This window comes from Aliivibrio sp. S2TY2 (assembly GCF_028765525.1).
In the GTDB taxonomy this organism is placed as follows: Bacteria; Pseudomonadota; Gammaproteobacteria; order Enterobacterales; family Vibrionaceae; genus Aliivibrio; species Aliivibrio finisterrensis_A.
In genome coordinates this window covers 57672-173014 of record NZ_JARACS010000009.1, presented here as the reverse complement: position 1 = coordinate 173014, position 115343 = coordinate 57672, and the positions used below count along the sequence as shown (strand labels likewise).

Genomic DNA, 115343 nt, shown 5'->3' with positions numbered 1-115343 from the left:
CACATAGGCCAACGCTCACGATTGCGCTAACGGCACTTCACTCGATGGTAATGACACCTTTTTTATTGCATCTATTAATAAATTATCGTCTTTTTGAATATAACGCTGTGTTGTTTTTGAATCCGCATGACCAAGAATATCTTGAATAACCGAAATTCGAACCCCTGCATGATATAATATGGTTGCTGTTGTACGTCGAAGATCATGTGGGCTAATCATGAATTTAGAACCCAATTGCAAGCATCGGTTTTGCACAACACGATAGACGCTGGATCTTGCTTGGATTGGTTCATCAATAAAAGTATCCCCTCTGCGCATTTTTACAAATAATGTATCCGAAGTGATATTTAATTGCTCTCTCACCAATTCCCATTCTTTTACAAACCGTAATGTATCCGCATTCACTGGTACACGACGTTCAACGTGTCCTTTACCATAAAAGCGGATCCAATCTTGATTGTCTTTATACTCAAACGCAGTAATAGATAAGGTCATCAACTCGGTACAACGCAAGCCGCAACCGACAAGTAAAGCAAACATGGCATTGTTTCTCTTATCTCGAAGAGTCGGTCCGTTCGTGATGAAAAGCTCAGACATTTCAAATGATTTTAGAGGTCGGGCTTTGCTTACTGAGCGGCCTTTTCTCGGTTGAATTTGGGTAATACGAAAAAGGACATCAGTCGGCAAACGGCCCATACCATTTGCAAAGGTTGCAGAGCGTTTAATTGCAGTTAAATACGTATTTAAACGAGTGTCTTTTATTCCGTTTTCTTCCAATTGATTAAGCACCATTGCAATATGATAATCAGTCAATTTTTCCCACGGAATAAACTTATGATGTGAGAGGTTTAATACCTTAGCAAACCCATTAAGAGTGTATTCCATCGTCTTGCGGGAGCTTTCGGCACGTAACGTGTAGATATAACGCAGGGTAGGGGGAGTATCAACCTCTTGAAGATTGATTAATGATTGGCTTAAAATATTGTTGCTATTTATTTGCATTAAAACCACCACACCCTTTAATGCGTTTTTCTAAAAAACACATTCAACTAAAAACACTGTTAAAATATACAGTGTAAATATAGCAAATAGTCATGCTGGTTGCACGTTTAAATCAGTTAATCATTTGAGATTGCTTGCATAGATAATTAAATTGAATCTTATCGTTCGGATTAAGAGCCAACAGCTCCCCCTTGATTAAACGAGATAATAATGCACAAAATCGGTGAACTTGTTGCCCATTAGATTGCATATAATAAAATACAAACTCATCGTCACTCTGAGAAAGATACTCATAACTGGTATTCAGATGATGTAATAATGATTTTTCAAAAATATAGAAGTATTCATAACAACGATTCCTCTCTAAATCACAATCACGCCCCTCTTGATTCACAAATAGAATCAACGCTTCAATGTCTTGTCGGTAAGGGTGATTTAATGAGTAAGGAGCCAATAAAAAAGACCAGCGTTCCATGATGACCTCACGATAATAAATTCAATTATTATTATAACTAAGTAACCAGAAGTAAGTTAGGTGTGATACCTCAAACTAGCAGTTGAACATCATTTATTCCCGTTGTTTATTCTTTGGAAAGCAAACCACCTTTGGTATTATCCGCGCATAATTACACAATAAAAAAGACTAAGGCTATTTATGAACGGTTCTACATGGAAAAAATGGGATTTGCATATCCATACCCCAATGACTCACTTAAATGGGGCTGGCTTTCAATGCTCTATTTCTGATTATGTATCTAAGCTTGCGGCTGAAGAATTAGATCTAATCGGAGTAACTAACTACTTTTATTTCAAAGAGAATGAGCTAGAAATAGTTAAAAATGAAATACGAACTCAGGGCCATCGTATTACCGTCCTTGGTAATGTTGAATTTAGAATTGTTCAACAAAACAACGGTGGTGAATGGATTAATGTACATGTGGTTTTTTCTGAAAAATTAACCACAACACAAATCAATACCATTTTATCTTCTATGCCAATAACAAATACATCACCAGATGGTAGAGTGGTCTATTGTAGCGAAACAAGCATGCAAGCTAATGGCGTAAAACCAGATCAAGCCGTAGTTGATTTCAAAATACTAAACGCTCACCTTTCAGCGCATTTACAGCGAGGAACGGATTATCTTCTTGGCATTTGTCCCAATGGTTACGGTGGATTTAGACCTGACATTAAAGATGGTCGCTCTGTAGCAATTGCGCTTGAACTGGAAAAAATAGGTGATTTCATTTTTGGGTCCACTGATCGTGATCGAACCTTTTTCTTAAATTCAAATCGTTTCCCTAATGCCAAAGAACGACCTGTTTTTAAATGCTCAGACGCTCATAGGCTTGATGATGTAGGCTCACAGTACTCATGGATTAAAGCGAGACCGACATTTGAAGGTCTTCGTCAATTACTGATTGAACCTGAAGCCCGAGTTCAAATTGAAGATAACTTTATTGAGCGCACCTTTGCCAAACCTCGATTTAAATCAATTACAGCCAACGGAAGTATTATCGCTGGCCAGCCATTAAAATTTGATAATACAACCATCGAATTAAATCCAAATATGGCCGCGATTATTGGGGGAAGAGGTACAGGTAAAAGCATTCTGTTAGATTCCATTCGTTCTAAATTTAGACATGATCCGTTAGGCACAAATCCAGCTCGTCAAATTAACACTGAGCAATTTTCACTTGTATTAGATCAAGGTAATGGCTCATTACTTAACTTTAATGATGTAAGTAACAGCTACGATTACTTACACGTATCACAAGGCGATATACAATCTGTTAGCCAAAACCCAGAGCAATTAAGCAAAGAAATTAAAAAAATGCTGGGGCTGACTAGTGATGCCTTCAATCCTGTAACCACAAGCGTTGTTGAAGATGCCTTAACAAAATACCGTGCTTTTATTGGTTATTGGAGTACAAGCGATGAACGTGGTAATAAAATCAATACAGATACTTATCAAAATGCCATTATTACTGATTACCAAGGGCTTATCGCGACATTAACCAGTGCTGAAAACCAAGGGCTTATTGACCAATACCAAGCCAATGTCGCTCAAGTAAATAAGTTAACCACTTACCTCTCGAAATCAGCTCAAATAAAAGCCTCATTCACTCAGCAAATAGACCCAATTAACACGACGATAGATGGCCATAATCAAAGTGAGTTTAGTACCACCACCATTCCATCAATTGATTATCATGCTGCAATAACGGCTATTGATGCGAACGATTTGTTAGCGAGAGGGCAAATCGCAGCGTTAAATTTAAGTAATCAAGGGATTGTAACTACGTTCCAATCACAAGGGATCACTCAAGACATTTCATCATTGCTTGGAAAAGTAACCGAGTATCAACGGAACATCGATGCGGCTAATGAGAAATTAATAGAAATCGCAGCGAGAACCGCAGAGTACCGCCAAAGCATTCAAGGTCGCTGTCAGTTAAGTGATTTACATAAAACCTACTTAGAAAGCAATTCAAGCGCCATAGCCACCGCATTTGACTCATTATTAACTGAGAATCAAGCGTGGACAGCCGAACAAAACGAATTAGTTAAAGAGATATTGAGTGACATTTCGATTTTCGGGGCCATTTACTTTAACAAAGAGAAATTTTTCTCTCTTCTACTTAGTAAGCTCAATGGTGGTAAGTTCAGAGAAACAGCGACACAAACTTCAATCCAGCGTTTACAAGCAACGTTCCCAATCAATACATATGAAGATTTTTATCGCCTAATTTCTAATGAAGAGATGATCGTGTTATCTCCAGATAGAACAGTTACTCTTGAAAGCTTTTGCTGGGAAACAGAATATTTCAACCAAGGTGGCCGCTTTGAGTTGTTAGATTTCTTGTACCTACCGCAAAATATTCAAACTTACCTTCATGCGAATGCTGAATTTCTCTATAAAGATAAAACAGTAACGCAATTGTCTGTAGGACAGCGAGGGACGTTCTATGTATGTCTTAAATTAGCAACGGACCCATTCGGCTCACCATTTATATTTGACCAGCCAGAAGACGATTTAGACAATGATTTTATCATGAATAAACTTGTTCCGATTTTCAGAAAAATAAAGAAATATCGACAAGTGATCATTGTTACTCATAATGCCAATCTTGTTGTGAATAGTGATGCTGAACAAATCATCATCGCTAAAAACGATAACGAAACTCTTACGTACCAATCGGGCTCTGTAGAAGATGGTTCAGTAAATGATCCATCAAGTATCCGTGGCCAAATATGTAATATCTTGGAAGGGGGTGGTCATGCATTCTGGTTACGTGAACGTAAATATGGATTAAACGATAAATAGTAAGAATCTAAGATAGAGCAATTCTAAGTAAGAACTGCTCTATCTTGATGAACAAAGATGAATGTGAATGATTAACTTGATGATATTTGACTAACTCTTAAAACCTCTTTGTGCGCTTCGTTATCGTCATAGCCTTTATCTTGCATTTTTAAAAAGAGCGCCAAATTTAACGTCCCCAAAAATTCGTAATCACACTTGGCTTTTTCCCAATCTGTAATATTGTAACTGCATTCATCAAAATCACTACCTTGCTCTACGTACATTGGGTGCTGTTTAATTATTGCCCGTATTACGTCTTTCATAACCCTTCCTTTTATTGCGAATTACAATGAATAAAATCGGGCCACCACAAGAGTTGTAGTGGGATAAATGTTTAAAAGTTTGAATAGCCTTCGACTTTGACTGTGTTTTTCTGTCTCAGAAATTACCACGACCTCAATTTAGTTGCTGGCTAAATAACTCTTGTAAGTTTTTTGTAACCCCATTACTTAACTCCACCAATCTAACCACCTCATTGATAAAATCAAAAGCTTCTTCTGAAAAGTTATAAGACAATGTGTTATGTAAAAAATCTAAGCCAATATCATAAGTTAATTTTTGAGGGTGATAGTAATGAGGGTCATAATCTTCACTTGCAAATGAGCCCCTAAACACTTTGTACTCATCAGGAATAATAACGTCTTTTATGTTCGTGACAGCAGTTCGTTTAATTTCAGAAATCAACGTAAGTAAATCGTCATGATCGCATTGGGCCTTAGAAAGCCAATGTTTAAAATAAGCAGGGACACATTTATCTGGGTGAATTAGCGTATTGGTTTTAGCACTAGTTCTGTGCTCATAAAAGATAAGCGCAGCGCAGCTCTTTATTCCCAATCCATTAACCAGTTTTACAGCGACGGTATGATTTATATTTTCGACAGTTTTCAAATCACGCTTATGTTTTAATTCAGCTCTGGCTTCTTTTTCTTTCTTATGCTGATAACGTAATTTTGATTCTCTCAAGATATCAATAGCGTCATATAACGTTTTTTTCTGTTCGCCTGTTAGTAATGATGCGTCAGCGGTATACGTTAATAATTCGTTCTGAATAGTATTGGCGGCAGTGGTGAGCTTTCTTTGTTTTTTTACCAATTCATCAATTTTAGACATTTTAAATACTCAATATGTTAGAGAAGCTACAAAGCAAAGTTAACGTAACCTTTCAGTGCAATCAGTTGCGCCCAATGCACCAGTGATTAGCTATGCTACGAAAGTTCGCTGGCAGTGTGTCGGAGCTGTGCTGTCTGAGTTTCTATAGTCACCTTCACTCTGTAGCTGTTATCTAGTTACTTATCTTTTTATTAAATAGAAGCATATCATCATTAGACGCTTTTCTAACTGAATAATCATCCACATAAAGAACGTAATTCATACCATCAAGCCCCGTTAATAAATCAACAGGACAATGTAATTGAGGGCAAGTAATGCGTGATTTAGTAACTCGCTTTGCATTAGTTAAAAACTCGCATTGAAAAAGAGCCAAATCGTTAACATCAATCCATCGAATAATTAATTTACCTTCATGAGTAGACGTAAATAACGCTCGGCCTTTAAGTTGTTGATTATTTAGCCATGATCTTCCTTACTCCAATCTGTAATTAATAATTATCTCACTTAACGGTATAATGAAGGCGTCGTGTTAAAACCCCGTTAACTTTGTAGCTATTATACCGCAAAAAAAAAGAAAATAAAGGCAGCAATGTTCGTTATATTTATGAGTTTTTCTGAAAAATGAAAAGTTCATATTACACGTAATTTTGCACAGATAATGACCGTAACTCATTTTCTATATTTAATATTTTTCCAAACAAATCGGTTGCTGAAAAAGTAGATATTGTTCGATCATACAGACGTCTATCATACTTTGATTTAACCAGTGTCGTTTCTATCAAATCATGCAGTTCGATAAGAGCAGTTTTGTCGGCCACACTGAGGCGACATTTAAAAAGCTCATAAGAAATGGATGCTTTACTTACCGTTGCACCGTTGTATGTTAATAAACGGCCTTTGTGCATTAACGTGTTCATGTTATTACAAATAAAGGTGTTTAACCAAACACCAAGTCGGGCTGTTTGGTTATGCCATTTTTCCCATTCTTTATGATTGATATCATGCATCACATTATTAATTAGATTTGCATTCGCTTGTTCGCGACTCTCGCCAATAACGATACTAGATAAATGCTCATAAAAAGAGTTTGTTGCTGCGTCAAATTGAGTAGAGATTTCGTAAAACTTCGACCTTGAACGACGATCCATAATGATCAGTTTCCGTGTTAATTAACAATTATAATAGAGCTAGAATGATGTATTACTCTCTTCAAAATGAATCGTCATAGGTTTAATACATCTTTAATATGTGGCAAGTTATCTTCAATCTTATTCTTGTTGAAGGTTCCCCAGCTCTCTATTGAGTAAGTGCGATTCTTTGTGCCACCACTAACACCACAAATTATATCGATTTCAGATAGTGCCAAAATTGTATCTTGCAGTGTTCTCTTTGGCATCTGAGTTGCGTCTAAAAGGGAAGGGACCGTATTCACACCTGAATCAATTAAATATGCTACCAATTGCCTACGATAAAAACTGGTCTTGGTTTTACTGCTTTTTGCTTCCATTGCATTATTCATAAATTACTCCTCATCAGCTTCTTGCTCGGTAATATCTACGCCCCAAAAAGACATGATCTCGTCTTCACAGCAATGACGACGGAATATATCCAATACCCCTTCATCATCGAAATCAGGTTGGCCTTTAGGCTCATAACCAACTTGTGAGAAAGCCGTAATCATATGCTCATAATGATCTTTTGCATTTTTTTTTGTGGGATTACGAAGCAATTCCATATACTTTTCATCAGCTACATAACCACCTGTAAAGTCATCAAGACCAGCGCCATGATGGGCTTCAAGGTACTCGTAATCTTTTTTTTGCTTGCTCATACTTAGCTGTAATAGTTGCCATAATCAATCCTGTTTATAAAAACCTTACTTATCTATATTAAATAAAGATTAACACATAGTTGACGTGGTGAAAGCTATTGCGTGTCTTAATTCCGTTAATTAGCTCACAATAAGAAGTCATTCATTTTTCTAAAAAACAAATCTGCTATTTTAGATTAAATATAAGCTTCATTGATACGGCCAAATAACAAACAATGCCCTTGAAAGCGCTGGAGTAACGTTGTAATTTATTTGAAGTTTTCATTTATCAAGGAGTGATAAGTAATGACGCGTAATCCCACCAATTCTATTTCATCAGTGAAGTTAAGAATTATCTTTATGCTCATTAGCATCAAAGAGTGGAAGTACAATCTTCTAACTGTTCTTTTGCTGTTGCCTGTATGGATTCTATTGTATGCAATGAAGGCTGAGTTTTATCAGGTAGTCTTATTCACCGCCATTATATTTTTACTAGCGACTGACTGCTATGGTCGTCATATCTACGATAATGTGAATAAAGAAGATCGAGTGAAGAGTGTTTTATCGCTAGCGATTAGCCAGAGTTCCTTGATTAAGTTTATTGTTTTTGGTCGTCAAAAAAATTAAGTTTTCATTCAAATAACATTTATTTAGTAGGGGCCATATGATTGACACCATCGTTGAAAATGAAGAGTATTTCGAAGAGCAATTTTTAGAAAAACCAAGAAAGAAGCTGTGGTCAGATATTATGCAGTATCCTCTTGAATCTACGAGTGCAGAGCAATTGACGCATATTTTGGGTGACATTGAATCCGCTCATAATAGTCACGGTAAGCCCTTGCGGTTAGTTCGAATAAAAAGAACTGTTACGACTGAAATTGAAATAATAAAAGAGTTTAAAAAAACAAAAAGAGGATAGGTATAGCGTGATAAATTATGAAATTCGCAGCAGTGAAGACGGTAGTAAGATAACAGTGAAAGCACAAGGGGTTGTTGAAGCAATCGCTGAACATTTATCTCATCCTATTTTAGAGCTATCGGTCACTTATTCCCCCAATCATGGGATCTCAATTGTCACGGATAATAAAACAGGCATAAAATATGATGTGAGAATAATCTAGTTCATCGAAGCTACCAATATTAATACTTTATTGTGGCCTAGACTTTGGAAACGGAATAGTTAAGGCGTGAAGCACTAAAAACACAAAAGCAATGAATCTCACGGTTCCATCAACCTCAAAACTTCCTTCAAAACTACGCATAAACCAATAACCCATTACACGTTGATCAAAGAAAATTGAGTAATGCTGTGAACCAAAAATAATGCATGAAACCACCACATATAAGATCAAGTACAAAGAGTTATGATTTTTAATATAAAGTCTAGAAAACATAAAGCTTAAAAGGACACCAACCATACCGACCCCAATGTAAAGTAATAACATCATTTCTCTTTCTCTTTCATATACGGAGTCAAGGCATCATAAGCCGTAATACTATTGCCCATCATTTCAAATGTTAATGCTCCACGAGTCATCGTTCTCCAGCCTTTTTGATAATCCGTTGCATGATATGAATATAATTTAAACTGCTTAGCGTTAGGTATGCTACTTACCGTTGACGTTTTTAATGAACTGGATAGCCCATAAAAACTTGTCGCGATATCAGCCAAACCATAAGCTAAATCACCCTCATCATTAGAATAACCAAGTTGTTTAGCGCCAGCTCTATAGCCATTTATCAAGAAGCTATTATTACTTCCATAATCGCCAGTATACTTTTTTTTCCAGTTTTGAGTAATGTTTCCCGTAATGTTGTATGAGTTCTCATAGATATTATTGCCGCCATGCAGCATCATTGGTGCGCCAGTAGAAACACACCATGAAGCACCAACAAAGGAAAAAATAGAGGAGGTGATACACAATCCATAACCTGTAGTCACTTGGCCAACACCAGCAACTAATCCAATGGTGTATTTACCTATCTCAATAGATTGGTCTATCAGACTTTGTCGCTCTTGCCTGACATAATTAACAACCTTCGTTTTTGATAGAACGCCACCTTCATAATCACTCAGTAGACATTTTCCTAAAAAACGATACTCAGAGCGAAATTGATGTTGTAGTAGGGGATCTTTTAAATGACTCATACTAAGCATGTTCGCTTGGCGCAATAAGCCTCTGACCGCAAGGTTTACTTCATCATCATCCATGTCTGTTTTAGATATACTCATAATGACAAATCTACTTACTCTTTATCTGTAATTGGTTTTAACCAAGAAGAGAAAGCAATCGTGTTTGCTGCAACGTGACGCCATCGGATATCACGGTAAGAAATAGAAAGGGTTTCTTGCATATCATCACCATTAAAGTCGATCACATGAGGCATATGAGTAACCAAAGAACGTATAAGCGCTCCAGTTAACTCAATTTCATAGAACAACTCAATGCCACCTTTTTCATTTGGGCGATAGAAATGAAGCTTACACATTAATTCATCGCCATCAGAACAAGCTTGAAAATATCGCATAGAAAGTTCAGGTAAGCTTTTGATTGATATTTATAAATTAATTTTTAGAGAGGTTAGATTGTGATCTAATACAAACATTTAGAGCTATATATTATGCTATATTTAGCCCGTTACATAACATAATTGTACATATTGAAGCGATTAATTAGTTTCGGTACAGGACAACACTAATAAATATTGAATTTGAAAAAGGATACGCTAAGTGCTCTGGCCTGATAATGAATCAAAAGTCGACCTACTAAACTACCAATCAATTAGTAATGCTATTGCCCAACTCCTTAGTGATAAAAAACGTTTACCTGTGTCCATAGGTATTCACGGAGACTGGGGAGCGGGTAAATCTAGCGTCCTATCTATGATTGAAGAAAAATACAAAGATGATAACCGAACCGTGTGTATCCGCTTCAACAGTTGGTTATATCAAGGCATAGAAGATGCGCAAACCGCATTAATGCAGCAAATAACAGCCGATTTAATGGAAAATAAATCGACTTGTGCAGAGTTCAAAGAAGCCGCTGAGGGATTTTTACAGCGTGTAGACTGGTTGAAAGTGGTTAAATCCACGACAAAATACGGTATGGCTGCGATTGCTGGAATAGCACCGCCATCGACAATGCAAGATCTAACTAACGGGTTAGGGGTAATTGTAGATAAAATTAAAGGTCTAGAGGGAGATGATCTAAAAGCAGGAGTTGAAGAGCTTAATACTGCTATTGGGAAAGCCAAGCCTAAAAGAGTCGTTACCGAGATAACTGAATTCCGCAAAGCGTACAAAAAGCTCCTTGATGCAGCAGACATCGATCGCCTCGTAATATTAGTCGATGATCTTGACCGTTGCCTACCTGATACCGCAATCGCCACAATGGAGGCAATGAAGCTATTTCTGTTTATGCCAAATACTGCATTTATTATCGCAGCAGATGAAACAATGATTGAATACTCTGTCCGTCGTCACTTTCCAAATCTATCAGAAGAAGTAGGAGGGATGGCTTATACGCGTAATTACTTAGAAAAACTGATCCAAATTCCATTTCGAATTCCGGCACTTAGTGAAAATGAAACTTCAATTTACTTGACCTTACTTATAGCACAAAGTGTTTGTGATGAAGATAGCGAAAACTTTAATAAAGTGCTTGAACATGCGCGTCAAAACCTGAGAGAACCATGGACAAAAAGCACGATAACGGCAGAACAATTCGAAAAAATAACAGGCGAAACATTATCACAAGAAAAAAAGACGCTTTTCTTTATGGTGTCCCAAATTGCTACTGTACTAAACGAGGGAACTAAAGGTAACCCACGTCAAATTAAGCGATTTCTGAATACTTTTATGACGAGAATGCTAATTGCGGATAGCGCTGGGTATAAGGAGTCTATCAACGAAAGTGTTCTTATCAAGTTGATGCTACTTGAGCGGTTTAATCAGAACGCGTATGAAATCCTGAGACTTGATAGTGTTGGCAGTGCTGAAGGCCTTCCAACAAAGCTTTTTGAATTAGAAGAACAAATTAAGACTAATTCAGCTATCTCAGACAAAGAGATTAAGACTGACACTAAAAAAGTGTTGTTTGAAATTGATAAAGATGAATGGTTAGCAAATTGGGTAAAAATAGAGCCTGTATTAGGTACGACTAACTTAATTCCTTACTTCTTTTTAACTCGTGAAAAGGTCAAGTTTGTCGGTCTTGCTCAAAGTAGCGAATTGATTGAACGCGCACTTAAACTGTTAAAAGGTGATGACCTTGCCGTGACCGCAGCACAAGGCACTATCGAATTGCTGACTGTCGATGATGCAGAATCTTTGCTTGATATACTAGTTACTAAGATCCGAAGTACAGCCGGAGCAAAGAACACCCCTGAATATTACAAAGGTGCGCTTCTTTTATGTAAGAACTTTAAAGACCTTCAACTTAAATTTTTGAAAGAGATAGCCGCGATACCAGAAAATAAGATTGGTCCATGGGTCATCGCTGGTTGGTCACGAGTTGAATTAACATTCGAAGCTCAAAAAGAGTTCGATGAGTTACTCAAAGATTGGTCAGAGAGCAGTAATGATCTACTTAAGCGAACAGCCAAACAACAACTCAAAAAGGCAGAAAAGTAATCATGGGAACATCAACACCAAACAAGGGGCCAAACAGCAAAAACCCCCTAGTCCCAACATGGCTTGACGGTAGCGGGAGCGATGATGTGGAACAATCTGCTGTATCTCAAGGTGGTCAACAGCCTGTTACAAAACCCCAAGCGGAGATAAAACCAGAAAATGGTCAGCGATTCAAACAAGCTCGCACCTCTATGAATAAATTCATTAGGTCAGCAGATCAGCCAGCCATGAAAAGCGGTATTCGTAGCTACGTAAGTAATACTGGAGGGAAAAAAGCGGCCGTAAAAAGAATGGGAAGCTCGACAAAGGCCGCAGGAAACTTACTGTCGTTCTTAACCGATGTAGCCACCCGAGGTATTGAGTCAGCGGCAAAAAGCTTTAACTTGACGTTAATGCCAAATGAAAGCGCAGACCAATTATTACTGCGAGTCTCAGACCAAATCTGTGAAGTTTCAACCAGTAATGTACCTGACGCAGTTACACGTATTGCCTATGTGGAAACTGTCATCGAGATGACGACAAAGCTCAATATCACAGACCTAAACGCAATAACACCAGAACAAATCACAGCAACATTGGGGTGTTTTATAGGTAAAAGTGTCACTGAAAGAATTATCAATGAAATCTGTAACAATGTTGTATCTGATAAAGCAAACCCAGCACAATTACAGGAAACATTAAGTCAGTTAGGCGGATACATTGAAGGCTGTGCAAGTGATGCCATCGCTAGCCTAACAATCAAGGGAATGGACATAATGGATACTGCCTTAGTCGGTAAAATCAATGAGATCTATTCCGATGTTTTTGAAATATTGGAATCAGTAGGAAGCGACGAATGAAAAGATGTTCCGTAATCGGATTGGTTGAATCCAAAGATACTTTTGAACCAATAGACAGCAACAGTATTATCGTGTCAGTAGTGCTTCCTAAAATTCATACTGATACAAAGTATGGGATAGGTGCATTTATAAAGAAGGCCAAGCCCTTATTAGTTTCCACAAACTTACTTTCTTCTGAATTATTAAACTTGTCAGCATTAGTCTACGCTGCTGATACTCGTATAAGTCGAGTGGATTATTCGCAGGATGGTTGGACACGTGAATTCGATATTTATTTTCCTGTCAATGATATGAGTGAATGGGTTCCTCTAGTTAATAAAATTCAAAACTTATTGTCATTCATTACTGGCGATTTTTGGAAAATTCATCTTCGTGAAAGACCGTTGCCTCATAAGCTAGAAATCATGGAATTACCTACGATTTCCCCCCCCGTACTACCAGTTAAAGCAGTTTCGTTGTTATCTGGTGGACTAGATAGTTTTATTGGTGCCATTGACATTCTCAGTAATAAAACTGATTCATTATTTGTCGGCCATTACACTCATGATGGCACTCAAACTTATCAGATCGCAGTTGAAAAGATTTTGACTGAAACATTTCCAGATTACTTCAAAGGATACGCTAAGGGCATTATAGCTTTTGATAAACATGTCTTTGGGTCAGAACACAAAACAGTGAAGTCTGAAAACAGTCAGAGATCTCGTTCATTCATGTTCCTTTCAATGGCGGCTTATTTAGCTTCTTCCATGGGAACACGATGTAAACTTATTGTCCCTGAAAATGGCTTTATTGCGCTTAATGTACCATTAGACCCACTTAGACTTGGAGCTAATAGCACAAAAACAGTTCACCCAAATTTCATGGTTAAAATGGCTGAAATATTTGATCGGCTTAATTTAGATATCGAACTGCTTAATCCATATCGCCATAAGACAAAAGGCGAGATGATGAAGTATTGCAGTAATACTGGGTTGCTTGCTGATCATGCCTATAAAACATTATCATGCGCATCACAGGGAAAAATGAGATGGGATAAAGGTGGCTTGAAAGCTAAGCGATTAGGGGGTAGTGGTGGAAGTGGAAATTGTGGTTATTGCTATCCATGCTTGATCAGAAAAGCGTCGTTTATAAAAGCAGGCATAGTAGATAAAACAAACTATGTGGCTATCCCTGACCTAGCTACTGCAAACATCAGAGTAGGAAAATCAGGCAGCTCCTACGCTGAGTCAAAAGATATATTATCCGTTCAATACGCAGGATATAGACTCTTTAATGGTTTGATAAACCCAATGATTGAAATCCATAAATCTGGGACACTCATTGGTGTCTATGATGAGTGGTCGGATATCGCAGGCATGTACGAACGTGGACTCAAAGAAGTGTATGGTCTTGTTAAAGATGTTACCGTAACGAGAACTAACTAGAATTGAGAACGCCATGATGAATGATAAAATTAAGTACATTGATTTTCATTGCCACTGCGATTTATTGCCAGATTTTGACAAGCATTCTTTTAAAATAAACGAAGAAGTGGCAGCTGTAGCTGTCACTACTACACCACTAGCTTGGGAGAAGAATGTCGAGGTATCAAAATGTATACCTACTTTATATCCTGCACTAGGTATGCATCCTCAACTCATTTCATCTCGGTTAGATGATTTTAAATCATTTGGTAGACACTTTGAACGCGCTCGAATTATTGGTGAAATTGGCCTTGATGGATCCAAATATTACAAAGACAGCTTGGTAGTTCAAGAAGAGGTATTGTCTCGTATTTTGGGTATGTGCGCGCAAAGCAATAATAATAAAATACTATCTATTCATAGTCTTAGGGCTGAGGTGAAAATAATAAAACACCTAAAAGGAAACATCTATAAAAAACCTATTACTCCAATATTGCATTGGTTTACTGGATCGATTCCACAAGCAAGCCAGCTGCTTGATATTGGTGCGAAATTCTCATTCAATCACAAGATGATAGCGACAAAAGGTGGCCAACAATTGTTAGTTCACTTACCTGTAGAAGCAATACTCATAGAGACAGATTTGCCTTTCACTAGTAAGACATATGATTCTATGTTGCATAAAAACTTATTAGCGAGAACAGTAAAAGAGGTATCTAATATATTGCCATTCGGTGAGGAAGAATGCTCAAATATTATTTTACGAAATGCAAAAGAACTCTTATTGACTTCTTGTTCGTAAGTTTTGTAGCATGTAATAATCATGAACTTATCTCAACGAGAATAAGCTCATGATTATTATATATTTTATGGTAAACAAGTTATGTTTAATACTTTGATTAAGACGATCTTTAGAAATAGGTGATGAACAAAAGGTAACACACTCAAGATTTAACATAAATTAGTTAATGCGCACTAGCGTTGTAGGAGCAAAGTAGTAATGTCACTTTTTAGCAAGATTAAATTGTCTCTTTAGCGTACAGTTATGATTGTATATTATTTGTTCAACCACGGAGTTAACGAGATGTTGATTACTATGAGTGACCAAGATATAAATCGTTTTAAAGTGATCCAAGATGTGTGTGAACGTCGATTAAAACGTGCTGATGCTGCGGCTTACCTAAACCTCAGCGTTCGACAAGTTCAACGGTTAATGACTCGCTTGCGTGAATATGGCGCTGCTGGGCTTATTCATTTGTCACGAGGAAAGCCGAGTAACCATCGTTATCCACCTGAGCTCCGAGCAAAGATATTAACTATTATTCGTGAGCGTTATGCCGACTTTTCCCCGACATTAGCTCGTGAAAAACTCATCGAACTGCATGATATCCACATTTCTAAAGAAACGCTTAGGCAATGGATGATCGCAGAGCAACTGATGAGCACGCTAAACCGGTGGCATTTTATAGCGATCGACGTTTGAAAAAAATCAGAATCGTGAGCGCAGTAAAAAAGCACCGAAAAGAACAGCACAAAAACGATCCATCGCACAACAATTGAGGGAATTAAATCCTGTACTTGCTGATCCTTCTACATTTAAAGCAAGCACTTCAAAGAAAGCATATTCATACAAAATAACAAGTAAAAAAGTGCTTTTACCTGGTGTATTTAGGCGTTTTGATTTTTAGTTATCTGGTAGTATTACCTCTTTTATTGGAGTTTTAATATGCCGTCACCTAGAGGAAGAGGCTTCCCGTTTCCACCGCGTAGCTCTGCGGATTGGTTAGCCTGTCATATCACGTATGAACAAGCCGTTGACATGTTTTTTAACCAGACGGCAACACAGCAATCTATGGGACATAACCCTATAATTAGCACTAAAGTGTTCCGACAAGTCACCTATGCAACCATTCAAGAAGCACAACAAGTTCATACAGAAACGATGAATGCAGAGTATGAAGCGATCGAGCAAAGGGATTTAGCCAATGAAAACAGAGGCCATAAAATAGCAAAAATGATGAATGACCATGTAAGGAATAGGATTGTACCAACTGAGGACGGTTTAGAGTCATTAACCGCATATCGAAAGCCATTTGGTGAAAAGTGTGTATTTCCCCTTTCTTTGTTTGCCCAATCGCTTAATGGTGAATCAAGCAATCATACTCAAGCGAGCCAGAGTTTTGTTAATGAGACTCAAGGTAATGCCTCTTTCCAGCCAGAAATTAATCCTAAAAATGCTTATTGGCCTCCTTATAATTTTCTCGCGGAAGACGGAGAAAAAGAGATTCATGTTACTTATACGCAAGATGTTATTGAGACAACCGTTCTTGCTCCTGAAGAATGGACAGAATTTTTTGATATGCTCGATAAAACTCAAAATATAGGTGGCGCGGCTACTGGTGTTTACGATGCGTTTGATACCGCTAAAAAATTAGGTGGATTTGGTGTCACGGCTTATGTAAAAACGCATAATGGCGTTGATTACCTAATATTGAAAGGCTATAAACAACACATGAAAACGTTGCTCGCAGGTAATCGCTTTAAAGCCTCTAACCCTCAAGTTGTTAAGCTGGGCTTGGGGGCTTTAGATTCAGTTAAGGGCATGGCTCGTTATGTGAAAGTTACCGCTCCAATGGAGATATTAGTAGGCTCAGCCATTAACGTTTTACAGTATGTATTAAACGATGAATATACCCTAGGAAAGTTAGGTGTTGATCAGGCTAAGTTATTAATTGGTATTTTTAGTTCCACCGCTTTAGCTTCGGGAATCGCTGGTGTTCTTGCTGTTGCATCGATACCTATTACGTTTGTTGCCGGAACTATCATTTTGGTTGGTGCTAGTTTCACTGTCTGGGCCATAGATAAAAATACGGATTTTCAAAACAAAGTTGTAGAGGCATCCATTGAATATTTTAACTAGTATTTTTTTTATAGCATTTTTAATACTTTTAGTTTTTGGGTTTGGATATATGGCATATTTATATGCCAATCCTTTATTTTTACCAATTGAAGATATAGACAAAATTGTTTTTTCGTATATACCTTTACCATTTATAGCATTGTTCGGCTTCTTTGTTTTAACTATATCTATAGCCTTCATTTTACTTCCATTACAATTAATTCGAGGTAAAAGAAAGGAGTCGATGAAATGGTTTTACATTCCTATAATTATTGGTGTATTAATCGGAATAAGTGTTAACTATGCTAATTATTACTTAGTGATAAAGCCTAATAACATGATTGAATGTCCTAAGAAAATAGGCTACAAGAAAAATCTTATGCGCGATTATGTAAAAGACATTTCACAGTGTGAGAAATTTTAGGTATTACTGATCCCCATATTGCTGCGGACATTGTGGAAAGCAAAAAGGTAAAAAAATACCCAATTAACAGCCCTATGAGTCCTAAAACACGAGCGAATGGATTGAAAGGAGCTGGCGTATTAACGTTTGAGGTATCAGCTGCGATAACAACCACAAGTCTTGTTTTTAAATACAATTATCATTTGGTTGATTGGTTCGGTAATGTTGGTTGCAAATATGTTTAAAGCATTGCTACAGTTCGGTGTGGGTGACGCTGTGTTATTTATTGCATTGACTGGAAGTTTTGCTATTTGGGCTGGATTATTTTCCGTATTTGTTGCTTATGTAGCTGTGGGGATAATATAAGGTAAATGATGAGATAGTTAAGGGCTTAGAAAATGCCGTCAGTTAAAATGAGATTACTAGGTGCCGTGTTGGCATTAATATCAATATTAATGTTTTCTGTTCTGAGTTTTGGGGCATGGAATGATTATCATAGTATATTAAATTTAGATGAATATATTTCATTCTCACCATTAATTTACTTTTCACCTATTGCTTTTTTTATCCCCTCCGTAATGATGTTTTATTATGGAGTGTATGTTTTAATTAAAGGAGTTAAGGCAAAGTCGTTTATAAACGATAAAGTTGAATCCGCAGTAACACCTTGTGTATTTCCTTTAATGTATTTAAGTGCTTTTATTGCGGTAATACTAACTATACACACATTCTTTCTTTTATACCTAAATAACTATACTTATATGCCACAATCACACAAAACAATATACCTAGATTACATAAAGGTAAATGATAGGATAATTGAGGGGTTAAACAGTGCAGTCAATTAAAATGAGGCTTTCAATTATAATTCTAAATGTTTTCATGTTGGTTCTACTTAACAAATGGAGTCTTAGGGGATTATCAAGACATAATAAGTAATCAAAATATAATAGACTGTCATTAATAACATTAGTCGTACCTGTTGCTGGTTTAGGCTTTCGGGGTCCAAGGTGCAACGGAACGGGTTTCTATAGTAAGAAATATTTCTTTAAATATCAATGGAATAACCATTACATAAGGGCTAGTATTTGATGCTCTTTGGGCTGCTTCTACCGTTTGTGGGGGAAAGTCGAATTTAGTTCCTAGGCTTGATTTTTTGGTAGTCAATTAGGATAGACTACAGCTATTAATATCCTTGGCTTAATTGAGTATAGAACATTTGGCCTAGATTATTAAGTGTGGCTAAAAATAAGAAATAGGAATTTAAATTGGCCATGTTGATTTTGACTACTTAAATTAACCATTTGGACTAAAAATCACATTGTGAGAGTAAAGATAGGAGCAGCAACAAATTCCTTATAGTAGTTTTTCGTTCCGTTGCACCTTAGACCCATATATACAAACACCTAATTACCAATGATTTTTCTGAAAAACAAATAACGAAATCCATTCATAAATAACGATTATCTTCATTGTTACCGAGCGTCTTTATCGCTATCGTTTAAATATATTGATGCGCTAATTTAAGCAAAGGAAATAATGAAATGAGTAGATTTAATGATCTAAATAATTGCAAAGAAACATTAGTTGAATGCGAGTTTCCAGCAGCTAATCGACGGGTTGGAATTCGCATTGGATTTCCATTTTTTAACAGTTGTTTTGAACAACATTCATGCGAAGTTGATTACGAGCGTCCATCATTAAATACACAAACGGCATGTAGAATTACTCCAGTAGATGAACTCAACACTCAAGTCATATTGAGCGGTGAATCTGTAATTGAAGGGTTAGATTTGAAAATTGCAGAATTAGTAGGACATCGCAAACGTATGGCTTTGTATGTTGAAGATGTAAAAACGGGTAAGCTCGATATAGAAGCGATGGCTCAAGAACAAATTGCTCTACTAAAAAAAGAAGAAGATAAAGCAACATAACTTTACTAAATCCCCTATTCCTCCTATTCCATTGTGGCTTTTACACGTTTCACAGTTGAGCGTCCTTTACCTGTACTCTCTGCCGTTTGATTGATAGAGATCCCATGATCTAAACAAGCCACAATATCAGAATGCTTTGATAGAAAATCATCACTACTTAATGTTGTTCCCTTTGGACGACCAAACTTACCATTTTCACGTTGAGTTAGAATGATACCGCGCTTTGAAGCAGCTAAGCGTTTTTCCTCGTATTTCCAACGCCCTGTTACTATAAATCTTTCATTTATATTGAAAGGTTCAGGGTTATTCGCGAGCTTAGTAAATTCTGTTTTCAACCTTTTTGATGATCTCTTATCAAGAATTAAATATTCAGTATGATTACCAATATTAGCTAGCTGTTTGCTGTAACGATAAAATACGTATTTTTCGACATGGCCTGAATTCATAACAACTCGTAAAATCTTGCTTTTTACCACACTTTGATTAGTCGCTTTTTCTAAGTCCAGTACTGTTTCTTTCAAACGTTGTGCTGGTTCTCTCTGCGTTCGTCCTACTTTATGAATAATCGATTTATCATCTAATTGATACTCAAATAAATATAATGACGCTTTAAGTAAAGACTGTTGACGATATGCCTCAATGTCTAGCCATGCTCGATGTTTAATCCCTTCCTCTATACCATCGCGTAATGCCTGTATACGATCACGTAAAGCACTGCGCATCCAATGGCTAAAATCATGCAGGGTTAAGCTTCCAAGTATTATTCTGGAGGTGTCAGTAAAAAGTAAGTTATCGGTCCAAGTGTCTTGTTTAAAAAGCTCATCATGAATTAGATGAGAAATCTGACCTTGTTTAGATTTCCAATGCTGGAATACATTTGGGGATTTACTGTCGGCTTGATAGCCTTCTTTTAGAGCTTCAACTACAGCTATTGAATAGTTAAGATGAAAATGATGCCAAGCAGGGATTTGGGGAATTTCGTTAAGTGACTCGTTACACGTTGGTCCATCATGACGAAAGTGAGACGCTTTCTGTTGCCCTTTAACAGCAATCAAAGGACAATCACAGAATGGACAAGTTAGCTCGCCTCTTCCTGATTTTTGTGAATCTACGTGATAAAAATCACCTTGCTTATTTTTTCCAAGGCTTAAATAAACGGACATAAATAACCATACTTTTTTGAACCCACCTAATTATAATTTTAGCTAGGTTCAAATAAGTGTGCAAGTTTTAAGCTTAATTAATAGTCTGGGGTATCAGGAAGATGATCGAAGGTGTTTTGCGGCTCCATTAACTTATGACTTGCTGTTGCATCTGGATAATACTTATTCACTTCTTCTATCGTTTCAAAATAATCAAAGTAAGTCTTACAGTCTTGGCCAGCTAACACACTACTAGTAGGGTAAATACCCCAACCATACACATTAAAGCCACCACGTTCGGAAACCTGATAAGTAAAATGTGAAGGCTCTTGTCCATAAATCAATTTAGGCTTAGCTTGGCTAGTTTTCATAGGGATACTCTCTATCTTTAATTATTAAGTGCATTGTTAGGGATAAGACACTCTAATGCTCTCGCTGCATCTTGAACTTTAAACATGCCTGTCGGATGCAGTAAGTACTCTGAAACACGCTCAACAAAATCATTTTTTGTCGCATTCTTACCAAAGACAACAAACACACGTTGCCCACTGATCCCACGTTGAATTCCATCCCATACAAAGCCATCAATGTCCTCGTATTTAGGAATACAAAGCACTGTCTCGGCAAATAGACGTAACTTAGAATAAGAGTGTTGTCCTCTACCTAATAGCCCTGATATTGCATCGACTTTGTTAAGATCTAAAAAAACTAGCTCGCGTTGTGAATCAAGTTGAGCTAATTTTTTAAATTCTATATCTGCTGACACGAATTTATGCAGCCCTTGGTCATTAACTCGCATGATGGTTTCTGAAAACGCATCAATGTAATGAGAGGCAATGTAAAGCACTCCAACAAAATCCTTATCTTGGCTACTTAAACGGATTGGGTCAAAGCGACCACCACCTTTTCCTGAAGCGTTAAATTCATTCGAGTCACGAACCTCACTATGAATACGATAAAAGCGAGAAAACTCAGGTAAAACGTACAATTCATCGCTCATCGTTTACCCTTCCGTTGAAGCTGAAATTACTTTTAACGGAATTTCTTTTTCATCAGTAATCATAGAATCAACAAACTCATCAAATAAGTCTGTTTCTCCACCTTCTAACAAAGATAATGGGGTTGCTGAAACCACACCTGACGAATCCGCATTATCATCAATAAAAGCGGTTATATCGTCCAGAGATGTGATTGTTTTTGCCTTTTGTTCCACCACATCAAAATCGGGTACTGACATATACTGCGTTATAGTGTGCATTTCTGTTAGCCAAAACGAAATATCCCAACCAGACATATATTTAGACAGTTTTGGGATAGATTGAACTAGCTCAGTATAAACGCTTGCTTCTTTATCGAGTTGAAAAGCTGGATATGAATAATTTTCATTAATCTTAACGGCTAAGACCATGTTGTTTTCACGCATACGGTTCATATAACGGCTTGGATTAGAATCAGTTACACCTAACGCCTTAACAAACTCTTTCGCATTTAATAGGCTATGATGAGCCATAAAATCGCTTCGTTTTTTTAAAAAACGTTGAGTAAGAATCAATGCAGACTCAGATATTTCTTCAATGCCACTTTTTTCTAATTCATCAATGACTTTAACGCTATTATCCGTAGTCAATTTTAAAAATGCATTTACCGCACCAACAAGATTATTCACTGCCGTTGCTTTTTGTTCCTCGTTAGCTTTTGCTTTACCTCGTAGCCCTTTTACTCTGACATATCTTGGAATTGGAGCAATCGCATATCCATGATCAGTACGAACATGTTGAGCAATACCACCAACAATCAAATTAGTGACCATGATTAATGATGTATCAGCTTCAGATTGCTCAAAATTATGATGATGACTCAAATCTTGATCAATTAATGTTTCTGCTAATAACGCATTCATAAAACACTCCTTTTTTGTGCGTATAGATGGTAAGCGTTTAAATTAATATACCAAGTATACACGCAAAATAAAAAGGTGGTAGAAAAACAAGCAAAATAGAATGATTAGTTAACCGAATAAATGTGCATGTATCGAAATCCAACTAGCAGCCCTTACCATTTCCACTTACCGTAACTGAATCAACCTCTATACCTTCTGAATCCCTCTTATTCGTTGTTGGTTTTTCCAAAAAATTGTCGATAAATTTCTTGTAATCAATAAATACAAATAAGCCTTTTCTAATTGCTTTCAGATAAGAGATTGACTGTATAAATTTACGCTCACTGTCCGTTACATTAAGGATCCGCGTAAAGGTACGTAACCAAAAATTGATAAACAAACCACATAGCCCCCATAAACAACAAAGCCATCCTATAAAGAGAGCTACACTTAATAAATCTTCCATTTTAAATTCCTTAAATTAACCAAGTATCTAACCTTTTCTCAATCTAAAAGGATCACTCGTCGTCGTCACAAACACTGCACTGACTTCCGAGGGAATCACAACCACAATCTAACTCATCATTATTAACACTATTAAAACCTGCTAGAAAATCATCATAACGCTGAGAGTTTTCATTAAGTTTAATGATCGCACTGTTCTCTATTGCGATTCTTTTTAATGCAGCATTTTTGCCTTCTTGATATGCAATACTATTTTCCATCATTCATTCCTTAAATTAAGCGTTTAACAGGTAAGTATCGAAATCCAACTAGACCATGGTGCTTAGCAAAGTTTTTTGCATCTTGTTTCGTCTTGAAAGGATACACCCCATGATCATTTAATGTCTCTATTGCACTATCTACATTCTTAACCATCCAAACATCATCACACACCGCTGTAGTCGCTTTTATCTCACGGCACGAGACTTCACCACACTCATTCACTGTTGAGCTACATTTTGTGGTGTCATAGCTAAGCACGACATCAACAAGATTGCCCTGTGGAGTAAAAAAGCTCGGGTACTTATGAGCACTAACTAGGTAAATCATCCAATAAATCCTTTTTTAAATAACTTAAATTTTCGGTTATTTATACTTCTCACAAAGAACTTTTCTTATTTCAGATTTACTCATATAAGGCAATTCTGGGTGTTCATTTTTTACTGTATAACTAAATCGCTCATTAGGTATTTCTTTAATGCTAAATGTAGTGACTACCATACCTTTAGCTTTCCCAACCAATTCGTACTCATCTATAAAGCAACCACTTAACCAATTTACTTCAATGAGCCCCCAAACTTGTTTGTAATTTTGTTTTTCATGAACCCATATTTTAACTTTATGAGCCATAAAGTTACCTCTAATCAAAAGCTCTGAAAAGTCAGCTTCAAGTGGTGGCTTTGATATTATATATGTCATATAACCTTATTCTCTTTGATCTTTAAAATGCTTCTTAAACGCACGGTAAAGCATATTGTGGGCTTCTATCTCATCTTTCGTATTCGACACAAAGAAAGATGGAAAATATTTGTGAGGAGCTATTGAGCGCTTACTCTCCATTGCCTCATTTGGTGCATTAAACAAACCGTCCTTTTTATAATCTGTCGTTGTCGCAATATAAATCCACTTGGAATCAACAAAGGATTCTGTTTTGCTAAAAGCAGCTTTGCTACTCCATTCAAACAACGTTAAAACTCCTTGCTCTTTAGCTACAGCAAATACCTTAGCCATTAAGTGTTCTCCAATGCTGTGCAACCAGCGCAATTGATTACATCATCTATTTGAAAAGCAATTTGCTTGGGATCGGTTAATCCCCAACTAATTAAAGAGTAGCTTTGGTTTCTTGCGGTTCCCTGCTTCACTATTTCTATTCCATAATCAGCAAGTGATTCAATACAGGTATACACGGTTCTTTGGCCAAGGCCTGTTACTTCAATAATCTTCGCTTGCGTGTCAGCTCTACCCGACGATATGAGATAGGCAATGTACATGCGCTTAAAATAGGCTTCTTTGGTTCTAGAATTCATGCTAATTACCCAAATCAAATAATGAAAGAGTATTTTCTGAGAATCCTGACTCAATAAGCCATTGAGAGATATCAACATCAAGCGCCTCACAACGGATGGACACTATCATTAGCATTTCAAATTCAGACAAATGTGAACGAACAAGTCGGGCAACCTTTGGGTACGATTTAGATAAAATATTTTCTGAATCTACTTGTCTGCATTGTAGAAGTGAGCTAATAAAATTCAAGATTAGTGACTTATGCTCAAACTGTAGTAAATCAGAAAGAGAATGGTATAGGTTCACAATCATTCTAATTGGGTAAATCGCCATTCCTTCCCAATGTGTTTCTGATAGCGATGAAAAATCAGATCTCTTTTGAATTAATCGTGTTGGAAGGAGCAACGTTGGGTGGTGGACATCAGTGTATTTTGAGTATTCTTTTTTATACGCAGATATCTCCTTACTCGATAATATAACGTCCATCAAATCTAACATCGATGAGCAGCGAGTATTGTCATCAGTACTTTCAATGCCCTCTTGGTACATTGCAAGAAATGACGATGACAGATTATCACCACGATTCAAGTGTTGTGATAATTTCTGAGCTTGTGCGACATCTTTGGTATAAGAGCGCTTAACGTACTCACTTTTTAGTCTTGCTACATATTGTGAGATGTCTTGCTCTAACAGCTCTTGTGGGGATAACTCCACTTTATCAGTATCCCACGGCAAGTGTATTCTGCTGATCCCCTTTTGCTTATGAATGCTCTCAACATCTTCCAGTGAAATACCAGAAAAATGCGCAGAACTAAATACATGAACAATGCGATAACTTAATAATTCATCAGTCAACAATCCAATTTGGGACCATTGATTATCAATAACAGAGTAAAGTTCGACATAATCAGGGAAGCGATATCCGTAATGCTGATCTTGAACTCTTGATTGATACGGCAAATCATAAACGGTCGTAGCCTCAACGCCCACCACCAAGTCACGCCCATTACTGGCAATAAATAATAATTTCTTATTATGTTCGCTTGCCAAAAATTCAACCGTATCGATGAATGATGCTTCTACATGGTAAGAATCTTGAGCCAACTTAGCGATACTGGTAATCAACTTACTTGATGGTAATGCTAACGTTGAGCGAGCTTTGGTATTTTTAGATAACCACTTTAGGATCAATAGCAGTAAATCATCGTTATTAAGTTCAGGTAAACGATCTTGAAGTTCATTGCGGAGTGATAGCGTTTCTTCGTTAAGGTTTTTCAGAAAAACATAGGCGGTCATCAGTGATTGCATTCGAGATCTAATTGTTGGCCGTGCTACGCGAGAAGAAAGAATGGTTTCCAACTCAGAAAGTCGTATAGACATCATATTAAGCATGTTTTCTGTATATTCAGGATTAATTGAAACTCTAGCAAGCTTCTCCTCATCGGCTTTATCGCTATAACCCTCATACACCGTTGGTACACTGACTGAAATCGCTCCCTTACTTTGACTCACAATAAGCACACTAAAGCGCTCATTAGCGTAATAGTCCTGTCTTGGTTCAAAATTATTGTATTTACTTGAGCTAAAGTAATATAAACCTTTTGCATTCTCAGGAGTTATCACCCCTGCATTAAATACAATAAAGTCATTTATTTTGTGTACACAGATAAAATGAGATCCAAGCCACTTCCTCGGGGATGCAGCAACCGTGTCACCACCAATTAAAAAATCTTCATCGTTAATTAAATTAATGTTCTTAGCTATCAGTTCAGGGGTGAATAAACTTGCGCCATAAGCTTCCTCAGCTAACGCACCAAAAACAACATGTTCACCCGTACTTTGTCTATCAATGATCCCTTGAAATATTGCCGCGACTTTAGAATACATTTGATTTAATGATTCAATCTTCTTTTGTGCATCCGTAAGCTCAGTATCATCGGCATCAATTACATTAGACAGTTGACTATCCATCTCAGCTTGTGTGGGGAACAAGCGATCTTGATAATCAATTGGGGAGTAAATGCAACTCACACGCTGACCATCACGAATTAATAACCCAACGCTACGGTTTTTTCTATTTGCAATCAGATCACCAAGACCACCACCGTAATCCTTCTTCTCTCGTCTTGATTGAAAGCAGATGACGGAACGCTCACTAGGTAAGATGCGTTCTAAAAACTCAGGCTCATCAGCCAATCGTTTGAAGAAATGGTCATCGTTAGTGTAATCAAATTCACCATCGGAAAATAAACTATGAGTTAGCATTTCTTCATCAGCGTAAATCTTATGACAAAAGAAATTAATCTTAGCTTTGCTGGTTGATTCAGGCTTATCAATAAGAGTAAAACAGTCAACCCCTTCACCTAAGTACAGGTTCAACATATCAACTTTGCTCATTACTCCATTAACTGAGTCTTGCATAAAGCGAGCTTGCCCCTGAACAGCTTGAGCTTTCTCAGTTAATATTGAGGCGCTAAAAGAAATCACTTGTGATAACTCATTGGATTTCACCTTTGAGTATGTTCCTACCACCTCACCAAGCGCTTTTTGATTTAGTAGCTGTCGTCGTACAACGTCCACAGACTGGCCATTAACCAAAGGAATGATAGTGTGTTCATTACTGCGGTTATGCTCGGGAGAAGGCAATACAGGTATACTAAAATCGATTTCAGAGAGACCACTCTTTATCTCTTCATTGCTTGATGTTCGAATTAATTCATAAATGGATTCAGGGTTAGATAATGCCATTTGCATTTCACTCTGAATTTCTTTGACTTGCGATTCAAAATCATCAAGTAACTCTCGACGTTCTTTCTCTGCGGTTTCAGGAGCGACATAAGTAAAGTGCAATTCAAAATCTTTAAACGAAATGCATTGTGAGTCCGAGTATGACGTTTCATGTTTAGGGATATGGAGAGTAAGGTTATGAAGATCACCACTAATAGCGTGATAATCCATGCCAGTGATGATGTATATGTTATTTGGGGTGAAATACTTACTTAAAACCGTTTCCCCCATAGGTTCGAATCGTGAATAATCACCATGCGTAATTTTAGTTCGATGGTCCTCTTTTTCTATACATGATTCATACTTTTTAACATCACTCATGATCTACATTACCTATCCATATACGATAGAGTTAATCTAACACCACTAATGTTACATATCAATCTTAATACGATAATTGACCTGTATTATTTTTCTAAAAAACAGTACCTATTTATTCAAAAGAATCAAAGAGAATTGAGCAGCATCTGACTCACTAAAATTACCTAATTTATATGGTCCACATTTACACATGATGCAATACCAGCCACTATTTAAACGGGGCTTTTCTTGGTTTGGGATAACCGTAAAAAGTTTATGCTCCATCTCCTCTGCACCACAAGAGGGGCATGGTGGTGGAGACCAGTTTTTTATCATTGATAACATATCCGTCATTGTTAAATTCACCGCCACTTATTATTTATAAACATGATTAATGATCAGAATAAAGAAAAAACACTCAGCATTATCAAGTGCTAAGTGTTTTATTATCGCTGCTCTACCTAAAGCCTATTTAAAAAAATCTTTAACAATCTGTATCAATTGCTTTATCGCCTCTATCGACTCTTTAAAATTCAACCACGAGACTGAACCAGAAACAAAAGCCAGCGCCCATACAATCCCTACAGTTCCACCATCTCTTAAAACATACTCAGCGAATAAGAACGAAACAACAAACCCACCAATTACACCTTGAATAACCCAACCAAAGAGCCAACCGAGCCGCTTCTTAGTTATTCTATTATCATTAACATCATCACTTCCCTCGCTTGGGTAGTTTTTACTTCCCAGCCAATTAAACAAAGCACATGTTGCAGATGTCAAAACACCAGCGGCAATTGCACCGCCAAAATATAAAATCACATTCAAATTTATCTCCTTAATTAAATTTCATTTTTTTTACTATCAGCCAACAATATTGCACTTTCAATATCAACAATTTTGTATTCATCAGGACATTCAACCCATTTCGCAACAAAAGGTTCTTCATTAATTTGAATATAACAAAGATCTGGTTTTGGCCAGAAGTAATCAACCGCATAAACAAGTGAAAGGATTGTTGCTACAACTAATCCTATTGGTTCTCTACATATCATAATAATTATAATTCCTTTATAAAAATATTATTAACGTTTTATATTTCTTATTTGTTCGAAGCGTTTCCCATTCAACAAAACCATCAATCCAAAAAAAACACTCGTCATTAAAATAAGTAGCTCATAAACTCCTGATTCTATATTTAGATTCTCTCCATTTATTCTTTTGTATTGAATAAAAATAACAAAGAAAAAATTACCCAGAATAGAAGCCACAAACATAAAGTAAAATGTGGTTGCTATTAAACCCCTAAATCTTTTCATTAAAATATACCTATGCAATCTATTTAGAATGAGACGAAATCAACCAATCCACATACGGATCACCTTTAAATCGTCCATAATCAGTCTTATTGAAAGCACCCGTTAACATCAACCGTTGTAGTTGGTTCTTGTGTTTTAAATCAAGCTGGTAACTCTTAGGTACAGCTATAGATTTAGATTGTTCAAGTACGGTTAGTATTTCTTGATAAGTAAATAAAATATCATCTATAAATAGGTTGTACTGGTCTACTTCTAATAGAGCGTTATCATCAGTAATAAGCTTAGAGTCATTCAAATAAGAGAGAAAATCATTATTAGACCCAAGATAGGTAGCGATTAAATCCGTCGTGTTTTCTATTCCAACCTCTGCAAGCGAACTCGCTATCTTAGGGTTAGCATCCCATTTGAATTGAATATCAGAAAACGTGAGTTTATTAAATGGATGGTCTGAGCCGATAATTAAAGCTTCAAATCTTTCTGTATACCACACATTAACGAATTTAAAGTTTTCCATCATTGTGTTTAATATGGCACGAGAGGCCATAGAGCTCTGAGTCGTTAACGGGAACCACTGCGCAACAATTCCATCTCTGTTCATTCTGGCTTTAGCTAATTGATAGAATTCTGAAGAATACAAATTATTAACACCAGCACTTGACGGTGGTGGTGGCTCAAGAGTAATAATGTCATACATCTTATCTGTTTTAGCTAGCTGAAGACGCCCGTCACCAATCGTAACGTTCACTTTATCTTGATTGACGATATCGTAATTACTCTCTTTGAATAATTGAGTTGCTTCAATCATATCGGGTAACAATTCAAATACATCAACCGACTTAATGGAATCAACCTGAGAGAAAGCACCAGCCGTGATACCCGTTCCCAAACCAATGACTAATGCATCTTTTGGCTCTGAATTATGAACAAAGTAAGGTAAGTAAGACTGTAAACGCATATAACGTAAAGAAGGCATCGAGTCAGCAGTATTCGATTCACCACGAACAAACAATCGCTTAAATGAATCACTACCTGAATTTTCCTGAAAAACAGAAATTGAGTACCCTTTACCTTCAGTAAAAAATACTGACTCGGTTTCTGTTCCCTCATATCTCTCAGCTAATAGAAGGTGTGTTTTGTTCGTTGGCAGTGCGTGTTGAATGACAAAACCACATGACAGTAATATGGCTATAAATGCCCACTTTTTAGTACCTTGATTTTTTAATGATAAGAAAGTAATAAATACAATACCAATCCACATGATCACCTTTAATGAAGGGACCACACCAAGTGAAGGGATTAATATAAATCCAGTAAGTATTGTTGCTAATACGCCTGCTAGCGTGTTAGTTCCTAATAAAACGCCAGTATCTAATGCAGCATCAGAACGTCGCGATATTTTGATAACCAGTGGAAAAATAGCCCCGAACAAAATGCTTGGGATGAAAACTGTAAACAATACAATTGGAAATATATTTAACACTTCTAATATTCTCAATTGCCAATAAGTATGAGGAACCGATGGGTCGCCATTCAAGTATTCAAAGAATGAAACCACAAAGTAAAAAATATCATTGGACGCATGAAACGCTAGGCTTTGCGATAAAAAGAAAATAAAACATAGCGGTGATATGACTGATAGTGAAGATAAAATAAGCACACTTCGGTATGCGGCTTTTCTCGATAATGTCAAAGAAGCAAAGAACGTACTGCCAATACCAAGGCCACCAAGCATCACCGTCACAATGACTGAATAGTTAATGCTTCTTGATGGGATTATTTGATTCAATAATTGTAGCCATGATATTTCATAGGAAAGTGAGCAGAAACCAGTAAGGGCATAAAGAGCGATAAGATCGTAACGGGGGGAAACGGATGATGTCGCCTTACTTGGAAGAGGTTTACTTATTACATTCTTTTCAACCCAGAAACCAACCACCACAATAAAAGCATTCAATGAATAAAGGACGTATAAACTTTTGGTCACACCAAGTAAGGGAAGTAATACGCTAGCTGATAAAAATAGCCCTAACATCGCACCGAATAAGTTAACACCATATACAACCCCTTCATGCAAAGGGTGTTCAAGTTTTATGAATAGCCTGATCAATGCTAATAATGTCCCCCCCATAAAAAACGCTGGAATTGCAAAAGTGATACCTGTTACAACAAGTGCGCCAATACCTAGCATTTCAGATAAGTTCAAATAAAGCCAAAGAGATTGCGATATGAATGAGCATAAAATAGCTAAAGCAGTAACATAGAATTCAAGCTTATAATAAGCAAGATCACGAAATTTATCTCTGGAAAAAAAGAGTGTGCCTAAGCCTAATCCTAAAAAGAAACCAGCGATAACGACACTGCTAGAATATAAATCAACACCAACGGTAACGGTTAAAGATTTAAACCAAAAATACTGATAGCCTAAAGACGCAAAACCAGAAATAAATGTGAGAAGGTATAAAACACCTCTCTTATTCAATTTAACATTTAAGGATTTAGATTGAATCGAACAATCAGACCCTTTCAATGAATTTTCATTTGCATTCATAACAACTTCCTGTAATTAACATATTTCCTAAACAATATAATAAATGGCTAAACTGCTTCTAAAAAAACTTCCAGATATTCATGCTCATCTCTATTCAATAGATCATCTATATGCAATCCTTCTTCATACGATAATGGTTTACCTCCAACAAGAGCCCAACGATGTTCATTTTTTAAAAAACCTTTCTTCCCCGAGATTATTGAATCTCTATTAGTTATATGAGAATCACCATTTAATAAAATATAATTTCTTGACTCATAAAGAGTTAAGCCATTGCCCATGATTTACATCCCATAACGTTATGAATACTTTTTCTGGTCTGTATTTTTCCTTCATATTGTTGAACTAGAGTTTCACGTTCACTATTAGTTAATAATGAAAAATGTTTATAGTTCAATGCAGCATGTAAAGAAAAGAGCATTGCATAGCTGGCATTACTATTAATTTTCCTGATCGCCCGAAATGCTTTAACCGCTCCTATCTGTTCTAATTCTGGAATATTATTTACTCCAGCCTTAATTAAAATTCGCTTGAGTGCTGCGGTTATATTTGGGAGCTTTCTCAAATCATTTGCTTTACTGATATTGTTATCTTCTTTAACGCATAACAAGTAAGACCCTTGCAATATTTGCGCTACTTTATTTTTTTCTTTAACCGATATTGGAATGGAGTACCAGAAATTATTTGTAGAAAAATACGTTGGACGTTTACAAGGATTACTTACAGGATTCTCTATGGCCACATGTAATGACGTAATTTCTTCAGCAGCTAAGCTCTGACGTTTGTTTCCACCCTTTGCATTATTAACCTTCGGTATTAATTGGCTACCAAGACTTATCCAATACTGGAGCATTTTTTCAGGCACTCGAAAATAAAAAGATCCTTCATGAACTTTTAAAAACATAACATCCTTGTATGTAAATAAGCCACCACCGAATAATTGACGATATAAAACATCATTCATATCCCACTCCAGCATTTCAGCTAACTCATAAACAAAGGCCTTAATGTCTGAAGGTTTAACATCCATCTTAGAAAGCTCTAGTAAATTTTCCATAATCAACCTAATCCACCTAATTGTTAGAACAATTTTAAACAGTTACAGTGTCACCTATAGACTCACAATGCACATACATAATCTTATCGCATTGAGACAACACTCCTTTGGGTCATAATTAGCGCAACAAAAGGGTTATTTTGTTGCGCTAACTTTATAACCATCACTTAACGTAGTTATTATATGTTTTTTTCATAAAGCGGTCACCTATGTATAGTGGTTAATTTTCATAAAAAACAAACCAAATTACACAGAAAACACTTTTCAGGAAAATACTTAAAATATTCTTAAATTTGATAATAAACCATAAAGATACAACAAACGTCAGATTTGATATCACAAATAATTCACATATAATCACTATCAACTTTATTTTTTATATAATGCTATTACAATGATATTCTAACGTTGTAATTTTGGTGAAAAACATGCTCATACCATTCAAAAAGAAAATAATCGCTACTGCTTGCTTTGCTTCACTGACATTAGCCTCAATATTGCCACTATCAGTACATGCAGATCCTATTTATCAGATTGCTTATAAGAATTTTGATATTTGGATTAATTGTGAAACCAAAAGTGCGATTCAATGGAAGTATGTTGCCGTCAAAGATATTGCAAACTACGACCGCTATAATCGATTTTTTCGTGACCCTAATTTACCAAGTAAATGCCAACAAACATCAGTATCAACATACAAAACAAAAAAAGATGACGTTAAATATGATAGAGGCCATTTGGTCCCTGCAAATTCGCAAGATAGTAGTGACTTAGCGATTAAACAAAGCAATATTATGACAAACGTCCTACCGCAAGCAGCTCAAATGAACAGGGGCTCATGGCTGGTCACTGAGCAATATGTAGAGTGCAGAAGAGATAAATCTGACGTAACAGTGATAGGTGGTGTATTCACTGGAGAAACCCCTGAAAATGGTGACTTCATGATCAGCCACGGCATTAAAGCCCCTGAAGCATTTTGGAAAGTTGCTTATTACGGGAATGAAGTTATTGCATGGTGGATCCCAAACTCTCCTACAGCTACAGCAAATCAAATTGACAACTACATTGTAACTACTGCTGAAATAGAGCAACGAATTGGCCAAAAAATAGATGTCCCCATTTTTTTGAAAAACAAAAAACCATTAAAAACTAACGCTAGAGTTTCTGGCTGCAACCTAAGTTAAAGGAGAAGGAATATGTATGGATACGTATGATACAACAGACATACCGCCTGTTTTTTCAATCAGTTCCACAGCAAAATTGAAATTTTTTCCATTGAAGCTTCATTTACCCCATCAAATACGGCACGAAAAGGACCAATTAAATAATGTTCCATTTTTGCCAATGAATAATATTGAAGGGGTAACACTATCAAGTGAAACAAGCCAAACATTTTTAAATATCTATCATCAACTAACAACGGGAGAAGGAAAGCAGTTAAAGAACTATACACTGTCATCAGATAGAACTCGTTTAATCAGCCAAGAATCAGAAAGTCATCCTGTTCTTGCTTTTATACAATTAAGAGATTGGATAAACGCCATCGTTTATGAAACGCGAAGGCTTAAATGTGAGGGAGCCGAAGAGGTAAACAACATATTTAAAGTTATGACTGAATGGCGTTGGGAGCACCAAGCATGCGTCATTATGGTAGTCTTAGTGCAATAAATTAAGAAAATACATGCTCATTAGTATATCAATATATAAACATATCATAGAGCGTATTTAATGCCTTGCTAAGCTTGAAGCCTGCATTAACAATGAATGATCCAACCATTTTGAAACCACATTAGAATAATCTTGATAGCTATCTACTCCTAACAACGAGTTACTTAATATCAGCCCCGATAAATCCTTCAGATTGTAACTATCAAATGTTAAATCATACTGCTTTAGCAACTCATAAAGACTACGCGCCTGTTGATATTTAAAAGGACATATATTTGATTTCATCGGTAAATTTCTTGAAAAATCCGCACTATACAAACTTGGTGATATTTGTAATAAATGATGAAATGAACTCGCAATGCCAAAGACCTCTTTTTGATATTCTGCTGTGTTTACTATCGGTTCGATAACAACGTCATTAAAGTTTAATTCAAATAAATAATTAAACGAACGACCTGTGACATCTTGAGAGATATTCATTACCAACTCTAAAATGACATGGTATTGCTCAATTCTGACCATATCGACCCAGCTATGAAAAAAAGACTCATCATGCCTTAAACCTAGTAATCCTGAAGAGTATTGAGGTAAGTCATTTCGGTCATAATAAGCAATCGCACATGCCCTCGCGAACCTTGGCCCTAACGTTATATCAACTGATTCGACATGAGATAAGTAAAAACTTCGCTGATTATCTTCATCATTAAGCAATTCTGATAGCTCATTAACTTGACCAGAAAGAAGATCACTTACCATGCTTTTTATTTGAGGTTCACACTCTTTAAACCAACGCAATGCCTCATATTGAACAATACCAATGCTTGCATCTCCAAATAATGTCCCACTCATATAAATATCAGACATCGCACATCTCCCATAAGGCATATGATTCACTTACTACTTTATTTTTCTGAAAATCAGGGGCTTTCAGGCGGCCAGTATAGTCAATAAGTTGTACTTGAACTTCATTATCAAACGTTGCTAAAACACGACCAATATACTTATTCATAAGCAGCCCTGAATTAGAATCTAACTTACAAACAACATGATTATACTTCCCCTCTATCGCAAATTTATTTTGATAGAAGGCTCGTTGTTCTGTACGTAAAACCTCTAACGCTTCCGCTTTCTCTCGTTTTAACTTTCGTTGAGTAAGCTCTTCATCCCAAAATAATTTCATTTCTCGTTGCTTGTGAGTTAAGAACCCAAGCGAACGAACATGATCTAACCATGCTTGATTTTCAGGATTAAATGGGACCGTAACCATTAAGTCATGTTGAGTTAAATCGTCACATACCGCAGATTGGGAAGGTTCAAATGAGTACGCAAAGATAGGGGCTTTAATATCCTCTTTTACACAATATTGGCCATCTCTATAGCCTTCAGAATCATCACATAATGAATCCAATGCATTGACTAGCAAAACCCTATCTACAGCGTCACCACACCAATTAGCGGATAATTGCTCTGTCATAAATTGAGGGTCATTACTTAAGTATATTAATGGCTTACTTGGTGTATCGAGATTAGCCCACTTTTCAATATAATAAATTAGATCTGTATTTATAGAAGATAATGATAATACAGGCTGAGTTTGTTGAACTGCTTCCTCAGTGGTGGAACATGCCACCACATTAAGTAATACAGATAAAATCAATGCAAAACGAAGCATTAAGCGTTCTCCTCTTGCAACCTAAACGCCTCTTCTTCCACCTCTTCTAAAGAAGGTAAACCATCTTCTTTTGCATTCATCGTGAAGAATTGAGGCTCATTTTCTTCTGCTACTTTTTTAATTATTGAAGCTGGAGAAGACAAAATAATAGCGTCTTCCATAGCCACTAATGATAGTTGATTAAACTTAGCAAATGAACGCGAGAAATGTACTGTCTGATAAGGTTCAGCTTTTAATTCACTAAACTCATTTACAAAAGATTGCGTAAAATCATTAGATTGAGGGATGAAAGAAATGACTTTCAATAGTTGCCCTGTCATATCATCAACAAAATGCACTTCAAAGGTAGCAACTTCGCCTACCGTTGGATAGATTGGAAAATCAATTATTTGAGGATTAATCGGAACTAAACTCGTAAAGTTGCTTGAGTTCAATTTAGTGCGCCAATGAGCACCTAAAACCATAGCGCACCCCTCTCGATAGATAGAAAGGGAGACATCAGTAATGTTATTAACTGACTTACTATTTAGTACTTTTAGAATTACGTAATTTTTATTATAGGTAAATAACGACATAAAAATACGCTCTTTACTGACTACTACGCTTTCTTGAGGGTATTGTTGACCAATAAAAGCAAAGTAATTGATATCATCTGGTGAATACATAGAAACCTCTTTTATAACTAAAAATATTATTTAACTGACGTTGTGTATTGTAACATAACCATCAATTCAAAAAACTTAAAAAGCCACAGTTAACGGCTCTGATTCTTGTTTTTTGATCTCTTGGGATTTTTCTAAAAAACGCTCCATTGACTGTGAAAACACATCTTTACATCGTGCTTCTAATTCAGTTTTGTAAGCATCAATTTCAGGTTTCATTCCCGATGATTGAACAATAAAGTTAGAGCAACGTTCAGCTTGAAATAATGAGTCTACGAAATCCTGTTTAGGGTCTTTGCACTCATCCAAATAGTGTCCTAAGTAACGAGCATTAAGTTTACTTTCAATGTTTCTGAATAGCTTTTTACCTAACATATAAGATGTAAATTCTGCGACCAGCTCCTCACGAGCATAAGCTTGTTTTTTTGTTTCTCCTTTTTGAGCTTTCACATCACGATTCATACAACTTTCATGGGCTGTAGCGTGGCCAATTTCATGAAAAGAAACACCATAAAATGAAGACTTAGAACGAAATAAATTAGGGTGCGGCATTTGAATAGCATGATCTTTAGGTGAGTAATGAGCTGAATCACAATGACTAAAGATAATATCTACATTCATTTTTTCCGCACTACCGCGAATGAACTCTTCAATTGCTTGGTCTTTTTCAAATGGTTTTTTAGTAATATTGAGCTCTTCCAGTGTTGGCATAGGTGGCGCATTTGTAAAACAGCTCATATGAAAGACAGTCTGATAACTCCTGTAAGGCTTTTCAAGCTTCTCCATCGTCTTAGTGCCGTCTTTATCTTTTACTTCTTTATGCGTTTTATACAATAAGACCTTGCTGCCCTTAGAGCCTTTACGCATCTTAAGACCAATATTTTTCGCTTGATTAAAACCAATAAAGCGATTATCCCAATCCCCTGACTCATGTAAGTTATTAACTAAATGACGTTCCAAGTTAGAGGCATTTATTCCCGAGTAAAACCGTCCAGTAAGAGCGTTAATAGGTAATGCCAATTCAGGTACAGCCGACCACATTGGTCCTTTTTCAAGATTTGGCCCATCTAATTCACTTTTAAAAGATTCAAACAGAAGATTAAATTCATCTTCCCAAATATCATTAATACGAGTGGCGACTTGATTCTTCTTAGCCATAATTTAACCCTCTCTAATATTCAAAATTGAATCAATATGCTCAACCTCATTCCAAATATCAGACTCATCCATGATTTGTTGTAGGTCATGATGAATAGACTCATGAGCTAAATCTAGCTCATCGCTATCAATAACAAATTCATCAAGAAGTGCTGATTCTGCATTGGATGATTTACTCAATGCTTTCTCAAAATCTAACGGGGCATTATGGTTCTGATTTAAACTAGTCATGATTAATATCCTTGTTAATACTTAATGTATCCATATTAGAGAACAAGGTTTCTTCACCGTGAGAAACAGCACGGTAAGTAACCGTATCCTTCAGCAGATATAAAAATCGTAAAGGATCACATTGTTCTACGTTATTTCTAAAAACTCGTGTTGTAGAGTAAGTAAAATTAAGGTGTTCTATCGCTCTTGTTAATGCAACATAAAAAAGTCTTAATTCTTCCTCATATTTATCAGTACCGCTCTTTACTTCTGGCTCTTTCCACCAACTTTCTTCAGAGCAACCGATCACAAATATGGCTTCTTTTTCTAATCCTTTGCTTGCGTGAATAGTCATCAACTCAATGTCTGTCGTATTCTCTTCATCATCTTTCTTGTTTACTTTATCTAGTAGTGGTCGAGTACAGATGTACTTAATAAGATTCGCATCTGATAACGACTCTTCATAACAAGCATTGAATATTAAATTGAAGTGTTTAACCGCTAAGTCTTTAGATGTATTAAGACGCCTCTTGCGGTCTTCAGGCGAATAAAACATATATTTATAGCGCTCAGCATAGATAGTACAAAGCTCTTTGACAAAATCGCGTACAGCACCCCAGAATGGTTCCATCAAGCGATTCTCAATCTCTTTGCAATGTTCCTCTGGCATATTGGCATATTGCTCATTCATATCACGACAATAACTATCAAACGTTGAAATGCGAGATGTGCGGCCAGAACAATGCATGATCATTTTTAATACTTGAGATAAGTGATTTTTTGTCGAGGGTTTACATAAGTTTTGTTCAAGAATATAAGACAGTAATTGATGATTATTTACTTCTTTATGGCCACCACTTCGAAATGACTTAAGCGCAGAATTCAAAATCCCTGTTGTGATACCAAATTCAACAAAAGAGGCAAAGAAACAACGCACAGCCTTAATTGAATATGGATTAAAAATTAAGTGCATATAAATAACGATATCTCGTATATCTGGTTCTTCATACAGCCCTTTGTCATTACCTATACGTCGATAAGATACACCACGCGAAATAAGGTAGTTTTCCATATTTTGGCCAAGTTTGTTAAAGCGGTATAAAATGCCTATATCTTGTGGAGCCACCCCACTACTTTTCAAGGCTATAATTTTATTTACTATACTGTTCGCTTCTTGGTCTTCATTGTCATAACGAGAGACTAAGGGCATAACTTCAGACTCTTTATGCCCTATCATATCCTCACTGACTAATTGAATTTTCATGCTTTTAGCAATCGCATTACCTGCGGCCACCACCTTATGAGTAGACCTAAAATTATCAGGCAAGTTAGTAATAACCAGATCTTTAAATTGTTTATTAATGTTGGCCATAAGGTAGCAATTACTTCCACGAAATGAATAAATGGCTTGTTTAATATCACCGAACATAGATAAGTTTTTACCATCACCAACCAATGCCAATAAAAACCGATACTGGCAAACATTCGTATCTTGAAACTCATCAACTTCAAAAATCTTATATCGCTGCTTAAGCTTAATTCTCACGTCCCTTTCTTTTTCAAGTAGAAGCATTGAAAAAACCAGCACTTGGTCAAAATCAATAGACTCACGCTCTCGCAATGTACTGTCGTAATAAATCCATGTTTTTAAGAAATAGATATTCGAATACATACTAGAATCAACATCAGATAAAACTAATTTTTCATTCTCGTTATTAAGCTCTTCAATTGACGAGTACGGGAAGTTAGGTTGTGTCGCTAACTCTTGAAAATAAGTCATAGGGGTAAAACCATAAGATCGAGTTAAGCTTAACCAGCTAGAAAACTCATCATTTGGTTTTTCAAAAAAACACTCTAAATGCTTTCTTTGAGATTGAGATAACCCCGTCATCATGGCGTTTTTACGTATGTGATCGAGTGATAGATTTGAAAACTCAATAGCAAGCGTTTTACCCACGCAACCAAGAGAGCGTAAATATGGATGACCCCAATTAGGTCGTAATATGCGATTCATAGCAAAACTATGAAAAGTCGAAATAATTGCTCTACTGCCCAGCTCTGGTCCTATTAGTTTATTAACTCTTTCTCTCATTTCACTGGCGGCATCACTTGTAAATGTAATAGCAACGACTGATTCAGGATCTCCCGAATTATAAATTGCTTTAACGATGCGTTTAGTTAATACGGACGTTTTACCAGCTCCAGCTCCAGCAGTGATGACCGTTGGACTTCCACTATGTAAAATACCTTGTTGTTGTCGTTCGGTCATTCCATCGAGCAATTGATTAACGTCCACTCTGTCACCTATTTAGTTCTAAGTTTGTTGATTAAATTCATGGTTTGCTTGCGCGATTTATAGATTAATTTTGATACTGGATAGCGATGCTTAGCCGCAAGGCGTTTAAGCGTATTGATTTGCTCATCTGAAGGGGTTAGCTTCTTTTTACACTCATCGATGAATACATGACACTCACTGGCCGTTTTCTTGGCTTTTTCGGGCATTCGTATCCCTGATTGTTTTGATAATTTTATCGCTTTGAGCATCTGGGCTTGTGTTGGAGGGTTTGAGCTTTTTCCTTGTATCGCCTGTTTACGGATATCAATTCGACGCTCATCACGTAAAGTATTATTACATGTTGATAACCCTGATTGTTCCAACTGCTCTTTCATACTGGAGTGCATAACTGAAGCATTAGCAAGTAGCCATTTCTCTGCAAGCGAATTACTATTTAATACTTGAACAGGGAGCTCAAGTTGCTTCAATCTAGCTAACTGTTTAACCTTGAAAATTAATTCTTTTGAAGGCAACGTATCATTTCCAGACGAAACGCCCTGTACATTACGTCCGTAACGTTTATTCAAAAATTTAATGTATGTTTCTAGTTGAGTGTATATTTTTCTAATAAACCCATCACGCATCTGTTTAGCAAGTTCAAGATCATTACACGTCTCTATCTTATAGAACTCATGTTCCCATATTGCTGTTGTCACAGGGCTTTTAAATTGGTTCGGTAACGTACTTAAAATGGCTTTTCCTTTACCTGTAATAATAATGCAACGACGTTCATCAATAATTGAAATTTCAACATAATCACGCTTAAGTAAAGACGCTACAATTTTATCTCGTGTTGAAGCAGAACCAAGCCCTTTTGTTTCATGCAGTAATTTGGCAACTACTGGATCTGAAACTTGATCCCCAACCTTAAGCATGACTAATGGGATCTCATTTTCTGCATAATATTGAGGGATATCTAGCGCCTCAGCTCTGACATTGATTTTATCCAATAAGATAATATCGCCTTCATTTAGCGCTATGTATTTGCTTTTACTTTTCTCTAGATTTGAAGTGTATGTAGATTTTTCAAATGAGAAAGGGGCGTCTTGCTCCCCCAGCATTCCATTCTTATCATTGGCAAATTTTCCAGTGACCGTTGTTATACAAACAGACTTCTCCCCCTCAAGTGCCGAGGTGAAGCGTTCGCATATTTTGGAATAAACAGCGATTTCAGTATCAGTTAAATTTGATAAATTCGCTTGTGCCGAGGTTGGTGATAATGCCGTATGAGCGGCTGAAATATCATTGCTTTGATTATTACTATTATCTGGTAATGCATTTTCAATTAACGACTCATGTTTTTCTAAAAAACCTCTTGATGATTTAGAGGTTCGGTCTGACACAGAATTAAGGTTATTGTCCATACTGGCAAATAAAGCGCTTAATTTATCAGAAGTCATATCATCGTCAGGTAATGCCGTCTCATCTGTTCTTGGATAAGTAATCAATCCCTTTTCATACAGTGATTGTAAAACATCAAGTGTTTCAGTTGGCGATAATTCTTTCATATCAGCTTGCATTGAAGCCGTATCATACATATCTGGGGCTGCGACCATATGCATTTCATTGATAACTGATTCAATAACAAATTCATCATTGAGTGATTTTTGTTGAATATATTTTTGAGCTAGACGTGGATCAGATAAAGCCGATGCTGGTAAACCAAGTCGCTGCCAATCATAGTAAAAAGTAACCTTAGCCCCTGATTCCGTTCTTCCTTCGACGTAAGGGCAATGAACTTGCTTTAACTTAACATTTTCAACAAGACAACACTGATCATCAATCAGTTGTAATACAGGAATAAGTACTCTACCGACAGACACAACACTTTTTTGTTTATCTGTATAGCCAGCAAGCAAAGGATGTAAGCACCCTTTTCTACCATAGAACGTCATAACCGATGTTAATAATGCATAACCTAAATCGCCACATAACCGAGCTTGTGCTGAATAATGCTTAGCCTTCGTTTTTCTTGCATCAAACAAATTGTCATACGCAGCGTGGATCAATGACTGAGTAATACCTTTACTCAAATCTAAACGTAAAACTACAGCACTGGTTTGAGCAGAATTAAACAGATCATAAAAAATACGTTCGCCTTCTTTATCTGGGTCGCATGCGTTTACAATAACATCATGCTCTTGCATGAGCATAGGCACACGCTCACGCAAATAACCTGTAGATAACGATCTTTTACGAACACGAATAGTGTAATCAACCGTTGGTAGCATAAACAGCTCTGTAGGCAACGATTCAAATGGTTTCGGGTCCGACCAAGTATACAGTTCATCTTTTAAATGCTTTGGTTGAAATAAATGACCTTGAGAATATGCAATGACATCCCCTGCCTCATTATAAAAGAATGGCCATGAGAACTTCTCGAATTTTAAAACCTTCGCTAATACATGAGCCATGCGATATTTTTCAGCAACGATCAACATAAATTCACCGATTCATTACAAGTTGATTAGATTCATTAAAACGTTCTTTTTCTTTTTGAAGTCGTTTGTATTTTTTGGTGATGTGCTTTCTATAAACAAAGTGAGGCGCTTTATTCTTTGCATTCACAAACCAGTGATAATTCGCCATTGCTGTTAATGCATTTTTCGCAGTACCTTGACGTAATTCTATTATTTTCGTTCCAACAAATACGTTATCGCATAAGTCATAAAGTACTCTTGACCAATCAACCTTAAATCCTAAACGTAAAAACTCCTCAGCCCATGTTTCATAGTTAATCTGCATCTGCCCCATATCATGCGTACCATCACTTTTATTTCTACGGTATTCCCCTGTAGTTCCAGCTTCTTGCTTTGCAATGGTATAAATATAATCAGGGTGGATTTTATAGTGTCTCGCAGCTTTAATTACACAGGTAGCTAGCTTTTCACCCTTATTGGCCTTGTATTCATAAAAAGCCAAATCCATTGAAGTAATGGTGTTATCTATAGGGATATCCATATCTCTTCCGTCCTAATTCATGTCACCAAACATATCGTTCAATAGATCATCTGCCATTGAGCTTTCTGTTTTGGTTATTGTTGAATGTACCGTTTCTACATAATGCTTTGCGTCATCTTCACTTAACGAATCCAGTACTGGCTTTTCTATGTAATTAGATGGCGCTATATATGCTTCTTTAATCTCTTCGAAATTCAAGCCTGTTATTTGTTCACCATCATTAAATAATTTGGTCACTGTTTTGCTAATCGCTAACTCGCTTTGTTGCCCACTAGAATCAGAAACATTCGATTCATTACTCTCTTGAGCTTCATCTGTTTGGTCACTTTCATCATTTGTGTTGTTAGCTTCTGAATCACTATCTTCAAGCGTTCGACCAAATGGCAAAGACTCATTTTGATTATTTAAATGAGATTCAAGGGCGTCACCTGAAAGTAATAAATGAGATAATGACAACTCTTCAGTCTCTTCATCATTACTTGGTGTCGGTGTAGATTCCTGTTTTTCTGAAAAATACGCTAAATAATCATCATCAATTTCTGGTCGTTCATCGTCTCCGAAATCAAATTCACCGTTAACCTCAGTATTAAACGTGACACCGTCACTTGCTGTTTCATTTTCATCATCATTAATAAGAGGGAAATCACTAACACTTTCAATTGAAAGCCCTAGCGATGAAGCGTTTCTTTTCATAATAGCTTCAGGTGTTAAGTCGTCTTCTTGAGTGTCTTTGGTTGTATCTTCTATTGCCTTCTCTGGGGTATTAGTGCTATGACCATGCGAAGGCAAAGATTCATCACTTTGAGCGCTCTCTGTATCATTGGCTTGCTCTGGTGCGGAAAACTCAGAGAACTCAGAAAAATCATCTTCCGTTGGCTCACTAACAATCACTTCATCGTTATTGCTTGTTATTACATGACGAACATCTACATCAACATTCCCCGTTCTATGCTTCAATTCAGACGTATTTTCTAAAGCACTTATTGCACTATCAAAAGTATCTTCTTGATCTAATAGCAGCTCATCAACGAGTGTGTAAGTCATGATATGAAGCAAATGACGATACTGACTTCCAATATCTTTTGCGGCAGCTAAATTAGAATTTAAAGTGTCAGTAAATGCCTTAATAACTGCATTAGATGATTCTGTTTCATCAATCTTATTAAGGGTATTCGCTTTAACTTGATTATTCATATTCAGCATTGATTTAACACGCTCAACGTCGTCATCAGGTGGTGTTAACAGTTCTGCGAAGATATTTAATTTAAAATAATCTAATGTGCCATCTCTTTTATCATCAGGAAAAAATGTTGCTGATTTAAATGGAGTAACGCTACCACGATAAAGATAGATACCTTCCATTGGGTCAGCCGCAGCCATATCACGAGCATCTATCAACTCTTCTTTCGATAATTGCAAACGGTCTGCATTTCTCCAACCAAAAGTATTATTCGCTTGTAATTCACCTAATTGAGTAGAAACAACAGAACCAACAGATTTAGAAATCAATTCCATTGTTTCGTATACATCTTGAGTAGAAAATAAGAACTTGTTGTTTAAGTTAGCAAGTGACTGACGACCTTCCGATTCCCCTGCATCATAAATACCTTTAAGCGATTGCCCAAGCATTGAGATAGCCACATTAGATGAGCGAAGTAATGATAAAAACTGACTCATACCACGAGTGTAATAGTTAAGAACCTCATCAAAAGAGATCCGAACAGGGATAATTCTATTTGAAGGTAAAGAATCCACCACTTCCAGCTTGGTTCCTTGGACCTTAAACCCTAATAATGGAGCACAGGCTGGACGTAATGCCCCCACAACCATGCGCCCTAACTCGGCCATTGCATCGGGTTCTTTTTCAATTGAAGGGAGTAACACAATTACAATTTGACCATGTGCTATTGCATTACGTAAATTAATATCACTTCCTGTAGAACAAAATATATGTCCTAACGATTCAACCATTTCATTGATTGTTTTTGCGAGCATTGAACGGTTATAGGTATGTTGTTCTTCTGCCTTAGCATTAATCTCAAAGCCTTGATCTACATCCATCGCAAAATGCGCATCTTCGACGGCATTCAATGTTTTTAAATATTCACGTAAAGGTTTAAGAACATCGATGGGCATACTATTATCAGCCGCTAACCTAAACATGGTTTTTAATTCAATATTTTTTTGAATTACAGCCGCATCTAGTGGCTCACCAAGCTCATCACGACGCCAACAAAGAACAGAGAAAACCCCTGTAAGCATGGTATTTGCACGGTCTCTAAAGAAATCTGAATTACCACCTTCTGAGCTTTTACCAAAGGACATGATAAGCCCTCTCGCTTCTTCTTTATTTAAAACTGAAAAAGGCTGGAACTTATTTGATGACCAATCATCATCTAACATGGCCTTTAAATTTTGGGTTATACCACCAGTTAGAAAGTTTAGAATGCGAAGATCATGAATACGGCCAGCACGAACTATATAAAAAAGAAAATCGTACAAGCCTGCTATAGAGCCTTTACCATCAAAAAGCAGCATAGGCGCACCGTATTTAAAATGGCCATGCAAACACGTTTGATATAATTGAGCATTTTGAGTAACAGTTTTACCTGACCCTGTAGTTCCTAAAATAAGACTCATTCGAGTCTCTCTATCAATAGGGATCCACATCTGGCGGCCAAACAATAAATCATAGCCAATCAACATAAATGCTTTGAGCTTATGTTGTTTTTTGTTTCGTCCATCTTCAGGAATCCACCCGTTACCTTTAGAAAAAGTCGGTGCAGATATTAGATAATCAAATTGAACACTAACGGCATAGATACCAAACAATAAAAATAGAACGAAAATAAAATAACTATATGATGGTAAAAACAACACAGCTAAAGCAGCTAAAAAATACAACACATCTAGAACACAAGGGATTAAAGCAATAATGCGAGCATAAATAGGCCTCGTATCAATGTGACGTGATTTATTCTCAAATAAGTCATTACTCATTGCTAAACGGGTTTTTTGCTTAAAGGTACTCGCAATTGGATCAGACATGCAATCCTCCTCGTATCAGTATCAACATAATCATTTAGCAACCTTCGTGTCATTAAATGAAGCTGAGTTACAAAGAAAAGGAATTTCAATAAATTGTTGCGAATAAATGTGACATAAGAAAACGGACTCTTTCTCATTTAATTGATCATGATGAAAGTCAGTGCAATGAGAACAGTTTTTATTGTGTTCTAAATGAGTGAATACGTTTTCTGTTAATATCATAAATTTGGCTCCAGCTTAGATTTTAATAAACTCATTGCCTCTTTATCGTTAAATTCAAATGCACGAGATTCTGACAAGTCATTATCCTTAAGCATTTGCTGGTTTAACTCTTCAATAAGGTTACGTCTTGGTGGCTTTTTCGCAGCTATACGCATTGCATCTTTTTCCAATACACTAATTCCAGTATCTACATACGGCTTAATTACTTTTTCACCTGCCAATTTTTCCATAGACCAATGCGCCATAACCCCTAAAGCTTCATAGAACGGTTTCTCTTCACTGGCGCTATATAAGGTAAAATACAAAATACGATCACGACGTTGGATCATATAAAATTCAGTTGATGCGATAATTGCATTAAGACGCACCACCCTTAGTAGCTCAACTAAATAAGTTCTTCGATAGGCATGACGTTTAGTAAGATTTAAAACAAAATCAGCAAGAGGTACTGACGGGTGGTTATATCGAGCGCAAAGCGTATCAAAAACACTTCGTTCGATACCGTTGAACAATAAGCGTAATTCAGAAGCCGTGCCGTTATATTCACGGCCATTATTAATTAAGCCATCTAAAGAGAATCCACCTTGAATCTTTAGTTCCTTCGTTTCAGGGTCTTTAACCACAACAAGCTCAATTAATTCACCACTTTTATCAAATAATCGTGGTACAAAATCCTCATCCAAATAATAGCCACCATGTGAAGGGGGATCTGTTATCTGACGTTCAAGAGATATTCGAGCGCTAATACGACAAAAATCTACCTGCTTTTTATAGCGGTTGATAATGGCAATAGGCCTAAATGATGTTTCTTTTTTATTTAATTCTGCTTCTGAATGTTGCTCTAATTCTTCATTAGAAGCGTTCATAGGTGGGCAAGCTTCAATATAAGTTTGAGGTGAAATAGCTTGAGCATGTCTATTGTGATAGTCACAGCGATTCGAAAAATCATACTTACGATTATTTTTTAACGGATTATCATGAACCAAAGACTCTAATGATTCAGATTCATCAGCATACTGCTCTAAAAGAGTTTGGACATTAAACTCCCCTGTGACTTTCTGTGAATTAAAACGCATACGAACAGCAATAACAATCAACACCCCTGCATATAGGAAACGCAGATATGTATTTAAGCTTGCTTCAAATGCAGAGACAAACTTCCATCCAATTCTATTTGGTGGTGTTTTTTCAAGTTGAGAAAGGAAATGATCGAAATACTCAATACCGACAAATTGAAAAGTCGCATTCCACCACCACAACTCAAGTAATCGCATGCCACGCCACACCGTTATGAATTTCTCTGAATGCATATATAGCATTGCAATAACCAAAGTTAAGACAATTAGCCAACTAAACCATGCTCCCAAAACTTGAAATGCGCCATCTGGTTTATTTTCTTGCACTTTAATTCCTCCCCTTAGCTTTTCGCTTTAAATTCTAGCCACATATTACGGACTAGTTTTTTAGAAAAACGGAATAACCAAACCAAAAAATATCTAACAGGATCAAGAAGTCTGGTCATTGGTGGAAGGCCCAAGTGCATGCGAACAGCGTTGGATATGAAGGCCAAAAGTAAAAATAAAATAGGGAAAGGAACTAGATATAAACTGTTATTAACAATAAATGGGGGAACCGTAGTACTGCTGTAAAGACTGAAGATAATAAAAGCAAGGAAAAGGGTCGTAATGACAAATCGTATGCAGAGCTTGCCAATAGCGCTAAGGTAACTAGCCATTAACGCTATAACATCACTGTCTTCTCTTTTTTTGAGCTTTCTTGCATAAAGCAATGAAGATGCGCCCAAGATAGAAAAAAGTATGACACTAACAAATACTGACGTTATAACAATAAACATATAAGCATAAATAAAAGACTTACTAGGTGAATTAAACCATTCAGCAAATTTACTTGGTTGAGTAGAGTGTTTTCCATCTTCTTTTAAGTGTTCTGCATCTAAACTTGACATGATTACATTTCCATATGATTTATATTTTTTTTATAATACACTTACACAAGGTTTATACAAGTATCATGAAGTCTATGGAAAAACAAAACAATAGAAACAATGCTGTGGTGGAAGTCAAATTTAATGATGTGATAAGTAAACTACCAGCATCAAATCAAAGACAAATAAGAATTGGTCCATTTTATTTTAACATGCCTAAATTTTGGCTAGATGACAGGAAGTGTGCTTTCGTCGCTAGAGTACTGAGAAATATCACCGTTGTAATGGTGGCTCTAAGCTTAACGCTAGCCACGGTATCCTTAATTATCAACGATAAAAAAAGAGAATGGAATCTACATACATACAATCAAGATGGAGAAGTTAAATGGATACAGAAACTAAACAAAATTCAATAAATGAGAATCAAATCATTGCCGATCACTTCCGTTCAGTTTCATTTAAATCGAGCAGAACGCCATTGATAATACTCGTTACTCTCAGTCTATTATTCTTGGTTTTGGCTGGTTTCTCAAAAAATTTACTAATGAAATCTTCAGGGGTTTTTGAACTACCTACAGACACCTCAAGTGGTGGTATAAATACCTCATTAATTATTGATGAAAAACATTACTTCGATGATCGTGTTGCTTTGGTTCAATCTGTTTCAGCAAGAAATCTTACCGCCATTCTGACACAAACCACCTCAACATTTACCAACATCCACAACACTCTAATTAAATACGCCACCCCTACGGGTTATGCAGATATCAAAGCAAATCTAAAACATTATGGATTAGAAAAAGAACTTACAAATAATGATAAAATACAACGTTTACATATGCGTTTTTCCAAAGGCGTACCACTTGTCATTGTTCCTCACTACCCTGACTGGGTTAATGAAGAAGAAATAAACAATCCATTAGCAAGGCAATTACTTCCAATTGAAAAGTGGACATTACAAGCTGAAGCTATGATAATTTTAGGTGAAAGCTCCAAGTCTCCCACGACTCAGTTTCGTATCAAATTCAACTTTGACATACTCCCAACACAGCCTAACTACACACCTGAAAGTTTGTTGATTGATAGAATGTCGCTATGGGAAGTAATACGATGAAACATTATTTCACTGCTGCTTCTTTGGTATTCATTCTTTTATCATGGGTAGCGGTTATCGCCATGAATTCTTTTATTACTCAAGAACCTGAAAGAATAGCTGTGATGAAAGTAAAAGATAATGATCAAGATAAATTGAAACGGGTTCCCGTTCGAAGTACTGCGAGCTTAACAGACCAAAAATTAATTAACTGGCTTGAAAAAACGATACCAACGTGTTTTTCATTCACCGTAGTTAATATCACATCAAAGTCTGAATATTGTTCAAGCAACTACTTTCAAACCAGTGCAGCAAGAGCTTATAGGAATAATTATGTAAATGAGCTAGAACCATTATTGACATCTAAAGGGGCGAATATCTATGTTGGTCTCCCTTACTCTCCAATAATCATGTCCTCGCCTTCGCGTGAAGAGAAACGTTTCTATTATGTTGTTTATGCTCAAACTATTTCGTCACTTGTGGAAAGGAAAACAACGTCCCCATCATCGAGAGGAATAACATTATGGATTGCACCACAAAAACACGCTAAGAATCCAAATCAGTTTACGATTATAGGGATCAGAATGTAATGAGCAAAAATATCTCGCACGAAAAAGTTGACCCAGCAATGCAAGCTGCAATTGAATATGGCCAATTCATCCGAAAAGAAATTGTTTTCTGGTTTGGTATTATGTGGGTTAGTTTTGGCTTAGTTATTCATACAGCTTATCAGTTTTATACAATTCAAAGTTTTGATTACAATCGTGGGTACATCGCCATAAATGACCATGAGACCCCATTAAAAACAACGCCTTTAACCCAGCCTCATCCAAATAAAAGTGATGCAGAAATCATCGAATGGGCCATTAAGAACCTTACTTACTGCTTAACTTTCGATAATGTCAGCTATGCCATGATAAGTTCAGAATGCAACGCTAATAAATTCTCATTGAATCGACAAAAAGAAAACAGTGAATTTAATCATGGCCAACTCTTCTACCGTGCATTAGAGAAATCTGAATTAATCAAAATAATGATCAGTAATAGCACATCAATGACAGTAGACATTAAAAATGTAGTATTAAAAAACAAAGGAATAAAACAACGAGCAACACCAAGCGGCATGAAAGGTTTTTACACATATGAGCTAGATATGACGCTCCGATTTCTTATTTACGGACAAAGATTAGATGCTCCAATTCGATACATTGTTACCTTGGAGCGAATGAGTGAAATATCTCGACGCGAAGCGATTGGCATTAGAAGCATGGTAAGTAATGATTAACATGTGATATAGCCTCCCATTTTTTAAAAAAATAATGATTTTTTTTATAATGTAGTTATTATGGGTTTATCTTATAAATAATATATCTATTTGTTGACTTATGACTTGTGTATGGAAACACTTTTACATCATGCTAAAAGCTACAGTGAAAACTTTAATCAGTATTTTCATTGTGGCTACTAGTGCGTATGCATCAGTATCCATCGTGACACAAGATGGTATCTTACCTATTGAAGAAATAGCTAAAAATAAACCGCAACCCATCTCTACAAGTTCTGTTAATTACAGCCAAGAACAACAAACCGTTACCCCTTTATCTTTACTTCGAAAATACGGAACAATTGAAAATGCTCTATTTAATCTTGATAATTTATCTCAAGAAGAACAAGAGGTATTAAGAGACTTAGCAATTCAAGAGCTGGTCGCCACTCATCGTAAAATTGAAACAAGAAAAAGAAAAGTTAACTTGAACCAGATTACTAGTGATATCAATTACAGTAATGATTTACACGCGACAACAAATAACCCAGAACAAATTAAACAAAGACGAATTATCAATGCCAGTATAGAAAAAGCTAAAAGTGAGGATATCTATACACCGCAACTATCTATTGAAACAAAACCGATTGATCCCGAAGGGAATGATGTAATATCTGTAAATACAAAGGTAAACAGCCCTGCGGCAGTTTCTTTTTTCGATCAACTAGGAAACCCTTATCCAATTGTAAAATTCTTGCCTAAAACCAATACCGAATTCGACATTGAAACTATTAATGAAAATATATTAATCATTAAAGCCAATAATGATTTTAAAACGGTTAGTGGCTTTATATTCCTCAAAGGCATTAGCCAACCAATTCCGCTCTATTTAACTTCTAATCCAGAATTTTCATTAAACACAAAACTGAATATACAAGTGCCTAAAATATCCCCTGACGCATCACAAACTATTGAGTCAGCTTTAGATCACTATACCAGCACAAGCAATAAAGATGACCCTGCAATGTATCGATTTTTAAATGGTCGAAACGTACCAAATTCTCAACGTATTAACATTGAAGGTCTTCCTCGCAATAGTCAAAGCTGGCGCTATAACAAACATGTTTATATAAAAACGCCACAAAACATGCTGTATGACATGATCGATATTAAGCGAATTGGTAATTGGAAAATTTATAAGGCTCACCCTCGTTCGAGCTATTGGTTTTCAATAAATGGTCGAGATACAGAGGTATTCGTAAATGAGTAAACCATTAGATAGCGGAAGCAACAAAGCGATCCTTTCAATTAAAGAAAGAAAAAAACGTCGTCGCGCAATAATAATTTTTTGTGGTGTGATGTTTTTTGTCGCTGTAGGTAGCATCGCAGCTTACGTCCAATCAGCTAAATCAGCCCAACTATTGACATCAAGACAGAATACTAAAGCTGCTCGCTCAAACGTAAAAACCTCTGCGGCTGAAATTACAAGAGCATCAATGTCTGACGTAAAGCCGAACACTTCACCTTCTATTGTGGCAGCAAACGACGCTCAGGAATTAGAAAAACAAGAAGCTATAAAAAATGGGGTTTCTCATATTAATAACTCCAGTGCTTTATCTTCAACTCCTACCAAAGAAGTTGAGCTTAGTTCTGCGTCGAGTAAAGAAGAACCAAAAAAAGAAGAAAAGCCCAAAACTAAATCAAAGACCAAAGTAGAGAAAAGTAAACCAGTGAAAGCCGAAGTGGTTGCAAAACCACCAACACGAAAAGAAATAGTAAATGGGAATATGGTTAAGTTATTTAAATCTGAAATGAAAAGTTATCAGCCATCGCCATTTAATACCGTTGACTACGTAACCACTTTCGCAACCACTTATACGATGGGGACAACGCCTTCGGTTATACCTACAACTGATATCGGGCTACATAAAAACATTCATGTTAAAAGCATCAAAGAAGATCAATTAGCCAAAGAGCAAGCTAAAAAAGCCCAACAAGAAAAAGACCAAATAACCTCTGAAGAGCAAGGGAATGACTCTAATGGTACTAAGACAGAAGATATGGTCCGTATCCTTAATATGGGAGATAAAGCCGTTGGCCAAATAACAGAGGCAATTAACTCTGACTACGGCTTAGATGTATTTATTGATTTGTATGATCCACCACTAACAGGCGTTCGTATTCGTGCGCAGTTTGAATTAAACCCATACCAAGATGGCATCTTACTAAAGGTAAGTGAATTGCAGTTCAAGGACCATACACAAGCAATTAGCGGTTATGCCGTTGATATTCTACAAGGTAATAAGCCTTTATTTGATAACGATGTAGATACTCACTTTGCGGAACGATTTTGGGCCAGAGGAAGTGCCGCTTTTATCGCGCCTTGGCTAGATTTCGTCACAGCTTCATCAACAACAATTGTTAATGATGGTGTGGTCATTGAAACCCCAAATGTTATCGGGGTAACAGATAGAATTATTGGGAGCTTAGCAAGCGTTGCGAAAGAATTTTTACCTGATTTACAAAAAAGAGCAGACATCCCATCAACGGTATCTGTTCCTATGAACTACCCAGCAGCCGTAGTTTTCTCTGAGCCTTTATATTTACCAAAAGGGCTCTTTGATGCTGATCCTGAAACTGAACCCGATCAATCATTTGAAACGGTTTTCCCTAACTATTATTAACCAAGTACGGAGGCATATTATGTCTGACGAAGAAAACCCTTTAAGTTCTGGTAAGAAAGCCAGTAAAAAAAATAACCTTGCATCCATAGCAGTCATACTTGCGGTATTGAGTTTATTGGTTGGTATCGGTGGTGCTGTTTACAATAACATGAACTCTGAAGCACAAAATAAACGGATTCTTATTGCTGTTAATCAAATGTTTTCAGAAAACGATTCTCAACCAGAATTCAATGCTGAGCAAATAAACGCAATTTCAATTGCCGTTCTTGACACTTTGCGTCCTGAGTTACCAGAACTGGTTAGTGGCAATGTTTCAGATGCGTTTGATCATAAATTTGATTCATTAGTTGAAGCCACAACAACGGCAGTTATTAAAAACTTACCCTCTCAACCAGCAACAGAAACAGGATTAACCGAAATACAAGTAAAACAGATTATCGACACTGCTTTTAAAGATCGATCAGCACGAATTAACGTGTTAATTGGGACTAAATTAAAAGAGTTAGATGACATAAAGGAACAACATCAACTAGGCATTAAAGAACTCAATAAAGCGCAAAAACATATGACCCAGATAAAATCACAAATTGCACAAAGCAATGGTGATACGACGGTGATAATTGAGCGCCAACGTTTAAAAGAATTCAAACTGATTTCTAATTTAAAAAATAACACCCTTTTTGTTGTTGATGCACCGAAACGAGATGGTAAAGACAACACTATCACTTTAACTATTGGTGAAAGATTTTTTAGTAAATTTGGTCGCCATAAGGTAGAGAAGCTAATTTATATTGATAAAAAACCACGCCTTTTAATCTCTGGAGGCTGGTTTATTGATGATGTTAGAGAGGAGTTGTCAGAAGAAGAAATTAAACTTTATGCTGAAAAAATAGCCGCACGAAAATCTACAAAAAGTAAACAGAAAAAAAAGGTCGCTCCAGAAAATAAAGTTGTAGAACTACGTGTTGCTAAGACTCAAGAGAAAGAAAAAATTTATCTTAATAGTTGGAAAATAATCACTCCAATTAAAGAACAACAACGTGTCGTTGCTCTTGATGAAAAAACCAACAAACTAGTTCATTTAAAAATGAATCAGTATGTGAGTGGGCTAGGAACAGTGCGAAACATTGATTACCAAACAGGTGAAACTTGCACTGAAAAATATTGTATTGCAGGCGTAAAATTTAAATAAGGGATAGAAAATGATTTTTCCAAAAAACATCATTAAACACATACACAATAAGTACTTTACTTGCTGTTTAGCTACCGCAGGTTTTCTTATTAGTCCATCAGTATCAGCCGAAGGTAAAGGCCGTAACTTTCTAGATTTAGTTGAAGATGCTGGCACTCTGGCTGACGCCTCAAGTAAAGCAAGTTTAAGTGTCATCATGCTTATCGGTATTGTTTGTGCTGGTGGTGGTTTATTAGGGCTTGCCCTCGCCAATAAAACCAATAATGCGCAAACTACTCGTTCTGGTGCGGCAGTAGTGATGTTCATTGGCTTTTGTTTAATGGGCTTTGAAGCCTTTTCAAACATGGGTACAAACACCATTACTAACCAAGACGTTGAATATACAGAATTTATCGAATAATGATTAAGGAGGCTAAGCTAATGAAACATATTAATTGGATACTATGGCTTATTCTTAGCTTCCCTACTCTTACTTATGCTAATGAGTTCAACGATGGGAATACCGTCGGTGGCTTTTTTACAAGAATGGCAACTGTTCTTCGTGGGGTACTAGGTGAAAGTTTAAGTGTCGTTGCATTAGTTGGTTTGGGTTCTGTTGCTTCTGGGTTGCTATTCATCGCTTGGGCAAATAAAAGACAAATATCACCACGATTTGGCATGATCTTATGCATTATTGGATTTGCTTTTATGTCACCAAAGGCATGTAGCAATATGGCAACTCGGCAGGTACTCCAATCTGAAACACAGGTTGTCACTGATATTTTAGACCAAGACAGTTCCTTTATTTCACCAAATGAATAATAACGAGTGAGCACATAATGACATCAACACTATTTATTGGGGCAATTAGAAACCTAAGCTCAGTTAGTCGGAGTGATAACCCTAATTTCGATGAGGCAAATAAAGAATTCCAACTCGCTCGTGAAAGCTTTGTTCAAAATCGAAAAGCAAGAATGCACAATGATGAAGAGCTGGAGTGTGAAAAATGTACTTTAGCAATGCCCAAAGGATTTCATGTCCATCACAAAGATGGTGATCATGAGAATAATCAAGAAAGTAATTTTTCAATACGTTGCCCATTTTGTCATTTATGTGAGCATATCGGTTGGGTGGGTAAAAACCGAATGGGAGTAATAATTTTCGCTCCTGATATTAGTCAAGAAAACCTTAATACACTATTACTAACTACGTATTGCTTAGAACTTGCATTATCAAAAACAACTGACAATACATCTGAGTACGACACGTTAGAGCAGATTACATTGCAAGCCAGAAGCATTGTACGAGCTTTTGAGCATACAAAGACAAAGGTATTAAGAAACTATCAAACAAACTGCCCTGCTGACTTTGCGGATACATTTCTTGCTATGTCGGAAGATGAATACCAACAAAGAGAAAAAAATACCTTTTATGGTCTCCGTTTATTTTTTCATCCCGATGGTTTTCAAAAAGAAATAGAGATGTTTTCTAATTCAATATTCCAGATAAACGACGCTCGAAAATCGAATCCTCTACACCCTGCGGAATGGTTATCTCGTGCCACCATTTTTAAAAATCAAAAAAAAGGAATTGAACGATGAATTATACAAAGATCGGTATCATCTGGATTGATGATAATAAAGCGCTAGGCTCTGGAAGTCGCCTTGTAGATAATGGCTATGAATGTATTTCAAGTCATCCGAACGAAGTAAAAAAAATCAATTTAAATAACCTAAAATCAAATTATATCTACATTACAAACATTAAGCCAAATAACTACAAACGCTTTGGGTTGGATCGATTTAGAAATATTAATTCATCAAAGTTTTTGGGGGTAACCCTCAGCACTATAGCGATTGAACTTGGATTAAGTGAAAAACTAGATGAAAAACTGCCAATTTTTTACACTGTATGTCAAATGCTGGCTAATAAATTAGAAGCACAATTTGGAATTAATTTGATGAATACTGAATTTACCGCAATAAAGGAGATTCATTCAAAATTACTACCAGATCATCAAAGAAATAGACCATTACTCGCAATGGCTTCAAACCTTGAATTAGAAAGAGCAATTGCAAATTCTATGCAAAAAATGCAAGCAAATAGCTTAAGACAAAGTAGAGATATACAAAGCATTACCTCCGCTCGCTTTCCACGAGTGCCATACACATTAACCTTATTAAATTTGCTATACCCTGCTAGTAATGAATACCAAATCAATAATAATTTTAATGGTCGTTTAATTGGTCAATCTGAGAAGTCTCATATCCGTGGAGACGACGAAGTTTTACAGGAGTTAATCGAGCTAGCAAAAACAAATTGTGGTTTTATTGAAGTTGAGCAAGTAAATACTATTTCAAAATACAACGATTATTGGCCTTTTGGTAAAGAGCTGCAAGCTACGCCTCCTAGACGTTGGGCGGCACTTCCTGAAGCAATTGATATGGCAAATTATTCACTGCTTAAGCTTGGTAGTGTATATGTCACTGAAGGTAAAAAACTTCCTTTTGCGCCAACAATGCCAGAAGTAAATTCAGTTAAATTTTTAAGCTATGTAAATGGTTTAGTTAATGAGGTTATTTGGACTTCCCTTGGTTACTCACAAATGCAAGATAAGTATCCATCCCCAATTAGTACCTATATACGAGCTTATGACCGAATAATGCTTAGATTAAAAGCAAAGACATTTGTCGATAACCAAATAGAAGTAAGTAGCTTTAATACAGGTGCAATTCGCTTTTATATCGATTCGACTGATTCAGCAGAGTCTAAAAAACTTAAAGATCTAATTTTAGCTGAAGATATGATCCCACAAATAGATCTTCTATAAAGGAATGGTGACAAATATGGATAGTAATTTTTCAGAAAAACCACATGTAGCAGCCGACTATTTTACGAATATGAGTCAACTCACTCAACGAGATTTATTATGGAAAATAGCAAAGCAATTTGGTGAGCGAGGTGCTATTACCGCTAAAACTGTTATTCAGTTAGAAGAGGCAAATACAAAAGAACCACACGAACAGAAAGAATATATTGCCAATATTCTAAAAACGGTAGAAGAACGCTTTTTGACCTCAAAAGATAAAGAAAAACCAATATCCTCACATAGCAATGGACATCAATCGCATCAGCAAGAACAAGAAAAACCGATGACATTACTTTTTTAGGAAAAAAATATGCCTTTAGCTATCCCCTCACTTAACGCAATAACTAGCTTGATATCAGATCAACTATCGCATCATGCTTTAGGTCACTGTCAATTACTCACAAAATCAAATATTTGTGAGTACACAGTAATTACAACAAATGGGGGGTGTATTACCGCATTTGAAATTATAGGTATGAGTCGTTATTTAACAGATGCAACCGAAGAAGCTTACTTATCCGATGTATCTAAAACCCTTGAAACAATATTTAGAACCCCTCATCGAAAGATAGGGATTTATCTAACAAGAGACCCTAATAGAACAGCGACTCAACTTGAAGATGTTTTTAGATCAACACAAGACTCTATTTCTCGCTTAGGTATAGAAGCTAAACACTTCTTTGAAGAGCAAATTAAAGATCTCAAAAGTGAATGTTCATTTGAAAGAACGATCTTGACAGTAACAACCAAGTCATCAATTTCAAGTCGAGACAGTATAACCATACCAACAATGGTCGGTGAATCTGTCAATATAGATCAAATGCCAACTCTCGCACAAAATCAATTTATTGAAACGCAAAGCATACTTCAATCTCATCAAGCATTCTGTACAAGTATTCAAGCGAGGTTAGCTGAACACATTACTTTAGAAAAACAAACATCAGATCGCTACTTACAAATAATTAAAGAAGAAGAAGAGCTTGTCGCCCTCAATCAAACAAAATGGAGGGCAAAAGGCATTGGTGATGAATGTGATTTTGCACTCGCTGAAAATGATGAAGATTTTGTTACCTACCCACCTTTAGCATGGCAACTAGTAACTAACGACAAAGAACGTGCTTATGGTGACAGCAGTATCATTGAATCAAATTCCAACTATATTGCCACAGTGGATCGCGAGTATTTTCCTATCACGCCTGAACCTTTTTCAAAACTGTTACGTTCAATTTCGTCACACATACCTTTACGGTGTGCATATGAATTTGAGACAGGCACAGAAGAAATCGTTACTCGTCTGTCTGCAAAAAAAACATGGCTAATGTTTTTCCTTTTTTCCAAGGCTTCAAGAAATATCGATTCCGCTATTAATGAATTAACCACCTATGCTGAAAAAGAAAATGGAACACTACTAGGCGGAGCCCTAAGTGTCGCAACGTGGGCCAGTACTTTAGATAAAGCAAAAGAGTATAAAAAAGAAATAATCCAAGCATTAACCTCATGGGGATCAAGTACCGTCAAAACACCAGACTGTACTTATGCTGCCTATGCTAGTAGTTTGCCAGCGTTTGCAAGAAAGCCATCAGCTCGAAATTGTGTACAGCCAATTGATAAGCATATAATAACAGCCCCTATCACTCGACCTGCTGCACCGATGGCAACGGGAGGAATATGCAGCTCTTCTTTAGATGGAAGGTTATTCCCTATTGATCCTGCAACGTCAACCCAAAACTATTCACTCAACATCATTACTGGTGGTATGGGTTCAGGTAAAACAGTATTTAGTTCTATCTTTAATAACACTTTTATTTTTGGTAAAGGCAATTCCAATTTACCATTAATGGGATACTTAGACTTTGGCTCGGGTGTACATAACTACATCTCTGCACTAAGAAATTGGCTACCTAAAGAGCAACATTATAAAGTTGAATTAATTCAGTTTTTAAATCAATCTGGAAATGCATTTAACATCCTTGAACCACAGTTCGGGTTAGACCAGCTCGAAGAACAAGAACGCGCTTTTGCTGGCGCATTCTTATGCCGAGTGGTCAATGGTACATCAAGTCAATCGGTTCACCCAAAGCTTGCCGATGTTATGGAAGCCATAATTTCAGAGCTATTTCGTACCAATCAAGAATCACCAATGCCATATACTGAGAGGTTAGGCGTTTACTCAGGACAAGAGACTCGTTTACATACTGAAATTCAAGAGTTATTAAACTCAGGTCATATAAACATAAGTAATACAGAGCGAAAAACATGGTATCTAATACGAGATAAGCTATATCAGTTAGGTGATGAATATTTCTCCCATGCTCGTTTCTGCCATCGTCAAGGGAGCGCTTGCCTTACAGAGCTAATGCAATTATTAACGAGTAGTAGCACCTTGCGTAGCAGATTTGCCACCTACAAAACCCCTGCTGGTGACTCTATCATTGATTACATTATTATCTCTCTTGACACCCTATTATCTCGATATTCAAAGATTTTTGCTTATCAGTCGCAAATTGATATCTCACAAGCGCGAGTAATAGGAGTCAATCTAAAAGGTATTACAGGTAATTCATCCGATGCTGAAACGGTTAATACAAAAAAACTATTTGGAATGTTAGGTAAATACGTCGCTGAGAAAAATTTCTGGCGTGAACCAAAATCCTTTATGCCTTTAGTTCCTCCGTTATACAAAGAAATGTACGAGAAAATAATTAGCCTTGATACCAGTATGAAAAAACATTCATACGGTGATGAATATAAACAATACAAATCAGATGAAATGGATTCATTGTTAGATAACTCAGCATTGATTGCTCGTAAATATGGCTTATGTATTACAATCTCAAGTCAAAGTGTGCTTCATATGCCTCATGAAACATTAAAGCTGGCAACTAATTTATACATTCTTAAGATGACAAATGAAGACGCTAACTACTTGGCAGAGACCTATGCATTATCCGAATCATTTATATCAGAAGCAACAAGATTGGTTGGTATGTCCAACTCAAGTGACTTTGGTCGAAACATGCTATATATAGGCCAATTTAAATCAATTAAGGGCTATGTAGTTCAAATTCTACGTAACCAAATTACCCCCTCTTATCTTTGGAATTTTGCATCCGATGCTGAAGATGAAATGATAAAAGAATTAGCGATTTTAAGATATGGGGCTAGAGATGCTTACTTACGATTAGCTAAGTTATTTCCACATGGTTCAGCGTTAGCCACGATAGAAGCACGATTGAAAAACTCAAAATTTGATAGTAAAAGATTCACAAAAGAAGACATTATTTTAGAATTAGTCGGCCAACTTTCAGAAGTTAGTATCTAAAATAAAAAATCCTCTATCTAAATTGAATTAGATAGAGGATCATGTTTTAACCTTCATAAAACTCCTACTTAATATACTTTAAAAAGAACTTCGGCTTCTATTATCTAAGCGGCCCGTAGAAAGCTTTAATGCCTTTTCAATTCGACGACAAGCCCAGCTACTACGACTATGAGCAGTGCCTTTTTGAATATAAAGTAATACGTCTTCAAAAGGAGATAGTAGCGTTGACATCTGATTAATAACTTCTGAATAATTGGTAGCAGTGGCAAGGATAGCGGTAAGATTATCTCGTCTGAATCGAGAAACCATTGATTCATTGAAGTAAGGTCGTGCTTTATCAAAGAAATCATCATCAATCATATTTTTCGATTTAAGTAATTCAATAAGCTCATTCCATTGAGTCTCATTAGATGATGAAAGTGTTAATGTTATATATGAAGCATCAATGTCCAGCTTATGAGCGGTTTCACTTACCCCTCCATTAAGTCGAATAGCGATGATTAAATTTTGATAATGAGAAGATGAATAATTCGAAACACTTACTTGAATCTTCTCCAATTCAAGTAAATCAAATCCCTTAGTCGCTAAACGCACACTAAAATCAGGATAAGTATCGACTAAAAATGATAGTAAAGTAGGATCCGAAGATATTGCATTATTTATTTTTCTGAAAAATGCTAACTTGACGTCCATTTCCATAAGTAACCTCTTCAACTGCAAATAATTCAAACATAATTATATTTATAAACCCTAATTTAACAGCGTAAAATAAGTCTTCATCTTATTTACTATGAAACCGCGTATGAGGTCGCAAAAAATTCTATAAATTTTAAAAAATTCAAAATATAAATCACCTTTTATTTAAATTGATATTTTTTAATTAGATTTAAAAAATAACATGCCGCTAACGACCGCAATATTTACATTGCAAACACATCATTTACTTTATAATATGGTTGCATTTGTTTATGTCGAAAATTATAACGAAAGGATTTGCTATGAAACCATTCATACAACATGTTTTTTTTGGTTTTTTTATTTTGACCACGCTTGGCTGTTCCACAAAAAGTGTTAACAGTAATGCCCCTTTGCCAAGTAACAAACCACATTACATTGATACTGAAATTGAACAATTAGCAAAGCAATTGATCGATGAAAAAAGAAAGTTGGCCAATATCCGTGAAGCAAAGTTAAAAGCAACTACATCACCACAAACAAACAGAGCGAAAGTGCCTCAAAGCGCAATATTTTCAGGTCTCGAAACTAAGCGAACTCTAAAATGCGAAGGGTGCGATCTTAAAGTAGCACTTCAAAGTATTGCTGTATTGCTTGGGTGGGATATCAACTCTGTATATGAAGTAGGTAGAAAACCAGCTCAAGGTGTTCCCGTTAGTATTGAGTTAAATAACGAGCCTTTACGTATTGCACTACAGCAAATCAAAATGGATGCTGGACATATTATGGATCTTAGAATTGACCCTAACTTTAAATCCATGTTGATCGAGTATAAAACTCTAGGACTGTAGGTTTATCATTATGCCACTAAGATTAAACAAACTTTGTCAGATCATATCAATAGTCATGCTTTGTACTGCACTGCCCATTAATGCAATGACGAAAGATGAACTAAATGATTTAGATGCCTCTAACGCTCAATACAGTGCTGATAAGGAACAATTAAAAGATTGGTATGAACAATTAGAAAGAAATGCACAACGTGTCGGATACAATCATGCCTTTAATCGAACAATGATTGAACATGAAGCCCAATTAAAAAAACGCTCTCAAGAATATGACCGCCTACTTAGCTTTGAACATATTACAAGTCTGATAAAAACAGGTGTGGCCGCTGGAATGTACTTAATTGGGGGGATCGTTGATGAAATTGATTCTTCGACTGAAACAATTAATAATCGCGTCATATTAACTCACGAAAAATCCTACCGTATCGTAAAATACCCATATCTTTCAGCGAGCAAACCTAATTGGCGTGACTATCTTTTCTTTCAACAGAAATTAGATCTTGCACCTCCTCCAACCTCACTCTTACCTCGAAACGAAAAGGAACGATTAATCTGGAAAGAAAGTGTGGATAAAGGCTGGTTACGTGGTGAAAAAGCGGCTCACAGAGAAATAATATCGCGTTGGCAAACCCTATTCGCTGATTTACGTGGAATGACTCGTTATTGGGTAGCCGTTGAGACAAACCAAATAAAGGACGCGACCTTAAGTATTCAAACGCAACCACTTGAGTATGCAAAATACGAAAATGAAGAAGAACTTAGATTAAACCCGACAGTCATTCAAATAAATTCACAAGCGGCCTTTAATCCTAACTTATCAGATTGGAACGCTGTAATAACAGAGCCCAATTCAAATGCTCGCTCAGATGTAAGAAACTCAGTAATTCAAGGGAGTTTAAATATAGAAGAGCTCACTGATGCTCAAGTTATTGTTGAAACGGCTGAGTTTTCTGATATGCGCAACAGTATTAATAATACTAACATACATAAATAGGCATGGTATGAGTAACGTTGATGTAGACAACAATAATTGGAAACCTCGTAATGTTTTCCGTATGGAAAGTATCTCTGATCATACCGCGCAAGACCTTCTTGAGCATTGCTTAAATGAAGGATACAGAGACGTTTATTTACAAAGTAATGATTATATTCGGGGCAAAAAAGGCACTGATTATGTATTGATTACAAATAATAAAATTACTCATAAAGAGATCATTGAATTAGCTGGACAAATTAGCTCTAAGGGCCAAGTAAATCAAGTTACGTTAGGTAAGTCTAGCGGTGGTCGAAAAATAATATCTCTGAAAGAAAACCAAAATAAAATACGATCTTTTAGATATTCTATAAGCCAAATTTCTCAAGGAATGCAAAAAGGCCTTGATGTAGCAATACGACCTATAGCCGAATACGCCCCTACCATTCAAGATGTAGAGTTAGAGGCTGAATTCATCAACCACGTTAAAAAGATATGGAAAGGGCTAGTGCTCATAATTGGTGCTACTGGTGAAGGTAAAACATCCACTTTAGCAGCTCTCATTCGTGAAATTCTTGAGAAACCATCTAATAAGCGGATATTAGAATTTGCTCGCCCTCCTGAATTTGATTACTCAAATTTAAAAATCCATCCATCTAACTCAATTTGTCACCATGAAATTTTTGAAAGTGAAACTTCTGGTGGTGATCTTGTTAGCTACGATGAAGCAAATGCAATGGCTATGAGAAAAGGGGCCGATTGGTTTGCTGTTGGAGAAATGACAGAGCCAGAAAGTTTCCGCTCTGCCATTATATTAGCCAATACAGGGCATATTGTATCTTCAACATTACATGCTAATAGTGTTTCGGCTGGCTTTGCTCGTGTCTACCGCATGTTTCCGTCACACGAACGCGATGAGGTACTTTACGGCCTAATCAATGAAGGGGAAGTGTTTGCATCGCAAAAGTTGGTTAATCGTGTTGGAGGTGGATTGATTGCTATTCGTGAATTCTTTATTAATACACCTGAAGCAAAACATATTTTAAAAAAATGTGATTCTTTACAATCCATTATAGAAACTGTTGACGCCATTATGTTCGAACAAGGTACGACATTCAGACAAAGAGCTTCATTCTTATTGGAATCAGGGCAGATCTCGCAACAAACACACGATAACTTTATGGTTAGCGTATAGAAAGGATGCATCAGAATGAATAACTCACATCATGAAAATAAACCAGCTAAAGTGTTTTTATGGGAGTGGCCAGTAGCATTGCCATTATTGCCATTAGGTGCAGCCCCATCATGGAATCTATTTTATGCATGGTTAGTCTGGATCGCACTACTGACAATATTAGCATTTTTCAACATTCGTATAACAAACATCTTCTGGAGGTGCATTTCTCAATTAAGAGGTAAAAAATTCTACGCACGTAACAAAAACAATCGATAAGAACATTTGCACTTATTGTTTTTTTTATAATATACTAACGTAAAGATATTATCATATTTGAAATATAGGAATTTAAAATGAAAAGGAATTTCAGTCGCATGAAGATAACACTATGCGCAACTATTATTACCCTTACATGTTCAAACATAGTAAATGCTGCTGTTTATATTTCCTATGATTCAATTCAACCTACCTACGAACAAAACTTATCTAATTCTCAATCAGAGTTTAATCGTGAAATAGTCCGAAGCCTTCAACGACAAAGTGAAGTACAAGAGTTTTACGCTTCTGAGATTATTGATTTTCAAAAAGACCAACAATATCGAATTGACGAACGCTCACAGCAAATTGCTGCGCAAAAATTTATTAACGATCAACAAACAAGACAAAACCAAATTGAAACAGATCGTTTAATACAATCAAGAGCATCTTTAGAAGAACAACGATTAGCCTCTGTTCTTGATTCGAATCGACGTGAAATAGAAATTCTTGAACGTGCCACGTTGCAAGAAAAAGACCTTCTTGATAAGCATTATCAACGCGAAGAAAATTTCTTGCTTGCTCAAACAGCTATTCAAAAAGAAGTGCATGAATTGCAGGTTGGAGTAAAAGCAAGTCAAGATAAATTACTCGAAGAGCAATTGCGTTCTGGTGCTCCTTCTAACTTAATTGTTGCATCTAAAGACGCCTCAAACTTAAAAGCGGTTGTAGACCCTAATCAACCCAATGAACTCAACAAACTTGGTGCAGCCAAACAAGGTGATGTTGTCGTTAATCTAAACCAATTCGTCGCCTCCATTCTTCCTACTTATTGGCATTATGAAGCACCAGCAGGTCTAGATAATGAAACGATTAATGCCGTGCAAGGGAAAAACTGGCAATCAGTTCTTAATGTAATCGCCATCAATAATCCGCATTTAGAATTTGTAGTCGATCCATACAAGAAGGTAGTTTCTGCAAAGAACACTCTACAGTATGCCAAAACCAATCCAACGAACAGAACTACCCCCTATTCAACTTGGCACATGACAACCGAAAAAACACTTAGAGAAAACATAGAGTATTTTGCTAAACAAGCAAAATGGACCGTTCTCTGGGAAGCTAAAAAAGTTGATTATCCAACCGTTGCACCAGCCGTTATTCAAGCTAGATTTGCAGGCCCAGACGGTGTCGTTAATAAACTAATGAAATTAACCGAACGAAAAAATACTCCGCTATTTGCTGATTGGAAATTCGGCAACAAAGTAGTTGTCATTAAACGCAAAGGAGCAAGTGTAAAATGATTAATATGATTAATTTTTCTAAAAAATATTACTTAGCTATCGCTATTTCTTGCGCCCTAATTTCTGGTTGTTCAAATACCGATGAGATGGAAGAAATTGATGAAATCAAAGACATGCATGCTCAACTACAAGAAATGGTTGGAAAGCAGTTTGAACTGAGTAATACACATTACCGCGAAAGCGATGATATCTATGTATTAGGTCAAGCATTTGAAACAAAAGAAGATCAGCCATTACCTCCAATTTTTGATGTAGAGCTCGACTTTGCTCAATTTGATAAAATTCCTTTAGATGAAGTCTTATCAAAAATTAATCAATACTATCAGCAATACGGGATAATAATTTCTGTTGAAAGTGATGCTGATTTTTATTTACGTAATGTTGAATCAAAAGGCTCCAGTTCATCGTCAAGTACACTTAATTTAGCTCAAGACAGTACAGCGACTAGCATCCTTCCAATTCAGCAACTAAACACTACAGCTTTATCATCAAGCTCGCATGAAGGATTTTATCCACATAAGCTTACATTAAATTTCACTCATTCCTCTTTGCGCCAAATGATGGATTTAATTACAGCAAGTACAGGGTTATGGTGGAAATACGAAAATGGCCGAATCACTTTAAATTATTTCATTGAAGACACTTTCCCTCTAGATGTATCAAATTACAGCTATGAAATCACATCTACTCAGAATAGTAATACTGAAAGTGACAATGCGACTAGTGGCTTTAATATCAATACTGCCTCAGAAAAAGCAGAGCCTTTAACTCAATTAGAAGAACAACTTAAAAAATATTTAAGTCGCTCAGGTTCTCTTGCCCTCAATAAATTTGATCGTACTGTTACTGTTAAAGATACCCCAAACAACGTAAGGCGTGTTGAACGATTTATTGATGATTTAAATTACACAGCACTTACGCCTTACTCAATACAAGCCGATGTATATGAGATTATTTGGGAAGTGAATGATGAGAAACAAATTAGCTGGACTGCGGCCTTTGAAAGCGCCTCTTTTGCTTTAAACGCGCTCTCTCCTACGGTTATCTCTGACTCTGGTTTAGGTGGCATTACAGCAACAAAAATTGGAGGGGACTTTGATGGGTCTAACATTATTGGCAAATTCTTAAATGAAAATGCTTCGGTTTATTCTCGTATTACCAACACGATTAAAACCAAAAATAATATTCCAACTCAATTAATTAGTTCACAAGACAGAGCTATCGTTTCTGGTCGAGAGGTAACTATTGACTCAAATGGCTTCTCACAACAAAGCGTTAATACTAAATTAATTAATGAAGGATTCAATATCACAACCAGACCCCGTTTAACTTCAGATGGTAAAGTTGATATGGAGGTAATCGTTAATACTAAATCTATCGGTGATATTAAAACCTTCGGTTCTGAAGAGGACATGGTTCAGTTAGAAGAAACGAAACAGCACGGTACAATTTCAGGTATTCCAATTCGTTCTGGTGAAACCGTAGTATTAAATGCCTACGAACGAGATCTAAACCGTGCAGAGCTTGCAAGCCTTGCAAAATCACTTCCTTGGTGGACAGGTGGTGGTAAAACGAATAAACGTTACAAGTCATCTTTAATCGTAATGGTTAAACCTGTGATAATGGAGCGTTGATATGTCCTCTAGCAAGTATTTCATCGAAAAATTCTCACATCCTGTTATTACTGATATGGAATGGTCATTTGGTTTAGGTATCAATAATCAACGATCTTACCATGAGAATTTTGGAGCATTTTTTAAATCAAATAATACACGAGGCGTATTAAACAAAATAACACCTACATCAATTGAGATTGGTGTCTTAAACAATGACGTTGCCAAAGGTGAGAGCAATTGCGTTTCATTAGCTCAAGTGGAAAAAGTGGCGATTTTCGCTCGTTCTGAACATCTTTTTACACCAGATAATTTAAACGTTTATGTATTTCAATTAGATAATAATATTTTTCATGTGTTAGCCATTTCAGGTCAAACGATAAAGATTGATCGTACTTTGAACTACGGTAAAGATTCATTTGAAGTTGATTTATCTGCGCTAAGTGGAAAGCTGGATGACATTCTTTTTGGTAATCCTCAACCAATACTGATTCGTATCTGCATATCAGATGATGAGCCTCGAAATACGGCTTCGTCATTCATAAAGAAGATAGCAGGTGCTATTGATACTGATACTGTAGAACTAAACATAAAATTTGAAAGTTTTCATCTCGTTTCTTTATTGTCTGACGTAAGTAAAAGTCAGATCATTTTTCTAAAAAACATTGAAAAACTTAGTGGCTTAAATAGTACTAATTTTAAATATATTTTCTTAATTCTACTGATTGTTTGCTCTGCTGGTGGCTATTGGTACTCAGAAAAAGAAGCGGAAAAGCAAGAACAATTACGAATAGCTGAATTGCAAAGGCAAATCGATGAACAAAATGCCGCTGAGTACAGTAACCAACCTATTGTCAAAAAAGACTTACGAATTGAATTTGAGCTACAGCGAACAGAAAGAATAAATGATGAAATAAGATGGTATGAGGTATTTAAACGAGTATCAGGAGATAAGCTATTTAAAGAAGCTTCTAAACGTATTAGAAATACTATTGTTGAAGTTAATGGATGGAAAACTCGTGATATTAAGATTAATAATACACTTACATTAGTTTCAGAAAATGTAGATATCGAATATTTACAAACGCTGGATAGAGCTGATAGTCAATACGGAGCAAGAGCGTTACTTGATTTTTATCCAGATGCAAAAATAAACCTTGATGGCATGACAGCACTTAATCAAGAAACTGAACTTATTAATAAAAGTGAAATGATTGGTTGGAATTCAATAAAGAAACAAAGTAATAACTCATCATTAATCATTAATTTAATTAATGACTTGCAACGACTTGAGCACGAAAAGAAAATTCAATCATGGTCATTACGTAAAACTAAAATGGTTACCCCAGTGAAGTTATCTAAAAACTTCATTGATGATTACTACAAGTATCAAGTTAATCCAACAAAAGACTTAAAAGACAGTGATTGGTTAATAGAACCTTCTTTTCATAAGTTAATTGTTAATGGTTCAGATACAAAAATCATTAAATCAATTAGTGACATAGTAAATAAATATAGCTCATCATTTTTAAATAAAATAACGTATTCCATTGATACACAAACTACTGTGTTAGAGGTCATTATTCATGAACAATCTAAAAAATAGCATTTTATTATTTGTTTTACTTTTTACTGCCTTACCATCGGTTGCATCAGAGTTGATTACCGTTGAAGAAGCTGAAAAACGTTACAAAGACATTTTGCATTCACGACAAGAGCCTAAAGAAAAACTAGAACAACTTAAAGTATTAAAGCAATTATTGAATACGTCGCGTGAAATCGATTTAATGCTGAATCCACAACGAAATAAAAAAAACGTTACATCACCTAGCCCTGTTGCTAAATCTAAAACTGAGTCTGAAAACAACAAAGAGTTAGAACAACGCCTAAACATTAAAGAAGGTGAAAGAAGACAGGAACAAGCATTAAGATTAATGCGAATTCGAGAATTAAGTACTACTTATGATTCTGGTTTTTATATGTCTGAATATGTACGTATTGGAAAAGCCGTTAGTGCAGATTTAATCGTCAATGGTTCATCACATAAAAATATTGATATCAACAACGCAATTAAAAATAAAAAGGTATTTGATGGCTATAGAATTATAGCAGAAGACTCTCGTGAATTAATTGTGTACAACACAAGAACTAAAGAGACTTCAACGGTTAATCAGCGTTCATCAGAAGAAATAATGAGTGCAATGGCCTTTAATCACCAACTTGTTCAAAAATATGCTGAAGCCGTATTAATGGGTGAATTAGAAGTTGAACTAAAAGCGAAGGTTAACGCAACAAAGGAGACGCAAGACCCTTTAGCCGTTAGCTACCCAACGGCTGCAATGCCAACCCCTTACGATTCATCAAATTAAGATATCGTATGAATAATACTCCTATCACAAGTCTTGATTATTTCGGCACTATTTCATCAGTGGTTAATGCTGAAGAATTAGGCTTTGATCATGAAATAAGTATGCAAGCTGCAATTGTTGTAGGTAATGACCAAAACAAAATGACGGTCTACGCTCTTATTGATAAGGATATTCAGGTCAAACCAGAAAAAGACAAACAATGGCTTGATCAATTTCTGGCGGCTGGAAGAAAAAAAGTATTACAACCAAATAAAGAACGTTTTAGTGATTGCTCGTTTAAAAGAACGTTTGTATCAAAAGACATTATAAAAAATGCTTGCGAACAACATGGCGTAAACTCAAAAACGAGTGTCGATACGCAAAATACTAGAATTAATGAAATCGAGAAAATGTTACTTGATGCAGATACTTTAGGCGCATCTGACATACATATATCTGGAGATAAAGGTCATTCATTCATTAAATTTAGAGTTAATGGTGAGTTACAGTTATATGGGACAGAGCGTAATCAGGACGAAATATTCAGTTTGATATCGGTTCTATACTCGAATATGGCGGCTACAGAAGGCTCAATCGAAGGTGAGCAATTTAATGAATTAGAACAAGCCGATGCTGTTTTATATAGAGGCATTCAAAATAAACGCTTAGGCCTCCGTATTACCACCCACCCTACAACTCGTGAAAAAAAACAATTCTACATGGTTTGCCGATGCCTCGGAGATCAGAAAGAGTACGCTAAAAAAATCGAATTTGAAGAGCTTGGCTTTATTTTCGACCAAGCAAAAAAAATAAAAGAAGCTTTAAGAGCTCGTGGGATGGTATTAACTATTGGAGAAACAAACTCAGGAAAAAGTGTTTCTCAACAAAACTATTTAATGCAAATTCGTGATGACGAAAACAATACAACTTCTATATACGCGATGGAAAACCCAATAGAGCGTCAGATGAAAGGGATCATTCAATTTAATATCATTGAAAGTGGTTCAAGGGTTGATGGTGGAAGTGAAAGACAAGCGGAAGCATTGCAAAAATTCTTTATGCGAGCGGATCCAAATACATTAGCTCTTGCCGAAATTCGAGATCTAATGTCTGTTGATACAGCGCAAAAATTAGCACAAACAGGCCATAAAGTTTTTGCGACATTACACTGTGAAAGTCCATTTGATGTATATGAACGAATGGTCGGATTAGGAGCAAATGCATCAACGCTATCAAATGGTCAAATTTTAGGTGCTGTTATTTCGCAGAAACTCTTAAAAAAAATCTGCCCGACTTGCGCTCACACCATAGAGACATTACCACATATTAATGAAGACCAAATGATAGCTTTAGAGCAATTATGCACAATGGAATTAGGTCACAAAATAAAAGACATTCGATTTAGAAATAATAGCTCTACCAATTGTGAACATCCTAAATGTAATAATGGTCTTATTGGCCGTAAACTTGTTGCTGAAATAGTTAACATTGATGTCAACTTACTCTCATACCTTGCTTCTGGAGACAAGCAAGAAGCTCTGAAATATTGGTTAACTAAAGAGAACTTAACAAAATCTGATGTTGCTTTGCATGCCCTATTTAAAGGCGAGGTAGAAATTGAAAATATCATCACTGAAATTGGGGATCTAACCTCTACCTATAACATTCGTAAAGAACTTAACATTAATCATCCGAGTCAAATTTATGTTTAATAAAATAAGCCTAGACGCTTTCTCATATCAAAATATTTTTGCCCCTTTACTTACGACAATAAGAAAAGGATTTCGCTCGATAGTATTACCACGTAAATATATTTACCAATATTTAGATATCTTACTTACTAAACTTAAACAGGGACAAGATTTAAGTGGTGCGATAAAAACAATTGAAAAGAAGAAACAAGAACACTATCCAAAAAAACACAGAGCAATAAAAAAATTCTATTCAACCATACGGGTAAATTGGGAGGCTTCTGAAGAACCACACCTAGCCGATGTAATGGAAGATTACCTTACAGATATTGAACTAATGATTTTGCGCTCGTCAGATAAAAGCTCAGAAGCAATTGAAATGATTTTAGAAAATAATGAGAAATCAAGTTCAAATATTAAGATCCTGATTTTCGCATCAATTTCTCCATTTATTTATATTTTATCATTTATTGGATTAGTTAACGGAAGTCATGGCGAGGTAATAGAACCAATAGTAAGAACGATTAGTCAAGCAGGCAAAGAGCCTGTAGGGGAACTTGCCGCATTAATTAGTGTTAATGAGCTAGTTTTAAATAATCAATCCTTATTTATTCCGTTTCTCATAATAGTTGTTTTAACGTATAAAATTACATTTGAGCTTTTTACTCACCCATCAAGAATATTTGTAGAGAAGATTTTAATTATCGGGCTACCGTATAGCATCCACAGGGCTAATGCATCTGTTGCGTTCTTACAAACGATGGCTACATTAACTCGTTCTGGTTACCCAATGGCAGGCGTATTAAAAACGATAATTGAACATGGTTCTCCTTTTACTCGTTATGAAGGAAAGCAAATAGAATCAAATTTCCTTATCACAGGTCAAATATCGGAATCATTAAATACCTCTTTATTTAGTGTAGAAACCAATTACCTATTATCGGTGTATTTAGAAACAAAAACCCCAGCAAAATACATGGAATCAATTGCTGAAAAAATAGCACAATCTGTAACAACTCGTATAACGTACATATCTTGGATAATTAACTTAACAGGGATGGTTTTAATTGCGTCCTATATTATTTTGCTTGTATTAGCAAACTTCAGTATCAGTACATATTTAACTTAAATGAAAATAAAAGGGATATAAACAATGAACAGAAATAGAAATATGCGTTTTCCTCAAAAGAAAAAAAATGCTGGGTGGACATTAGTCGAAATTGTTATTGCCATCGTTATCGCAGGTATACTTGCGGCTGGAGGTTATAATGTCTATTCAAATTGGCAACAAAACCAAAAATCAGAAAGTATGTTATCGATTCTAAATAAATCTTTCGATACTTTACCAAAAATGAAAACCACTTATGGTTCTTATGACGGATTGAATAATGCTTATGCTTATACATCAAAGCGAATTGTACTCGATACGACCAAATCACCTACAGCAAATAAATTTGTGACTCCATTTTCAACCGACGGCTTAACCTATGATTCCGTTGATAGTGCCACCCTTAAAAGTGGTCGAGTTCTTTCAGGAACAGATCAATTCATAAGTATTATCGCTAATGATGTCGAGGGGGATCTTTGTCAAGATATTGTCGAGGGTATGTTTGCACGAATTGATGAAATACGAGTAGGCTCAACACGAGTAGCCACAGCTCCAGCAATAACTACTGCATGTGCTGCTGCTGGTACGTCAATCAACATTACTTTTATAAATAATTAATATAGGTCAAGTATGATGGCAAACTCTTTTGGTAAGCAAAAAGGTTCGATATTAATTGGAGCAATGCTGGCCACTATTATTATGATGGTGGTGTTTTCAAAATTCACTCAACAGTGGGCCGAAGAAAATCAACGCTCTGCCATCACTTTACAAGGCCAACGACTAGCTACTATTGCAAATGCAGTTGTTCGTTATCAAAGTAGCGGAGGGGATAGCTCCACGACCCCACCGCTACTCTCACCTTTAGAACAATGGGACCAAGCTGGCCACCCCTTTGTAAATGGGGCTGTCCATTTAGGTCTTGATTGGCTAAAGAGCCAAGCTTTTTGTGGAGGATCTGCAACCTCTCCAGTAGAAAATCTTCACTGCAATACGTTAAACAACCCATTTTTAGGCGGAGATACTACTTACCGATTTGAGATCAGCAATAATGGAACAATTATCAATACTCGGATCCAAATCGTACAAAAAGCAGATCATGCCAATGGAATCCTATCAAATACTGGTGACCCAGATCGCCATCTTGCAGGTGAGATTGCCGTTGCTGCCGAAAAGCTAGTGTCATTCAGTTCAATGGGAGCCACTAACTCATTTTTTACAGCAACAACGACTGCAATTGTGCAAGGAGATATCGGCTTAAATGTTGCCAATACTCCTTATTCTCGAAGGGATGGGCTTGTTACGATCACCGGTACACAAATACATGAAGATGGTGCAGGTATTGAAGGCGCTGAAACAATTAGTGCAGAGAGATTTGCCGACTATGACAGAGCTACAGATACAGTATCAACGACGCGATTCATTGATATGGATGGTGATAGTGCATTAGAGCGATTAACCGTTGAAGAGTTCGTAACACCACAAGCTGAAATTGACAACCTAACCAGCACATTTATTGATAGTGATGGCGCTATCATAGATACCGCAGAAATTAATGATTTAACTGTCGAATACATACAACAAATTGATGCTTCAGTTCAAAACCAATTTGCAGGTCAAGTTCGAGTAGGCAATGCAACAGATAATGTCACTCTATCTGAGGGTGATGTATCCATGACAGGAACATTAATAAATGCAGACGATGATACTTATTTCGTTGATATGGACCCATCAGGGATTTCTCGATTAAATGATATTGTTCTTACGTCTTTAGGGAACCGCTCTATTAGTGATGTAATGCCAAAGCTATCCATGCAAGGGGTAAAAATGGTCGCAGCTAATGATTTATTGCCTGTACCTGTATGCGCTTCTGGTGGCTCTCCTCGATTACTAATTACCCCTAAAAGATGGACAACAATTTTCTTAGACAACGGGGCAATTAAAGTAAATAACAACATTAACTATATAGATGCAAATATCGTCGGTACTAACTGGCAAATTATATTTAAAACTCACGATGTAGGAGATCCAGCACTGGGGTTAATTGATGACCCAAATGGCTTAGGCCTAGCTGAAGTTTACTGTTATTACCCGTAATGACGTTTTTCTAAAAAATGACGATTGTTGAAATAAGAATATCCACTATTGCAAGAATCAAATTTCATACATATATTGAAGGTATTGCACAATGTTACGTAGAACGATTGCTATATTTGCTCTAATTACAGCCTTAGCAGGCTGTGCATCATCAGAAATGGGTCGCCCTATCAACTATGCTAAATTAGAGCGTTTAACCCTTGGTGTGAGTACTCAAGAAACGGTAAAGGAATTCTTTGGCTACCCACAACAAATAATGTATCCAGACAACCGTACTATTTATAAGTACCGTTATCTTAAAACATCAACATCAAGCCACACTAGACATGCGGTAGATTTTGTTTTTAATCATAATCAGCGCCTCATTGATATTACAATTAATGATGCAATAGATTTGGAATCTATAAAAATGGAGTAAATAACCATGCTTGCAACCAACTTACTAAAATGGCTAGTTACCCCCATTACAGCGGTAATCCTAACGTTAGCATTCATCGTTTCAGCTATCCGTCATAGTTTTTGGTTGCTCGCTCTAATTCCGATTCGAGCTTATAAAAAATTTACTACTTCAAATAAGAAAAAGCGCTTTCTAATTATTAGTGTGGCGCTATTTTTCACCCTTCTTTATCAACCATTCATACAACTTCCAAACGCTGGATTTATTGGTTTTGCTAATCAAATGGAATACCACTTAGATAACCTAACTAACCCTATTGCCGCTAACTCGAATGGTGAGTATCCAGTGAGTATAGAAACGGTATCTGGAATTCCAACATCGTTACAAAATCAGGAACCGAGTAATATCTATCATTGGTGGAACTCTCTAAAAAACGATATGTCTGTACGTCCTCAGCACGAGGATCGACAAACTAAAGTAGATTTTCTAGAAAAACGTAATGTTAGCATGATAAATGAAAGTCATTTTGTTCGTGTATACAATCCTGAGCGTATGAATCAAATGATGCCTTATGAACCTATACCTGAGCCAACAACAAGCTTTAGCTTTTTAATCATGCCCATGAATGAGGTATTTGAGAGAGGAAGACCGCCTTATCCAAAGCATGTTCTTCTTGTTTTAATTGGATATGCCATTTTTATTACTTTGATAAGTAAGCTCATAACAATCATCATAAATAAAACATTTAACCTAAAAAATTCTGACTAACAAAAAAGGCCTCATAATTGAGGCCTTTTTTATTCTTCTATATAAGGAAAAATTGCATTCATTTCAAAAGTTCGATAATCATATAAAAAACCCTTAAATGTACCAAACTTATCCCTCCTTAATACCCAGCAATGATAGCCATAATATAAATACATAAAAACAGCAAACATTGAAAATGACAGCCACATACCAAAACTAACAATTAAATCTAGGCTGGAACCTGAGACCATGAACAACATCATAATCGACACCAAGCATTTAAATAAACTATAAAATACTCCAACCGTAGATACGCCCAAGCACCACAGCATTGCATTTTGAGTCGCATTAATTGAATCGACATTACAATTATCTAGCTGCGATACTATTTCTCTAAATGGACGATTTTCTTCATCTAAATATCGAACTTTATCAATTGCCTTTTCGGTTTCACTATCAGGGTCAATTAAAGATAACCAATCCCTGTACGTTGATTTAATAAAGCCATCAATAAAAACTGCATTATGTGGGCTGCTTGGGCGCAAGATCCGAAAGGTATGATCATCAACCGTATTTGATAAACTTCGACCAACAGCCCTAATACCTCTAATAACAAAAGCACGTTTAGGTTTTTCTGAAGCTGTATCATCAGGTAGCGAAGGTAGCTCTTGATTTCCCGATTGAGGCGGTATTTGAATGACAATAACCTTATCATTCAAATCGCCCAGATCATCACCATGTATGACTACATTATTTGAATTAACAGTCGGTACTTTTTTCTTTTTAGCATCCTCTGTTAACACAATTTGTTTAAAATCATTATCATCCATTATTCAGTCACCTTACGCATTCATGCTAGATTGTGATTTTGGTTTATCGCCACCATTAGAACCACCAGAATTTGACGACCCTTGTTCCTTAGCCGATGCAAATTCATCAAGTTTAGATGACAGGCTTTGAATAGCCTGAGTTGAACTTTGTATTTCATTTTCATTATTACCAAATGCCCCACCAACTAAGACACTACTAAACCATAAACCAACGGTATCTACAGTCATGGTCGTAATACGAAATGAATACAAAGCAATAAAAAATAACCCAACGCCATAGCCTAAAAATATAAAGATAATTGCTATTGTCGAATCAAGTAAGCCTAGACCATCCAACTTAGTAAAGAAGGTCACAAACCAAATTAAATTAAACAATGACATCGTCGTATACCCCATATACATACTTCCAAGGAACCCAATAACGGTTAAAGGTTGACGAATAAAAATCCCATAAATCAAAGACAGAACTCGCTCTGTATCTGGCGCAAACAATCCTTCTCCTTTTGGTATTCCTAAAAGTACAGCAGCAAAAGGAACAGCGGCCATTGCTGCAAAAAAGGTAAAAAACAATCCAGCAAGTACCATTGTCCAGCCAATTACGGGGATGGCAGGTAAACCATAGACTAAAATAAGACTTGTTGTGGATAAGACGGTTACCAACATTCCAAGAGTCTGATTACCCCATTCCCATAAATTATTTAACGCCCGAAGTGGAAACTCTAACCAAAATGCAAGCGGAGCTGCGAGCGGAGTTGTTTGCATTAGTGAGTCAGATGTCTTTTCAGCAATTGATAATTGAGTTTTCATCAAAGCATCAAGGGTTCCTCTGAGGCCATGTATAAGAAAAGAAATATCACGCATTCCTTCCCCGACTTGAGTCAGAAATATATAAGGTGAATTTTGACCAGATAGGTTAAATAACAGACTGTCATCACCTGATAATAAACTCAATCTATCTTGTTCATGACTGCCAATTAACGACCCATCATTTCCACTTAGATTTGCCCACTCCATTCCCTTCCAAACCATTTCAATCAGCCAAACCATGACGCTTGACCACACTCCTAACCCTGTTGATGTCTCTCCATTGCCAATACTATAAAATCCCGACCAAAGTGCTACATCAACTTCATAATCACGATCAATGGCTGAAATCGTCGAAGCCATCTGTTTCATTGCCGCTTTTTGTTTTGATACATCAACCATCCAATCAAACCCAATCGTTAGGTGGCCTGTTGTTTCACAGGCAAAATCAATTCCATCAACGGAAGAGGATGTTAACCAAGAAAAGATACTACCCTTACATAACTCGGAACCATTATCCATATTAGCGGTTGTTACAGCAAAGCCATTACCATAGCGCTCAGCATCATAAGCAAGAGCTGAAAAGTCTTGATAAAAGCTCCAAAAACTCCCAGCCGATATATAGCCAGATAGATAATTATTAATAATGCGATCTGTTATTGATGTCTCTGGTAGATTATCGCCTTCCTCTCCTAAATGCTCACCAAATACACTGAGTGCCTTCTGAGATATTGATTGTTGGTTGTAGGCTAATTGTTGAGCCAAATAAATTAAGGCGTCTCCTGTACCATTGACTTTATCCTTTAAAGAAGAGGCTCCTGATTGGAGTGTTCCAGAATTAATCGCTTCAGGAGCAAATGACTCGCCACCAACATTAGGTTTTTTACTCTCATACAATGTTTTAACTGAAACACTAGAAAATGCATCATAGTAACGCTTTGCAAATTCGGTATAAGGCCTCATTGTTGAAAGTAAAATTGCATTTGCCTCTTTTCTCATTAAATACTGCATTTCTGTGACTAATGAATTTGTGCTTGAGAACATTCCTTTTTGTTTGTCATCTTCCGCTTTTGGATCCCCTTGTAACTGAAACGTCAATGAACCGCATGATTCATTGGGACCACCTAACCGAATTCTAAGAAAGCTTGGAAGTCCTCCTTCCTCGGGTAATGCTATTTCATCCCAACTATCTGCGCCTTGCAAAGATTTAAAGGTAGGTATATTTTCACGGCCTGATAAATAATAGAAAAGTTGCTCTCCATTACTTGCCCCTATGGTTTTATGATAAAGATAGTTACAGGTAAACGCCCGAGCAAATGAATTAGAGCGATCAATCGTATTTCGAATAGGTGATGCCCCTCCAATATTAAATTCAAATAAAGCTCGCGTTGATTGAACCCATAACCAATCGGCAATAGCCCCTCCCCCAACGATTACTCTCATTGTATTAAGCTGAACATTACTGATCGAAACGTTATAGTCCTTCATCGCTTCAATACCAGCGCTTGTAGGCATGAGTAAGCTAAAAGCCATCAGTAAACGAATAGGAAGAAATTTACTATTACCAGATGCGATATCAGCAGTAACTAAACCAGATAAAAGAGACTTACCTCCAGTAAAAGCCAAGACAATTAATAATGCAGCCAACGCAACTATGTTTAACGAAGCTAACGCGATCATTAAAGCTGAAACGGGGTAATTAATGGCGGCAGAATCATTAAAGACACCTAAAACCCAATCACCATACCAAAGGGTCAACCAATGTATAATTGATGGCTCAGCAAGATAGTCAATAGCATTACCAAGCCCATCAAGTAACCCTGTATTCTCTTCCATAACTGTTCCTTGTTATCGACTTAAGTGAACATTTCCCATAGTTCAAGGGGGTGCATAAATGCCACACCGAGAATGAGTTGAGTTAAAGCCCCACCAAATGTAGGAGGAGCTTTCCCACTTACAGCGTTATCTCCAAGTCGGCCAACATTATGCCAACCACGGCCATACGCAATCGCCCCAAATATTTGCATCAATGCTGTAGTTAAATTGAAAAAATTCGCATTAATAACCTGAGACTCCCATGATTGATTCTGATAGAGGCCCAAATCATAATGAAGACAACCTTCCATACTCCCATTGGCACAAGAAATCGATCTAAACATTTCAATTGAGTAAGGGGCAAAATCTTGTGACACAAAAATAGAATTAGCGATTAGCGCTTGGCCTTGCCCATAAGACATTAAGAAAACACTGGCAAAGAATCGCCCTATAATTGATAACGGAGAAACATCAGCAATTTGAAAAGCTGTTTGTGAGTAATTACCCGTTAATTGCTTAACATTTTTAAGAGTCGCGATACACCAAAGAAAGTAATACCAACCAAGAGCCATAAAAATAACTTCAATTAATAAATAAAGAGATGGGATCTCATACTCGACCATGAACTTAAAGAATTCATCAAGCATATTCATTTACATCTGAACCTTTGATTGAATAGCAATAAGAGCATTGCTTGATAGCGCGGATTCTGTAGTTAAAAAATCCAAAGCAAGTTGTAGGCTAATCATTTCAGCGATCATGCGAGTAACTTGCTCTGACGATACAGGTTGCTCACTTGACGGTAATGTTTGTAAATAAGAAAATTTAGCTTCTGGGTGCATTGTCCCCCAATCGGCAGGCAGGGAGTCTTTTGAGTTGGTATTCGTAATTAATTTTAAGAACTCTTCACTATTATAATACTGAACTCGTTCTTCTAATTGGGCGATAATTGATTTTTTACCGTCTTGATGATCGTACAATCCTTTGATTCGTTTTAACGCAGAATTTGGAATTGATTCAAGAGCGTGTTGTCTAGCCCACTGAGTCGTAGCGGCTATCGCATGGGGATCATCATTTGTAGCTAAACTGCCATCCAAACGTCGAGGTAGTGACTTCGTATCTTCCACTCCAAGAATTAATGCAAAAGCATCATCTTGGGCTTGTTGTTTATCAGGACTCATTACCCCGTCACCAACACCAAGTACGGTTCCACCATCTAGCATTGCGGCAAGAGATTCACCATCTTTATCATTTACAGCCGAAACTAAACGACTTGAAATGCTTTCTCTTTTCTTTTTTAACGCACCACAATGTAATCCTGATCCACCAACCCCACAGTCTGTGATTTTTGATAATTCCAAACTTTCCACAGCAACCTTTGATTCGTCTTCAGCACATAAATTGGCTGAAAACGAATCATAAAGAGCTTTAGCTCCTTGGATTGCAGAACAAGCACTAGGAGAAGCAATATATCGCTCTTCAGCATGAGCATTAGCCGTTGAGGATACCGATGTTGTAACTGCTGAAATTTCAGCACTTGCACGGTATTCACTTTGCATATTTTCAAATTCGGCTAATGCATTCTCTTGAGCATATTCAGCCGCCCAAGCTGACTTTTCTTCAACCCAACGAGCAGCCGACGATACCATTTCTTCTAATTGGAGGGCGTTACCAATCGCGTCTATACAAACAACAGCATTAGCTTTAAATGGAAAACTAAGTGCAATAATTACGGCTAAGTGTTTTTTAGAAAAATACATCGTTACATCCCCATTTTTTCCATTTCCATTGAGTTATCCATCTCAATATCATTGCTAATGTCAAACGGTTGCTCTAATTGTGTAGTCACATCACCAAGCGTAAAAATAGGTTCATTGTTATTTTCAATAGCTGTAAGTAAGCGGTTATCAAATGCTTGAGGATGAAAAGATTCAACTTGAAGTGTGAAATCTTCCATAGATAGACAAGAATCTGGATTCCAACGAGGAGAAGAGGATAACAAGGGCTCTTGAAGATCTACCGCTAGATTTCGTCTAGTTAATGATTGTTCGAATTCCATTGCACTATCCTTAAAAAATTACTAATGTAACCATATTATAAATAAAATATGGTTATAGCAATGGATATAGATAAATACACAACGTATAAGTCACAATATTTAGAACAGTACAGTCAAGATGTTCTCGCAATTTGGCATTCATTCGAAGAAAAAGAAACATGGACGCTAAATAGTGAAATTCATGATATTGCTAAAATATTTAACAATCTGCCTTCAGTTTGTCGCTATCCTCTGAGTGATAAAACAGAGCATGCTCTCGCTGATCTAATAGGATTAATTGCTTACCTTCCTTTCACTGAATCTATCACCGCAATGGCGTGGTGCGGTTTTAATAGTGACGCTTGGGGAACCGCTATTTACGAATATGCTTACACCACCTATAACGAATCTATAGAAAAAAACACACTAGTTAACAATCAAATAGTTATCGCTTCAAAGACTATTGTTCAAAGAGTCGAAGAAGTCGCAAAAATATCAACGTTACAAACCATTACAGGACATTCGATATGAAAATAAAAATGGCATTAATAGTGGCTTTGTTTTCTACTTCTTACGCATTTGCTGAAAAATCAGAACCGCAAAAAACTTGGGCTATAAGTCCATCTAATTCATGTGACTCTTTAACTATAACTCTCCCCTCTCCAGCTATTGATTATGAATGCGATATTGATACTACGAGTGGGAACCCTTCAACATGGTTCAATCCAATGGCAAGCTGTAACATGGATTTTGATTTGATTGGGCTCCCTACTCTTGGTGATATAGCCGCAGGGTTAACAGGACAAGTATGTAGTGAACTAAATGCTATCAAAGATAAAACCATAGATGATTTGTTTGGTGACGATGATAACGGAGGTAATAGCGGTAATGGAAATGGTCTCCCTAATCCCGACCCAATACCTACAGAACCAGAAGATGAAATGTGTTACACGCAAGATAGTACAGGAAAAAATATTATTGTTCCTTGTTCCATAACAGACAATGGACCTTCAAGTCCAGATACCTGTTATTTAAAAGAAGGGGATGCTTTCTCGGATGAATGGAGAAAAATTAAATGTAGCCGTCCGACCGTTGACTACGAGATGTGTGTAATTGGTTATGAGACGGACGATGAAACAAAACAAATTAAACGATACCCCGATGGGACGCCTATTCCAATAGTAGAATCCTGTAAGAATTTGCCAGCCAATATGAATCTTGGTTCAGCTTGTTATGTCAGCGGTTCAAGCATAGACAATACTGGCAAACGTGCCGTTGAATGTGGTCGAATTGATGGGCCAGTGAGTCAATACAATCGCATGTGTAAACAAACAACAAAGTCACTATCAGGGCAATTGATAACAGAAAGCGTAAACTGCATCGAAGTTGATGAAACTTGTTACGGTCATTTAAACGGTATTTTTAAAGCCGCATCATGCAGCGTTCATACTGATAATTTTTATAAACAATTACCTGAAAGTAATAGCCCCAATCAAAAATCAAATAGCCCTTCAACAGAAGGCAGGGGGATTGATGATTCTTGGGAGTGGTAAAAACATTATTGTTGAGAGTCCAAAGATTGCGGCTCTTTTACAGCATAATTTATTTAAACTAGGGGTAATTACAAGTGTAATGGCCACTTCTGGCCACCTATATGATTATACGTTTCATAATAATAATATTGTTCAACAACCAATAAACAAAACCATTATTGAAGATTTAAGAGCGCTAAATGGACAACCAATAATCATAGCAACAGACCCCGACCCTCAAGGAGATTTAATCGCTGAACATATTAAAAACTTAACACCTGACTCTGAGCATGGACGTTGTATCTTTAATGATATTAGTGAAATAGGCATTACTTTAACTTTGAATCGATACAATAAAGGCGAGTTTGATTTTGATCAAAACCAAGCACTCAAAGCCGCATTGATTAAAGTGACTAATTTACATATGCGCAAAATGAGCTCAAAGTCGAACCGTAATAACTATCTAACAACCACAGGGATCTCTTTAGCAAAACAATTTGATGCTGTAGGGCGAATAAACCAAGTCCAACAAAGAGGGTTTAATGTAGAAGGCGTTCAACATGTTTGTAATGTACCCACACAATGGCATGATGCAAATGCCGCAACTAAGGTTAACCCTACGATTACCCGAGATTTAATCACGGATAGAGCTCTATCAGGTAGAAAATTGACTGTAGCAGAGGAACTTCAAGATGCATTCATTAACGGTAGAATTAGTTATACTAGAACTGACTTTAAATTCTTACCAAGTATCGCTGATCAAACGTTAAGTGAATACACGCTATCAGGAGAGCTTATTCATCATGAGCAACACCTCGACTTTCAAAGTAACACTGCTCATTATGCTATTTATAATCTGGCTCACCCGATTACCCCCATAGAATATCTAATTAAAGAACAAAACCGCACATCATTGAATCATAGCTTTAATGATTGTTCAGTAATGCATTTTGATTCGGGAAGTGTTCTTGCTCGAACGGGTAGTTTTATTAAAAATGAGCTTACTCTTTCACCACAAAATGAAATCGCTTATCTATTAGCGTCATCAAAAGACACAAGTCCTTCAAACATCGAATTATCTGCTAAAAAATATTCCACACTCTTCTTTAACGGTAATCATTGTAATACTAAATTAATATCCTCTACATTAAAGCAAGCTGAAAAACATTACCCAAAATTGATTGAGTTCGGCTTAAACCACGTCCTAAATGAACTCATCGTACAACAAGAAAAGAATATTGATTCTGATATCCAGATCAAACCTGAAAATGAATTAAGAACCGTAAAACTAGATAATATCATCGAAGAAATAAACACTAACTTCAGCATATAAAAAAAGCCCCATCGAGGGGCTTTCATTAATCTTGTCACTCTATAACTACAGCATTCCCCACTTAGATAGCAAAGAACTCGCTGGGAAATATCCACGAGCTACATTACCTTCATCATTAATAATAATAGGGGTTTCCCTGCTTGTTAAGATATCTCCTATTACCTTATAGATAAAAGAGACTTGCTGGCACTTTTCAGATGGTAATGACACACCATTTCCGCTTAAAACTTTGCTTTTATATAGTGTAGGATTTGACAACAGTGTATCAAATAACTCACCCTTTTTACTCGGTAATTGACACTGCGCTAAAGAGTTATTCTTACCAACTGCGGTCAATTCTCCGTTGTTCATATACGATGCTCGACCATAAGGGAATACACGAACAGTGACACCAGCATCAAGGTATTTCTGTGTTTCATCATGAAGTTTTCGACAATAAGGACACGTAAAGTCAGAAATAATCGTAATGCTTCGTTTCGCATTAGGAGCTTCATAGACAATTAGATCTTTATCGTCCAATTGGGGGATAAGTTTTGAAGCATAAACTTCGCCACATTTTTTCATTACACTTTTTGATTTCATGCTTTGGTATAAGTGATACATCTCAGCGTAAGAATTTGCGCCTAGCGATACAGTTAAACACTTATCTTCAAACGCTGTATCTGAAAGTGATAACGAAGAGGCCATATTCAATAAGTCAGGGGCTATATTAAGCTGCTGATTCAATCCCATAGGAAGCTCAGTAAATTTACTATTGTTACTCATTGAAGAAGCGCGTATATCTGTATCAACAGCGATTGAATTCATCGCTGCTTTATTGGATTTATGATTAATTTCCTTTGAATTTGTGGCTACAGGTAAGGCGTGAGTCTTACTAACACTTGCCTTTTGGATAGAAGATCCCTTATCTTCATAGCTTTTAACTATCCGCTTGTGGTTTTTTCCATCTAAAAATGAATTCACACCATCAAGCCGAGCAGAACGTAAAGCTAATAAATGACGACTCGCACTATTAATTTCCTCTTGAATTAAATCTGACAGTATTAAGTTATTATCGATATCAAGAAGTCGTCCATCCAACATGTAAGTTCCTGTGCTATCAACAAAGAACATATCATCACCAATTACGGCAAGATAAAGTGGTGCTCCTTTAATGTTTTTCAGAAAAACATGACGCTGAAATTGAGCTGTTAATTTCGCTTCTAATTCGCCAATACTCAAAGGAGTTAATGCAACATCCTCCTTTGCCTCTAATAAATCAAAAGCATCGCTCGCTATAAATGGATCTGCATTTATAGCTTTAACGGGTACGGGTAAAGCTCCTGAAGACTGCTCAGCCTTTAAACCATAAAAAGTATTGAAGATGACATAAATAAAAGCAATAAAGCCAAACACACTAACAATTACAAGTGATTTACTCAATTTGCTATTTACCTGAACAGTCTCTTTTTGATCATCCATAAATTAATCCTCGAAAATCTGTTTTTTTGTTATTGATATTTGCTCATTTTGCCCTTCAATCGCTTCACTATCTGGCGACATATGATGAAGATGCAAAACAATACAAGCTTGAATTTCCAGTGCGTTTTTTCTTCTTAAAGGGAGTCGAATAGTTAATTCACTTCCAGATAGATGAATCTCTTTTTCCATTCCTACCGCAGTTCTGTATGAGCTTACATGCTCTTCATCAACGTGATAATGAAGAGATAAGTAATTTAAACTTATAGAAAAGCATTGAAAATCTATTTGAGAAAACTTGGACCATAACTCATCAGGAACACCAATATGACATTGAGTATTATCAGATTTAAAACCAAAGTAGTTCGAAAGTGAGGGTGAAAAAGTCATTATTTTATTTGATAGGTCGATATCGTTCTGTAAAGCAACAAAAAGTGTGATATCAGCCCTAGAACAGAGAGAAGCATAAACAGCAGGCTTATACAGTGGGGTCAAACTCGGGTTAATTACATTCATTTGTTTTATAATTCACATACGTATATATTGTAATCAAACATTACGCATAAGAGAGCAAAATGTCAAAGATAAACCAAACAATTATTGAGTATGCTCATAAGCAGTGCGACTTGCTCCGCATAAATAAGGCTGATTTAAAATATGCTGGATTAAACCTAGAACAAGCATTGGAATTGGGTTATTTGACTGCCGATGTTGTTTTCCAAATGCAACATTTAGCAAGCATTTTCAAATCATTTGTAAATGAATACGTCGTTATAAATGAAGGTCGAGATGAAATAGAAATTTATTCTGTTTATGAAAAAGACATGGCTACCGATGAGCAAATCGGAATATTAAATTCATATTATCAGACTCACCATAATCGTTTTACAGAAGCCGATAATACCTTAACTACTTTTCTCTTATATGCATCAGTTAGAAGCGCATTATTTAATCGAAACGATATCAATCAGAGACGACTAGGGTATGCAAAAATGCTGACCTCATTGGATGAGGGTGTTGTCATTGTCGATCATGTTACGGCAACAATGCGTAACTTAAGATTGCCAAACAAGATGTTACATGTCGAGTTAGGCCACTCTATTCCTGAAGAGGTTAATATGAATTATGAAACGCCAACTATCGAATAGCATTACCTCATTCATAATTGTAGCGGCACTGGTTATAAGTCCTGTGACTTATAGCTTTTTCTCCCCTATTTGGTTTATCACTGATTTTATTCGTGATGGTAACTGGTGGTTGAAAATGACTAGAGAAGCCATTTTTCAAGACGAACGCATGAGCAATCATAATGAAATAATGGAGCAAGCTAAAACTCTTTCTGAAGGGCTAAATGATCAAAAAAATGCCAATCAATCAGCAGAAATACAAGCGAAAACATCAGCAATATCCATCACTGAAAACAATTATTCTGAAGAGCGCTACTCTGCACCTTTTCAGAGTAAAGAAACATGCAAGGTAATTAATGAGAGCTTAGACAAGGTCAATACAACTTTAAGTGAAAGTTGTAATTTTGAAAAACAAAAAGAAGAAAGCACATTCCATATAATCACTGGTGCGATGAATAATGAAACTCCAACAAACATTAGTTTCTTTAATCACATAAAAACTGAATCAAAAAATAGCTCTCAAAATGGAAAAGACAAACAATTTCTCGAAACCTTCAGTATGCAGCTTTCTGATACATCCCAAATTCTAAATAATTACTCGTTACTAAATGAAGACGAACTAGTTAAGGCCAGTAACTTTATTGAATTAATTTTTGGAAGCGATATACGAACACCATCAGCAGAACAAATTTCTTTAATTGGATTACCACAAGGTCCGATAGAGCTTCAGCAATTAAGAAAATCACTCCTTTATAAAGGGTTTATTGACGACTCATTAAAACGAAGAACGCTTATAAACAATAAGGCGAGAGATGCCGCTTTCATTAATGATGGTTCAACACTGGCTCATTCAGAAAGAATCGAATCACTTAACCAAGTGCAAATGACTCCAGAGATAACGCGCCATCTGGCTCTTTATTATAGTAAATCACTAAATAGCACATTAACTAAATTGGAAAAAAGCCTAAGAAGCGAAACCTTACAGGCTTTAAAGTTGAAAGATATAAGGATAAATCATGAAGACTAAAAGAAGCTGGCCACCTGAAGGATTTCGCTCTCCTATTGAATTTCGGGATTGCAGTATGGATAAACTCGTCCAACTCAATAAATCAAAACAGATAGAGGCGAACAATATACATCTAAAGTTTGGAGACCTCTTCTCTGAGCAACTGAACAATAAAATAGCGTCGAATTATCATCATATTGATAACCAAGGTAACGATGCTTTTTATATGCGCATGGAATCTAATAAGGACATTAGTTACGCCACAGGGGATTATTCTGAGCGCCCTTCTTCTAATTCTAGCTATGTTGAAAATACAATACATACGACTATTGAAGGAAGTAAAGTAAAAACAGCACAGCAATATATCGAAGAATTAAGAGAGGAATTAGCCAAGGCTCAAGCTGAATTAGAATTAGAGCTGGGCGGTCTTAACCAACAAAAACAAGAATCAGAGCCAGTTCAGGAACAAATAAATCCATCTAACAATAATATGGATCCTTCAAGACAATCCATAAAAGAAGAAGAAAAAGAACAAGACCTAAATAAAAACGCTTCAAACCCAACGATAGGTCAGCTTATTGCAGCAGCGATCCATAGTAAAAGAAATCAATCACCCAAGAGCACTAACAGCACTAACTTCCCGTTAAAAAATGCCCTTAGTGAAAGTATCCCAGAGCAATGTATTAAAATGCAGGCATTAGTAAGTCAGATAGCCTCACCGTCTTCTTTAACAAAAGAAGAACTCGCAAAAAAAACCAATGAGTTTAAGAATTCAGCCATAAAGCTTGGGCAGTCAATAATGAGTGAAGTAAAGCAAGGCTTATTTATGAATGACAATAACAAACTTGCTCATATGGAAAAACTTAAAAAAGATTTAGAGTGCGTTCAACCTCTTCTTGATCACATCAATAAGAAAGCACCTGAATTAAATAAATTGTTCGAAAAATCAGGGACCGACTTAAATGCTGACTCAATAAGCACCAAGCTTAAAGACATCACAAATCAAGTTAAGCAATCACTATCAACAATGATAACAGCCCTATCAAGAAATGGTTCTGAGATAGGAATGAAATTATGAGTATGTTGATCCCAAAAAATGAAACCGCAACTTTAATTAAAAGTCTTCCTTCAGCCATATATTCAAGCACGATATATCAAAAATTAGCTGGTAAGCCTCTATCAGAAATTATTAAAGCTCAGTTTATAGATGTTGATTGTGAGCAAGAAGAGCTAAATCTGAACTACCTTTTAAGACTTGGTTATATCGACAATGATAAAAAAATGATTTGTGCTTGTATGCATGAAGAAATTTTCTATCTTCATGATCTAAGCGGCTTAACTCCAGAAACTACCATCTTTGCTGATATAGAGTTAAAACAATACTGCCATAACAATGCTATCGCTATCTTTAATCTTAATAGTGAAATAATCATAGCTGCATCTAATTATGAATTAGTAGAAAAATTACAAGGTATAAATGAAGAATCACAAACAATAATTGATGATCCTCTTCTTTCATTTATTCAATCATGTACTTTCTCTACTTTTCATTTAATCGGGTCAACCAAGCAGCAGTGCATAAAAGCGATGACACAGAAAAAGATAAAACTAACTTCTACTGTTACACTTGAAGGCATTTATGCCCCCTTAAACTTATTACTTCATGAAATTGAAGAAAATAATAGCTTTTCTGTTCAAGCTGAACTTAATTCCAAGACCAATGAGATCCTTCAATTATCAACATTCAAGCATGAGAAATTATTTACTGAGAGTAAATGTCAAAAAGATACAAGTTTAGGCTTAGCATTAAAAACACTGAGCAATTTATATTATTCTCTCAATGAGAATCAAATGGATAACACTACCTCATTAATCCATTTTTCAGGAAAACACTCTACATTGAAGTGTAAAATATCTCAGTACAATACAAACAATGATAATAAAATAATCATGCTTAGTTTCATTAGATTTATGGATGATTCCCTTTCATTGCCAACCTTTCACTACACACTTACAACACCAATTAAAGACTTACTGATTCAAGCCAAAATAAAATTCAAAGATGGTGAGTCGGTTGTTTTGTGTCTACCTAAAAAATACTGTTTACAAATTGCTAGTACTGTACTGATCGTTGAGGCTATCAATTTATACAAACAAGGAGGGTTTGCTTTTGCAATTAATACAGACGCCTTCGATTATCAAGGAAAATCATTTAGTCCTGTTAATAAAAAAGTATTATCAGCACTAACTACCCTTGAGGATCTAATTGTAAATGCCGTTATCTATGGCCCATTAAAAACAGCAAACGACATTAGTAATGCTGAAATACTATTAGAAAACCTACACAACGTCATCGCAGTTACCTATGCGAATAAAGAACATTTACCCCCTCACCTTAAGCGCTGCGCTATTCAAATTAAATAAAGGATTATCAATATGAATGAAATCAAACACGATACCATTGATACTTTAAGCAAAGTGCTTCAAGGATCAAGAGATGACCTAAATATTCCCTCGGCCTTAGATTCATCAAAAACAATAAGATTGCCTTATGTTGGCGATAAGGGGAAATTTACAGAATATTATGGAATGACATTTGGGCAACTTGGAGGACGTGTTGAGCAATTAAAAGTTCCACCTCAAATTCCAATGTTAAAAAACATCGCGAATGCAGCATTAAGATACAGTGCAAGTGCAATGTTGCCCGTTAACCATAGCTTTCATAATGAGGTTCGTCGCTTACATAGCAGCCTTATTTCTATCAACAAATCCGAACGATCCAAACAAGAAAAAATAACAGATAAAAATAAAGCGCTCGTAAAAATAAACAAAGCATATTCAAATCGTTTTTCTAAAAAAAATCCAAACAACGAATATAAAAAAACAAGAGAATTAGCAGAACAACTCGTTAATGAGTCAATAAATGAGCTAGAACGGTTAGACCAACTCGGGGTATATAGCCGATCAGATGCCCTAAAACTTGCTAATGGTTACTTATCCATTTTTGAATCAAACGTTATTGTAAAAAGTACATCAGACGTTGAGAAATTATTAATACAAGAATTTTTATATAGTGAAGATTCACAAGTTGCTTTTTTGAAAAAAAAATTCAACTCAGATAACCCACATGTATATTTGAAAATGTTATTAGAACAAAACATCAGTGTCTTTGATTCTGCGGCAAAAGAAGCCAATATCGATGCCGATGCTATGATTGACCTCATTGAACTTAGCGAAAATGATTCACCTGTTGATAATTTAGCAACATCTATTTCGAAAAAAGCTGCATTAAACGCGAAAAAATCAGTTCGAGGTGCGTTTAACGCTTACATCAAGAATGACCAAAAAAATAGCAGATTTAAGAACGTATTATTAAATGTACATATATGGAAAGGTGGAAAAAAAGAAATCGAATCTTTTTATTTTTACCCTTCCTTTGAAAATGCAAATGATCCGCACTCACGTAATGAATATACTGATTTCTTAAAAGAAGGAAATGTACCAAATGTAGTCTTTAATGAAAAATCAGTTCAAGAATTCCAGCAAAGGGAAGCTGATCGTAGCATCAAAAGACAACAAATTTTGCACGAGATTGAATTAGAAAACATTGAAAAATTAGCTAGCGCTAAAAACAATTATCTACAACAAACACCTGTAACGTCTCAGGAACAATTAAAAAGCACCTATTGGGAACAAAAAGGACTTGTCGTTGAAGCAGCTCAACATCTGACGGGATTAAGAATTGATTCTAACGGTACAACATGGCTACCACTAGATCAGTCTCTTAACGAAGAGAGAGATATAAGCACGACAACAGGTTATCAAAAAATATACGCTGAAAAAATAGAGATCAAAAGAGACGGTGAAGAAAGTGAATATCTAAATAAGATGTTTGATGGCCTTGGTGATGGTACTAAAAAACAAGCGTTCTATACCATTGGGAATCCTAGTGAAGCGAGCATAATCATTACTAATGAAGGCATCGCAAATGGTTTGCATGCTTACGTTGAATCAAAAAAACGCGGTCTTAATGCATTAGTGATTTGTGCAATTGATGCTGGAAATATAAATCACGCAATACGTGCTGCCCTCAATAAGTACCCTACACTCCCAATTATAAACATGGCAGACAATGACCGCTTTAATAAACATGGCCAAGAGCGCTTTGCTCCAGCAATTTCATATACCGATTTAACAACTAAAGAAGTCGTTCGGTTGGAAAATACTGGCCTAAAAGTGGCTAAAGACTTTAAAGATGCAATTGAATTAGCAAGTGTTTTTGTTGATTTCAGTGATATTAATGGTAAAGACTTCACGAAAGAACAACAAGAAAACAAGCTGTCTGATATTGATGATTTAATTCATACATTAGAAAATCACTATCGTAGTGAAGGCGACTCAAATGAAATAGCAAGAGATAAAGCCCGAAATGAAGCTGGTGATTATTTATTACATGCGATTACAACCACACTTCAAACGAGTGTAAGCCCTAACTGGAACATAGAAAACCAGTATAAATATAAATGGATCCCTACCGATATCAATTTAAACAAAGAACAATTTCAAAATTTTTACGACATAAAAGATTCGTTAATACATGCGTATGATTTTTTCAAAGCATCTAATAGTCAACACCTAGATTATCAAACATATTCTCAAGTAATAAAAACAGGTAGAGAGATGAACTTAATCTTCAATGATAGTTCTCCTTCAACTCAAAAGGCCCAAAAGCCAGCTCAAAAAGTAGAGACTAACTTAGTTTCAATACAGGAAATTCCATTAGTTGAAATGCACGGTCAATTACCTTTAACTCAACTCTACGAAAATAAAGAAGTTCTTCAAGAACAGATTTATGACTTGGAAAACAGAATAGATAATTTAGCTTTATCCTCTAGTGATAAAGCACAAGACAAAATTGCAAATTATGAATTAAAACTGAATTCATTAACTCAAGAACTAAAGGTGCTTCAAGATCAGATAGCTAAAGTTGAACCTGAAAAAGTCACTAAATCAACACTAAAAGTAGAGTCTGACGATTTTGTACAAAAAATGAGTGACGCTTTCTCTATCCCAAAAGAAATCCATGATTTAAAAAATAAGCTCTCTATTTTTAATGAAAGCATAGTAAAAAATGAACTGAACGAAACTGATCTGTCACTCAAGCAAACAGCAATAGAATTAAACCTCATTTTATTAGACATCAATCAAGAACCCACAATTGAGCATGATATTAATGAGACTAAATTAATAGATTTAAATTTACAGAATATTGCATTAGCACAAAACATCATTGATTCTTATCTAACGATGGATTCTGATTTGCAAGAGTCAGTACAAGCAGACGCAGCATTAATTTCATCTGCCATTGATGAGGAAATTAATAAAGTTAATAATATAGCGATAGCCTCTTCAACTGAGAAAACCGAAACCGAGCAATCTGCCGTGGTCGAAACCCCTGAGCTTGAATTAGCAGAAGAGATCCAGCCTCAAGTCGAGGCTGAGCAACCTGCCGTGGTGGAAACCACTGAGCCTGAAGCAACGGAAGAAACCCAGCCTAAAGCCGAAACCGAGCAACCTGACGTGGTGGAAGCTACTGAGCCTGAAGCAACGGAAGAAACCCAGCCTCAAGTCGAGGCTGAGCAACCTGACATGGTGGAAACCACTGAGCCTGAAGCAACGGAAGAAGTTCAACCTCAAGCCGAGACTGAACAATCTGCCGTGGTGGAAACCACTGAGCCTGAATTAGCAGAAGAAACCCAGCCTCAAACCGAAACTGAGCAACCTGCCGTGGTGGAAGCTACTGAGCCTGAAGCAACGGAAGAAACCCAGCCTAAAGCCGAAACCGAGCAACCTGACGTGGTGGAAGCTACTGAGCCTGAATTAGCAGAAGAGACCCAGCCTCAAGCCGAAACTGAGCAACCTGACATGGTGGAAACCACTGAGCCTGAATTAGCAGAAGAGACCCAGCCTCAAGCTGAGGCTGAGCAATCTGCCGTGGTGGAAACCGCTGAGCCTGAATTAGCAGAAGAGACCCAGCCTCAAGCCGAGGCTGAGCAATCTGCCGTGGTGGAAACCGCTGAGCCTGAAGCAACGGAAGAAACCCAGCCTCAAGCCGAAACTGAGCAACCTGCCGTGGTGGAAACCGCTGAGCCTGAATTAGCAGAAGAGACCCAGCCTGAAACCGAAACTGAGCAACCTGCCGTGGCGGAAACCACTGAGACTGAATTAACAGAAGAAACCCAGTCTAAAGCCGAAACCGAGCAACCTGACGTGGTGGAAGCTACTGAGCCTGAATTAGCAGAAGAGACCCAGCCTCAAACCGAGACTGAGCAATCTGCCGTGGTGGAAACCACTGAGCCTGAATTAGCAGAAGAAACCCAGCCTCAAACCGAAACTGAGCAACCTGCCGTGGCGGAAACCACTGAGCCTGAATTAGCAGAAGAGACCCAGCCTCAAGCTGAGGCTGAGCAATCTGCCGTGGTGGAAACCGCTGAGCCTGAATTAGCAGAAGAGACCCAGCCTCAAGCTGAGGCTGAGCAATCTGCCGTGGTGGAAACCGCTGAGCCTGAATTAGCAGAAGAGACCCAGCCTCAAGCCGAAACCGAGCAACCTGACGTGGTGGAAGCCACTGAGCCTGAATTAGCAGAAGAGACCCAGCCTCAAGCCGAGATTGAGCAACCTGCCGTGGTGGAAGCTGCTAAGCCAGAAGCAACAGAAGAAGTTCAAACTCAAGTCGAAACCGAGCAACCTGACATGGTCGAAACCACTGAGCCTGAATTAGCAGAAGAGACCCAATCTCAAGCGGAAACCGAGCAACCTGCCGTGGTGGAAGCTACTAAAGCTACAATGGAAAATATAGATAAAAAGCAATTTATCATTCATAAGGATTGGAGTTTTGCATCAACAGCGCCCGACTCGTTCCAAGCAACAATGAGTACTAATCATTTTCAACAAAATGAAATAAATATCATCAAGAAACTTCAACACGATTTGAGTGAAATTAAAAATCAATTAAACGTGATCCAAAAAATCAAACAAAACTCTCCCGTAAAACCTAGTGATAAATCTACGATATCTGAAAACAAATCGAACCAGACCCAGATCCCACAGAAGCGTTCTGCTCAAGAATTACAGCGATTATTTACCCCAGCACAATCCACTGACATTGTAATGGAGCAGAATAGTCAAATTAAACACTCTCTGGAAACAGAGGAGCAACCTACGATAAATGAAGAAAAAACATTAACAGAACTCATTAGTAAGCTAAACAATGACCTTCTAGCTAGCTATAAAGAGGATGAAATCCATAATGTAAAATTTAAACAATTAGATAATGTTCTCAAAGAAAACTTGAAAGCCATAATTGATAAAGCATTCATGGAACACGATGTGAAATCAATAACTGAACAACACAAATTAGTTGAAAGTATCAATACAATCGCAAGGCAATCTAATTTAAATCGTGGTGTATTGATCAGCTCTACAATGTCTCATGCATTATCTAATTCAACCTCAAATACGTCCTCTTACGCCATTCGTAATGTCATCTTTGATAACCTATCATTTTCAAATGACGGGCCTTTAACTAATGCAAGTATTGAGCATATTAACGGCAATATGAGCCTTGAAGAATATGTAGAATTGGCAGAGCTAACATTACCTGAAAAAGAATTTTCCGCAGCATTTGCAAGTGACTTAGATCGAATTAATAGACACAAAGAAGATAACCAAATAGAAAATAATTCAAGTATAAATATCCCTTCCAAAGAGTCTCAAATTGAAACTAATATTGGATTAAACTAATAGGGATTGAACAAAAAAAGCCTCGAAATTCGAGGCTTTTTTATCTCTTACACCAAGTAAAAAATCAATCTAAATCACTTAAGCCAAACGGATGATATGGGTGTGAAGTGTAACGAGAAAGATTACTTCTAGCGTACTTCCATATAATACTATCTCCAGATGCACCAGACCAAGAATGTTCAATCAATTCATTTACCCACGTTTCAATGTCTGATAAAAGAGTCCTATTACCCTCTTGTACTATCTTCTCATGCAACATAAACCCAGCCTTCAACGCTACAGGATTAATTCTAAGCGACTTTCTACTCGACTTTATATCATCGATTTCAGTTAGTACTTTATGAGACTCTACGTAAGATTCAGACAATAAAACAGCATCTCTAATTGTATTTAATTTAGCTATTTTATTTAATGAATATTCTTCTCTTTCATCTAACTTTGTTAACGCTGATATAAATTCCTTACTTGTAGAATCATTTTTTGAGAATGAATGAACAAATAAGCGTCTCTTTTGGCAGTCAGCAATTCGTTTATTTGAAAAAGAAACTTGCTGTTCAATTAAAGATAAAGAGTGCATATAAAAAGACTTCACATAAACCATTGTTAAATCTTTAACATAATCATCGTTAGTAAAAAGAAAATCAGGATCTTCTTTATTTTTCGATTCTATCTTTCCCCATTTTTCTGAAAAAACCTCAGAATATACATCATGATTAGAAAGTGACCTTTGTTTAATCTCATCAAGAAGAACATATTTAGTTCCCAAAGAATCATTCAATTCATCTATATTCGGCTTTAAATATACAGAATTACGATTATTGAAATAGTTAACATTCTCATCATTTACACAACAGTAACCATCGACTACAGAAAAAAATCCATTATCATTATTTAAATAAAATTTGAATTGCTCAGAGATATAGTTAAGAAAATATTCTTGAGCACTACGCATTGATATTGAATATTTAGCATTATTTTTTTCTCTCTCACTCTTACAATAAGATAAAAAGAATGCATCCCATGCTGACTCATTTACACCATAAATTGAATTATCAACGCCATCGAAATTGATGTTTTTTTCAGTAACGATAATCCCTTCAATATTTGATATAACAAAAATAATATCATCAACACTCAGTAAATAATCTGGAACGATATTATCGACGATATCAGAAAATTGTAGCTTTTCATCTTTTTTAGATTTAACAGTTTTACCAAAGTCAGCATTCTTATTATAGCCACCCTGTTTAAATTTCTTATATTCAAAATAACGTAAGAAGAAATTATATGCGTCATTATGACTAATTTTACCAACGTTATTTAAATACTGTTTTAGTAATGATGAAAACTCAGAGCTAGATGGTTCTTGAGTAACACAAGAAATATCATCAATTATTTTAAATTCAGGCCTAGCAGACAAAATTGAACGAATAAAGTCAACGGTAATTATGTTCTTTCCATTAAATTTAAAAGGGAATGAATCACAAATAGAGGTTAATATTGAAAACCCTATATAACTTGATTGTCTAGATATTTGTCTTTTTATTGATTCTATATGGGAGTTGAATTTTGTTTTATTAATAACATCAGGAAGAAAATAATATACACTTGGTTTTGTATTTCTTTTCGCTCTCTCCACCTTAACGCTAGAATCAATTGGATAAATTGACATTAAAACAGGCTTGCAATGAATATTACTCACAGAGTTAATTAAATATTGAATGCCTTCGGGAGCAATCTCACTGGAAATTACATTATTATTAATTAAGTATAAATTTGCTTGCTCATGAGTCAGAGGTAGTAATTTTGATAAATTGCATATTTGTTTCTTATCATCATTACTTATGTCTAACTTTACATTTTGCTCATATTTCTTTGTTATTATACGCAACATTGCTGGTGTCATATAAAATGAGCCAACTAAATGAGCGTCACATGGAAAATATTCATACGGAGTATATGATAATAACTTTTCATTAGTTAAAGATTCAGAGCAAAGAAATCCTTGTTTCAGCATTGTGATGTAAACATCAAACAACACTCGCTTAAATTCCATGTTATTACTAACTGAATTACTATTAAACAATGAAGTGGCTATGTCATTTACTGCCCTATCAAAATCAATCACTTTTATCTCCCGATAAACACTATATTTCCTTTACACATTATAACATGTATTAGATTGCTTACGATAAAAAAAGAAATATTAACAGATTAATTTCAAATACTTGTTGAGATGCTATATTGAAGAGGAAAAGTGAAGCGGTAGTGTGAGGGTTCTACATCTATTAGAAAATGTTTATAAATTACTTTAAGATTTTCTTATAAATACTATTAGATACCTTTATAAATGGAAATTATCATGAATTTACTTAAAAGTCAAATTGAAGTGTATTGCATTATTGTTCTATAAAACAATGTCTTATTAAAAAATGAAGAAAATGTCTTATTAAAAAATCAGACCTGAGCAAGTTATTTTTCTGAAAAACAGACAAAAAAAAGCCGCTCAACAATGAGCGGCTTATTTGATAATATTGTAAGTTATTCGGCTAGTGCATTTTGAGCTTCAAGCGCACGAGCGTTGTGTTCGTCTTTTTTCTCTACAGCATCAGCCAATGATTTAACTTTGTTAATCATTGCTTCTGGTAAGTGGATATTTCCATCAGCATCAATGCGAGTAGACATATATTTAATTAAAGACTCCATTTCATCAATTTTGCCTTTTGCTAAATTCTTCTCACGTAATCCACCACGGGCGCGAGTTACGCCCTCTGGAGCGTGAACCTTTGCAGCTAGTCGAGTTGGTTGGTTATTATCAGAATCAACCGCCTCTGTATTTACTGGCTCTTGTGAAACAGGTTGTGTACGTAAACCAATATCAGCCAATGCGTATTGAGTTGCTTTTGTTGAACCGTGTTTATTAATAAAGTTACGTGCGCGAGTTGCACTGATTTTATTATCTTCAACCAACTGGATTAATTCATCATCACCCTCAAGCAATTTAACTGAATTACAAATCACTGATTTTGAGTGACCTGTTTTATTCACGATTTCAATTAACTCCATGCCCTCATCTTGTAGGCGTTTAAATACGCGAGCGTTTTGAATAACCGTCATTGCTTTACCTTGGTTATGATTAAACGCCATCATAATCGCTTCAGCTTCGTTTTTCGGAAAAACGGCATCAGCATCGAATAAAGAATTTTCAGTAAATACATTACCCTCTGCGATTAATTCAGTAATTGCAATATGAGTATGGTGTCCACCAAGTACAGCAAAACGTTCTTCGTTATTAACTAAACATGGTTGAACTTTAAATGGTGCTGGAGCTGTTCCATTTGAGAAAGCTGTTTTTAATTGCTTAACATGGTTAGCATCAATATTACGGATGTTCCATTCAGGGCGAATATATAAAGCGTCTAAAGAAACACGTAGACCATCAGGGCGAGAACATGAAATGCCTTGGTCTTTAATTGCTTTAGTGTGTGCCTTAACGTTGCCTTTATTTAGTGCTTGGAATGTAGTAGTCATTTTGTAGCTCCTTAAATTAATGTGCTTTGCTTAACTGACAGTGTCATTATACCGCACTTTACGCAAATAACAAAGTAATTCGAGCTATATTGAAGCTATATGAGTAAATATTTTTCAGAAAAATAAAAAGGAAGAAAAATAAAGAAAAGCTTGACCGAGGAGGACTTTAGTCGATGATTATAAAATAAAGAATAGCTCATTAAAAAATCGAAAAATGTCTTATTGAAAAATAGAAAAATAAAAAATCAAATGAGATCAGGTTTAATACGGTAGGTTATTAGCCTAAAAAAATAAGCCACTTGCACATATAACCATTTTTCAGAAAAACAAAAAAAAGCCCTTACTAAGTAAGGGCGTTAAATATTAGGTAATGAGTTTATAAATTAAAGTAGGAATTGTGCGGTTTTATTTACAACAGGATTCCAAATTGCAGGTTTACGCATTAAATTCTGGATAGACTTTTCACGATCTAAACGAACGTTATCAATATTTGAAATATTACTTTCATTTACTTTGTAGTGAGTAGCCCACGCAGTTAATGAGTTATACATCGCCCAATGATTTTCACCAAGTGTCTTTTTATGGTCGGTATATAAGCGCTCAAACATATCAAACTTACTCATACTTAATTCACGCCCAACGGTAGACATATCAGTAATAATTTTATCCGCATCTTTTCTATTTAATGGTGAGTTAATTAACTTACTCCAATAATCACCCATATTTTCAAAACTAGAAACTGCGGTTGTTACTTGTCTAGTCACTTGGGCGAAATCCATTGTTCCAGTGTGGCGCACATCGAGAGATAAGAATTTTTCACCAGTAACCATGCCGTTAGTACATACGATACGAAAGCCGCCAGCTTGCACCTGAAAATTGCATGAGCCGTCATAAGAGTTCACAACAACAAGGCGTAAAATAACTTTGTCACCGCTACCGATTTGCACCATGTGAGCAGGGAAGAAATATTGACGAATAACCTTACCGCCTTTATTAACCACAGCGTCTTTAATGAATGCCCCATCCATATTAAGCACCCCATTTTCGGCAAGGGTATTAACCGCCTCATTCACTGAATCAAACGCATCAGAATTTTTAAGAAGAGTGTAACGGCTGCCATGAACAGCAATGATGTGATTAGCTTCTGAATCAAAAACGATCTGGTTATCGTTGTCGGTCATGTTGCTGTTTAAATGCTCTTTGAGTGGTTGGATATTTACATCAAAGAAAATGTTAGAATTAGTGCGATCATCAACAATCAGATCACGCCAGTTGTTCTCAGTAGCCATGCTATTGAAATCAGGTAAAACGCTGTTTGCTTCAAATAATGTCGGTGTCATAATATTGCTCCTAAAAATGAATGTGTATTGCTTAACTGACCCAGTCATTATACCGCAAAACGCCCACCACACAAAGCAGTAAAAGTGATAAAACTCGCTTAGACAGAAAAAAATACCTTATTCATTTTTCAGAAAAACAGAGGATAACAACAGCCTCAAAAGCCACTTATAGTTATTGACAGAAAACAGGACTTTGCCACATCATTTCAAAATAAGAATGTCTTATTAAAAAATTAAAGCCCATCTTCAGAAAAGGAAAAAAGAAGAAAAAAAGAAAGGCCAGTATCTCAACTAGCCCAAATAGAAACGAATTAGCGATCAATCGATAAAAGTCCTGATTTAGTCCACTTCGCTCCCATCTCAATAAGCTTATCAAGCTTCACAAAAAAAGAAGGTGCATTCTTTTTACACCACATATTAAATTCAAGTCTCTGGTTCATCTGGAGTTGATTAGTCAATGCCAGTGTAATTTCTTTTTGGGTCAGCTCCCCGACTTCTGGCATAGGTAAATCAAGCTTATCAAATTGCTTCTTATTCATGGTCGTCACGCGATCATCACTATCAATGCAAGCAAAGAAGAATTTAGCACGTCTTGATAGGTTAACTTTTTTCATTGTCTCTCTAACGATAGCCTTTCTCATAATGATGCCCTATTACGTTATTTGAACAAAGTAGATAAAAGGCCAGCTTCTCAACTGACCTAAGTATTAAAGGGAGGTATTAAGAGTGAGCAAGTTGAAAACGTTGAGCGTCATTCTTAAGGTTAAATATAAACCCCTGTCTCTGATCTGAATAAGAGCCTCGTAAAGATTGAGCATGTTTTAGTAATGCGGTTGTGCTACTTACGGCAACATCACCAGAAAGAGGAACAAGGTATTTCGCATGACGATCATGAACAATCGCCTCAAACGAGTTCATTGATATTGAATCAATCAAAACAGCCGCATGAGTATCAGGAGAGTTATACAGCTTCTTGGTTGTTTTTTGGAAAAATGGAATAATGCTTAATTCACAATGAAGTAATTTAGACACATCATCAAACTGGCACTCTTCAAAGAATACTGAATGTAATGCGCCCTTTCTGAAATTATCAACCGTGATTAGATTGGTTTGATTAGATGAATAAATTGTTGTTAGCGTATCAATCGTTTTTTGAATCGCAGCATCAGAAAATTGGCGAACGGTACTGACGCGCTCAACGCCACCAAACTCCTCATTAAATGGGCTGTATTTGTTCCCTGCTTGATACTTATCCATAATTGCATCAACCGCTTCAATGGTAGGGCCATCAACCCACTCAATTAATACACGGTGATAATCTGACTTAACAGAGAATTTATGGCCTAAGAAATTTCGTTTAAGATCTTTGCGTATATTTTTTGCAACGGCTGCACCGCCTGCGTATTTTTCGATTTGAGATAAATGAGAATAAGCTTCATCATTTGAAATCATTTCACGAGCCGTATTAAAAGCAAGCTGCTCTTCTTCCTTCTGAGATAATATCTCTTGGTCACGCTTTTGAGCGCCATAAACCAAGTTATAAATAGTTTCTTCTGAAGCTAATGCTTTGCCTTCAATGATGCCGTATTGAGTCCCTTGGCGTAATAGCGTTTCTGGGATGTGCTTCATCATATGACCAGACAAAAACACAACATTTACATGACCACCACCAACGGTATTTAGTTGGCTTACTGACTCATAAGATGAATTTTCCATACTCACGACAACCCCAAGGCCACGATTATAGAGAGACATTTCAACCCATGAACCACGAGAAATAATACCTTTGAAATTTTTAGCCGCTTGAACTGTCATGATGTAGCTCCTTAAATTAGTATGCATTGCTTAACTGACATAGTCATTATACCGCAATAAGGGGTTTATTGTGTGATGTATAGGGGTTTTAGAGGTAAAAAAAGGAAATAAAAAACTTGAAAAAAAGAGGACTTAGCTCGCATCATTTAAAAATGAAAACGTCTTATTTGAAAATCAAGGCCATGTTAGCTAATGGCCCTTATTGGTGGTGGGGGAAATGCCATTATCTAAAATGGCACATCAAAATCTAAATCAACGCTTGGCATAATGATAAGTCGTAAATCACTGATACAGCCTTTTTCAATGTTTTCTTTATGCGTGAGTAAATCTGATTTAATGATCTCCAGTTCTGCAATCGCTTCCTTTTCAAAACCAAACCGACACACATTTACTTCATGCTCATAATACATATCATCACTGATAGCTTGATCATCAATCACCGCTTTAAACCGTGCAATGCTTTCATTAATCGCCACTACGCCACACATAGGCGCATCATAGAAAGTATTAATAAAATGAGCCTTAAGCGCTCGACTGAGTGAGGTAAACATAATTAATCCTTATAGCAGCTCAAAGGCCAACTAACGCTATTCATCATCGCTCAAACATTCAGAGCATGCATTACATGAAAAACAATAACGACAACCACAATGACCGCTGCCACAATCACAGCAGTTATACAGCTCTGAACATCCCATCGCTATGTCACTATTTAAGCTCTCGCACATATTATTTAAGAACTCATCAATAACAGCCTTAACATGGTCCACCGCTTGTTCACTTTTAAACGGCTTAATCACTAGGTTAGTCGGATCCGTAAAAGTAAGTTCTTTGTTTTGTTTAAGCACATAAGCGCGAATTTGCTTAACCTTCACCGCCTTTGTTAATTCATCGCTTGAGATATGGATAGATAATTCATTTTGATTGCACATAATCATTGTTCCTTTGCTTATTATCTCTATACGTTAATCAGAGAGATGATCGCTTTAATTTGGTTGTGGTCTAATTCATTAAGGTGTAAATCAAACTTAGGCTCTTTTGATGACGCTTGAGAATGCGGCACAATCACTTCACCACGCATACAGTCTGAATTGTAAGTCTGTATCCCCCATGCTTTATAACTAACATGATGGCTTTTACCCGTTAATGGTTCGAGAGATAACACCGATTGCAGATCATTAAATAACTCGTCTTGTGCATCTAGTACCGCGACACGATCAGAGTGAACGTTTCTTAACTCGTTCAACTGAACTAATGCGCTATCAAAATGAATGAGTAGCTTTTGTTTAATATCGTGCATGATTTTATCAATCGACTTATCTAAACTGCATCCGATTGAAGCATGACGAACAAAAACATGGCGATTGGTTGGGTCAAAAAAACCAAGTGCAAACGTCGGGATTGCTCTTGTTGTATCTGAGCTAACAAAAATAACAATTCCTGACGTGTGTTTTGCAAAAAAACGATCACAATCATGCTTGTCTACACGCCACTCACTGCCAAGACAGATCACCGCCATTTTAAGCGGTTTAATTGATAAATGCCCCATAATGCCCCCTACTTCGCACTAACAACGGTTACACGCTTAAAGGGTGCGCCTGTGACCGCTCCACCACCACTAGAGTTATGATGGCTAATCTCTAAGTGACATGGAATAAAACCTGTTGAGCGCCCCACATAAAAACGACGGGTTTCCCCATAACAGTCCACCACTTCTACTTGCTTGCCCTCTAACCCATTGAGCTGAGCGCTTAACTCCGTTGGGGTCTTAATTCCCTTTTCTTTGTATAAGCCACGCGCAAGATCAACAAGCAGATTATAGAAGTTATACGCTTTCATGGTCCCTTTACGAATAGGCTTTGCTGGCAAGACCATGTTTTGTTTTGTGGTGAAAAATTCATGCATTTCATCAATACGATTTGCTACGACATCAAAACCTAAACAGCTAAATGATTTATTTTGATGACGCATTACATATAATTTTTGTTCACGATTAAGAGTGATTGTTAGTGCTGACATAATGTGTGGCTCCTGAATTTAAGTGCATTTGCTTAACTGACACTGTCATTATACCGCAATACAATTAACATGACGACAATATAACGAATAAAACAGGATAAAATTACAGCTATTTTTCAGAAAAATGAGGGGGACAAAAAAAGGCTTAAGCGCATAAACACTTAAGCCCTTTTTATGTTGTGGTGGTTTAATCCCACATTATTTTTGATTGATTTAGTGCATGTAAAAAATCAATGCGTTGTGCTGCTTTAACTCTTGGCGTGATGAAATTACGAACGCCTGACTTGCTTGATAGAATCTGCTGACTAACATGATATAAGTGGTCGATACCAAATTGATTAAATAGCCCTTTTAGAATCGAATTACGGGCCGCTCTCTTTTGCGCTTTCTTCGCTCTGGCTAAATGCGTTTGATAAATGGCTTCTGGCATATTTTCAATAGGCGCATACATTGTGCCACGCTCGGGATCACCATACATAATGTAATTGCCTTCACCTTTATAATCATTGTGAGTTTGTTGATAAATTAAGTTAATGTCGTCTTGATTGCGTTCCATAATGGACCCCTTAAATTGTGTACTTGCTTAACTGACATAGTCATTATACCGCAACTTGGTAAATTAAGTGCTTTTAATACAAGTAAAGGTGAAGGAAGTCGCAAAAAAAAACCCTCAAAAAAGAGGGCAAAAAGTCAGTCAGTTTTATTATTATCAAGGAGCAAAATTCTATCCTTTTTTACAATACTCAATGGCTTCTAGTAATTCATCAAAAGTCTCACAAGCCCCTATTTCTGAATGATTGGTTTGAAACTCTTCATAGTACGGGTTGTAAGCCAATTCATAACCATTAATGGTAAATACCGTGTCATCAAGGGAGCTAATTACATCCCCATCCCAACGGGCAGAGCCTTTGCTACTTTCACCATAATAAACATTGAAGCGCTCGTTCTTTTTAATGCAATGAGGAACACAAGCACGAGTGATTAATGGGTGGTGGTTAATCGTATAGTCATCGTATCCGTTGGCGTTCTCGACTAAAGTAAATGTGGGCTCAAGTCGAGGCGTGATATTTTCTGGAAAAATGAATTGAGTGAGATTCAGTAAAATACGTTCTTCTTTTTCGAGATCCGTTCCTTCTTCAAAATCGATTCCCACTAATTGTGTTTTTATAAACGACATCAGCTCATGGTGGTGGCCTTGCTGAACTTCTTGAGCAATAAGCTCCAGATCATGAATTGGGTTTACCTGCGACAATATTATTCGCTTACTTCCAAAAGCGTAGTGTTCAAGCAGTAATAGATGAGCGCTACAATCTTGAGTGTTCTCTTTGAACTGAGTAATGGCATCTTGTTTGGTTGCAAATTTAGGAAAGTTTTTAAATCCCCACGCTTGGGTCCATCCCTTATTAATTGGATCAAATTTTACCACTTGAAAATTAGACATGATCGCTACTCCCTAGCTTGCACACAATAAAAAGGTTTTGATGTCTTCTCGGCTATCAAAGCCATCAAACATAGAAACAGGTAAAATAATTTGAATGTCATATTCATGAACTTCAAGATCATCTTTTGTGATATCTAATAAGTAAGGCTTACCATTGTTTTCATATTTATCACAAAACAAAGCACCACCAACGCCATACAGAGACGGGAACTGCGCTTTTGCCATCTTATAAATAACATCAAACCCTTTAATTGCTTCTAATAAATTCTTTTTCGTTCTGTTTTTGCTTACTGCATCTAAATCACAGAAATCAAAATCATGAAACTTAACAAAGCGTTCGCCTTGTGAGCATTGAAGAATGGAAATAAATCGAGCGGTTGCATTGAATGGGAATTCAAAATAATCAGCAAACAAGTTCATTTCTGTTGCTGAAAGTAGATCTGAATAATCAGAGTGGGGTTTATCTAGCAATACGGATACTTCTGAAAGTGATGGGCCGTGTTGCTTATGAGCTAATGTTAGAAATCCATTGTCCAGAAATTCGTTAACATCAACCGCCTGAGTAGAGTTAAAAGTCATGGTTTGCATCCTTATGATTACTTGCTTAACTGACATGGTCATTATACCGCAATTAATAACAAGATGGCGCATTAAAACGAAAAATAAAGAAAATAAAAAACTTGAAAAAAAGAGGACTTAACTCGCATCATTTAAAAATGAAAACGTCTTATTTGAAAATTAATCGATATTTGGCTGAACTGATCTCATCAATCAGCCCAGCGCTTAAAACTACTTATTGAGCGCTTCCGCTTCGTGCTTTTTATAAGCGACTTGTAAAGGCGTCATACTCGCGGTTTCTTCAGAGAGTAACAGGGCATTAGTCGTATCACGATAGGCGTTAGACATCGCATAATAGTAAGCCTCTTTTTGAGCTTGCTCTTCTTCGCTGCCGTGTAGCTCTCTGAAAATCGCATGCAAGGCATCATGGCTGTAAGTCTTATTTTGATGATCATGCTTTGCCAGTGCTTGGCCTATTTTACTGTAATCCGTTGCTCTCATTAAAAATACCCTCAAGGTCGTTTGCTGCGATCATGAATCAATTCACGTTCTTATTCTATAACAATAAAACCACCACAAATAAAATTACTGTGGTGGCCTTTTTATCTTTACTCACTAAGCAACACAGTAGATATCACGATTAGCATGCTCTTTTCGAAAAACCTCAATATCATTCGATCTATCGCTTCTTGTACTCAAACGATCTACGTCTACCGCAATATGCATGATATGCCCATTAAACAACGCTATATTTTCAATAATGAACAGATCTGATAAAAAAGCATGCTCCCAAAATGACGCAGGTTTATTTTTCAGAAAAACAATCAGGGCTTGGTCTATCTTTTCGTTTACTAAGCCGTGCTCTAAGCCATATTTTATTGATAAGAAATCAGGCACATCATCCAATAGACAATGTAAAGAGAATTGCGCTCGTTGGTGTTCACCTAATGTATGTGGATTATTAAACCTTGCTGAGTAGTAAACCCATTTCATGATCAGCTCTCTCTCACTTGGAGATAACTCTGTAAGCTGGCCTTTGCACTCTTTTTTTGTAAGCTTACAATCTACCTTTTTCATTACCCATTCAATATACGTTCGTTTCTGCTCTTCAGTTGCGTCGGTTAAATGGTTTTTTAAATTACGATCTAGATTGTCTTTGGCTTTTGCCTCCAGTGGCTTAATGTTGTCGCATTGAAACTCTGGCTTAATCGTGAATGGTTTTGTGATTAGACGTTTAAAGCTCGGTGAGTAAATCGTGTTGATGATCTTAATCACAAGAATGGTGGCAAGCTTAAAATCAAACGTTGGTTCTGGGTGTGTTTCTGGTAATTGATAAAACATAATAAAAATCCTTTTTTATAGATTAAACAAAAAGTGCTTCTAAATTGATTGGGCGCTGTGGGATATAGCTGTCCATCACTTCCAGCTCATCCCCATTTACATTCACATCAATAAAGACAACTTTCTTTAAGCCTTCGTTAATTTTTGTGTATACAAGCGACACTGACGTTTGAGCGTATTTCTCTTTTAACGCTTGCATCAATTCAGTAAAAGAACTGACTTCGGTGTTGTTACCAAAACTCTTAATTAAAACCGCCATACCGCCCCCTAACTGAACATATCTAAATGAGTTAATACTTCTTGCCACACTTCTTTTTCATCCAGTGGTAAACCGTCTACGCTGCTATCAAGAACCTCACGCGATACACTGCCATGCTCAAAAAGGTACTTTGTGGTTTTTGCCATTGGGGTTAATCGAATTTTGTCTTCGCCATACTGAATACGTGCTTGCGCTGCGGTATGTAAAAACTGGTTAATTCTTCGTTGCTCTTGAATAGCCATTTTGCGGCTCCTAATAATGATGCGTTGCTTAACTGACATGGTTATTATACCGCAATTTACTCATTAAGTGTGCGCTAAGTACGCATATTAGGAAATTATATAAAGAAAAAAGACTTGCAAAAATGCCGAACCAAAACCTTATAATTTCAAAATAAACAATGTCTTATTGAAAAATAAAGAAAAGTAGTACCGTGGTAGTACAAGTAGTGAAGGGGTGTTTTTTAAGATAAGCGTTCAGCTAGGACAGAAACCCTTGGTGATGCCATTTTATTAGAATGCTTCCAAGTGACTATGCATCTTAAGCAATGGTATTATTTTTCTGAAAAACGATACCATTGCGTTAATGTCACTCGTTCTTAAGGTATGAGGGAATACCAAATTCAACAAAAGGTAATGAGGATAAAATATTTTTGGCTAATTCCTGAATGCCTGAGTGCATTCCCCATGCTCATTTATTCGCTTTTATCAGTTTTCTGTAAACTTGATAACCCGTGCTGCCTTCAATACTTTTGCAATCAAGTAAAACTAAGTGAACACTGTCACAATCAAACTCACCACTCTCAACTATTTTAGTGGCTAACTCTTTAGCGTATTTAATAGGGCTTCCGTGTGACCACGTTTCCAGAATATAAGGTATCGCAGTAAACCCATGAATAGAAAGAGTGTTTGCTCTATTTCTGCCAAGTTCTCTAGCATGTATTTTTAACCACGCTCCATAGTGTTGAACAATGTTATCCATATACGAACTACTCTTTAGTTAAGCGAGGTTTCGAATCATAGCACCAAGTCTGTTTCTCATCATGTCAGAATGGCTTTTCCGTTTTGTATTTAAACATCATTTTTCCTATTTAAATATTGGTTAATGTTGAGTTGGCTCTGAAGGGAATTGATAGCTAGTTTTTTTAAAGAACTTAGATACATCCTCTTGAAAAAAAGCATAATCCAAACACTCATGATCAACGATATAAACCACCCCATCATTAACTTTTAAGATTTCGTACAAGTGGCCTTTCTTGTAATACTTGGAAAGGTCTTGATTAGCGTAAAAAATCTGGTCTGCTGTACACTCCAAAGCGTCTTGTGTTGCGTAAGTTTCCAAATGTGAACCCTCTTTAATAAAACCGTTTAACCTTTTGTAGAAATAATTTTCCTACTTCTCTGATTTTAGCTTATTGGCTTTATTTAAAGCCTCACCAAGTGCAATTATTTGATCGCCAGAAAGACGTTCGGTTCGTCTTGGAAACCACGCTAATTCCCCACGGTCAAAGTCATCGAAAACGCCAAAATTCACACCGTCAATTTCGACTTGTAACACACCTAGCTTATCTTCGTTCAATACTACTTTGTTCATAATTCATCCTATCAGATTATGTAATTTAGCTGCCTATCTGGACACCTGACTTGCGAAACTCGCTAATTAGTGTGCTTGAGTCCATGTGTTCAAACATTTTTGCATACGTAGCTATTTCGGATCTTATGCTAGGGATATCAGATGTAAAAGTTCTTCTGACTCTCTCCCCCAGCAATGTCTCAATATATATGTAAACAATTTTTTCAACTGCATTAATAGGGGTTTTAGTTTTATTAAAATGATCGTTGAAACACCGTCTTAATCTTTCAGCTTCAAAATAATCATAGGCTAGGCATAAACTATCATTATCTAAGTTGGTGAGTAAGTTCTCAAATAGGGTAAACTTGCACACTGTAAACTTGTAATTATCAAATATATTTATGCCCTCTTCGACCCCTTCTTTTTCAGAAAAATCAAAGCGGTCTTTTGCTAGCCATTGTTCTTTTTTGATTAAAGCCTTAATATCTTCCATGCAAATTCCCTATGTAAACTGAGTTATTTTTTTTGCGATTATTTTAATGTCCCTATGAACCAATCGCTCTGAATTTTCTCGACCTGTGTGTGACCATGAAGACCTCGCGCTGATTCGCCAATCTACAGGTTCAAACATCCATATGAGATGATTTTTATCATTAAATTGACCGCTTATGTGCCAATTAAAAGTAAGACCTTTTTCTTTGTTCAAGTACCCATTGAGCTTTTGCGCTAAATTAGTGCTACTTGAAAACGTTATATATGGCTTCAACCAACATGCTTGCTCTCCAAAGATTACTGAGCGAATGCGTCCCAATCGCCCTGTAATCACCCCTGAGTAATGCCCAGCACAAGAAGCTAATGGATGAGCGCCAATTTCTAACAGAGCATCACATAATGGCTGAATTCCCTCTTCAATTATGCCCTTTTCTTTAGCTGCACTATATGCTGGATAATTTCCAGTTTTCATAATTGTGGCTGCGGTGTTTTCGGCCATAAGTTCCCCATCATTTTTCAATCTGAATTGGATAGAGTTTAGCTACTTTACCCATCGTGGTCTGTGCTGCTTTATTTGCTCTTCTAAAAATTAAAAAGCCAATCTACGCCTGTAGGTTGAGTAACATCGTCCGTCGTCCCTTCGATTGTCGCACCATGATAACCACCAACAACGGGATTAAGCGCCCCATTAGCTGCGATTTTGGCTTCCTCTATGCTTGGAAATACTGCGTGTTCTTCTCTAAAATTGTATTGAAGAGTTAACTTACAAGATCCTTTATAAGTATTGGGAACATTACATTCAATTTCTGGTAACACATCATCTAGGTTTACCATATTATTCCTTGGTTTCTATTTTGATAAACTGCGCTCTAATTTCTTTGAACTCAAACGCAGAAATTTCACCATCTACAAAGGCATTATCTAGCATTTGGGTTAATTCTATATTGTGGTGCTTATCTGTATTGGTTTTGATGATCTGGTTTAGCTCTGCATATTCAGAACTACCTCTATCAATCATCATGCTATTACCAATATAGTTATATCCATTCCATGACATATTGACTAACGATACTAAAACGAGAATGAACATACTAATTTTTACATACTGTTTAACACTCATTACTGTTCCTTATTAAATGTCGTTATCCTGTAACGCAGCTAAAATAAAAGATTTTAAGGCCTCATAATCACAAAGATTGGCTTCTTCACCGTTAAGCTCTCCGACATTAAAGAACCCCAGCTCAATCACTCTCGCGGTTGCTGCTGGATTGAGTATCCCACCAAACCGTTTATCTTCACCTAAAATGAATTCAATTAATTTGGTCATATTGTAGTTATTTATTTGGCCAATTGAATCTGTAATCACCACCACTAGCTCTTCATTTTCAGATAATACGTTTTGCTCATGAGCTTTACGCTCTGAATCCCAAAGCAAAACCTGAGTTTCAGCCTCTTGCCTTTGCTGCCTTTCTACACGCTGAGTTGCTTTCTTAGGGATAAGCTTATGAAGACATTCAATCAGAGCATTGAGCTCAAGACACTGAGTTTCATCAGTGACATACAATTGGTCAAATTTACGAACAACATGAAACCCTTTATCTTCAATTAAGGACGTGATCTCTTTTAACTCTTTTTCTGAAAAATGCTTTCCAACCGCAGGGTAAACTCTTGCTGAATTGGACGTGCTTTTCTTTACACCATAGCTATATGACATAAAAAACTCCTTCCTGTTTATTGTTTAACTGACCCGTCTATTATATCGAAAATAACAAGGTCAAAACATAATGGATCTCGTTAATTAAGCCGTTGTGGTGGTATTACAATGGTACGACAAATAATAAAAAAGGCCTTGTAATACAGAGGTACTACAAGGCCGAAATATAGCTATTCTGTCTTAGGCTTGAATATGCCGAGTAATGGCGCGATTAAGCATGTCGTATAAAAGTCCGTGCTTCTTATCATCAAAAGGATTGAGTTGATACACTCCCATTGCGTCAGCGATTCGGCTGGCCAATTGGATCATAGAATTGCCTTTCGTTCTGCATCCTTGACTCAATTCTTTCTGACCTCGTTCAAGTAAATTAATCGCCCATTTCTTATCATTCATCATGGATTCATAAGGATATAGAACAGGCTCTAAGCCAGCATTCATGATCACCATTGAATGATGCTTGTTATGTAAATCAAACTCGATGACCACTGGAACCCCTTTTGGGACAACATGCAATTCAGTGAGTAGGTTAGCGATATAGGAAAAGACATTCTTTGCTGAACAATAAGAGCTTTTCTTCAACGTATAACATGTCATCGATGTTGGCTCTTCAATATGACACAATTCAACCGTGAATTTTTTAGACTCACTTAAAAGCGTACCTACATCTTCACAGTTTGTTTCTTCGATAGAGATATTAAAATATCGACTGATCGAGAATGGACTAGCCGCTCGAAAAGTCACTGAAAAACGATTGGTTGAAAGCGTTGTTAGTGCAAGGTGATACATGATAAATCCTTATTTGCTTTATTTAACTGACACTGTCATTATACCGCAAGATAAAGATAACCAATAGTTTTGGTAAGTCTTATTTCTGTTAATATTTAAAAAGTAGTACAGAGGTATTACTTTTATTTTCGTTTTGATAGTCAAAAAAAACCACCACATGTTATGTATCCATCGGATGCAAACTATGTGGTGGCTGGGTCGTAATTATTTTTCTGAAAAATAGGAATACTACGAATGAGTATAACGATACGTGACCATGTGACAATTAAACAGATTGGTTAGTAAACTGCTCAAGTGTCACAACCGATGACATCCAATCGACTGCCACCACGTCTTGACCATCTTCAGAAACATATAAAACACTCACTTGTTTTTCGAACCCTACCATTGGGATTAATTCATGCTCTGAACCTGCTTTTTCTCTGGCTTGCTTGATCTGCTCAATAGGCGCATTCCAAAACAAAATTTCACCGTCATGTTCTTGAGTGGCACACGTTGCACCGCTTGGCCATTTTTCGTTGCTATCAACAAGCATCCCAAGAAGTGACTTTGTTGACGCTGGAGCTTTTACATCTTCACTTATTACAATTGTCATCGTATTTCCTTATTTAAGCTATTTAAGTACTTCACATGAGAACTTATTCCAAAAGCGTTCGTGACCTGTTGGGCTAATCAACTTATAACGACCAAACATCATTGAATGACTAAAATCTTCCAAATCCAATCGAAAGCCTTCATTTAAGAAAAGAATAGGGGCATCCTTAAGCGTCAGCTTGGTCCTATTTACTAATTCATTTGTGACCTGTTTTGGCTCAAAGATAAGCTCATTTTTCCCTTCATAATTCCACGAGCCAGAAATGGTGCTGTCACTATGAAACCAAACATCTGTAGATTCGGGCTTTCCTTGCAAAAGCAAAGCAAAGGAGTCGCCATTAAATGTCAATGTGGTTCGTTTTTTAGGGGAATCATAATTGGCATAATAGCCGCCATGCCCATCAAACCCTTTGCATGACCATTCTTTATTAAACACATCCTCTGGCTTAAACTCCACCACATCCACATCACAATCAAACGAAATATCATCCGTTCTTTCATCGAACACAATTCCAACTGAAGACGTTATCTTACAAGTCGCCTTTTCGTCTAACAAAACACGATTAACAAATATTGGTGATGGTGAGTCCGAGGTATAGTTAACACACTTGTAAGTAAATGAAGTTTTATCTTCGTTGATAGAAGTAAAACCACACGATGTTAATACTTCTAATTTTGGCTCTGGTGCTTCATCGCTGCACCCAAGGAGTAAAGCAGATAATGGGAGTAAACAAAATAATCCTTTTTTCATCGTATTTCCTTATTTTACTTATTCTAATAATTGGTAGTTAAGTACGGTTATAAGCTTGAGCCAGCTCTGATTCTATAGCCCACATTGGATGATGATCATCATCAGAAAACGCCACATCTAGCGATTTAGAAACCCAATGCCATAAACCATGAATTTCATCGTTACTGAGGTTTGCATCATCAGTTAATTTTAGTTCACTCAATGCGAGTTGAATGTTTCGTTCATGCTCAAAAGGTTTTAAACGCTCATAGATCTCAATTTTTTCCAAATTTGCTATTCCATTAAACCCAATAATCAGCATTCTTTGTCAGTGTATAAATCACGAAACTGAGGGTTGATTAATTCTAAATGAGCTTCGTTCCATTCCTTTACGCTCATCTGAGTGGGTGTTATCTCCATTAAAGTATTCATAACCAAAGCATAGCCATGAAGCATCTCAATATAATAACTAATCGCCTCAATTTTGAGCTCTTCATAGCGAGCACGAGAAATAAGCTGATTATCAATTTTTAATGCATATTCTCTAAGATATTCCACTCGCGCAACCTCAAACCAAAAAGATAACGGGCGTTCTTCAGTAATCACTTCAATCGGAAACGCTAAAATATCCCCTATCCCAAAGTAATCATCAATGATTGAATGAAACTCAGAAGCAGAGTTGTATTCATTTATCGTTGATTTACCTAATCGAGCTTGGTACTCCGCTAAAAAGAGACTGCCATCGTAAGCTAACTTATATTGAATATTCCCTGAAGAGATCACGTTAGTTTCACTGTATGCCCAGCACATAGGCTGCTTAGCATCGAGATTACCCACATTTGAGATCACCGAATTGGCCAGCTTAAATAAAATCGCTTTCGAACCTCGTTTGAATCGAAGGTTATTCAGTAACTCGATATGCTCTTTCATGGCAAAAACTCTTAATATTCTAATGGTAGGGATAAGGCCTAGATTATACCTTATCCCTTTCAATTTATTTGATAAAGTTAGGGTGTTTACTTCTATGATTTAAGTGTTCAATAAAGCCGCTGTGAATCGCGTCTGAATAGCCCATGCCTTTCATCGCACTGACTTCCATGTTATCTAAACGATTGTGTTGGATAACATCAAACAAGGTTTTTGAATCCTTAGCAAAATCAAGCATAAAGGCATCTCTATCATGAAGGAAATCATAAAGGTGATGTAAATTATCCCCTGCTAGGTCCACCACACAAATTTCAATCCCTTCACTTGATTGAAGGGGGTTACCGTTCGTATCGTTCCAACGCTCTGCTTTAACATCATAAACCCCTGAGAAAACGACGCCATTGGCTTTAAAAAGAACAAGCTTATTTAAAAAAGCCTCTTCTGTTTTTTTCAGTGGTAATTGAGACAAATCACGGTCCCACTTGAGCCCTTCTAGAACCCCATACCCTTGCCCATCCACAA

At 36.4% G+C, this 115343-nt stretch carries 127 protein-coding genes (2 of these 127 cut by a window edge); 51 read left to right on the top strand and 76 right to left on the bottom strand.

The features are described from left to right. Positions 1–30, top strand: the final stretch of a protein-coding gene (locus PVK63_RS14585; protein WP_274440592.1) for an H-NS family histone-like protein. It extends 234 nt beyond the left edge of the window; the window shows 30 of its 264 coding nt (coding positions 235–264); the start codon falls outside the window, past its left edge; it ends in the stop codon at positions 28–30. Here the strand turns inward: PVK63_RS14585 and PVK63_RS14580 are convergent. Together PVK63_RS14580 and PVK63_RS14575 are read right to left on the bottom strand one after the other, a co-directional pair. Then, on the bottom strand, positions 16–1002 hold the full coding sequence (locus PVK63_RS14580) for a tyrosine-type recombinase/integrase (RefSeq protein ID WP_274440593.1): 987 nt from the start codon (positions 1000–1002) through the stop codon (positions 16–18). The genes PVK63_RS14585 and PVK63_RS14580 overlap by 15 nt on opposite strands. A gap of 112 nt (positions 1003–1114) precedes the next feature. After that, entirely contained in the window at positions 1115–1477 is a 363-nt protein-coding gene (locus tag PVK63_RS14575) for a hypothetical protein (protein ID WP_192957835.1), read from the bottom strand. 180 nt (positions 1478–1657) lie between these two features. On the opposite strand from PVK63_RS14575, the gene PVK63_RS14570 reads away from it, so the two are divergent. After that, positions 1658–4330 (top strand): TrlF family AAA-like ATPase, encoded by a 2673-nt coding sequence (locus PVK63_RS14570; protein WP_274440594.1) that lies wholly within the window; start codon positions 1658–1660, stop codon positions 4328–4330. A gap of 71 nt (positions 4331–4401) precedes the next feature. On the opposite strand, the gene PVK63_RS14565 is transcribed toward PVK63_RS14570, so the two are convergent. The 6 genes from PVK63_RS14565 to PVK63_RS14540 all read right to left on the bottom strand — a co-directional run bounded on the left by PVK63_RS14565 (position 4402) and on the right by PVK63_RS14540 (position 7310). Next, positions 4402–4632, bottom strand: coding sequence for a hypothetical protein (locus tag PVK63_RS14565; RefSeq protein ID WP_274440595.1), 231 nt, complete (start codon positions 4630–4632; stop codon positions 4402–4404). Between the two features lie 133 nt (positions 4633–4765). Beyond that, positions 4766–5479, bottom strand: a complete 714-nt coding sequence (locus PVK63_RS14560; protein ID WP_274440596.1) for a hypothetical protein — start codon at positions 5477–5479, stop codon at positions 4766–4768. Positions 5480–5651: 172 nt separating this feature from the next. Then, positions 5652–5852: a hypothetical protein gene (locus PVK63_RS14555; RefSeq protein ID WP_274440597.1), complete on the bottom strand. Its 201-nt coding sequence runs from the start codon at positions 5850–5852 to the stop codon at positions 5652–5654. Positions 5853–6114: 262 nt separating this feature from the next. Then, positions 6115–6627 (bottom strand): hypothetical protein, encoded by a 513-nt coding sequence (locus tag PVK63_RS14550; protein ID WP_274440598.1) that lies wholly within the window; start codon positions 6625–6627, stop codon positions 6115–6117. A gap of 74 nt (positions 6628–6701) precedes the next feature. Continuing rightward, positions 6702–6998: a helix-turn-helix domain-containing protein gene (locus PVK63_RS14545; protein ID WP_255257975.1), complete on the bottom strand. Its 297-nt coding sequence runs from the start codon at positions 6996–6998 to the stop codon at positions 6702–6704. A gap of 3 nt (positions 6999–7001) precedes the next feature. Continuing rightward, positions 7002–7310, bottom strand: coding sequence for a hypothetical protein (locus PVK63_RS14540; protein WP_274440599.1), 309 nt, complete (start codon positions 7308–7310; stop codon positions 7002–7004). Positions 7311–7595: 285 nt separating this feature from the next. On the opposite strand from PVK63_RS14540, the gene PVK63_RS14535 reads away from it, so the two are divergent. Genes PVK63_RS14535 through PVK63_RS14525 form a run of 3 tightly spaced genes read left to right on the top strand, consistent with a single transcriptional unit; the run spans position 7596 to position 8410 of the window. Continuing rightward, on the top strand, positions 7596–7916 hold the full coding sequence (locus PVK63_RS14535) for a hypothetical protein (protein WP_274440600.1): 321 nt from the start codon (positions 7596–7598) through the stop codon (positions 7914–7916). A gap of 37 nt (positions 7917–7953) precedes the next feature. Continuing rightward, positions 7954–8208: a hypothetical protein gene (locus tag PVK63_RS14530; RefSeq protein WP_274440601.1), complete on the top strand. Its 255-nt coding sequence runs from the start codon at positions 7954–7956 to the stop codon at positions 8206–8208. A 7-nt stretch (positions 8209–8215) separates the two neighbouring features. Next, a complete protein-coding gene (locus PVK63_RS14525; RefSeq protein WP_274440602.1) occupies positions 8216–8410 on the top strand; it encodes a hypothetical protein in 195 nt (64 codons plus the stop codon). A gap of 27 nt (positions 8411–8437) precedes the next feature. Here the strand turns inward: PVK63_RS14525 and PVK63_RS14520 are convergent, their stop codons facing one another. From PVK63_RS14520 to tssD, 3 genes are read right to left on the bottom strand one after another with little or no spacing between them, the layout of a single operon-like run. Next, positions 8438–8737 carry a hypothetical protein gene (locus PVK63_RS14520; protein ID WP_274440603.1) on the bottom strand — a complete coding sequence of 100 codons (300 nt, stop codon included), beginning with the start codon at positions 8735–8737 and terminating at the stop codon, positions 8438–8440. Further along, a complete protein-coding gene (locus PVK63_RS14515; RefSeq protein WP_274440604.1) occupies positions 8734–9522 on the bottom strand; it encodes a DUF4225 domain-containing protein in 789 nt (262 codons plus the stop codon). The genes PVK63_RS14520 and PVK63_RS14515 overlap by 4 nt, the downstream gene beginning before the upstream one ends. A gap of 14 nt (positions 9523–9536) precedes the next feature. Then, entirely contained in the window at positions 9537–9818 is a 282-nt protein-coding gene (gene tssD / locus PVK63_RS14510; RefSeq protein WP_130066390.1) for a type VI secretion system tube protein TssD, read from the bottom strand. 202 nt (positions 9819–10020) lie between these two features. Here tssD and qatA point away from each other — a divergent pair, with 202 nt between their 5' ends. The 9 genes from qatA to PVK63_RS14465 all read left to right on the top strand — a co-directional run bounded on the left by qatA (position 10021) and on the right by PVK63_RS14465 (position 19400). Next, positions 10021–11922, top strand: a complete 1902-nt coding sequence (gene qatA / locus PVK63_RS14505; protein ID WP_130066389.1) for a Qat anti-phage system ATPase QatA — start codon at positions 10021–10023, stop codon at positions 11920–11922. A gap of 2 nt (positions 11923–11924) precedes the next feature. Then, complete coding sequence (qatB, locus tag PVK63_RS14500; RefSeq protein WP_130066388.1) at positions 11925–12761, top strand: Qat anti-phage system associated protein QatB; 837 nt, start codon at positions 11925–11927, stop codon at positions 12759–12761. Then, complete coding sequence (gene qatC, locus PVK63_RS14495) at positions 12758–14185, top strand: Qat anti-phage system QueC-like protein QatC (RefSeq protein WP_274440605.1); 1428 nt, start codon at positions 12758–12760, stop codon at positions 14183–14185. The genes qatB and qatC overlap by 4 nt, the downstream gene beginning before the upstream one ends. A gap of 13 nt (positions 14186–14198) precedes the next feature. Beyond that, positions 14199–14966, top strand: coding sequence for a TatD family hydrolase (locus PVK63_RS14490; protein ID WP_274440606.1), 768 nt, complete (start codon positions 14199–14201; stop codon positions 14964–14966). A gap of 243 nt (positions 14967–15209) precedes the next feature. Further along, a complete protein-coding gene (locus PVK63_RS14485; protein WP_443111742.1) occupies positions 15210–15647 on the top strand; it encodes a helix-turn-helix domain-containing protein in 438 nt (145 codons plus the stop codon). Between the two features lie 243 nt (positions 15648–15890). Next, a complete protein-coding gene (locus tag PVK63_RS14480; RefSeq protein ID WP_274440608.1) occupies positions 15891–17084 on the top strand; it encodes a hypothetical protein in 1194 nt (397 codons plus the stop codon). Between the two features lie 604 nt (positions 17085–17688). Next, positions 17689–17832 carry a hypothetical protein gene (locus tag PVK63_RS14475; RefSeq protein WP_274440609.1) on the top strand — a complete coding sequence of 48 codons (144 nt, stop codon included), beginning with the start codon at positions 17689–17691 and terminating at the stop codon, positions 17830–17832. A 32-nt stretch (positions 17833–17864) separates the two neighbouring features. Continuing rightward, positions 17865–18314 carry a hypothetical protein gene (locus PVK63_RS14470; RefSeq protein ID WP_274440610.1) on the top strand — a complete coding sequence of 150 codons (450 nt, stop codon included), beginning with the start codon at positions 17865–17867 and terminating at the stop codon, positions 18312–18314. A gap of 696 nt (positions 18315–19010) precedes the next feature. Next, positions 19011–19400, top strand: a complete 390-nt coding sequence (locus PVK63_RS14465) for a hypothetical protein (protein ID WP_192957849.1) — start codon at positions 19011–19013, stop codon at positions 19398–19400. A gap of 23 nt (positions 19401–19423) precedes the next feature. On the opposite strand, the gene PVK63_RS14460 is transcribed toward PVK63_RS14465, so the two are convergent. The 17 genes from PVK63_RS14460 to PVK63_RS14380 all read right to left on the bottom strand — a co-directional run bounded on the left by PVK63_RS14460 (position 19424) and on the right by PVK63_RS14380 (position 32442). After that, entirely contained in the window at positions 19424–20563 is a 1140-nt protein-coding gene (locus PVK63_RS14460) for a GIY-YIG nuclease family protein (protein ID WP_274440611.1), read from the bottom strand. A 77-nt stretch (positions 20564–20640) separates the two neighbouring features. Then, positions 20641–20913, bottom strand: a complete 273-nt coding sequence (locus PVK63_RS14455; RefSeq protein WP_274440612.1) for a hypothetical protein — start codon at positions 20911–20913, stop codon at positions 20641–20643. A 17-nt stretch (positions 20914–20930) separates the two neighbouring features. Further along, positions 20931–21542, bottom strand: coding sequence for an RES domain-containing protein (locus PVK63_RS14450; RefSeq protein ID WP_274440613.1), 612 nt, complete (start codon positions 21540–21542; stop codon positions 20931–20933). A gap of 3 nt (positions 21543–21545) precedes the next feature. Then, entirely contained in the window at positions 21546–22442 is an 897-nt protein-coding gene (locus PVK63_RS14445) for a hypothetical protein (RefSeq protein WP_274440614.1), read from the bottom strand. A gap of 142 nt (positions 22443–22584) precedes the next feature. Beyond that, positions 22585–22887 carry a hypothetical protein gene (locus tag PVK63_RS14440; protein WP_274440615.1) on the bottom strand — a complete coding sequence of 101 codons (303 nt, stop codon included), beginning with the start codon at positions 22885–22887 and terminating at the stop codon, positions 22585–22587. 52 nt (positions 22888–22939) lie between these two features. Continuing rightward, positions 22940–23149 carry a hypothetical protein gene (locus tag PVK63_RS14435; protein ID WP_274440616.1) on the bottom strand — a complete coding sequence of 70 codons (210 nt, stop codon included), beginning with the start codon at positions 23147–23149 and terminating at the stop codon, positions 22940–22942. A gap of 7 nt (positions 23150–23156) precedes the next feature. After that, a complete protein-coding gene (locus PVK63_RS14430) occupies positions 23157–23474 on the bottom strand; it encodes a hypothetical protein (protein ID WP_192957856.1) in 318 nt (105 codons plus the stop codon). A gap of 36 nt (positions 23475–23510) precedes the next feature. Next, positions 23511–23843 carry a hypothetical protein gene (locus tag PVK63_RS14425; RefSeq protein ID WP_192957857.1) on the bottom strand — a complete coding sequence of 111 codons (333 nt, stop codon included), beginning with the start codon at positions 23841–23843 and terminating at the stop codon, positions 23511–23513. A 6-nt stretch (positions 23844–23849) separates the two neighbouring features. After that, positions 23850–24155, bottom strand: a complete 306-nt coding sequence (locus PVK63_RS14420) for a hypothetical protein (RefSeq protein WP_192957858.1) — start codon at positions 24153–24155, stop codon at positions 23850–23852. Further along, positions 24155–24451 (bottom strand): helix-turn-helix domain-containing protein, encoded by a 297-nt coding sequence (locus PVK63_RS14415; protein ID WP_130066549.1) that lies wholly within the window; start codon positions 24449–24451, stop codon positions 24155–24157. The genes PVK63_RS14420 and PVK63_RS14415 overlap by 1 nt, the downstream gene beginning before the upstream one ends. A gap of 1 nt (position 24452) precedes the next feature. After that, entirely contained in the window at positions 24453–27539 is a 3087-nt protein-coding gene (locus tag PVK63_RS14410) for a hypothetical protein (RefSeq protein ID WP_274440617.1), read from the bottom strand. A 108-nt stretch (positions 27540–27647) separates the two neighbouring features. Next, the gene (locus tag PVK63_RS14405) at positions 27648–27872 is read right to left on the bottom strand and encodes a hypothetical protein (protein ID WP_274440618.1); all 225 of its coding nucleotides are present in this window, start codon (positions 27870–27872) and stop codon (positions 27648–27650) included. A gap of 114 nt (positions 27873–27986) precedes the next feature. Then, entirely contained in the window at positions 27987–28340 is a 354-nt protein-coding gene (locus PVK63_RS14400) for a hypothetical protein (RefSeq protein ID WP_255257978.1), read from the bottom strand. 20 nt (positions 28341–28360) lie between these two features. Next, complete coding sequence (locus PVK63_RS14395; protein ID WP_274440619.1) at positions 28361–28573, bottom strand: hypothetical protein; 213 nt, start codon at positions 28571–28573, stop codon at positions 28361–28363. A gap of 283 nt (positions 28574–28856) precedes the next feature. Continuing rightward, complete coding sequence (locus PVK63_RS14390; RefSeq protein WP_274440620.1) at positions 28857–31385, bottom strand: fused MFS/spermidine synthase; 2529 nt, start codon at positions 31383–31385, stop codon at positions 28857–28859. Between the two features lie 47 nt (positions 31386–31432). Beyond that, on the bottom strand, positions 31433–31666 hold the full coding sequence (locus PVK63_RS14385) for a hypothetical protein (RefSeq protein ID WP_192957863.1): 234 nt from the start codon (positions 31664–31666) through the stop codon (positions 31433–31435). After that, complete coding sequence (locus PVK63_RS14380; protein WP_274440621.1) at positions 31651–32442, bottom strand: TfoX/Sxy family DNA transformation protein; 792 nt, start codon at positions 32440–32442, stop codon at positions 31651–31653. Before PVK63_RS14380 ends, PVK63_RS14385 begins: the two co-directional genes overlap by 16 nt. Positions 32443–32870: 428 nt before the next feature. Between PVK63_RS14380 and PVK63_RS14375 the strand changes: the two genes are divergently transcribed. Both PVK63_RS14375 and PVK63_RS14370 read left to right on the top strand, forming a co-directional pair. Then, on the top strand, positions 32871–33626 hold the full coding sequence (locus PVK63_RS14375) for a DNA/RNA non-specific endonuclease (RefSeq protein ID WP_274440622.1): 756 nt from the start codon (positions 32871–32873) through the stop codon (positions 33624–33626). Between the two features lie 16 nt (positions 33627–33642). Further along, positions 33643–34110, top strand: coding sequence for a hypothetical protein (locus tag PVK63_RS14370; protein WP_274440623.1), 468 nt, complete (start codon positions 33643–33645; stop codon positions 34108–34110). Positions 34111–34167: 57 nt separating this feature from the next. Here the strand turns inward: PVK63_RS14370 and PVK63_RS14365 are convergent, their stop codons facing one another. The 11 genes from PVK63_RS14365 to PVK63_RS14315 all read right to left on the bottom strand — a co-directional run bounded on the left by PVK63_RS14365 (position 34168) and on the right by PVK63_RS14315 (position 48344). Then, positions 34168–34974 carry a hypothetical protein gene (locus PVK63_RS14365; protein ID WP_274440624.1) on the bottom strand — a complete coding sequence of 269 codons (807 nt, stop codon included), beginning with the start codon at positions 34972–34974 and terminating at the stop codon, positions 34168–34170. After that, a complete protein-coding gene (locus PVK63_RS14360; RefSeq protein ID WP_192957868.1) occupies positions 34967–35782 on the bottom strand; it encodes a hypothetical protein in 816 nt (271 codons plus the stop codon). The genes PVK63_RS14365 and PVK63_RS14360 overlap by 8 nt, the downstream gene beginning before the upstream one ends. Further along, the gene (locus PVK63_RS14355) at positions 35782–36447 is read right to left on the bottom strand and encodes a hypothetical protein (protein WP_274440625.1); all 666 of its coding nucleotides are present in this window, start codon (positions 36445–36447) and stop codon (positions 35782–35784) included. The genes PVK63_RS14360 and PVK63_RS14355 overlap by 1 nt, the downstream gene beginning before the upstream one ends. Positions 36448–36522: 75 nt before the next feature. Further along, a complete protein-coding gene (locus PVK63_RS14350; RefSeq protein ID WP_192957870.1) occupies positions 36523–37602 on the bottom strand; it encodes a zincin-like metallopeptidase domain-containing protein in 1080 nt (359 codons plus the stop codon). Positions 37603–37605: 3 nt separating this feature from the next. After that, entirely contained in the window at positions 37606–37833 is a 228-nt protein-coding gene (locus PVK63_RS14345) for a hypothetical protein (RefSeq protein ID WP_192957871.1), read from the bottom strand. Continuing rightward, positions 37826–40108, bottom strand: a complete 2283-nt coding sequence (locus PVK63_RS14340; protein WP_274440626.1) for an ATP-dependent helicase — start codon at positions 40106–40108, stop codon at positions 37826–37828. The genes PVK63_RS14345 and PVK63_RS14340 overlap by 8 nt, the downstream gene beginning before the upstream one ends. Positions 40109–40116: 8 nt before the next feature. After that, positions 40117–42588, bottom strand: coding sequence for a DNA topoisomerase (locus PVK63_RS14335; protein WP_274440627.1), 2472 nt, complete (start codon positions 42586–42588; stop codon positions 40117–40119). A gap of 4 nt (positions 42589–42592) precedes the next feature. Next, the gene (locus tag PVK63_RS14330) at positions 42593–43108 is read right to left on the bottom strand and encodes a transglycosylase SLT domain-containing protein (RefSeq protein ID WP_192957874.1); all 516 of its coding nucleotides are present in this window, start codon (positions 43106–43108) and stop codon (positions 42593–42595) included. A gap of 12 nt (positions 43109–43120) precedes the next feature. Then, positions 43121–46156, bottom strand: a complete 3036-nt coding sequence (locus PVK63_RS14325) for a TraM recognition domain-containing protein (protein WP_274440628.1) — start codon at positions 46154–46156, stop codon at positions 43121–43123. Between the two features lie 218 nt (positions 46157–46374). Then, positions 46375–47781, bottom strand: a complete 1407-nt coding sequence (locus tag PVK63_RS14320; protein WP_274440629.1) for a secretion/conjugation apparatus DotM-related subunit — start codon at positions 47779–47781, stop codon at positions 46375–46377. 14 nt (positions 47782–47795) lie between these two features. Then, positions 47796–48344: a hypothetical protein gene (locus PVK63_RS14315; protein ID WP_274440630.1), complete on the bottom strand. Its 549-nt coding sequence runs from the start codon at positions 48342–48344 to the stop codon at positions 47796–47798. Between the two features lie 74 nt (positions 48345–48418). On the opposite strand from PVK63_RS14315, the gene PVK63_RS14310 reads away from it, so the two are divergent. From PVK63_RS14310 to PVK63_RS14250, 13 genes are all read left to right on the top strand, one after another. Next, positions 48419–48739, top strand: coding sequence for a hypothetical protein (locus PVK63_RS14310; RefSeq protein ID WP_192957879.1), 321 nt, complete (start codon positions 48419–48421; stop codon positions 48737–48739). Continuing rightward, a complete protein-coding gene (locus tag PVK63_RS14305; RefSeq protein WP_274440631.1) occupies positions 48709–49437 on the top strand; it encodes a hypothetical protein in 729 nt (242 codons plus the stop codon). Before PVK63_RS14310 ends, PVK63_RS14305 begins: the two co-directional genes overlap by 31 nt. Further along, positions 49434–50006, top strand: coding sequence for a hypothetical protein (locus PVK63_RS14300; RefSeq protein ID WP_192957881.1), 573 nt, complete (start codon positions 49434–49436; stop codon positions 50004–50006). The genes PVK63_RS14305 and PVK63_RS14300 overlap by 4 nt, the downstream gene beginning before the upstream one ends. Beyond that, the gene (locus PVK63_RS14295) at positions 50006–50701 is read left to right on the top strand and encodes a hypothetical protein (protein ID WP_192957882.1); all 696 of its coding nucleotides are present in this window, start codon (positions 50006–50008) and stop codon (positions 50699–50701) included. Before PVK63_RS14300 ends, PVK63_RS14295 begins: the two co-directional genes overlap by 1 nt. A gap of 130 nt (positions 50702–50831) precedes the next feature. Beyond that, positions 50832–51950 carry a DotH/IcmK family type IV secretion protein gene (locus PVK63_RS14290; protein ID WP_255257958.1) on the top strand — a complete coding sequence of 373 codons (1119 nt, stop codon included), beginning with the start codon at positions 50832–50834 and terminating at the stop codon, positions 51948–51950. Then, positions 51943–53364 carry a hypothetical protein gene (locus PVK63_RS14285; protein ID WP_192957884.1) on the top strand — a complete coding sequence of 474 codons (1422 nt, stop codon included), beginning with the start codon at positions 51943–51945 and terminating at the stop codon, positions 53362–53364. The genes PVK63_RS14290 and PVK63_RS14285 overlap by 8 nt, the downstream gene beginning before the upstream one ends. Positions 53365–53383: 19 nt before the next feature. Then, positions 53384–54556, top strand: a complete 1173-nt coding sequence (locus tag PVK63_RS14280) for a hypothetical protein (protein WP_274440632.1) — start codon at positions 53384–53386, stop codon at positions 54554–54556. 10 nt (positions 54557–54566) lie between these two features. Further along, positions 54567–54956: a DUF6750 family protein gene (locus tag PVK63_RS14275; protein ID WP_130066577.1), complete on the top strand. Its 390-nt coding sequence runs from the start codon at positions 54567–54569 to the stop codon at positions 54954–54956. A gap of 20 nt (positions 54957–54976) precedes the next feature. Continuing rightward, positions 54977–55357 (top strand): hypothetical protein, encoded by a 381-nt coding sequence (locus PVK63_RS14270; RefSeq protein WP_274440633.1) that lies wholly within the window; start codon positions 54977–54979, stop codon positions 55355–55357. 17 nt (positions 55358–55374) lie between these two features. After that, positions 55375–56136: an HNH endonuclease gene (locus PVK63_RS14265; protein WP_130066578.1), complete on the top strand. Its 762-nt coding sequence runs from the start codon at positions 55375–55377 to the stop codon at positions 56134–56136. Further along, positions 56133–57365, top strand: coding sequence for a hypothetical protein (locus PVK63_RS14260; protein ID WP_274440634.1), 1233 nt, complete (start codon positions 56133–56135; stop codon positions 57363–57365). Before PVK63_RS14265 ends, PVK63_RS14260 begins: the two co-directional genes overlap by 4 nt. A 16-nt stretch (positions 57366–57381) precedes the next feature. Continuing rightward, a complete protein-coding gene (locus tag PVK63_RS14255; RefSeq protein ID WP_274440635.1) occupies positions 57382–57705 on the top strand; it encodes a hypothetical protein in 324 nt (107 codons plus the stop codon). 9 nt (positions 57706–57714) lie between these two features. Beyond that, the gene (locus tag PVK63_RS14250) at positions 57715–60726 is read left to right on the top strand and encodes a hypothetical protein (RefSeq protein ID WP_274440636.1); all 3012 of its coding nucleotides are present in this window, start codon (positions 57715–57717) and stop codon (positions 60724–60726) included. Between the two features lie 78 nt (positions 60727–60804). On the opposite strand, the gene PVK63_RS14245 is transcribed toward PVK63_RS14250, so the two are convergent. Further along, entirely contained in the window at positions 60805–61425 is a 621-nt protein-coding gene (locus PVK63_RS14245; protein ID WP_274440637.1) for a hypothetical protein, read from the bottom strand. Positions 61426–61724: 299 nt separating this feature from the next. Between PVK63_RS14245 and PVK63_RS14240 the strand changes: the two genes are divergently transcribed. The 14 genes from PVK63_RS14240 to PVK63_RS14175 all read left to right on the top strand — a co-directional run bounded on the left by PVK63_RS14240 (position 61725) and on the right by PVK63_RS14175 (position 75977). After that, on the top strand, positions 61725–62252 hold the full coding sequence (locus tag PVK63_RS14240) for a hypothetical protein (RefSeq protein ID WP_274440638.1): 528 nt from the start codon (positions 61725–61727) through the stop codon (positions 62250–62252). Between the two features lie 10 nt (positions 62253–62262). Continuing rightward, on the top strand, positions 62263–63243 hold the full coding sequence (locus PVK63_RS14235) for a type IV secretory system conjugative DNA transfer family protein (RefSeq protein ID WP_274440639.1): 981 nt from the start codon (positions 62263–62265) through the stop codon (positions 63241–63243). 7 nt (positions 63244–63250) lie between these two features. Continuing rightward, positions 63251–64417, top strand: coding sequence for an ATPase, T2SS/T4P/T4SS family (locus PVK63_RS14230; protein WP_274440640.1), 1167 nt, complete (start codon positions 63251–63253; stop codon positions 64415–64417). A gap of 15 nt (positions 64418–64432) precedes the next feature. Then, positions 64433–64675 carry a hypothetical protein gene (locus PVK63_RS14225; RefSeq protein ID WP_130066585.1) on the top strand — a complete coding sequence of 81 codons (243 nt, stop codon included), beginning with the start codon at positions 64433–64435 and terminating at the stop codon, positions 64673–64675. 77 nt (positions 64676–64752) lie between these two features. After that, entirely contained in the window at positions 64753–65958 is a 1206-nt protein-coding gene (locus PVK63_RS14220) for a TcpQ domain-containing protein (protein ID WP_274440642.1), read from the top strand. Then, positions 65955–67592 carry a hypothetical protein gene (locus PVK63_RS14215; RefSeq protein WP_274440643.1) on the top strand — a complete coding sequence of 546 codons (1638 nt, stop codon included), beginning with the start codon at positions 65955–65957 and terminating at the stop codon, positions 67590–67592. Before PVK63_RS14220 ends, PVK63_RS14215 begins: the two co-directional genes overlap by 4 nt. A 1-nt stretch (position 67593) precedes the next feature. Further along, positions 67594–69177: a hypothetical protein gene (locus PVK63_RS14210; protein ID WP_274440644.1), complete on the top strand. Its 1584-nt coding sequence runs from the start codon at positions 67594–67596 to the stop codon at positions 69175–69177. Continuing rightward, positions 69158–69940 (top strand): hypothetical protein, encoded by a 783-nt coding sequence (locus PVK63_RS14205; RefSeq protein WP_192957894.1) that lies wholly within the window; start codon positions 69158–69160, stop codon positions 69938–69940. Before PVK63_RS14210 ends, PVK63_RS14205 begins: the two co-directional genes overlap by 20 nt. Before the next feature lie 8 nt (positions 69941–69948). After that, entirely contained in the window at positions 69949–71631 is a 1683-nt protein-coding gene (locus PVK63_RS14200; RefSeq protein ID WP_274440645.1) for an ATPase, T2SS/T4P/T4SS family, read from the top strand. Continuing rightward, entirely contained in the window at positions 71624–72739 is a 1116-nt protein-coding gene (locus tag PVK63_RS14195) for a type II secretion system F family protein (RefSeq protein ID WP_274440646.1), read from the top strand. Before PVK63_RS14200 ends, PVK63_RS14195 begins: the two co-directional genes overlap by 8 nt. A gap of 24 nt (positions 72740–72763) precedes the next feature. Further along, a complete protein-coding gene (locus tag PVK63_RS14190; protein ID WP_274440647.1) occupies positions 72764–73336 on the top strand; it encodes a prepilin-type N-terminal cleavage/methylation domain-containing protein in 573 nt (190 codons plus the stop codon). A gap of 12 nt (positions 73337–73348) precedes the next feature. Next, complete coding sequence (locus PVK63_RS14185; RefSeq protein WP_192957898.1) at positions 73349–74812, top strand: hypothetical protein; 1464 nt, start codon at positions 73349–73351, stop codon at positions 74810–74812. A gap of 91 nt (positions 74813–74903) precedes the next feature. After that, entirely contained in the window at positions 74904–75230 is a 327-nt protein-coding gene (locus tag PVK63_RS14180; protein WP_192957899.1) for a hypothetical protein, read from the top strand. A 6-nt stretch (positions 75231–75236) separates the two neighbouring features. Next, complete coding sequence (locus tag PVK63_RS14175) at positions 75237–75977, top strand: hypothetical protein (RefSeq protein ID WP_192957900.1); 741 nt, start codon at positions 75237–75239, stop codon at positions 75975–75977. 29 nt (positions 75978–76006) lie between these two features. Here PVK63_RS14175 and PVK63_RS14170 read toward each other — a convergent pair whose 3' ends face one another. From PVK63_RS14170 to PVK63_RS14150, 5 genes are read right to left on the bottom strand one after another with little or no spacing between them, the layout of a single operon-like run. Continuing rightward, the gene (locus tag PVK63_RS14170; RefSeq protein ID WP_274440648.1) at positions 76007–76786 is read right to left on the bottom strand and encodes a hypothetical protein; all 780 of its coding nucleotides are present in this window, start codon (positions 76784–76786) and stop codon (positions 76007–76009) included. 12 nt (positions 76787–76798) lie between these two features. Continuing rightward, a complete protein-coding gene (locus tag PVK63_RS14165; protein WP_274440649.1) occupies positions 76799–79426 on the bottom strand; it encodes a hypothetical protein in 2628 nt (875 codons plus the stop codon). Between the two features lie 20 nt (positions 79427–79446). Next, positions 79447–80058 (bottom strand): hypothetical protein, encoded by a 612-nt coding sequence (locus tag PVK63_RS14160; protein ID WP_192957903.1) that lies wholly within the window; start codon positions 80056–80058, stop codon positions 79447–79449. Next, a complete protein-coding gene (locus tag PVK63_RS14155; protein WP_192957904.1) occupies positions 80059–81165 on the bottom strand; it encodes a hypothetical protein in 1107 nt (368 codons plus the stop codon). 2 nt (positions 81166–81167) lie between these two features. Next, positions 81168–81464 (bottom strand): hypothetical protein, encoded by a 297-nt coding sequence (locus PVK63_RS14150; RefSeq protein WP_192957905.1) that lies wholly within the window; start codon positions 81462–81464, stop codon positions 81168–81170. Between the two features lie 60 nt (positions 81465–81524). Between PVK63_RS14150 and PVK63_RS14145 the strand changes: the two genes are divergently transcribed. The 3 genes from PVK63_RS14145 to PVK63_RS14135 are packed head-to-tail and all read left to right on the top strand — an operon-like array spanning position 81525 to position 84308. Further along, positions 81525–81974, top strand: coding sequence for a hypothetical protein (locus PVK63_RS14145; RefSeq protein ID WP_192957906.1), 450 nt, complete (start codon positions 81525–81527; stop codon positions 81972–81974). Further along, positions 81971–82996 carry a hypothetical protein gene (locus tag PVK63_RS14140; RefSeq protein ID WP_274440651.1) on the top strand — a complete coding sequence of 342 codons (1026 nt, stop codon included), beginning with the start codon at positions 81971–81973 and terminating at the stop codon, positions 82994–82996. Before PVK63_RS14145 ends, PVK63_RS14140 begins: the two co-directional genes overlap by 4 nt. Next, complete coding sequence (locus PVK63_RS14135; RefSeq protein WP_192957908.1) at positions 82977–84308, top strand: toprim domain-containing protein; 1332 nt, start codon at positions 82977–82979, stop codon at positions 84306–84308. The genes PVK63_RS14140 and PVK63_RS14135 overlap by 20 nt, the downstream gene beginning before the upstream one ends. A 45-nt stretch (positions 84309–84353) precedes the next feature. On the opposite strand, the gene PVK63_RS14130 is transcribed toward PVK63_RS14135, so the two are convergent. Next, positions 84354–85769 (bottom strand): thioredoxin fold domain-containing protein, encoded by a 1416-nt coding sequence (locus tag PVK63_RS14130; protein ID WP_274440652.1) that lies wholly within the window; start codon positions 85767–85769, stop codon positions 84354–84356. Between the two features lie 3 nt (positions 85770–85772). Beyond that, entirely contained in the window at positions 85773–86282 is a 510-nt protein-coding gene (locus PVK63_RS14125) for a hypothetical protein (RefSeq protein ID WP_192957910.1), read from the bottom strand. Between the two features lie 59 nt (positions 86283–86341). On the opposite strand from PVK63_RS14125, the gene PVK63_RS14120 reads away from it, so the two are divergent. The 5 genes from PVK63_RS14120 to PVK63_RS14100 are packed head-to-tail and all read left to right on the top strand — an operon-like array spanning position 86342 to position 95702. Next, positions 86342–86914, top strand: coding sequence for a hypothetical protein (locus PVK63_RS14120; protein WP_192957911.1), 573 nt, complete (start codon positions 86342–86344; stop codon positions 86912–86914). Next, on the top strand, positions 86892–87920 hold the full coding sequence (locus tag PVK63_RS14115) for a hypothetical protein (RefSeq protein WP_274440653.1): 1029 nt from the start codon (positions 86892–86894) through the stop codon (positions 87918–87920). The genes PVK63_RS14120 and PVK63_RS14115 overlap by 23 nt, the downstream gene beginning before the upstream one ends. After that, a complete protein-coding gene (locus PVK63_RS14110) occupies positions 87910–88977 on the top strand; it encodes a hypothetical protein (RefSeq protein WP_274440654.1) in 1068 nt (355 codons plus the stop codon). The genes PVK63_RS14115 and PVK63_RS14110 overlap by 11 nt, the downstream gene beginning before the upstream one ends. Further along, on the top strand, positions 88974–90323 hold the full coding sequence (locus PVK63_RS14105; protein ID WP_274440655.1) for a hypothetical protein: 1350 nt from the start codon (positions 88974–88976) through the stop codon (positions 90321–90323). The genes PVK63_RS14110 and PVK63_RS14105 overlap by 4 nt, the downstream gene beginning before the upstream one ends. A 12-nt stretch (positions 90324–90335) precedes the next feature. Next, a complete protein-coding gene (locus tag PVK63_RS14100; protein WP_274440656.1) occupies positions 90336–95702 on the top strand; it encodes a hypothetical protein in 5367 nt (1788 codons plus the stop codon). A 64-nt stretch (positions 95703–95766) separates the two neighbouring features. Here PVK63_RS14100 and PVK63_RS14095 read toward each other — a convergent pair whose 3' ends face one another. The 29 genes from PVK63_RS14095 to PVK63_RS13955 form a co-directional block, all read right to left on the bottom strand. Next, the gene (locus PVK63_RS14095; protein WP_192957916.1) at positions 95767–97830 is read right to left on the bottom strand and encodes a hypothetical protein; all 2064 of its coding nucleotides are present in this window, start codon (positions 97828–97830) and stop codon (positions 95767–95769) included. A 413-nt stretch (positions 97831–98243) separates the two neighbouring features. After that, positions 98244–99233, bottom strand: coding sequence for a hypothetical protein (locus tag PVK63_RS14090; RefSeq protein ID WP_274440657.1), 990 nt, complete (start codon positions 99231–99233; stop codon positions 98244–98246). Between the two features lie 383 nt (positions 99234–99616). After that, positions 99617–100573, bottom strand: a complete 957-nt coding sequence (locus PVK63_RS14085; protein ID WP_274440658.1) for a DUF932 domain-containing protein — start codon at positions 100571–100573, stop codon at positions 99617–99619. A 311-nt stretch (positions 100574–100884) separates the two neighbouring features. Beyond that, positions 100885–101214 (bottom strand): hypothetical protein, encoded by a 330-nt coding sequence (locus PVK63_RS14080; protein ID WP_274440659.1) that lies wholly within the window; start codon positions 101212–101214, stop codon positions 100885–100887. Positions 101215–101293: 79 nt separating this feature from the next. Further along, positions 101294–102388 carry an LPD29 domain-containing protein gene (locus tag PVK63_RS14075; protein ID WP_274440660.1) on the bottom strand — a complete coding sequence of 365 codons (1095 nt, stop codon included), beginning with the start codon at positions 102386–102388 and terminating at the stop codon, positions 101294–101296. 227 nt (positions 102389–102615) lie between these two features. After that, positions 102616–102939: a hypothetical protein gene (locus tag PVK63_RS14070; RefSeq protein WP_274440661.1), complete on the bottom strand. Its 324-nt coding sequence runs from the start codon at positions 102937–102939 to the stop codon at positions 102616–102618. Positions 102940–102975: 36 nt separating this feature from the next. Beyond that, complete coding sequence (locus tag PVK63_RS14065; RefSeq protein ID WP_274440662.1) at positions 102976–103320, bottom strand: hypothetical protein; 345 nt, start codon at positions 103318–103320, stop codon at positions 102976–102978. A 26-nt stretch (positions 103321–103346) separates the two neighbouring features. After that, complete coding sequence (locus PVK63_RS14060) at positions 103347–103937, bottom strand: hypothetical protein (RefSeq protein WP_192957923.1); 591 nt, start codon at positions 103935–103937, stop codon at positions 103347–103349. 8 nt (positions 103938–103945) lie between these two features. Continuing rightward, entirely contained in the window at positions 103946–104407 is a 462-nt protein-coding gene (locus PVK63_RS14055) for a hypothetical protein (RefSeq protein ID WP_192957924.1), read from the bottom strand. A 187-nt stretch (positions 104408–104594) separates the two neighbouring features. Continuing rightward, a complete protein-coding gene (locus PVK63_RS14050; RefSeq protein WP_192957925.1) occupies positions 104595–104963 on the bottom strand; it encodes a hypothetical protein in 369 nt (122 codons plus the stop codon). A gap of 168 nt (positions 104964–105131) precedes the next feature. Then, entirely contained in the window at positions 105132–105848 is a 717-nt protein-coding gene (locus tag PVK63_RS14045; RefSeq protein WP_192957926.1) for a hypothetical protein, read from the bottom strand. A 12-nt stretch (positions 105849–105860) separates the two neighbouring features. After that, positions 105861–106427 carry a hypothetical protein gene (locus tag PVK63_RS14040; RefSeq protein ID WP_274440663.1) on the bottom strand — a complete coding sequence of 189 codons (567 nt, stop codon included), beginning with the start codon at positions 106425–106427 and terminating at the stop codon, positions 105861–105863. A gap of 210 nt (positions 106428–106637) precedes the next feature. Further along, on the bottom strand, positions 106638–106907 hold the full coding sequence (locus PVK63_RS14035; RefSeq protein ID WP_192957961.1) for a hypothetical protein: 270 nt from the start codon (positions 106905–106907) through the stop codon (positions 106638–106640). Between the two features lie 114 nt (positions 106908–107021). Further along, positions 107022–107747 (bottom strand): hypothetical protein, encoded by a 726-nt coding sequence (locus PVK63_RS14030; RefSeq protein ID WP_274440664.1) that lies wholly within the window; start codon positions 107745–107747, stop codon positions 107022–107024. Positions 107748–107769: 22 nt separating this feature from the next. Then, positions 107770–108006 (bottom strand): hypothetical protein, encoded by a 237-nt coding sequence (locus tag PVK63_RS14025; protein WP_130066507.1) that lies wholly within the window; start codon positions 108004–108006, stop codon positions 107770–107772. Between the two features lie 8 nt (positions 108007–108014). Then, on the bottom strand, positions 108015–108248 hold the full coding sequence (locus PVK63_RS14020) for a hypothetical protein (RefSeq protein ID WP_274440665.1): 234 nt from the start codon (positions 108246–108248) through the stop codon (positions 108015–108017). Positions 108249–108696: 448 nt separating this feature from the next. Then, the gene (locus PVK63_RS14015; protein ID WP_274440666.1) at positions 108697–108987 is read right to left on the bottom strand and encodes a hypothetical protein; all 291 of its coding nucleotides are present in this window, start codon (positions 108985–108987) and stop codon (positions 108697–108699) included. Positions 108988–109398: 411 nt separating this feature from the next. Beyond that, positions 109399–109599: a hypothetical protein gene (locus PVK63_RS14010; protein WP_130066502.1), complete on the bottom strand. Its 201-nt coding sequence runs from the start codon at positions 109597–109599 to the stop codon at positions 109399–109401. A 25-nt stretch (positions 109600–109624) separates the two neighbouring features. Further along, positions 109625–110071, bottom strand: coding sequence for a hypothetical protein (locus PVK63_RS14005; RefSeq protein WP_130066501.1), 447 nt, complete (start codon positions 110069–110071; stop codon positions 109625–109627). Between the two features lie 9 nt (positions 110072–110080). Then, positions 110081–110569 carry a hypothetical protein gene (locus PVK63_RS14000; RefSeq protein WP_274440667.1) on the bottom strand — a complete coding sequence of 163 codons (489 nt, stop codon included), beginning with the start codon at positions 110567–110569 and terminating at the stop codon, positions 110081–110083. A gap of 83 nt (positions 110570–110652) precedes the next feature. Further along, a complete protein-coding gene (locus tag PVK63_RS13995; protein WP_274440668.1) occupies positions 110653–110904 on the bottom strand; it encodes a hypothetical protein in 252 nt (83 codons plus the stop codon). Position 110905: 1 nt separating this feature from the next. Then, positions 110906–111190: a hypothetical protein gene (locus PVK63_RS13990; protein WP_274440669.1), complete on the bottom strand. Its 285-nt coding sequence runs from the start codon at positions 111188–111190 to the stop codon at positions 110906–110908. A 12-nt stretch (positions 111191–111202) separates the two neighbouring features. Next, positions 111203–111784: a hypothetical protein gene (locus PVK63_RS13985; protein WP_192957932.1), complete on the bottom strand. Its 582-nt coding sequence runs from the start codon at positions 111782–111784 to the stop codon at positions 111203–111205. A 180-nt stretch (positions 111785–111964) separates the two neighbouring features. Next, complete coding sequence (locus tag PVK63_RS13980) at positions 111965–112570, bottom strand: hypothetical protein (protein WP_192957933.1); 606 nt, start codon at positions 112568–112570, stop codon at positions 111965–111967. Positions 112571–112835: 265 nt separating this feature from the next. Beyond that, positions 112836–113165 (bottom strand): hypothetical protein, encoded by a 330-nt coding sequence (locus tag PVK63_RS13975; RefSeq protein WP_192957934.1) that lies wholly within the window; start codon positions 113163–113165, stop codon positions 112836–112838. A gap of 18 nt (positions 113166–113183) precedes the next feature. Further along, positions 113184–113915: a hypothetical protein gene (locus PVK63_RS13970; protein ID WP_192957935.1), complete on the bottom strand. Its 732-nt coding sequence runs from the start codon at positions 113913–113915 to the stop codon at positions 113184–113186. 37 nt (positions 113916–113952) lie between these two features. After that, entirely contained in the window at positions 113953–114183 is a 231-nt protein-coding gene (locus PVK63_RS13965) for a hypothetical protein (RefSeq protein WP_192957936.1), read from the bottom strand. 26 nt (positions 114184–114209) lie between these two features. Beyond that, the gene (locus tag PVK63_RS13960; protein ID WP_192957937.1) at positions 114210–114824 is read right to left on the bottom strand and encodes a hypothetical protein; all 615 of its coding nucleotides are present in this window, start codon (positions 114822–114824) and stop codon (positions 114210–114212) included. Between the two features lie 64 nt (positions 114825–114888). Then, positions 114889–115343: the 3' portion of a hypothetical protein gene (locus PVK63_RS13955; protein ID WP_192957938.1), read on the bottom strand. 16 nt of this gene lie beyond the right edge of the window; the window shows 455 of its 471 coding nt (coding positions 17–471); its start codon lies beyond the right edge, outside the window — the gene reads right to left on this strand; it ends in the stop codon at positions 114889–114891.

Excerpts from the sequence above, each read along its gene's own strand:
- PVK63_RS14015 (WP_274440666.1), bottom strand. The coding sequence starts at position 108,987 with ATGGATAACATTGTTCAACACTATGGAGCGTGGTTAAAAATACATGCT.
- PVK63_RS14465 (WP_192957849.1), top strand. The coding sequence starts at position 19,011 with ATGAGTAGATTTAATGATCTAAATAATTGCAAAGAAACATTAGTTGAA.
- PVK63_RS14200 (WP_274440645.1), top strand. The coding sequence starts at position 69,949 with ATGAATAATACTCCTATCACAAGTCTTGATTATTTCGGCACTATTTCA.
- PVK63_RS13970 (WP_192957935.1), bottom strand. The coding sequence starts at position 113,915 with ATGAAAAAAGGATTATTTTGTTTACTCCCATTATCTGCTTTACTCCTT.
- PVK63_RS14105 (WP_274440655.1), top strand. The coding sequence starts at position 88,974 with ATGAGTATGTTGATCCCAAAAAATGAAACCGCAACTTTAATTAAAAGT.
- PVK63_RS14165 (WP_274440649.1), bottom strand. The coding sequence starts at position 79,426 with ATGGAAGAGAATACAGGGTTACTTGATGGGCTTGGTAATGCTATTGAC.
- PVK63_RS14225 (WP_130066585.1), top strand. The coding sequence starts at position 64,433 with ATGAATAACTCACATCATGAAAATAAACCAGCTAAAGTGTTTTTATGG.
- PVK63_RS14425 (WP_192957857.1), bottom strand. The coding sequence starts at position 23,843 with ATGACATATATAATATCAAAGCCACCACTTGAAGCTGACTTTTCAGAG.
- PVK63_RS14540 (WP_274440599.1), bottom strand. The coding sequence starts at position 7,310 with ATGAGCAAGCAAAAAAAAGATTACGAGTACCTTGAAGCCCATCATGGC.
- PVK63_RS14170 (WP_274440648.1), bottom strand. The coding sequence starts at position 76,786 with ATGGATGATAATGATTTTAAACAAATTGTGTTAACAGAGGATGCTAAA.
- PVK63_RS14565 (WP_274440595.1), bottom strand. The coding sequence starts at position 4,632 with ATGAAAGACGTAATACGGGCAATAATTAAACAGCACCCAATGTACGTA.
- PVK63_RS14325 (WP_274440628.1), bottom strand. The coding sequence starts at position 46,156 with ATGTCTGATCCAATTGCGAGTACCTTTAAGCAAAAAACCCGTTTAGCA.
- PVK63_RS14260 (WP_274440634.1), top strand. The coding sequence starts at position 56,133 with ATGAATTATACAAAGATCGGTATCATCTGGATTGATGATAATAAAGCG.
- PVK63_RS14270 (WP_274440633.1), top strand. The coding sequence starts at position 54,977 with ATGAAACATATTAATTGGATACTATGGCTTATTCTTAGCTTCCCTACT.
- PVK63_RS14285 (WP_192957884.1), top strand. The coding sequence starts at position 51,943 with ATGAGTAAACCATTAGATAGCGGAAGCAACAAAGCGATCCTTTCAATT.
- PVK63_RS14345 (WP_192957871.1), bottom strand. The coding sequence starts at position 37,833 with ATGACTAGTTTAAATCAGAACCATAATGCCCCGTTAGATTTTGAGAAA.
- PVK63_RS14515 (WP_274440604.1), bottom strand. The coding sequence starts at position 9,522 with ATGAGTATATCTAAAACAGACATGGATGATGATGAAGTAAACCTTGCG.
- PVK63_RS14455 (WP_274440612.1), bottom strand. The coding sequence starts at position 20,913 with ATGAAAACTAGCCAAGCTAAGCCTAAATTGATTTATGGACAAGAGCCT.
- PVK63_RS14180 (WP_192957899.1), top strand. The coding sequence starts at position 74,904 with ATGTTACGTAGAACGATTGCTATATTTGCTCTAATTACAGCCTTAGCA.
- PVK63_RS14330 (WP_192957874.1), bottom strand. The coding sequence starts at position 43,108 with ATGGATATCCCTATAGATAACACCATTACTTCAATGGATTTGGCTTTT.
- PVK63_RS14030 (WP_274440664.1), bottom strand. The coding sequence starts at position 107,747 with ATGTTTTATCAATTACCAGAAACACACCCAGAACCAACGTTTGATTTT.
- PVK63_RS14115 (WP_274440653.1), top strand. The coding sequence starts at position 86,892 with ATGAAACGCCAACTATCGAATAGCATTACCTCATTCATAATTGTAGCG.
- PVK63_RS14385 (WP_192957863.1), bottom strand. The coding sequence starts at position 31,666 with ATGGGCAATGGCTTAACTCTTTATGAGTCAAGAAATTATATTTTATTA.
- PVK63_RS14570 (WP_274440594.1), top strand. The coding sequence starts at position 1,658 with ATGAACGGTTCTACATGGAAAAAATGGGATTTGCATATCCATACCCCA.
- PVK63_RS14220 (WP_274440642.1), top strand. The coding sequence starts at position 64,753 with ATGAAAAGGAATTTCAGTCGCATGAAGATAACACTATGCGCAACTATT.
- PVK63_RS14010 (WP_130066502.1), bottom strand. The coding sequence starts at position 109,599 with ATGAACAAAGTAGTATTGAACGAAGATAAGCTAGGTGTGTTACAAGTC.
- PVK63_RS14205 (WP_192957894.1), top strand. The coding sequence starts at position 69,158 with ATGAACAATCTAAAAAATAGCATTTTATTATTTGTTTTACTTTTTACT.
- PVK63_RS14110 (WP_274440654.1), top strand. The coding sequence starts at position 87,910 with ATGAAGACTAAAAGAAGCTGGCCACCTGAAGGATTTCGCTCTCCTATT.
- PVK63_RS14100 (WP_274440656.1), top strand. The coding sequence starts at position 90,336 with ATGAATGAAATCAAACACGATACCATTGATACTTTAAGCAAAGTGCTT.
- PVK63_RS14295 (WP_192957882.1), top strand. The coding sequence starts at position 50,006 with ATGAGCAAAAATATCTCGCACGAAAAAGTTGACCCAGCAATGCAAGCT.
- PVK63_RS14310 (WP_192957879.1), top strand. The coding sequence starts at position 48,419 with ATGGAAAAACAAAACAATAGAAACAATGCTGTGGTGGAAGTCAAATTT.
- PVK63_RS14080 (WP_274440659.1), bottom strand. The coding sequence starts at position 101,214 with ATGAGAAAGGCTATCGTTAGAGAGACAATGAAAAAAGTTAACCTATCA.
- PVK63_RS14075 (WP_274440660.1), bottom strand. The coding sequence starts at position 102,388 with ATGACAGTTCAAGCGGCTAAAAATTTCAAAGGTATTATTTCTCGTGGT.
- PVK63_RS14050 (WP_192957925.1), bottom strand. The coding sequence starts at position 104,963 with ATGGAACGCAATCAAGACGACATTAACTTAATTTATCAACAAACTCAC.
- PVK63_RS14380 (WP_274440621.1), bottom strand. The coding sequence starts at position 32,442 with ATGGAAAATTTACTAGAGCTTTCTAAGATGGATGTTAAACCTTCAGAC.
- PVK63_RS14335 (WP_274440627.1), bottom strand. The coding sequence starts at position 42,588 with ATGTTGATCGTTGCTGAAAAATATCGCATGGCTCATGTATTAGCGAAG.
- PVK63_RS14130 (WP_274440652.1), bottom strand. The coding sequence starts at position 85,769 with ATGGATGATCAAAAAGAGACTGTTCAGGTAAATAGCAAATTGAGTAAA.
- PVK63_RS14055 (WP_192957924.1), bottom strand. The coding sequence starts at position 104,407 with ATGTCAGCACTAACAATCACTCTTAATCGTGAACAAAAATTATATGTA.
- PVK63_RS14155 (WP_192957904.1), bottom strand. The coding sequence starts at position 81,165 with ATGTATTTTTCTAAAAAACACTTAGCCGTAATTATTGCACTTAGTTTT.
- PVK63_RS14245 (WP_274440637.1), bottom strand. The coding sequence starts at position 61,425 with ATGGAAATGGACGTCAAGTTAGCATTTTTCAGAAAAATAAATAATGCA.
- PVK63_RS14275 (WP_130066577.1), top strand. The coding sequence starts at position 54,567 with ATGATTTTTCCAAAAAACATCATTAAACACATACACAATAAGTACTTT.
- PVK63_RS14140 (WP_274440651.1), top strand. The coding sequence starts at position 81,971 with ATGAAAATAAAAATGGCATTAATAGTGGCTTTGTTTTCTACTTCTTAC.
- PVK63_RS14000 (WP_274440667.1), bottom strand. The coding sequence starts at position 110,569 with ATGGCCGAAAACACCGCAGCCACAATTATGAAAACTGGAAATTATCCA.
- PVK63_RS14065 (WP_274440662.1), bottom strand. The coding sequence starts at position 103,320 with ATGTGCAATCAAAATGAATTATCTATCCATATCTCAAGCGATGAATTA.
- tssD (WP_130066390.1), bottom strand. The coding sequence starts at position 9,818 with ATGCGATATTTTCAAGCTTGTTCTGATGGCGATGAATTAATGTGTAAG.
- PVK63_RS13960 (WP_192957937.1), bottom strand. The coding sequence starts at position 114,824 with ATGAAAGAGCATATCGAGTTACTGAATAACCTTCGATTCAAACGAGGT.
- PVK63_RS14240 (WP_274440638.1), top strand. The coding sequence starts at position 61,725 with ATGAAACCATTCATACAACATGTTTTTTTTGGTTTTTTTATTTTGACC.
- PVK63_RS14410 (WP_274440617.1), bottom strand. The coding sequence starts at position 27,539 with ATGAGTGATGTTAAAAAGTATGAATCATGTATAGAAAAAGAGGACCAT.
- PVK63_RS14305 (WP_274440631.1), top strand. The coding sequence starts at position 48,709 with ATGGATACAGAAACTAAACAAAATTCAATAAATGAGAATCAAATCATT.
- PVK63_RS14190 (WP_274440647.1), top strand. The coding sequence starts at position 72,764 with ATGAACAGAAATAGAAATATGCGTTTTCCTCAAAAGAAAAAAAATGCT.
- PVK63_RS14575 (WP_192957835.1), bottom strand. The coding sequence starts at position 1,477 with ATGGAACGCTGGTCTTTTTTATTGGCTCCTTACTCATTAAATCACCCT.
- PVK63_RS13975 (WP_192957934.1), bottom strand. The coding sequence starts at position 113,165 with ATGACAATTGTAATAAGTGAAGATGTAAAAGCTCCAGCGTCAACAAAG.
- PVK63_RS14290 (WP_255257958.1), top strand. The coding sequence starts at position 50,832 with ATGCTAAAAGCTACAGTGAAAACTTTAATCAGTATTTTCATTGTGGCT.
- PVK63_RS14005 (WP_130066501.1), bottom strand. The coding sequence starts at position 110,071 with ATGGAAGATATTAAGGCTTTAATCAAAAAAGAACAATGGCTAGCAAAA.
- PVK63_RS14135 (WP_192957908.1), top strand. The coding sequence starts at position 82,977 with ATGATTCTTGGGAGTGGTAAAAACATTATTGTTGAGAGTCCAAAGATT.
- PVK63_RS14360 (WP_192957868.1), bottom strand. The coding sequence starts at position 35,782 with ATGCTTCGTTTTGCATTGATTTTATCTGTATTACTTAATGTGGTGGCA.
- PVK63_RS14300 (WP_192957881.1), top strand. The coding sequence starts at position 49,434 with ATGAAACATTATTTCACTGCTGCTTCTTTGGTATTCATTCTTTTATCA.
- PVK63_RS14025 (WP_130066507.1), bottom strand. The coding sequence starts at position 108,006 with ATGGCGGTTTTAATTAAGAGTTTTGGTAACAACACCGAAGTCAGTTCT.
- PVK63_RS14405 (WP_274440618.1), bottom strand. The coding sequence starts at position 27,872 with ATGACGGATATGTTATCAATGATAAAAAACTGGTCTCCACCACCATGC.
- PVK63_RS14450 (WP_274440613.1), bottom strand. The coding sequence starts at position 21,542 with ATGAGCGATGAATTGTACGTTTTACCTGAGTTTTCTCGCTTTTATCGT.
- PVK63_RS14175 (WP_192957900.1), top strand. The coding sequence starts at position 75,237 with ATGCTTGCAACCAACTTACTAAAATGGCTAGTTACCCCCATTACAGCG.
- PVK63_RS14350 (WP_192957870.1), bottom strand. The coding sequence starts at position 37,602 with ATGGCTAAGAAGAATCAAGTCGCCACTCGTATTAATGATATTTGGGAA.
- PVK63_RS14390 (WP_274440620.1), bottom strand. The coding sequence starts at position 31,385 with ATGAATGCAAATGAAAATTCATTGAAAGGGTCTGATTGTTCGATTCAA.
- PVK63_RS14520 (WP_274440603.1), bottom strand. The coding sequence starts at position 8,737 with ATGATGTTATTACTTTACATTGGGGTCGGTATGGTTGGTGTCCTTTTA.
- PVK63_RS14235 (WP_274440639.1), top strand. The coding sequence starts at position 62,263 with ATGCCACTAAGATTAAACAAACTTTGTCAGATCATATCAATAGTCATG.
- PVK63_RS14090 (WP_274440657.1), bottom strand. The coding sequence starts at position 99,233 with ATGACTACTACATTCCAAGCACTAAATAAAGGCAACGTTAAGGCACAC.
- PVK63_RS14040 (WP_274440663.1), bottom strand. The coding sequence starts at position 106,427 with ATGACTTTTAACTCTACTCAGGCGGTTGATGTTAACGAATTTCTGGAC.
- PVK63_RS13995 (WP_274440668.1), bottom strand. The coding sequence starts at position 110,904 with ATGGTAAACCTAGATGATGTGTTACCAGAAATTGAATGTAATGTTCCC.
- PVK63_RS14315 (WP_274440630.1), bottom strand. The coding sequence starts at position 48,344 with ATGTCAAGTTTAGATGCAGAACACTTAAAAGAAGATGGAAAACACTCT.
- PVK63_RS14020 (WP_274440665.1), bottom strand. The coding sequence starts at position 108,248 with ATGGCTATTCAAGAGCAACGAAGAATTAACCAGTTTTTACATACCGCA.
- PVK63_RS14530 (WP_274440601.1), top strand. The coding sequence starts at position 7,954 with ATGATTGACACCATCGTTGAAAATGAAGAGTATTTCGAAGAGCAATTT.
- PVK63_RS14475 (WP_274440609.1), top strand. The coding sequence starts at position 17,689 with ATGTTGGTTGCAAATATGTTTAAAGCATTGCTACAGTTCGGTGTGGGT.
- PVK63_RS14370 (WP_274440623.1), top strand. The coding sequence starts at position 33,643 with ATGGATACGTATGATACAACAGACATACCGCCTGTTTTTTCAATCAGT.
- PVK63_RS14420 (WP_192957858.1), bottom strand. The coding sequence starts at position 24,155 with ATGGCTAAGGTATTTGCTGTAGCTAAAGAGCAAGGAGTTTTAACGTTG.
- PVK63_RS14195 (WP_274440646.1), top strand. The coding sequence starts at position 71,624 with ATGTTTAATAAAATAAGCCTAGACGCTTTCTCATATCAAAATATTTTT.
- PVK63_RS14430 (WP_192957856.1), bottom strand. The coding sequence starts at position 23,474 with ATGATTTACCTAGTTAGTGCTCATAAGTACCCGAGCTTTTTTACTCCA.
- PVK63_RS14560 (WP_274440596.1), bottom strand. The coding sequence starts at position 5,479 with ATGTCTAAAATTGATGAATTGGTAAAAAAACAAAGAAAGCTCACCACT.
- PVK63_RS13990 (WP_274440669.1), bottom strand. The coding sequence starts at position 111,190 with ATGAGTGTTAAACAGTATGTAAAAATTAGTATGTTCATTCTCGTTTTA.
- PVK63_RS14060 (WP_192957923.1), bottom strand. The coding sequence starts at position 103,937 with ATGGGGCATTTATCAATTAAACCGCTTAAAATGGCGGTGATCTGTCTT.
- PVK63_RS14435 (WP_274440616.1), bottom strand. The coding sequence starts at position 23,149 with ATGATGGAAAATAGTATTGCATATCAAGAAGGCAAAAATGCTGCATTA.
- PVK63_RS14150 (WP_192957905.1), bottom strand. The coding sequence starts at position 81,464 with ATGGAATTCGAACAATCATTAACTAGACGAAATCTAGCGGTAGATCTT.
- PVK63_RS14070 (WP_274440661.1), bottom strand. The coding sequence starts at position 102,939 with ATGTTTACCTCACTCAGTCGAGCGCTTAAGGCTCATTTTATTAATACT.
- PVK63_RS14480 (WP_274440608.1), top strand. The coding sequence starts at position 15,891 with ATGCCGTCACCTAGAGGAAGAGGCTTCCCGTTTCCACCGCGTAGCTCT.
- PVK63_RS14460 (WP_274440611.1), bottom strand. The coding sequence starts at position 20,563 with ATGTCCGTTTATTTAAGCCTTGGAAAAAATAAGCAAGGTGATTTTTAT.
- PVK63_RS14395 (WP_274440619.1), bottom strand. The coding sequence starts at position 28,573 with ATGATATGTAGAGAACCAATAGGATTAGTTGTAGCAACAATCCTTTCA.
- PVK63_RS14375 (WP_274440622.1), top strand. The coding sequence starts at position 32,871 with ATGCTCATACCATTCAAAAAGAAAATAATCGCTACTGCTTGCTTTGCT.
- PVK63_RS14215 (WP_274440643.1), top strand. The coding sequence starts at position 65,955 with ATGATTAATATGATTAATTTTTCTAAAAAATATTACTTAGCTATCGCT.
- PVK63_RS13985 (WP_192957932.1), bottom strand. The coding sequence starts at position 111,784 with ATGTCATATAGCTATGGTGTAAAGAAAAGCACGTCCAATTCAGCAAGA.
- PVK63_RS14255 (WP_274440635.1), top strand. The coding sequence starts at position 57,382 with ATGGATAGTAATTTTTCAGAAAAACCACATGTAGCAGCCGACTATTTT.
- PVK63_RS14365 (WP_274440624.1), bottom strand. The coding sequence starts at position 34,974 with ATGTCTGATATTTATATGAGTGGGACATTATTTGGAGATGCAAGCATT.
- PVK63_RS14185 (WP_192957898.1), top strand. The coding sequence starts at position 73,349 with ATGATGGCAAACTCTTTTGGTAAGCAAAAAGGTTCGATATTAATTGGA.
- PVK63_RS14415 (WP_130066549.1), bottom strand. The coding sequence starts at position 24,451 with ATGAATTCTAGAACCAAAGAAGCCTATTTTAAGCGCATGTACATTGCC.
- PVK63_RS14470 (WP_274440610.1), top strand. The coding sequence starts at position 17,865 with ATGCCGTCAGTTAAAATGAGATTACTAGGTGCCGTGTTGGCATTAATA.
- PVK63_RS14160 (WP_192957903.1), bottom strand. The coding sequence starts at position 80,058 with ATGAATATGCTTGATGAATTCTTTAAGTTCATGGTCGAGTATGAGATC.
- qatC (WP_274440605.1), top strand. The coding sequence starts at position 12,758 with ATGAAAAGATGTTCCGTAATCGGATTGGTTGAATCCAAAGATACTTTT.
- PVK63_RS14120 (WP_192957911.1), top strand. The coding sequence starts at position 86,342 with ATGTCAAAGATAAACCAAACAATTATTGAGTATGCTCATAAGCAGTGC.
- PVK63_RS14210 (WP_274440644.1), top strand. The coding sequence starts at position 67,594 with ATGTCCTCTAGCAAGTATTTCATCGAAAAATTCTCACATCCTGTTATT.
- PVK63_RS14265 (WP_130066578.1), top strand. The coding sequence starts at position 55,375 with ATGACATCAACACTATTTATTGGGGCAATTAGAAACCTAAGCTCAGTT.
- PVK63_RS14445 (WP_274440614.1), bottom strand. The coding sequence starts at position 22,442 with ATGAATGCGTTATTAGCAGAAACATTAATTGATCAAGATTTGAGTCAT.
- PVK63_RS14440 (WP_274440615.1), bottom strand. The coding sequence starts at position 22,887 with ATGGAAGATTTATTAAGTGTAGCTCTCTTTATAGGATGGCTTTGTTGT.
- PVK63_RS14125 (WP_192957910.1), bottom strand. The coding sequence starts at position 86,282 with ATGAATGTAATTAACCCGAGTTTGACCCCACTGTATAAGCCTGCTGTT.
- PVK63_RS13980 (WP_192957933.1), bottom strand. The coding sequence starts at position 112,570 with ATGTATCACCTTGCACTAACAACGCTTTCAACCAATCGTTTTTCAGTG.
- PVK63_RS14355 (WP_274440625.1), bottom strand. The coding sequence starts at position 36,447 with ATGTATTCACCAGATGATATCAATTACTTTGCTTTTATTGGTCAACAA.
- PVK63_RS14045 (WP_192957926.1), bottom strand. The coding sequence starts at position 105,848 with ATGTCTAATTTTCAAGTGGTAAAATTTGATCCAATTAATAAGGGATGG.
- PVK63_RS14535 (WP_274440600.1), top strand. The coding sequence starts at position 7,596 with ATGACGCGTAATCCCACCAATTCTATTTCATCAGTGAAGTTAAGAATT.
- PVK63_RS14145 (WP_192957906.1), top strand. The coding sequence starts at position 81,525 with ATGGATATAGATAAATACACAACGTATAAGTCACAATATTTAGAACAG.
- PVK63_RS14550 (WP_274440598.1), bottom strand. The coding sequence starts at position 6,627 with ATGGATCGTCGTTCAAGGTCGAAGTTTTACGAAATCTCTACTCAATTT.
- PVK63_RS14580 (WP_274440593.1), bottom strand. The coding sequence starts at position 1,002 with ATGCAAATAAATAGCAACAATATTTTAAGCCAATCATTAATCAATCTT.
- PVK63_RS14545 (WP_255257975.1), bottom strand. The coding sequence starts at position 6,998 with ATGAATAATGCAATGGAAGCAAAAAGCAGTAAAACCAAGACCAGTTTT.
- PVK63_RS14280 (WP_274440632.1), top strand. The coding sequence starts at position 53,384 with ATGTCTGACGAAGAAAACCCTTTAAGTTCTGGTAAGAAAGCCAGTAAA.
- PVK63_RS14230 (WP_274440640.1), top strand. The coding sequence starts at position 63,251 with ATGAGTAACGTTGATGTAGACAACAATAATTGGAAACCTCGTAATGTT.
- PVK63_RS14250 (WP_274440636.1), top strand. The coding sequence starts at position 57,715 with ATGCCTTTAGCTATCCCCTCACTTAACGCAATAACTAGCTTGATATCA.
- qatB (WP_130066388.1), top strand. The coding sequence starts at position 11,925 with ATGGGAACATCAACACCAAACAAGGGGCCAAACAGCAAAAACCCCCTA.
- PVK63_RS14085 (WP_274440658.1), bottom strand. The coding sequence starts at position 100,573 with ATGACACCGACATTATTTGAAGCAAACAGCGTTTTACCTGATTTCAAT.
- PVK63_RS14035 (WP_192957961.1), bottom strand. The coding sequence starts at position 106,907 with ATGAGAGCAACGGATTACAGTAAAATAGGCCAAGCACTGGCAAAGCAT.
- PVK63_RS14490 (WP_274440606.1), top strand. The coding sequence starts at position 14,199 with ATGATGAATGATAAAATTAAGTACATTGATTTTCATTGCCACTGCGAT.
- PVK63_RS14485 (WP_443111742.1), top strand. The coding sequence starts at position 15,210 with ATGATTGTATATTATTTGTTCAACCACGGAGTTAACGAGATGTTGATT.